Annotated in this window: 105 protein-coding genes, 1 other RNA gene, 2 pseudogenes and 1 riboswitch (2 of these 109 only partly in view); of the genes and pseudogenes, 62 read left to right on the plus strand and 46 right to left on the minus strand. The window is 58.2% G+C overall.

Going from position 1 to position 115343, the window contains the following annotated elements:
* Together AOC04_RS00545 and AOC04_RS00550 are read right to left on the minus strand one after the other, a co-directional pair.
* Positions 1–36 carry the 5' end (the start) of an MOSC domain-containing protein gene (locus AOC04_RS00545; RefSeq protein WP_060690682.1) on the minus strand. Its footprint begins 492 nt before the window's first position, so the window shows 36 of its 528 coding nt (coding positions 1–36); it begins with the start codon at positions 34–36; the stop codon falls past the left edge of the window.
* Positions 33–662, minus strand: coding sequence for a DUF1780 domain-containing protein (locus AOC04_RS00550; protein ID WP_060690683.1), 630 nt, complete (start codon positions 660–662; stop codon positions 33–35). The genes AOC04_RS00545 and AOC04_RS00550 overlap by 4 nt, the downstream gene beginning before the upstream one ends.
* A gap of 125 nt (positions 663–787) precedes the next feature.
* Between AOC04_RS00550 and AOC04_RS00555 the strand changes: the two genes are divergently transcribed.
* Entirely contained in the window at positions 788–1474 is a 687-nt protein-coding gene (locus AOC04_RS00555; RefSeq protein ID WP_060690684.1) for an energy-coupling factor ABC transporter permease, read from the plus strand.
* A gap of 58 nt (positions 1475–1532) precedes the next feature.
* On the opposite strand, the gene yacG is transcribed toward AOC04_RS00555, so the two are convergent.
* The 4 genes from yacG to AOC04_RS00575 are packed head-to-tail and all read right to left on the minus strand — an operon-like array spanning position 1533 to position 4438.
* Positions 1533–1736, minus strand: a complete 204-nt coding sequence (gene yacG, locus AOC04_RS00560) for a DNA gyrase inhibitor YacG (RefSeq protein ID WP_003443840.1) — start codon at positions 1734–1736, stop codon at positions 1533–1535.
* Entirely contained in the window at positions 1733–2356 is a 624-nt protein-coding gene (gene coaE, locus AOC04_RS00565; protein WP_060690685.1) for a dephospho-CoA kinase, read from the minus strand. The genes yacG and coaE overlap by 4 nt, the downstream gene beginning before the upstream one ends.
* Before the next feature lie 13 nt (positions 2357–2369).
* A complete protein-coding gene (locus AOC04_RS00570; RefSeq protein ID WP_060690686.1) occupies positions 2370–3218 on the minus strand; it encodes a prepilin peptidase in 849 nt (282 codons plus the stop codon).
* A gap of 2 nt (positions 3219–3220) precedes the next feature.
* Positions 3221–4438 carry a type II secretion system F family protein gene (locus AOC04_RS00575; protein ID WP_060690687.1) on the minus strand — a complete coding sequence of 406 codons (1218 nt, stop codon included), beginning with the start codon at positions 4436–4438 and terminating at the stop codon, positions 3221–3223.
* A 210-nt stretch (positions 4439–4648) separates the two neighbouring features.
* On the opposite strand from AOC04_RS00575, the gene AOC04_RS00580 reads away from it, so the two are divergent.
* The 3 genes from AOC04_RS00580 (at position 4649) to AOC04_RS00590 (ending at position 7201) form a co-directional block, all read left to right on the plus strand.
* Positions 4649–5050 (plus strand): pilin, encoded by a 402-nt coding sequence (locus tag AOC04_RS00580; protein ID WP_060690688.1) that lies wholly within the window; start codon positions 4649–4651, stop codon positions 5048–5050.
* Between the two features lie 160 nt (positions 5051–5210).
* Positions 5211–6707, plus strand: a complete 1497-nt coding sequence (locus AOC04_RS00585; RefSeq protein ID WP_060690689.1) for a DNA-3-methyladenine glycosylase 2 — start codon at positions 5211–5213, stop codon at positions 6705–6707.
* A complete protein-coding gene (locus tag AOC04_RS00590; protein ID WP_060690690.1) occupies positions 6704–7201 on the plus strand; it encodes a methylated-DNA--[protein]-cysteine S-methyltransferase in 498 nt (165 codons plus the stop codon). The genes AOC04_RS00585 and AOC04_RS00590 overlap by 4 nt, the downstream gene beginning before the upstream one ends.
* 128 nt (positions 7202–7329) lie before the next feature.
* Here the strand turns inward: AOC04_RS00590 and nadC are convergent, their stop codons facing one another.
* Positions 7330–8178 (minus strand): carboxylating nicotinate-nucleotide diphosphorylase, encoded by an 849-nt coding sequence (nadC, locus tag AOC04_RS00595; RefSeq protein WP_060696831.1) that lies wholly within the window; start codon positions 8176–8178, stop codon positions 7330–7332.
* Positions 8179–8412: 234 nt separating this feature from the next.
* Here nadC and AOC04_RS00600 point away from each other — a divergent pair, with 234 nt between their 5' ends.
* The 3 genes from AOC04_RS00600 (at position 8413) to ampE (ending at position 11389) form a co-directional block, all read left to right on the plus strand.
* Positions 8413–9894, plus strand: coding sequence for a DUF1631 family protein (locus tag AOC04_RS00600; RefSeq protein ID WP_060690691.1), 1482 nt, complete (start codon positions 8413–8415; stop codon positions 9892–9894).
* Between the two features lie 98 nt (positions 9895–9992).
* A complete protein-coding gene (gene ampD / locus AOC04_RS00605) occupies positions 9993–10556 on the plus strand; it encodes a 1,6-anhydro-N-acetylmuramyl-L-alanine amidase AmpD (RefSeq protein ID WP_060690692.1) in 564 nt (187 codons plus the stop codon).
* Positions 10553–11389 carry a regulatory signaling modulator protein AmpE gene (gene ampE / locus AOC04_RS00610; protein WP_060690693.1) on the plus strand — a complete coding sequence of 279 codons (837 nt, stop codon included), beginning with the start codon at positions 10553–10555 and terminating at the stop codon, positions 11387–11389. The genes ampD and ampE overlap by 4 nt, the downstream gene beginning before the upstream one ends.
* Before the next feature lie 39 nt (positions 11390–11428).
* On the opposite strand, the gene AOC04_RS00615 is transcribed toward ampE, so the two are convergent.
* Both AOC04_RS00615 and cra read right to left on the minus strand, forming a co-directional pair.
* The gene (locus AOC04_RS00615; protein WP_060690694.1) at positions 11429–12217 is read right to left on the minus strand and encodes a TatD family hydrolase; all 789 of its coding nucleotides are present in this window, start codon (positions 12215–12217) and stop codon (positions 11429–11431) included.
* 2 nt (positions 12218–12219) lie between these two features.
* Positions 12220–13215 carry a catabolite repressor/activator gene (gene cra, locus AOC04_RS00620; RefSeq protein ID WP_060690695.1) on the minus strand — a complete coding sequence of 332 codons (996 nt, stop codon included), beginning with the start codon at positions 13213–13215 and terminating at the stop codon, positions 12220–12222.
* 344 nt (positions 13216–13559) lie between these two features.
* Between cra and ptsP the strand changes: the two genes are divergently transcribed.
* From ptsP to AOC04_RS00635, 3 genes and pseudogenes are all read left to right on the plus strand, one after another.
* Positions 13560–16421: a phosphoenolpyruvate--protein phosphotransferase gene (gene ptsP, locus AOC04_RS00625; protein ID WP_060690696.1), complete on the plus strand. Its 2862-nt coding sequence runs from the start codon at positions 13560–13562 to the stop codon at positions 16419–16421.
* Positions 16421–17361 (plus strand): annotated as a pseudogene (gene pfkB / locus AOC04_RS00630) (1-phosphofructokinase). The gene ptsP and the pseudogene pfkB overlap by 1 nt, the downstream one beginning before the upstream one ends.
* An 11-nt stretch (positions 17362–17372) precedes the next feature.
* On the plus strand, positions 17373–19109 hold the full coding sequence (locus AOC04_RS00635) for a PTS fructose-like transporter subunit IIB (RefSeq protein WP_060690697.1): 1737 nt from the start codon (positions 17373–17375) through the stop codon (positions 19107–19109).
* 84 nt (positions 19110–19193) lie between these two features.
* Here AOC04_RS00635 and AOC04_RS00640 read toward each other — a convergent pair whose 3' ends face one another.
* Together AOC04_RS00640 and AOC04_RS00645 are read right to left on the minus strand one after the other, a co-directional pair.
* A complete protein-coding gene (locus AOC04_RS00640; RefSeq protein WP_060690698.1) occupies positions 19194–21728 on the minus strand; it encodes a PepSY domain-containing protein in 2535 nt (844 codons plus the stop codon).
* A 282-nt stretch (positions 21729–22010) separates the two neighbouring features.
* Complete coding sequence (locus AOC04_RS00645; RefSeq protein ID WP_060690699.1) at positions 22011–24314, minus strand: TonB-dependent receptor; 2304 nt, start codon at positions 24312–24314, stop codon at positions 22011–22013.
* 218 nt (positions 24315–24532) lie between these two features.
* Here AOC04_RS00645 and AOC04_RS00650 point away from each other — a divergent pair, with 218 nt between their 5' ends.
* Both AOC04_RS00650 and AOC04_RS00655 read left to right on the plus strand, forming a co-directional pair.
* Positions 24533–25213 carry a Fe2+-dependent dioxygenase gene (locus tag AOC04_RS00650; protein WP_060690700.1) on the plus strand — a complete coding sequence of 227 codons (681 nt, stop codon included), beginning with the start codon at positions 24533–24535 and terminating at the stop codon, positions 25211–25213.
* A 2-nt stretch (positions 25214–25215) separates the two neighbouring features.
* Positions 25216–25965 (plus strand): tetratricopeptide repeat protein, encoded by a 750-nt coding sequence (locus AOC04_RS00655; RefSeq protein WP_060690701.1) that lies wholly within the window; start codon positions 25216–25218, stop codon positions 25963–25965.
* Positions 25966–26073: 108 nt separating this feature from the next.
* Here the strand turns inward: AOC04_RS00655 and AOC04_RS00660 are convergent, their stop codons facing one another.
* The 5 genes from AOC04_RS00660 to AOC04_RS00680 form a co-directional block, all read right to left on the minus strand.
* Positions 26074–27237 (minus strand): type III PLP-dependent enzyme, encoded by a 1164-nt coding sequence (locus tag AOC04_RS00660; RefSeq protein WP_060690702.1) that lies wholly within the window; start codon positions 27235–27237, stop codon positions 26074–26076.
* A 445-nt stretch (positions 27238–27682) separates the two neighbouring features.
* Entirely contained in the window at positions 27683–28840 is a 1158-nt protein-coding gene (locus AOC04_RS00665; RefSeq protein ID WP_060690703.1) for an osmoprotectant ABC transporter ATP-binding protein OsmV, read from the minus strand.
* Positions 28837–29490, minus strand: a complete 654-nt coding sequence (locus AOC04_RS00670) for an ABC transporter permease (protein WP_003443798.1) — start codon at positions 29488–29490, stop codon at positions 28837–28839. Before AOC04_RS00670 ends, AOC04_RS00665 begins: the two co-directional genes overlap by 4 nt.
* A gap of 15 nt (positions 29491–29505) precedes the next feature.
* On the minus strand, positions 29506–30408 hold the full coding sequence (locus AOC04_RS00675) for a glycine betaine ABC transporter substrate-binding protein (RefSeq protein WP_060690704.1): 903 nt from the start codon (positions 30406–30408) through the stop codon (positions 29506–29508).
* A 25-nt stretch (positions 30409–30433) separates the two neighbouring features.
* A complete protein-coding gene (locus AOC04_RS00680; RefSeq protein WP_029612199.1) occupies positions 30434–31150 on the minus strand; it encodes an ABC transporter permease in 717 nt (238 codons plus the stop codon).
* A gap of 341 nt (positions 31151–31491) precedes the next feature.
* Here AOC04_RS00680 and AOC04_RS00685 point away from each other — a divergent pair, with 341 nt between their 5' ends.
* Positions 31492–33075, plus strand: coding sequence for a peptide chain release factor 3 (locus AOC04_RS00685; RefSeq protein WP_060690705.1), 1584 nt, complete (start codon positions 31492–31494; stop codon positions 33073–33075).
* Positions 33076–33149: 74 nt separating this feature from the next.
* Positions 33150–33350, plus strand: a pseudogene (locus AOC04_RS24060) (IS30 family transposase); the annotation flags it as partial.
* A 171-nt stretch (positions 33351–33521) separates the two neighbouring features.
* Here AOC04_RS24060 and AOC04_RS00690 read toward each other — a convergent pair.
* Entirely contained in the window at positions 33522–34772 is a 1251-nt protein-coding gene (locus AOC04_RS00690; protein WP_060690706.1) for a hypothetical protein, read from the minus strand.
* A 1048-nt stretch (positions 34773–35820) separates the two neighbouring features.
* On the opposite strand from AOC04_RS00690, the gene AOC04_RS00695 reads away from it, so the two are divergent.
* Complete coding sequence (locus AOC04_RS00695) at positions 35821–36120, plus strand: hypothetical protein (RefSeq protein WP_060690707.1); 300 nt, start codon at positions 35821–35823, stop codon at positions 36118–36120.
* Positions 36121–36327: 207 nt separating this feature from the next.
* Here the strand turns inward: AOC04_RS00695 and AOC04_RS00700 are convergent, their stop codons facing one another.
* From AOC04_RS00700 to AOC04_RS00740, 9 genes are all read right to left on the minus strand, one after another.
* On the minus strand, positions 36328–37302 hold the full coding sequence (locus tag AOC04_RS00700) for a peptide ABC transporter ATP-binding protein (RefSeq protein WP_060690708.1): 975 nt from the start codon (positions 37300–37302) through the stop codon (positions 36328–36330).
* Positions 37302–38270, minus strand: coding sequence for an ABC transporter ATP-binding protein (locus AOC04_RS00705; RefSeq protein WP_060690709.1), 969 nt, complete (start codon positions 38268–38270; stop codon positions 37302–37304). The genes AOC04_RS00700 and AOC04_RS00705 overlap by 1 nt, the downstream gene beginning before the upstream one ends.
* Positions 38271–38280: 10 nt before the next feature.
* Positions 38281–39192 carry an ABC transporter permease subunit gene (locus tag AOC04_RS00710; RefSeq protein WP_003443791.1) on the minus strand — a complete coding sequence of 304 codons (912 nt, stop codon included), beginning with the start codon at positions 39190–39192 and terminating at the stop codon, positions 38281–38283.
* A 10-nt stretch (positions 39193–39202) separates the two neighbouring features.
* Positions 39203–40213 carry an ABC transporter permease subunit gene (locus tag AOC04_RS00715; RefSeq protein ID WP_003443789.1) on the minus strand — a complete coding sequence of 337 codons (1011 nt, stop codon included), beginning with the start codon at positions 40211–40213 and terminating at the stop codon, positions 39203–39205.
* A gap of 75 nt (positions 40214–40288) precedes the next feature.
* Positions 40289–41884, minus strand: coding sequence for an ABC transporter substrate-binding protein (locus AOC04_RS00720; RefSeq protein WP_060690710.1), 1596 nt, complete (start codon positions 41882–41884; stop codon positions 40289–40291).
* Positions 41885–41971: 87 nt separating this feature from the next.
* Positions 41972–43339 (minus strand): OprD family porin, encoded by a 1368-nt coding sequence (locus AOC04_RS00725; protein ID WP_060690711.1) that lies wholly within the window; start codon positions 43337–43339, stop codon positions 41972–41974.
* Between the two features lie 161 nt (positions 43340–43500).
* Positions 43501–45099, minus strand: coding sequence for an ABC transporter substrate-binding protein (locus AOC04_RS00730; RefSeq protein ID WP_060690712.1), 1599 nt, complete (start codon positions 45097–45099; stop codon positions 43501–43503).
* Positions 45100–45394: 295 nt separating this feature from the next.
* On the minus strand, positions 45395–47020 hold the full coding sequence (locus AOC04_RS00735; protein ID WP_060690713.1) for an ABC transporter substrate-binding protein: 1626 nt from the start codon (positions 47018–47020) through the stop codon (positions 45395–45397).
* A gap of 419 nt (positions 47021–47439) precedes the next feature.
* Entirely contained in the window at positions 47440–48156 is a 717-nt protein-coding gene (locus AOC04_RS00740) for an SIMPL domain-containing protein (RefSeq protein ID WP_060690714.1), read from the minus strand.
* 298 nt (positions 48157–48454) lie between these two features.
* Between AOC04_RS00740 and AOC04_RS00745 the strand changes: the two genes are divergently transcribed.
* The 5 genes from AOC04_RS00745 to AOC04_RS00765 all read left to right on the plus strand — a co-directional run bounded on the left by AOC04_RS00745 (position 48455) and on the right by AOC04_RS00765 (position 53039).
* Positions 48455–49717, plus strand: coding sequence for an ATP-binding protein (locus AOC04_RS00745; RefSeq protein WP_060690715.1), 1263 nt, complete (start codon positions 48455–48457; stop codon positions 49715–49717).
* On the plus strand, positions 49710–50270 hold the full coding sequence (locus tag AOC04_RS00750) for a response regulator transcription factor (protein WP_060690716.1): 561 nt from the start codon (positions 49710–49712) through the stop codon (positions 50268–50270). The genes AOC04_RS00745 and AOC04_RS00750 overlap by 8 nt, the downstream gene beginning before the upstream one ends.
* Before the next feature lie 140 nt (positions 50271–50410).
* Positions 50411–52126, plus strand: a complete 1716-nt coding sequence (locus AOC04_RS00755) for an ABC transporter ATP-binding protein/permease (RefSeq protein ID WP_060690717.1) — start codon at positions 50411–50413, stop codon at positions 52124–52126.
* 79 nt (positions 52127–52205) lie between these two features.
* Positions 52206–52700, plus strand: coding sequence for a hypothetical protein (locus AOC04_RS00760; RefSeq protein ID WP_060690718.1), 495 nt, complete (start codon positions 52206–52208; stop codon positions 52698–52700).
* Positions 52701–52751: 51 nt separating this feature from the next.
* Positions 52752–53039, plus strand: coding sequence for a PA4642 family protein (locus tag AOC04_RS00765; protein ID WP_060690719.1), 288 nt, complete (start codon positions 52752–52754; stop codon positions 53037–53039).
* A gap of 111 nt (positions 53040–53150) precedes the next feature.
* Here the strand turns inward: AOC04_RS00765 and mqo are convergent, their stop codons facing one another.
* Both mqo and AOC04_RS23220 read right to left on the minus strand, forming a co-directional pair.
* Positions 53151–54659, minus strand: coding sequence for a malate dehydrogenase (quinone) (mqo, locus tag AOC04_RS00770; protein ID WP_060690720.1), 1509 nt, complete (start codon positions 54657–54659; stop codon positions 53151–53153).
* A gap of 734 nt (positions 54660–55393) precedes the next feature.
* Positions 55394–55627 (minus strand): hypothetical protein, encoded by a 234-nt coding sequence (locus AOC04_RS23220; RefSeq protein ID WP_073509490.1) that lies wholly within the window; start codon positions 55625–55627, stop codon positions 55394–55396.
* 159 nt (positions 55628–55786) lie between these two features.
* Between AOC04_RS23220 and AOC04_RS00775 the strand changes: the two genes are divergently transcribed.
* Positions 55787–56371 (plus strand): YajG family lipoprotein, encoded by a 585-nt coding sequence (locus tag AOC04_RS00775; RefSeq protein WP_060690721.1) that lies wholly within the window; start codon positions 55787–55789, stop codon positions 56369–56371.
* A 59-nt stretch (positions 56372–56430) separates the two neighbouring features.
* On the opposite strand, the gene AOC04_RS00780 is transcribed toward AOC04_RS00775, so the two are convergent.
* Together AOC04_RS00780 and AOC04_RS00785 are read right to left on the minus strand one after the other, a co-directional pair.
* On the minus strand, positions 56431–56637 hold the full coding sequence (locus AOC04_RS00780; RefSeq protein WP_048359204.1) for a hypothetical protein: 207 nt from the start codon (positions 56635–56637) through the stop codon (positions 56431–56433).
* A gap of 142 nt (positions 56638–56779) precedes the next feature.
* Positions 56780–57946, minus strand: coding sequence for a 1-acyl-sn-glycerol-3-phosphate acyltransferase (locus tag AOC04_RS00785; protein ID WP_060690722.1), 1167 nt, complete (start codon positions 57944–57946; stop codon positions 56780–56782).
* A 104-nt stretch (positions 57947–58050) separates the two neighbouring features.
* Here AOC04_RS00785 and AOC04_RS00790 point away from each other — a divergent pair, with 104 nt between their 5' ends.
* Genes AOC04_RS00790 through AOC04_RS00805 form a run of 4 tightly spaced genes read left to right on the plus strand, consistent with a single transcriptional unit; the run spans position 58051 to position 60035 of the window.
* On the plus strand, positions 58051–58233 hold the full coding sequence (locus tag AOC04_RS00790) for a CPXCG motif-containing cysteine-rich protein (protein WP_060690723.1): 183 nt from the start codon (positions 58051–58053) through the stop codon (positions 58231–58233).
* 12 nt (positions 58234–58245) lie between these two features.
* The gene (locus AOC04_RS00795) at positions 58246–58506 is read left to right on the plus strand and encodes a putative signal transducing protein (protein ID WP_060696832.1); all 261 of its coding nucleotides are present in this window, start codon (positions 58246–58248) and stop codon (positions 58504–58506) included.
* 49 nt (positions 58507–58555) lie between these two features.
* On the plus strand, positions 58556–59182 hold the full coding sequence (locus AOC04_RS00800; RefSeq protein WP_060690724.1) for an SOS response-associated peptidase: 627 nt from the start codon (positions 58556–58558) through the stop codon (positions 59180–59182).
* A 34-nt stretch (positions 59183–59216) separates the two neighbouring features.
* Positions 59217–60035 (plus strand): M48 family metallopeptidase, encoded by an 819-nt coding sequence (locus AOC04_RS00805; protein ID WP_060690725.1) that lies wholly within the window; start codon positions 59217–59219, stop codon positions 60033–60035.
* A gap of 230 nt (positions 60036–60265) precedes the next feature.
* Here the strand turns inward: AOC04_RS00805 and AOC04_RS00810 are convergent, their stop codons facing one another.
* The 3 genes from AOC04_RS00810 to AOC04_RS00820 all read right to left on the minus strand — a co-directional run bounded on the left by AOC04_RS00810 (position 60266) and on the right by AOC04_RS00820 (position 63107).
* Positions 60266–60850 carry a TMEM165/GDT1 family protein gene (locus AOC04_RS00810; RefSeq protein WP_060696833.1) on the minus strand — a complete coding sequence of 195 codons (585 nt, stop codon included), beginning with the start codon at positions 60848–60850 and terminating at the stop codon, positions 60266–60268.
* A gap of 91 nt (positions 60851–60941) precedes the next feature.
* Positions 60942–61063: riboswitch (yybP-ykoY riboswitch) on the minus strand.
* Between the two features lie 49 nt (positions 61064–61112).
* Positions 61113–62111, minus strand: a complete 999-nt coding sequence (locus AOC04_RS00815; protein ID WP_060690726.1) for a class I SAM-dependent methyltransferase — start codon at positions 62109–62111, stop codon at positions 61113–61115.
* Positions 62112–62141: 30 nt separating this feature from the next.
* Positions 62142–63107: a 2-hydroxyacid dehydrogenase gene (locus tag AOC04_RS00820; RefSeq protein WP_060690727.1), complete on the minus strand. Its 966-nt coding sequence runs from the start codon at positions 63105–63107 to the stop codon at positions 62142–62144.
* Positions 63108–63187: 80 nt separating this feature from the next.
* On the opposite strand from AOC04_RS00820, the gene AOC04_RS00825 reads away from it, so the two are divergent.
* From AOC04_RS00825 to AOC04_RS00865, 9 genes are all read left to right on the plus strand, one after another.
* On the plus strand, positions 63188–63817 hold the full coding sequence (locus AOC04_RS00825; protein WP_060690728.1) for a LysE family translocator: 630 nt from the start codon (positions 63188–63190) through the stop codon (positions 63815–63817).
* A 202-nt stretch (positions 63818–64019) separates the two neighbouring features.
* Positions 64020–65786: a DUF1302 domain-containing protein gene (locus AOC04_RS00830; RefSeq protein ID WP_060690729.1), complete on the plus strand. Its 1767-nt coding sequence runs from the start codon at positions 64020–64022 to the stop codon at positions 65784–65786.
* 179 nt (positions 65787–65965) lie between these two features.
* Positions 65966–66745 (plus strand): ABC transporter substrate-binding protein, encoded by a 780-nt coding sequence (locus AOC04_RS00835; RefSeq protein ID WP_060690730.1) that lies wholly within the window; start codon positions 65966–65968, stop codon positions 66743–66745.
* 87 nt (positions 66746–66832) lie between these two features.
* On the plus strand, positions 66833–67522 hold the full coding sequence (locus AOC04_RS00840) for an ABC transporter permease (protein WP_060690731.1): 690 nt from the start codon (positions 66833–66835) through the stop codon (positions 67520–67522).
* Between the two features lie 13 nt (positions 67523–67535).
* Entirely contained in the window at positions 67536–68234 is a 699-nt protein-coding gene (locus tag AOC04_RS00845) for an ABC transporter permease (protein ID WP_060690732.1), read from the plus strand.
* A 10-nt stretch (positions 68235–68244) separates the two neighbouring features.
* Positions 68245–69357: a succinylglutamate desuccinylase/aspartoacylase family protein gene (locus tag AOC04_RS00850; RefSeq protein ID WP_060690733.1), complete on the plus strand. Its 1113-nt coding sequence runs from the start codon at positions 68245–68247 to the stop codon at positions 69355–69357.
* Positions 69358–69376: 19 nt separating this feature from the next.
* On the plus strand, positions 69377–70141 hold the full coding sequence (locus tag AOC04_RS00855) for an ABC transporter ATP-binding protein (protein WP_060690734.1): 765 nt from the start codon (positions 69377–69379) through the stop codon (positions 70139–70141).
* A 140-nt stretch (positions 70142–70281) separates the two neighbouring features.
* On the plus strand, positions 70282–71190 hold the full coding sequence (locus AOC04_RS00860; RefSeq protein ID WP_060690735.1) for a MurR/RpiR family transcriptional regulator: 909 nt from the start codon (positions 70282–70284) through the stop codon (positions 71188–71190).
* A gap of 173 nt (positions 71191–71363) precedes the next feature.
* Entirely contained in the window at positions 71364–72080 is a 717-nt protein-coding gene (locus tag AOC04_RS00865; RefSeq protein WP_003443708.1) for a YiaD family glycine zipper/OmpA-like lipoprotein, read from the plus strand.
* Positions 72081–72180: 100 nt separating this feature from the next.
* Here AOC04_RS00865 and AOC04_RS00870 read toward each other — a convergent pair whose 3' ends face one another.
* Entirely contained in the window at positions 72181–72615 is a 435-nt protein-coding gene (locus tag AOC04_RS00870; RefSeq protein WP_060690736.1) for a Z-ring associated ZapG family protein, read from the minus strand.
* Positions 72616–72754: 139 nt separating this feature from the next.
* Between AOC04_RS00870 and AOC04_RS00875 the strand changes: the two genes are divergently transcribed.
* The 3 genes from AOC04_RS00875 (at position 72755) to zapE (ending at position 75955) form a co-directional block, all read left to right on the plus strand.
* On the plus strand, positions 72755–73390 hold the full coding sequence (locus AOC04_RS00875; protein ID WP_060690737.1) for an alpha/beta hydrolase: 636 nt from the start codon (positions 72755–72757) through the stop codon (positions 73388–73390).
* Between the two features lie 24 nt (positions 73391–73414).
* Positions 73415–74770: a tryptophan--tRNA ligase gene (locus AOC04_RS00880; protein WP_060690738.1), complete on the plus strand. Its 1356-nt coding sequence runs from the start codon at positions 73415–73417 to the stop codon at positions 74768–74770.
* A 90-nt stretch (positions 74771–74860) separates the two neighbouring features.
* Entirely contained in the window at positions 74861–75955 is a 1095-nt protein-coding gene (zapE, locus tag AOC04_RS00885; protein WP_060690739.1) for a cell division protein ZapE, read from the plus strand.
* Positions 75956–76055: 100 nt separating this feature from the next.
* Here the strand turns inward: zapE and AOC04_RS00890 are convergent, their stop codons facing one another.
* Positions 76056–76976, minus strand: coding sequence for a GlxA family transcriptional regulator (locus AOC04_RS00890; protein WP_171970565.1), 921 nt, complete (start codon positions 76974–76976; stop codon positions 76056–76058).
* A gap of 305 nt (positions 76977–77281) precedes the next feature.
* A complete protein-coding gene (locus tag AOC04_RS00895; protein WP_060690740.1) occupies positions 77282–78322 on the minus strand; it encodes an NADP(H)-dependent aldo-keto reductase in 1041 nt (346 codons plus the stop codon).
* A gap of 246 nt (positions 78323–78568) precedes the next feature.
* On the opposite strand from AOC04_RS00895, the gene rplM reads away from it, so the two are divergent.
* From rplM to AOC04_RS00930, 7 genes are all read left to right on the plus strand, one after another.
* The gene (gene rplM / locus AOC04_RS00900; RefSeq protein WP_048359182.1) at positions 78569–78997 is read left to right on the plus strand and encodes a 50S ribosomal protein L13; all 429 of its coding nucleotides are present in this window, start codon (positions 78569–78571) and stop codon (positions 78995–78997) included.
* 14 nt (positions 78998–79011) lie between these two features.
* Positions 79012–79404, plus strand: coding sequence for a 30S ribosomal protein S9 (rpsI, locus tag AOC04_RS00905; protein WP_003216038.1), 393 nt, complete (start codon positions 79012–79014; stop codon positions 79402–79404).
* A 253-nt stretch (positions 79405–79657) separates the two neighbouring features.
* Positions 79658–80257 carry a ubiquinol-cytochrome c reductase iron-sulfur subunit gene (petA, locus tag AOC04_RS00910; protein ID WP_060690741.1) on the plus strand — a complete coding sequence of 200 codons (600 nt, stop codon included), beginning with the start codon at positions 79658–79660 and terminating at the stop codon, positions 80255–80257.
* Positions 80257–81468 (plus strand): cytochrome b, encoded by a 1212-nt coding sequence (locus AOC04_RS00915; RefSeq protein WP_060690742.1) that lies wholly within the window; start codon positions 80257–80259, stop codon positions 81466–81468. Before petA ends, AOC04_RS00915 begins: the two co-directional genes overlap by 1 nt.
* Positions 81468–82247: a cytochrome c1 gene (locus tag AOC04_RS00920; protein WP_060690743.1), complete on the plus strand. Its 780-nt coding sequence runs from the start codon at positions 81468–81470 to the stop codon at positions 82245–82247. Before AOC04_RS00915 ends, AOC04_RS00920 begins: the two co-directional genes overlap by 1 nt.
* Before the next feature lie 186 nt (positions 82248–82433).
* A complete protein-coding gene (locus tag AOC04_RS00925) occupies positions 82434–83051 on the plus strand; it encodes a glutathione S-transferase N-terminal domain-containing protein (protein WP_060690744.1) in 618 nt (205 codons plus the stop codon).
* Positions 83052–83068: 17 nt separating this feature from the next.
* Positions 83069–83482, plus strand: coding sequence for a ClpXP protease specificity-enhancing factor (locus AOC04_RS00930; protein WP_060690745.1), 414 nt, complete (start codon positions 83069–83071; stop codon positions 83480–83482).
* A 71-nt stretch (positions 83483–83553) separates the two neighbouring features.
* Here the strand turns inward: AOC04_RS00930 and AOC04_RS00935 are convergent, their stop codons facing one another.
* From AOC04_RS00935 to AOC04_RS00950, 4 genes are all read right to left on the minus strand, one after another.
* Positions 83554–84135, minus strand: coding sequence for a BON domain-containing protein (locus tag AOC04_RS00935; protein WP_060690746.1), 582 nt, complete (start codon positions 84133–84135; stop codon positions 83554–83556).
* Positions 84132–84725, minus strand: coding sequence for a phosphoheptose isomerase (locus AOC04_RS00940; protein WP_060690747.1), 594 nt, complete (start codon positions 84723–84725; stop codon positions 84132–84134). The genes AOC04_RS00935 and AOC04_RS00940 overlap by 4 nt, the downstream gene beginning before the upstream one ends.
* Before the next feature lie 138 nt (positions 84726–84863).
* Positions 84864–85226 carry a YraN family protein gene (locus tag AOC04_RS00945; protein ID WP_060690748.1) on the minus strand — a complete coding sequence of 121 codons (363 nt, stop codon included), beginning with the start codon at positions 85224–85226 and terminating at the stop codon, positions 84864–84866.
* Positions 85226–86977, minus strand: a complete 1752-nt coding sequence (locus AOC04_RS00950; RefSeq protein WP_060690749.1) for a penicillin-binding protein activator — start codon at positions 86975–86977, stop codon at positions 85226–85228. Before AOC04_RS00950 ends, AOC04_RS00945 begins: the two co-directional genes overlap by 1 nt.
* 234 nt (positions 86978–87211) lie before the next feature.
* Here AOC04_RS00950 and rsmI point away from each other — a divergent pair, with 234 nt between their 5' ends.
* The 18 genes from rsmI to lpxC all read left to right on the plus strand — a co-directional run bounded on the left by rsmI (position 87212) and on the right by lpxC (position 106735).
* Positions 87212–88066: a 16S rRNA (cytidine(1402)-2'-O)-methyltransferase gene (rsmI, locus tag AOC04_RS00955; protein ID WP_060690750.1), complete on the plus strand. Its 855-nt coding sequence runs from the start codon at positions 87212–87214 to the stop codon at positions 88064–88066.
* A 141-nt stretch (positions 88067–88207) separates the two neighbouring features.
* Positions 88208–88561, plus strand: an RNA gene (rnpB, locus tag AOC04_RS00960) — RNase P RNA component class A.
* 355 nt (positions 88562–88916) lie between these two features.
* A complete protein-coding gene (gene mraZ, locus AOC04_RS00965; RefSeq protein ID WP_060690751.1) occupies positions 88917–89372 on the plus strand; it encodes a division/cell wall cluster transcriptional repressor MraZ in 456 nt (151 codons plus the stop codon).
* Complete coding sequence (gene rsmH / locus AOC04_RS00970) at positions 89369–90316, plus strand: 16S rRNA (cytosine(1402)-N(4))-methyltransferase RsmH (protein ID WP_060690752.1); 948 nt, start codon at positions 89369–89371, stop codon at positions 90314–90316. Before mraZ ends, rsmH begins: the two co-directional genes overlap by 4 nt.
* Positions 90313–90606, plus strand: coding sequence for a cell division protein FtsL (gene ftsL / locus AOC04_RS00975; RefSeq protein ID WP_003443637.1), 294 nt, complete (start codon positions 90313–90315; stop codon positions 90604–90606). The genes rsmH and ftsL overlap by 4 nt, the downstream gene beginning before the upstream one ends.
* Positions 90603–92345, plus strand: coding sequence for a peptidoglycan D,D-transpeptidase FtsI family protein (locus tag AOC04_RS00980; RefSeq protein ID WP_060690753.1), 1743 nt, complete (start codon positions 90603–90605; stop codon positions 92343–92345). Before ftsL ends, AOC04_RS00980 begins: the two co-directional genes overlap by 4 nt.
* On the plus strand, positions 92345–93808 hold the full coding sequence (locus AOC04_RS00985; RefSeq protein ID WP_060690754.1) for a UDP-N-acetylmuramoyl-L-alanyl-D-glutamate--2,6-diaminopimelate ligase: 1464 nt from the start codon (positions 92345–92347) through the stop codon (positions 93806–93808). The genes AOC04_RS00980 and AOC04_RS00985 overlap by 1 nt, the downstream gene beginning before the upstream one ends.
* Positions 93801–95168 carry a UDP-N-acetylmuramoyl-tripeptide--D-alanyl-D-alanine ligase gene (locus tag AOC04_RS00990; RefSeq protein ID WP_060690755.1) on the plus strand — a complete coding sequence of 456 codons (1368 nt, stop codon included), beginning with the start codon at positions 93801–93803 and terminating at the stop codon, positions 95166–95168. Before AOC04_RS00985 ends, AOC04_RS00990 begins: the two co-directional genes overlap by 8 nt.
* Positions 95168–96250, plus strand: a complete 1083-nt coding sequence (gene mraY / locus AOC04_RS00995; RefSeq protein ID WP_003443623.1) for a phospho-N-acetylmuramoyl-pentapeptide-transferase — start codon at positions 95168–95170, stop codon at positions 96248–96250. The genes AOC04_RS00990 and mraY overlap by 1 nt, the downstream gene beginning before the upstream one ends.
* Before the next feature lie 5 nt (positions 96251–96255).
* Positions 96256–97602 (plus strand): UDP-N-acetylmuramoyl-L-alanine--D-glutamate ligase, encoded by a 1347-nt coding sequence (gene murD / locus AOC04_RS01000; RefSeq protein WP_060690756.1) that lies wholly within the window; start codon positions 96256–96258, stop codon positions 97600–97602.
* Positions 97599–98813 (plus strand): putative lipid II flippase FtsW, encoded by a 1215-nt coding sequence (gene ftsW, locus AOC04_RS01005; protein ID WP_060690757.1) that lies wholly within the window; start codon positions 97599–97601, stop codon positions 98811–98813. The genes murD and ftsW overlap by 4 nt, the downstream gene beginning before the upstream one ends.
* Positions 98803–99873, plus strand: a complete 1071-nt coding sequence (murG, locus tag AOC04_RS01010; protein ID WP_060690758.1) for an undecaprenyldiphospho-muramoylpentapeptide beta-N-acetylglucosaminyltransferase — start codon at positions 98803–98805, stop codon at positions 99871–99873. Before ftsW ends, murG begins: the two co-directional genes overlap by 11 nt.
* Positions 99866–101326 carry a UDP-N-acetylmuramate--L-alanine ligase gene (gene murC, locus AOC04_RS01015; RefSeq protein ID WP_060690759.1) on the plus strand — a complete coding sequence of 487 codons (1461 nt, stop codon included), beginning with the start codon at positions 99866–99868 and terminating at the stop codon, positions 101324–101326. The genes murG and murC overlap by 8 nt, the downstream gene beginning before the upstream one ends.
* Positions 101323–102279, plus strand: coding sequence for a D-alanine--D-alanine ligase (locus tag AOC04_RS01020; RefSeq protein WP_060690760.1), 957 nt, complete (start codon positions 101323–101325; stop codon positions 102277–102279). Before murC ends, AOC04_RS01020 begins: the two co-directional genes overlap by 4 nt.
* A gap of 4 nt (positions 102280–102283) precedes the next feature.
* Complete coding sequence (locus tag AOC04_RS01025; protein ID WP_060690761.1) at positions 102284–103150, plus strand: cell division protein FtsQ/DivIB; 867 nt, start codon at positions 102284–102286, stop codon at positions 103148–103150.
* A 15-nt stretch (positions 103151–103165) separates the two neighbouring features.
* The gene (ftsA, locus tag AOC04_RS01030) at positions 103166–104425 is read left to right on the plus strand and encodes a cell division protein FtsA (RefSeq protein WP_003443600.1); all 1260 of its coding nucleotides are present in this window, start codon (positions 103166–103168) and stop codon (positions 104423–104425) included.
* Between the two features lie 71 nt (positions 104426–104496).
* Entirely contained in the window at positions 104497–105711 is a 1215-nt protein-coding gene (ftsZ, locus tag AOC04_RS01035; RefSeq protein WP_060690762.1) for a cell division protein FtsZ, read from the plus strand.
* Between the two features lie 112 nt (positions 105712–105823).
* On the plus strand, positions 105824–106735 hold the full coding sequence (gene lpxC, locus AOC04_RS01040) for a UDP-3-O-acyl-N-acetylglucosamine deacetylase (RefSeq protein ID WP_003443572.1): 912 nt from the start codon (positions 105824–105826) through the stop codon (positions 106733–106735).
* Positions 106736–106871: 136 nt separating this feature from the next.
* On the opposite strand, the gene AOC04_RS01045 is transcribed toward lpxC, so the two are convergent.
* The 6 genes from AOC04_RS01045 to AOC04_RS01070 form a co-directional block, all read right to left on the minus strand.
* Positions 106872–108323, minus strand: a complete 1452-nt coding sequence (locus AOC04_RS01045; protein WP_335337693.1) for a sensor domain-containing diguanylate cyclase — start codon at positions 108321–108323, stop codon at positions 106872–106874.
* 159 nt (positions 108324–108482) lie between these two features.
* Entirely contained in the window at positions 108483–109802 is a 1320-nt protein-coding gene (locus tag AOC04_RS01050; RefSeq protein ID WP_060690764.1) for an OprD family porin, read from the minus strand.
* A gap of 192 nt (positions 109803–109994) precedes the next feature.
* Positions 109995–110201 (minus strand): hypothetical protein, encoded by a 207-nt coding sequence (locus tag AOC04_RS01055; RefSeq protein WP_397455790.1) that lies wholly within the window; start codon positions 110199–110201, stop codon positions 109995–109997.
* A gap of 271 nt (positions 110202–110472) precedes the next feature.
* On the minus strand, positions 110473–111852 hold the full coding sequence (locus AOC04_RS01060; RefSeq protein WP_073514874.1) for a heavy metal sensor histidine kinase: 1380 nt from the start codon (positions 111850–111852) through the stop codon (positions 110473–110475).
* A complete protein-coding gene (locus tag AOC04_RS01065) occupies positions 111845–112519 on the minus strand; it encodes a heavy metal response regulator transcription factor (protein ID WP_060690766.1) in 675 nt (224 codons plus the stop codon). Before AOC04_RS01065 ends, AOC04_RS01060 begins: the two co-directional genes overlap by 8 nt.
* Positions 112520–112527: 8 nt before the next feature.
* Positions 112528–115343, minus strand: the 3' portion of a protein-coding gene (locus AOC04_RS01070; protein ID WP_060690767.1) for a multidrug efflux RND transporter permease subunit. It continues 280 nt past the right edge of the window; 2816 of the gene's 3096 nt are visible here — the last part of the coding sequence; the start codon falls outside the window, past its right edge; its stop codon occupies positions 112528–112530.

Below are 115343 nucleotides of genomic sequence, written 5' to 3' on the forward strand. Positions count from 1 at the left end.
CGGTACGTCGGCAAGCAGTTCCTGCAGCGGGCTCACAGGCTGATCCCGACATCGAAAATAATGCTGCGGCCCAGGTTATTGCGCAAAAAGTCCGGCGCATCCGGCTGTGCAAACAACACCCGGGCAAAGGTCGGGCCGACCAGTGACAGTGAGCGCCATCCCATGCGCAAGTATTCGGTCGGGGGCGGGAAGTGGCTGTTAAGGTCCAGTACTTCGCGCTTGAGGCTGGAAAAGGCAATGATGTCCAGTTGGCCTAAATCGATATCGCGCTCGCGGTAGTTGGTCGCTTTTTTGTGCAGGGTAGGGCCCAGGCGCTGCAGCAGTTTGCTCGCCGGGATTCGCTTGGGGCGTGCTTCACGGCGTACCAGCTGGCTCAGCGAGTAGGCGCTGCGGCGGCGCTGCAGCTCTTCGCGCCACTCATCATTCAAGCGGCGACCTTCATCGAGTACGAAGAACACTTCAAAGCGCGCCTCACCAAACAATACGTCCGGAGGCTCTTGGCTGGCCTGGGTGAAATCCTCGGTGTGGTAGGGGATATTCAAGCCCTGGAGCAGGCGCTGGCATACCCAACGCTCACGCTCCCACTTGCGGGCATTGGATAAAAAGGCATTGGCTTGTTCGGCCTGGATGGTGAGCAGGCGCAGATAGTCAGAGTCGTCCATTGACGCAGCTTAGCCTTGAAACAGGTGTTACCGAAAGCCTGCGGTGTAGACTGACGCGCATCACAATCACTGGCATCAGACATGGAGGGTTGGGCGGTGAGCTTTAACAAGGTCGGGACACAGACATGATCAGCGCCGCAGTGTTATCCACAGCAACGCTGTTGATCGGCTGGTTACTGTATGTACCTGTTGTGATGTGGGCGATCTGGCGTGCGCCCTGGGTGGAGCTGTTTGCCGACTCGCGACGCCAGCACCTGCTATTCGGCACGGTGTTCGCGCTGTTCTTGCTGTGGCTGGTGCGGCGTGATTTCGATACGGGGGTGTCGTATCACTTTATTGGGCTGACGGTCGTCACGTTATTGCTCGATTGGCCGCTGGCAATGGTCGGTGCGCTGATGGCGCAAGTGGGGCTGGTGCTTTTGGGGCGTCAGGATCTGGCCGCGATGGGCGTCAATGGCATGCTGTTGATTGTGTTGCCCGTGGCAGTGACCGAGGGTTGCGCGCATCTGGTCGAGCGCGCACAGCCGCGCAATCCATTCGTGTATATCTTTTGCTCGGGCTTCTTCGCTGCTGCGCTGGTGGCGTTGCTGTGTGTGCTGGCGGTGCTAGGCGTGTTGTGGCTGGACGGGTTGTTCGTCATGCCGCAGTGGCTTGAAGACTTTGTCGGCTACCTGTGGCTAATCATTTTCCCCGAAGCGTTTATCAACGGGATGCTGGTCACCGCGTTGGTCGTGTTCTGCCCCGAATGGCTTGAAACCTTCAACAGCACCCGGTATCTGGCAGCTCCCTGGAAGGATGAAGAGCCCAAGTAACGGTTTACCGCGTGCAGGAGCTGGCAATCCAGCTCCTGTAGAGGTGGGGGTAATGGTTTTAATGCAGGCGGTCTGGCAAGTCCTCGGAAAACAGGTCGTCCTCGGCATCAGGGCTCACCGGGATTTTGTGTTCTTCGCTGGCCCAGGCGCCCAAGTCGATCAGTTTGCAGCGGTCCGAGCAAAAAGGGCGGAACGCGTTGGTGGTTTTCCATTCCACGGCGGTGCCACAGGTCGGGCAGTCTACGGTCATAGGTTTGGTCATGGTTGGCCTCCACGCAAAGTTAAATAAAAGTGATGCAGGCGCTCGACTTCAGTCTTGAGTGCCTTCAGGTCGCGGTCGTTGACCAGCACGTCATCAGCGTGACTGAGGCGCTCCTCGCGGCTGGCTTGGGCCTTGAGAATCGCCTGCACCTGCTGCTCGTTCGTATTGTCGCGCAATAACGTGCGCTCAATCTGCAAGGCCTGCGGGGCATCGATCACCAGCACGCGCTGGGTCGTGGCGTACTGGCCAGACTCGATCAGCAGCGGCGAAACCAGAATGGCATAAGGCGATTGCGCCTGCGCCAGGTTGTGCGCGATTTCTTCACGAATCAATGGGTGCAACAGGGCTTCCAGCCAGCGCCGAAGTTCAGGATCACTGAAGATCAGGCTCCGCAACGCGCTGCGATTGAGCTGTCCATCGGCCTGCAGCACCGCATCGCCAAAGTGCTCTGCGATTTTGGCCAGCGCCGGACGTCCGGGCTCTACCACCCAGCGCGCGGCATGGTCGGCGTCCACTACATGTACGCCCAACGCGGCGAAGTGTTCGGCAGCGGCACTTTTACCACTGCCAATGCCACCGGTCAGGCCGAGAATCCAGGGTTTGGAAGATGAGGTATTCATTTCAAACCGAAAGCTACCAATAGAAGGCGCTTATTTGACCACCCCAGAGCAATCCGATCCAGCCGCCAATTGCCAGATAGGGTGCAAAGGGAATTGCAGTACAGGGTTTGGCACGGCGCACAGCCAGCAGGATCAGGCCGACGATCGCCCCCATCAGTGACGAGAGCACAATGGTCATGGGGAGAACGGCAATCCCGCCCCAGGCCCCGAACATGGCCAATAACTTGAAGTCGCCGTAGCCCATGCCGTCCTTGCCGGTGAGCAGTTTGAAGATCCAGAAGATTGACCACAGGCTGGCATAACCCAGCGCCGCGCCCCATACCGCTTGTGACAGACCGGTAAACGTATCGAAACTATTGAGCAGCAGTCCCGTCCAGAGCAGGGGCAGTACCAGCACATCGGGCACGATCAGATGTTCAGCATCGATCAGGCAAATAGCCAGCAGCCCCCATGTCAGTACGAGCATCCAGCCCGCCTGGAGGGTAAAACCGAAATGCCAGGCAATAAACCCTGACAGCAATCCGCAAGCCAGTTCGGTCAAAGGGTAGCGCGGGCTGATGAGGGTACGGCACTGCGAGCACTTGCCACGCAGCAACAGGTAGCTGAGCAGCGGTATGTTTTCCCACAGGCGTAAGGGATGCTGGCATTCCGGGCAATGGGAGCGGGGCAGCATCAAGTTATACACAGGCATTTTTTCGGCTGGGGGCATCTCCAGCAATTCCTTGGCCTGTGCTCGCCAGTCCTGTTCAAGCATTCTGGGCAAGCGCCATACCAGTACATTGATAAAGCTGCCCGTCAACAAGCCGAGGATCAGGGCACAGACGATAAAAGCGTCTGGATGGCGGGTAAAAAACTCAATCATGTTCAAATCACTTGGCCCAATTTGAAAATCGGTAAATACATGGCAATTACCAGCCCGCCCACCATGACACCGAGTACCACCATGATTGCGGGCTCCATCAATGCTGTCAGGTTATCGACCAGGGTGTCGACTTCGTTCTCATAATAGTTGGCTACGTGGTTGAGCATCTCGTCCAATGTGCCGGATTCTTCTCCAATTGCTGTCATCTGAATCGCCATGCCCGGAAACACGCCCACAGCGCCCATGGCGACATGGATCTGACTGCCTGTTGCGACCTGCTGCTGGAGTTGCAGCACCGCTTGCTCGAACAGGTAGTTGCCCGTGGCCCCGGCGACTGCATTCAGCGCTTCAAGCAATGGGACTCCGGCGGCAACGGTGGTGGACAGGGTGCGGGCAAAACGGGCAGTGGCCGAAAAATGCAGCAGGTGGCCCAGCACCGGCAGTTTTAATAACCACCGATCAAGCCGCTGGCGCAGTGCCGGGGAGTGTTTGTAGCGATAGCGCAACCCCGCAACCCCTAGGCATCCACCGGCAAGCAGCCACAGCCCGAACTGTTGCACCGCCTGCGAGACGGCGATCACCCATAAAGTGAAAACCGGCAGTTGGGCGTCAAATGAATCGAATACGTTCTGGAATTGCGGCACCACTTCAATCAACAAAATCCCGCAAACCGCTAATGCCACCACCAGCACGGTGATGGGGTACGTCATGGCCTTTTTGATTTTCTTTTTCAGGGTCTCGGTTTTTTCCTTGTAAGTCGCGACCCTGTCGAGCAACACCTCCAGGGCTCCAGCCTGTTCGCCTGCTTCTATGAGATTGCAAAACAGCGCATCGAAATGTGCCGGGTTTTTTCGCAGCGCACTGGCCAGGCTGATCCCTGCATTGATGTCCTGTTGCAGCGCCCTCACCAATTTGCGCATGGCGAGATGTTCGAAGCCGTTGGCAATGACCTCCAGGGCTTGCAGCAGCGGGATGCCGGCTCTGGTTAGCGTGGCCAGCTGGCGGGTGAAAAGGGTGATTTGCAGGGCTTTGATTGCTGCGCCAGTGCAGGGCGCGCGGTCTGAATGTCGGCGGATTTTACTAACGGTAATACCTTGTCGACGTAGCTGAACCCGGATCATGGCCATGTTGCCTGCGATGGTTTCACCACTGAGTCGAGTCCCGTGACGATCAGTGCCGTGCCATCGATAAACACTGGTTTTAAGCGCCCGTACCGGCATTTTTGTTCGCCCCTGAATGGTTGTTTGCCAAGCCTCAAAGACTAGATGCCCCGCGCCCGGGACAGCCACTGGAGCGTGTCCAAAGGTGTCTGCCATGCAGTTGTGGAGCAACGGCCCGCTAACCTTGATAGCCTGTGCGCACTTTTTGGGCGGCTCAGTACTGCATTGGCGTTTGGCCACTGGGCCACGTCCCACTTTTGGAGACTTCACGTGAAACAACAAAAAGGCTTCACCCTGATCGAGTTGATGATTGTGGTTGCGATCATTGGTCTGATCGCTTCGTTTGCATTGCCGGCTTACAACGAGCACACCATGAAGGCGCGTTTTGCCGAGGTGAACTCCATCAGCAACACTTACAAAACGGCCGTCGCCCTGTGTTACAGCGAAAGCAATGATTTGACTGTCTGCGATGCGGGCAGCCACGGCATTCCGGCCCCGGCAGCGGCCACTGACAACCTGGCTGCGGGCATGACCGTGGTAGATGGCGTAATTACCATGACCGGCACCCAGGCCGCGGGTGGCTGGACCAGCGTGATGACCCCCGCATTGAGCGGCAGCACGCTGGTGTGGACCCAAACCGGCACATGTCTTGAGAGCGGCGCGTGTAAATAGTCGCGGTTCTGCAGGGGCGAGCCAGCCTGGCTCCTGCAGGGTGATGCCTGGCCAGAGCCTCTGCGACACCTTCGCATGCCAAAAGCGCTCAGAACAGCGGCCAACATTGAGGTCCGAAAATGGCGAGAACCAGCCAGGACCCAGTGCTATTGTTCGATCCATGAACACACCTACAAGCCTTCTTGAACCCAGTGCCGCCGTCTGCGAAATCGCGCGATTAAGCCGCGATGCGCGTTTTGACGGGGTGTTTTTCACTGCCGTGCTCAGCACCCGGATCTACTGCCGCCCCGTCTGCCCGGCGCGCCCGCCAAAACCCGAAAACGTGGTGTATTACCCCAGCGCAGCCGCCGCTCAGGCACAGGGCTTCAGGCCATGTTTACGCTGTCGGCCAGAACTGGCACCGGGCAATCAACTATGGCAGCAGGGCGAGCATTTGGTGTCCCGAGGCTTGAAACTGATTAACGAAGGTTACCTGGCCGATCACTCACTGGAGATGCTTGCCGAACGTCTGGACATCGGTGCCCGGCAATTGCGTCGACTGTTCGTCAAGCACCTGGGGGCACCGCCGATGGCGGTACATGCCACCCAGCGTCTGCTGTTCGCCAAGCAACTGCTGAGCGAGACCAGTCTTTCGATCACCGACGTGGCGATGGCTTCGGGTTTCGGCAGTTTGCGGCGCTTTAATGCGGCGTTTGCCGAAGCCAATCACGCCCAACCCCGAGACTTCAGGCGCAGCCCTAAAGCCCGGTCAGACAAGGCATTGGTGCTGCGTCTGGGGTATCGCCCGCCCTATGATTTCAGTGCGTTGCTGGGCTTTCTGCAGACCCGCGCCTTGCCAGGCATCGAACAGGTCGAAGCCCACAGTTATCAACGGGTGTTTGCTACCGGCGATGCTCCGGGCTGGCTGCGGGTAAGTGCCTGGCCAGGTGAGCAGCACGCGCTGCAGCTGGAGTTGCTGAATGTGCCGCCGAGCCAGATGCTGGGTGTGGTCACGCGGATCCGGCGGATGTTTGATCTGGATGCCGATCCTCTTGCGATCGCTCACACCTTAAATGCCAGCCCGCTGCTGGCGCCGCTTGTCGAACGCTACCCGGGCCTGCGTTTACCCGGTGGCTGGGATGGATTTGAAGTGGCAGTGCGGGCGGTGTTGGGCCAGCAGGTCAGCGTGGCGGCTGCACGGACCCTGGCCAGCCGCATCGTGCACCGTTATGGCATAGCGATTGAGAGCCCGGCAGGCGTGGGGCTTGATTGTTTATTTCCCGGGCCCGAGCAATTGGCAGAGGCCGATCTGGGGCAGATGGGCATAACCCAGGCTCGGATAGACACCATCAAGGGCATCGCCCGGGCCCTGATCGAAGGGCGTGTGGATTTCGCCGTGGAGCAACCGCTGCAAACCTTTATCCAGCGTTGGGTACAACTGCCGGGGATAGGCGAGTGGACCGCGCATTACATCGCCATGCGGGTGCTCAAACACCCCGATGCCTTCCCGGCGGCAGACTTGATATTGCGCCGCGAAGCCAACCCCCGCGATGCGCCATTGAGTACCCGCGCGCTGCAGGCACTGGCTGAAAGCTGGCGTCCATGGCGGGCTTATTCAGTCATGTATTTATGGCGTGCCGCCACCGATTCGGCTGCCGCCCGCAAGGAGTCGACATGATGCAGATTTACTACGATCAAATGCCATCACCCATTGGCCCGCTGTTTCTGGTTGCAGATGACGAAGGGTTGCGCGAAGTGCGCTTTGAGCTGGATCGTCGGCCCCATGCGCCGCTGGAAGGCTGGGTGCATTCAGCGCAAAAGCTGGCGCAAGTGCGGCGTCAGCTTGAGGAGTACTTCTCGGGAACACGTCTGGTTTTCGATCTGTCGCTCAAGCCACTGGGCACAGAGTTTCAACAGTCGGTCTGGGGGGCGCTGACAACCATTCCCTATGCGGCCACCACCAGCTACGGGGAGATCTCGCAACAAATTGACCGGCCCAAGGCCTCGCGGGCGGTGGGCGCGGCGAATGGCCGTAACCCGATCCCGATCATTATCCCGTGTCATCGCGTGATTGGCAGCAATGGCACGCTGACCGGTTTTGCCGGCGGGCTGGCGGCCAAGCAATGGCTGCTGGAGCATGAGGTGAAGTGTCAGGGGTTTGTGTTGATTTGATGCAGGCTCAACACAATCCCTGTAGTCGCTGACGCAGGCTGCGATCGGGCCCGAAGGGGGCGCGCTTTTAAAAGCGAAGCTCCTGCGGACCTTATCGCAGCCTGCGGCAGCGGCTACAAGGGCAGAAGTTACAGGCTCAAGCGCATCGACAGATCCAGCGCTTTGACATCCTTGGTCATGGCGCCGATCGAGATGTAGTCCACGCCGGTTTCGGCGATCGGGCGCAAGGTGGCCTCGTTGATGCCGCCGCTGGCTTCCAGCCTGGCCTTGCCTGCGTTCAGGCGCACCGCTTCACGCATGTCATCCATGCTTAGTTCGTCGAGCATGATGATGTCGGCGCCGGCCGCCAGCGCTTCCTTGAGTTCGGACAGGCTCTCAACTTCGATTTCCACCGGTTTTCCCGGGGCAATCTTGTGCGCAGCACTGATCGCCTGGGCAATACCGCCGCAGGCTGCAATATGGTTTTCTTTGATCAGGAACGCGTCGTACAGGCCAATGCGGTGGTTGTGGCAACCGCCGCAGGTCACCGCGTATTTTTGCGCCAGACGCAGCCCCGGAAGGGTTTTGCGGGTATCCAGCAACTTGACCTGAGTGTCGGCTACTTGATCGGCCAGTGACTGCGCGTGGGTGGCTACGCCGGATAGCAGTTGCAGGAAATTCAGCGCACTGCGTTCACCGCTGAGCAGCGAGCGGGCAGGGCCTTCGAGATGAAACAGCACTTGATCGGGGCTAACGCGTTCGCCATCAGCCACTTGCCAGTGCACTGCAACACGCGGATCAAGCTGGCGAAACACAGTGTCGACCCAGGCCGTACCACTGATGACAGCAGCCTGACGGGTAATGATTGTTGCTTTGGCCAGACGTTCGGCCGGGATCAGCTGTGCAGTGATGTCGCCGCTGCCAATGTCTTCGGCTAACGCACGGCGTACGTTGGCTTCGATTTCGGCGGTGAGGTCGGCCAGGCGTAAATTCGGCATAACGAGCTCCACAAACAAAGTGCGCCGATTATAGAGGCATGCCGCGGGGGAACCCAAGGTGTGCACTGCGTCCCGGGTCTTTGCCTGCAATTGTGCGTCTTTTGGCACTTTGGCGATTAATTCGGCGGCCTGGCGGCGTAAATGCAGAGTCTGCTGGCACAAGCGACATCTTTTACAAGATAATCCGCCTTCTATTTGGCGTCATGACTTTGACGTCCATCACTGGAGGCCAGGATGCAAAATGACGGGAAAGCGGGGGGCGTACACAGACCCTCAGCCGAGCTCGCGATTCACTCGCCTCTCGCCCGCCTGCCTGTGATCCTGTTGCAGGTGCATGACAAGGCCGCGCAGCAGCTCAAATCCCAGTTGCAAGTGCTGTTCGACAACGCGGACGCGACCCTGTTCGACATGGCCGACAAGGCCCGCAGCGACGCAGAGCAAAGCCTGTTCTTTGAAGCCATGCGCGATGTGCGCCTGAAGCGCAAAAACATCGAGCGCAGTTTTCTTGAGCGGTTGCTGTACGCGTTTATCAGGTTGACCCGAGCCGATGTCAGTGACTCCACGCTGCTCATGGCAACGCCCGCGCAGGGCGTGTTTTCGTTGTTGGGCAACGACCTTGAACGCGCCCAGTCAATCAATGCCATGGTGGCCCAGGTATTGATCCGCGATCAGCTGGCTCTGTGTCACCTCAGTGCACGCCTCACTACTTTGAGCCGGGTAGCGCTCAATGAGCAGAACAACCCTCTTGGGCCCGCGATGCTGTGCGAATATTTTTTGCAGGCCGAGCGTGATCAGGGCATGGAGCTCAAGGTCAAGTTGATCATGCTGCAACTGTTTGAAAAGTATCTGCTCAGTCATACCGAACAACTGTATGCCGATGCCAACCAGTTGCTGATCGCCACCGGGGTGCTGCCCGACCTGTCATCCGCAACCTCCTGCTGCTCCCCAAAACACACGGACGATACCCGGGAACTGCCGGCACAAAGTGAGTACGCGAGCAACCTGGTGGGGCTGTTATTTGAATACATTGGCGGCGATCGCAACCTGTCGACGCCATTAAAAAAGCTCATCGGGCAGTTACAGCAACCGATGCTCAAGATTGCGCAGCTGGATCAGAACTTTTTCAGCTGTGATAGCCATCCGGCTCGCCGCTTGCTCAATGTCATCGCAGCTGCCGCCATCGGTTGGGACTCCAGTGTCGATTGCGCCAGTGATCCGCTGCACCTGCAGATCAGTCACGTAGTTCAGCAGCTGGCCGGTTACTCGGGCCACCACCCCGGTCTGCTTGAATCATTGCTGCACGAATTTTTGATGTTCACCCAGGCTGAACAAGAGCAAGTTGAGTTGTTTGAACAACACATCCGCAAAGACGAACGGGCGCTAAGCCGCCAGATGCAGGCAATCCGGCCATGGCTGGCGCCGTCACTGCCCATGGCGGTGTTCGACGAGCAGGACCATTTGGGGCTGCTGCTGGTCAGCCAGTTGCGTATCGGCACCTGGATCGATCAGCAAGATGGCTTGCACCTGCGCTGCAAGCTGATCGTGATAGTGGAGCCTGAGGGCAGGTATGTTTTTGCCAATCGAAGCGGCATAAAAACCCTGGAAATAAACCGTGCCGATTTAATTCGCCAACTGCGGTGCGGCACGATTTTGCTACTCGATGACAGCCTGTTGTTCGACCGGGCGCTGGCTTCGGTCATTGATAGCCTGGGTTAATCCGGCGCGCAGCAGACCGTCGCACTACAGATTGCTCCACACAGGTTTGCGCATCGCGGCATACTGGGCCTTTCGTTTTGGTCGTTGAAGGAGCCTGTATGCAGCTGGACCCCGCGAGCGGTTGGTGCCAAGGCGTGTCTCACTGTCCGTCACCCAACTTCAATGCGCGCCCTCACGGCGAAATCTCCTTGCTGGTTATTCACAACATCAGCTTGCCGCCGGGGCAGTTCGCAACCGGCAAGGTTCAGGAGTTTTTCCAGAATCGCCTGGACGCCACAGAACACCCCTACTTTGAAGGCATCATCGAACTACGGGTAAGTGCGCACTTTCTGATTGAACGTGACGGCAAAATCACTCAGTTTGTGTCCTGTCTTGATCGTGCATGGCATGCAGGTGTCTCGAGCTTCGAGGGACGTGAGGCCTGCAATGATTTTTCGTTGGGGATTGAGCTTGAAGGCACCGATGACCTCCCGTTCAGTGATGCGCAATATCAGGCGCTGATCGGGTTAACCCGGCAATTGCAGGCGGCTTTCTCTGCCATAACCCTGCAGCGCATATGTGGCCACAGTGACGTGGCTCCCGGGCGCAAGACTGACCCGGGCCCGGCTTTTGACTGGACGCGTTTTCGCGACGCGTTGCAGCACACAGGAGAGATGCAATGAGTTTTGTGGTGTTACTGCTGGCGATCCTGGTCGAGAAACTCTCGGGCTTGCGTCAGCGTCTTCAGAGAGATAGCGGCTGGTTGCGCGAACTGCACAAGCTGGAGTCCGGCCCGACGCTTGGTCACAAGCCGTGGTGGGTCCTGGCGATCCTGATTCTGTTCCCGGTAGCTGTACTGGGGCTGTTGCTGTGGGTACTGCAACCTGTGGCTTATGGTTTGCTGGCACTGCCGGTGCACCTGCTGGTGGTGATTTACAGCCTGGGGCGAGGGGACTTGCTGGCCGGGCTCGGCCCCTTTCGTGATGCCTGGCGCCGTGGCGACTTGCAGGCCTGCGCCCATGTTGCCGAGCGCGACCTGGGCGAAACGGCCGACAGTGGCGAGCAGTTGCTCGAAAAGGTGCAGAGCCATTTGTTGTGGCAAGCGTATCAAAGCTTCTTCGCCGTGATTTTCTGGTACTTCCTGCTGGGGCCGGTGGCGGCCTTGAGCTACCGCTTGCTGGCGCTGGCTGCCGAGCATGGCAGGAACCCGGAACTGGTCGAGCGGGCACAGCAACTGCGTCACGCGTTTGACTGGTTGCCGGTTCGGTTGCTGGGGGCGAGTTTTGCACTGGTGGGCAACTTTGCCGCTGTCACCCGGGTAATGCTGCATGAGCTGCTGAGCTGGGACATCAGCGCCCAACAGTTGATCAATAAGGCCGGTTGTGCCGCCGCCGAAATTCCTGCTCCCCAGGCCGGGCCCGAAGGCGTCGCCAGCCTCGACACCCTGTGGGCGTTGCTGCTGCGGGCTGCCGTGCTGTGGTATGCAGGTTTTGCGGTATGGACGTTGTTGCTCTGATGCCCGCTAAAAATTCTCCAGGAGCGGGCAAACTCGCTCCTACAGAGGCAGTGCCCAGCCAAACACCTCACAGGCATTGGCCGTAGAAGCCTCGGCCAGCTGCTCCGGGCGCAGGTTCATCACGTCGGCCAATGCCCGGCAAATATCCGGCAAATGCTCAGGGCTGTTGCGCTGGTTGGGGTACATGGCAGGGGCCATGTCGGGCGAGTCGGTTTCCAGCACGATTGAGTCCAGCGTCAGGTCGGCAATCACTTTGCGCAGGCGCAATGCCTGTGGCCATGTCGCCGCGCCCCCCAGTCCCAGCTTGAACCCCAGCTTGATGTATTCACGCGCTTCTTCGCGGCTACCTGCAAACGCATGAATGATTCCGCCGCGTTGCAGCCGAAAACGCTTTAGGGTGGCAATCACCTGCGCATGGCTGCGTCGAACATGGAGCAGGGCGGGCAGCTGAAAGTCGGACGCCAGTTTCAACTGCGCTTCAAACAGCTGTTGTTGAGCGTCACGGTCGAGTTCGGGGAGGAAGAAGTCGAGGCCGATTTCGCCCACCGCGCATAGCTGGGGGTGCCCCGCAAGGCGGTTCAACCATTCCCCCAGTTCACTCACGTGTTCAGGTCGATGCTGGTCGACGTACACCGGATGCAAACCAAAGGCTGCATATAGCTGGCGGTCGGTTTGCACCAGATCCCACAATCGCTGCCAATTACTCTGATAGACCCCAAGCACCACCATCCGCTCAACCCCCATTGCTCGGCTGCGTGCCAGTAACTGCACGCGGTCGGCATCAAAGTCCGGGAAGTCGAGGTGGGTATGGCTGTCTATCAACTGCATGCTCAGGCCTGATGAATGCGCTGTTTAAACACGCGGGCAATGGCATGAATGCCGGGTTCATACAGCTGCTGTTCAATGGCCGCGACGGCCAGGTCCAGGGCTTTTTCGGCAATCAGTTTATGTTGCTGGCCCATGGCATTGACCGGCAATGGCAGGAAGTCCAGCAGTTGAGTGTCGCCAAAAGTGGCCAGGCGCAGCGGCGGACGCTGGCTCGGGTGCTCCAGCAATGCATCGAACATCCCTTGCAGCAGAACGTAGGAGGTGGTGATCAGCGCCTCGGGAAAGTGCCCCTGACGGGCCAGCAGGTCATCGATGATCCCGCGGCCGCATTCGCGGCTGAAGGCGGAGCCGTGCTCAATCAGGATTTCGCCGTCGAAATCCTCAAGGGCCTGCTTGAAACCGGCTGCCCGGGCCTGGCTGATACTCAGCTCGGGGCGTGCGCCGATCAAGGCAATCTGCCGCGGTATGGGCTGCAACAAGCTGCGGGTCAATTGCAGGCTGGCTTCGCAGTCATCACTGATGACCGAGCAAAAGCGCGAGGGCTCCAGGGTCCGGTCAATCGCAATGATCGGAATCCCCAGGTCTTGCAACTTGCGATAACTGTCATCGGCGGCGGGCAAGCAACTGGCGACGAACAGGGCGTCGCAACGGCGCGCACGAAACAGCTTGAGCAACTGGCGCTCACTGTCCGGGGCATCGTCCGAGCTGGCAATCAGCAATTGATAGCCGCGGGCACGCGCCCCTTGTTCGAGTTGCTTGGCCAGGCGCGCATAACTCGGGTTTTCGAGGTCCGGAAGGACAAAGCCCAGGGTGCGCGTGTGTCGGCTACGCAACCCGGCGGCTTGCGGGTTGGGAGTAAAGCCATGCTCCTCGACCACCGCGCGGACGCGCTCGACCGTGCTGCTGCTGATGCGCTGCTGTTCGGCCTTACCATTGATGACGTAGCTGGCGGTGGTCACGGAAACACCTGCCAGATGAGCGATATCACTGAGCTTCACGCCGAAAATTCCTTATTTTTTGTAGTACATGTCGACATTTTGGCCAATCCTAACCGATAAAGGCAGTCGATCTTCGTCTGCCTTGTTTGCAGCTGGTTTATTTGCAATATCGCCCTCCGTGCATTGATCAATGCGACAGGTTGGGGCTTCAAGCGCGAGCGATTATGCAGTAACGTGCCGGGCATTCTTGATTAAACGTTTCAGCAGGCGTTTTTAATGGACCTCTACCCCTGAGTGCAATGTGCTTGCCATACATTGACTCACGCCTCACGGGGGGGAGCGATCTACGCTGACTTAATTCAAAACAATACCTGGTGCCACAGAGCGCCGGAAAAGGAGAACGCATGCTCGAGCTCACCATAGAGCAGATTTCCATGGGCCAAACGGCTGTGGACAAGTCTGCAGCGCTGCAACTGCTCGCCGATAAGCTGGTCGCTGATGGTTTGGTCGCCGAAGGTTATCTGAAGGGCTTGCAGGCGCGTGAGGCTCAGGGCTCGACCTTCTTGGGTCAGGGTATTGCCATCCCCCACGGCACACCTGAAACCCGCGACCTGGTGCATGCCACGGGCGTGCGTTTGTTGCAGTTCCCGGAGGGAGTCGACTGGGGCGATGGTCAAATCGTGTACCTGGCGATTGGCATTGCGGCCAAGTCCGACGAGCATTTGCGCTTGCTGCAATTGCTGACCCGGGCACTGGGCGAAACCGATCTGGGCCAGGCATTGCGCCGGGCCAGCTCCGCCGAAGCCTTGCTCAAGCTGCTCCAGGGGGCGCCACAAGAACTGGCACTGGATGCCCAGATGATCAGCCTCGGCGTGTCCGCTGATGACTTCGAAGAACTGGTATGGCGTGGTGCACGTCTGTTGCGTCAGGCCGACTGTGTGAGCAATGGCTTTGCTGCGGTGCTGCAACAAGTGGATGCATTGCCGCTGGGCGATGGCCTGTGGTGGTTGCACAGCGAGCAGACGGTCAAGCGTCCGGGCCTGGCGTTCGTTACCCCGGACAAACCGATGCGCTATCTGGGCCAGCCCCTCAGCGGGCTGTTCTGCCTGGCCAGCCTGGGGGAGGCCCATCAGGCATTGCTTGAGCGTTTGTGCGCGCTGCTGATTGAAGGTCGTGGCCATGAACTGGGGCGTGCTACCAGCAGTCGTGCAGTACTGGAAGTGCTGGGTGGCGAGTTGCCTGCCGACTGGCCGAGTGCCCGCATCACCCTGGCCAACGCCCACGGTTTGCATGCGCGCCCGGCCAAAATACTGGCGCAATTGGCGAAGAGCTTTGATGGCGAAATTCGCGTACGAATTGTTGATGGCCAGGAGTCGGCGGTTTCGGCCAAGAGCCTGAGTAAATTGCTCAGCCTGGGCGCACGTCGCGGCCAGGTACTGGAATTTGTCGCCGAGCCGGGCATTGCCGGCGATGCATTGCCGGCCATATTGGCGGCCATTGAAGAAGGCTTGGGCGAAGAGGTCGAGCCGTTGCCGATCCTGGCCGAGTCAGCGCCAGTGGTGGCCGAAATCGCCACGCTGATCACCGCACCCGCTGACGGTAGCGTGATCCAGGCCATCGCCGCTGCGCCCGGGATCGCCATCGGCCCTGCGCACATTCAAGTGCTGCAAAGCCTCGACTACCCACTGCGTGGCGAATCGGCGGCGATTGAACGAGAACGTCTGCAAAAAGCCTTGGGCGAAGTGCGCCAGGATATCGAAGGCCTGATTCAGCGCAGCCAGTCCAAGGCGATTCGGGAAATTTTCATCACCCATCAGGAAATGCTCGACGACCCGGAACTGACCGACGAAGTCGATACCCGGCTCAAGCAGGGCGAAAGCGCCGAAGCGGCCTGGATGGCGGTGATCGAGGCGGCGGCACGTCAGCAAGAGTCATTGCAGGATGCATTGCTGGCCGAGCGCGCGGCGGATCTGCGTGACATTGGCCGTCGTGTACTGGCGCAGTTGTGTGGCGTGGAAACGCCGGCCGAGCCGGATCAACCCTACGTGCTGGTAATGGACGAAGTGGGCCCGTCTGATGTGGCGCGCCTTGACCCGGCGCGGGTCGCAGGCATTTTGACTGCCCGCGGCGGAGCCACCGCACACAGCGCGATTGTGGCCCGGGCCTTGGGGATTCCGGCCTTGGTCGGGGCTGGCGAAGCGGTGTTGCTGCTGGCGCCTGGCACTCAACTATTGATTGATGGCCAGCGGGGTCGCCTGCATGTTGCGCCGGATGCCGACGCCTTGCAGCGCGCCACTTCTGAGCGTGACAACCGCGAACAGCGCCTGGAGGCTGCTTCCAAGCAACGTCACGAACTGGCCGTTACTCTGGACGGGCATGCGGTCGAAGTGTTTGCCAACATCGGCGAAAGCAAAGGTGTTGCCAGTGCGGTCGAGCAGGGCGCCGAGGGCATTGGCCTGCTGCGCACCGAGCTGATTTTCATGGCGCACACCCAGGCGCCGGACGAAGCAACCCAGGAAGCCGAATACCGGCGGGTCCTCGATGGCCTGGGCGGACGCCCTTTGGTGGTCCGTACCCTGGACGTTGGCGGCGACAAACCGCTGCCGTACTGGCCGATCGAGAAAGAAGAAAACCCGTTTCTCGGTGTGCGGGGCATTCGACTCACGTTGCAACGTCCGCACATCATGGAAAGCCAGTTGCGCGCCTTGTTGCGCTCGGCCGACAACCGCCCGCTGCGCATCATGTTTCCGATGGTTGGCAGCGTGGCCGAATGGCGCGCAGCCCGCGACATGACCGAACGTCTGCGCCTGGAAATCCCGGTGGCTGACTTGCAACTGGGGATCATGATTGAGGTGCCGTCGGCCGCGTTGCTGGCCCCGGTACTGGCCAAGGAAGTGGACTTTTTCAGCGTCGGTACCAACGACCTGACCCAGTACACCCTGGCCATCGACCGTGGCCACCCGACCCTGTCGGCACAGGCTGACGGCTTGCACCCGGCAGTGCTGCAACTGATCGACATCACCGTGCGTGCCGCCCATGCCCATGGCAAATGGGTCGGTGTGTGCGGCGAGCTGGCGGCCGATCCGCTGGCGGTGCCGGTACTGGTCGGCCTGGGTGTGGATGAGTTGAGCGTGTCTGCGCGCAGTATTCCAGAGGTCAAGGCGCGGGTTCGCGAATTGAGCATGGAGCGCCTCAAGACCCTGGCCACTCAGGCCTTGAGCGTTGGCAGCCCGGACGAAGTCCGGGCCTTGGTGGAGGCGCTCTGATGGCCCGAATCCTGACCGTCACCCTTAACCCGGCCCTGGACTTGACCGTACGCCTGGCGCATCTGCACCCGGGCGAAGTTAATCGCAGTCAGGCGCTGCTGACCCATGCCGCGGGCAAGGGCGTGAACGTTGCCCAGGTGCTGGCCGATCTGGGCCACACCGTCACCGTCAGCGGTTTTCTCGGTGAAGACAATCAATCGGCGTTCAACGCGTTGTTTGTCAGTCGTGGGTTTGCCGATGCATTTATCCGTGTACCCGGTGAAACCCGCAACAACATCAAACTGGCCGAAGACGATGGCCGCGTGACCGACCTCAATGGGCCGGGGCCGCTGGTCAGTGAGCTGGCGCAGCAAGCTTTGCTCGACAAGCTCGATCAGATTGCTGTTGGCCATGACGCGGTGGTGGTCGCTGGCAGCTTGCCCCGGGGCATCAGTGCGCAGTGGTTATGTGAACTGGTGCGACGTCTGAAATCCCGTGGCCTGAAAGTAGTCCTGGACACCAGTGGCGAAGCCTTGAAGCAAGGCTTGAGCGCGGGCCCCTGGCTGATCAAACCCAATACCGAAGAGCTCAGCGCCGCGCTGGGGCACGACATCGCCAGCCTTGAGGCGCAGGTCGCTGCGGCCGAGCAACTGCAGGCCCAGGGCGTTGAGCATGTGGTGATTTCCCACGGCGCTGAAGGGGTGAACTGGTTCAACCCGGCATTTGCCCTCAAGGCGCTGCCGCCCAAGGTTCGTGTCGCCAGCACCGTGGGTGCCGGCGATTCACTGCTGGCGGGGATGCTGCACGGCCTGCTCAGCGGCCACCCCCCGAACAGACTTTGCGCACTGCCACCGCCATTGGCGCGATGGCGGTCACTCAAATCGGTTTTGGCATCAGCGATGCGGTGCACCTGGCGACGCTTGAAAGCGGCGTCAGCGTTTGCCCCCTGACAAAAGAATAAGAGGACTGCACATGAAATTAGCCATTGTGACGGGCTGCCCCAACGGCATGGTTACCAGCGTACTGTGCGCCCGTTTGCTGGATGCAGCGGCGCAACGTCAGGGCTGGAGCACCAGCGTTGAAGTGCATGACCCCAAACATCCGGAACGCCAGCTGTCGAAGGCAACCATCGACGAAGCGCAGTGGGTTCTGGTAGTCAGCAGTACACCGCTGGACATGCAGCGCTTCATCGGCAAACGCGTGTTCCAGAGCACTCCGGCCCAGGCCCTGCAGGATGTAGAAGCGATACTGCTGCGCGGTGCACAAGAAGCCGAGGTGTATGTCGCGGCGCCTGTCTCGACGGTGGCTCAGAGCCCGCAGCATGCTCCGAAAATCGTTGCCATCACCGCGTGCCCGACCGGGGTGGCGCACACCTTTATGGCGGCCGAAGCCTTGCAGCAGGCGGCCAAGCGTTTGGGCTACGAGCTGCAGGTTGAAACCCAGGGTTCGGTGGGGGCGCGCAACCCCCTGAGCGCGCAGGCTATCAGCGAGGCCGACGTGGTATTGCTGGCGGCAGATATCGAAGTGCCGACCGAGCGTTTTGCCGGCAAGAAGATTTACCGCTGCGGCACCGGTATTGCCCTCAAGCAAGCCGAAGCCACACTGAACAAAGCCTTGAGCGAAGGCCGGGAAGAGACTGCAGCGGCGGGCGGTTCTGCCCCGGTCAAGCAAGAGAAAACCGGAGTCTACAAGCACTTGCTGACCGGCGTTTCGTTCATGCTGCCGATGGTGGTGGCGGGCGGTTTGCTGATTGCCCTGTCCTTTGTATTCGGGATCACGGCCTATAAAGAGCCCGGAACACTGGCGGCAGCACTGATGCAGATCGGTGGTGACGCAGCGTTCAAACTGATGGTGCCATTGCTTGCGGGCTACATCGCCTACTCGATTGCCGACCGTCCAGGCCTGGCGCCGGGGATGATTGGCGGACTGCTGGCCAGCACCCTGGGTGCCGGGTTTATTGGCGGGATCATTGCCGGATTTATCGCCGGTTATTGCGCCAAGGGGATCAACCGCTATGCGCGACTGCCGCAAAGCCTGGAGGCGCTCAAGCCGATCCTGATCATCCCGTTGTTTGCCAGCCTGTTTACCGGGTTGGTAATGATCTATGTGGTTGGCAAACCTGTGGCCGGCATGCTCGAAGGCCTGACCCACTTCCTCGACAGCATGGGCACCACCAACGCCATTTTGCTGGGCGTATTGCTGGGCGCGATGATGTGCGTCGACCTGGGCGGCCCGATCAACAAGGCGGCCTACGCTTTTTCGGTGGGGCTGCTGGCCTCGCAGAGTTATGCCCCGATGGCGGCAACAATGGCGGCGGGTATGGTGCCGCCTATCGGCCTTGGGATTGCGACCTTTATTGCCCGTCGCAAGTTTGCCCAGACCGAGCGCGAGGCGGGTAAAGCCGCGCTGGTGCTGGGGCTGTGCTTTATCTCCGAAGGTGCGATTCCGTTCGCCGCCAAAGACCCGTTGCGGGTGATTCCGGCGAGCATTCTGGGCGGGGCCTTGACCGGTGCACTGTCGATGTACTTCGGCTGCAAGCTGATGGCGCCGCACGGTGGCTTGTTCGTGCTGCTGATCCCGAATGCGATCAACCATGCGCTGCTGTACTTGCTGGCGATTGTGGCCGGTAGCCTGGTCACGGCAGTGGTGTATGCAGTGATCAAACGACCGGAACCGGCGGAAATGGCGCTGGAGACAGCCAAGGCCTGAGGCCTTGACTCCCTGTAGGAGAGCTCGCGAGCCCTCGAACATCTCGCGAGCAAGCTCGCGCCTACAGGGTGTTTGGCATCTGGTTTAATACACATCCCGCCGATAACGCCCTTGCTCGATCAATGCTTGCAGCGCTTGCTCGCCCAGCATGTCGATCAAGACCTGGTCCACGCCCGCCGCCATCCCTTGCAGGCTGCCGCAGATATAAATAGCGGCACCGTCTGCCAGCCATCGACGTACTTCGTCTGCGGATTCGCGCAAGCGGTCCTGCACATACACTTTGTGCGCCTGGTCCCGTGAAAACGCCAGATCCAGCCGCGCCAGATCACCACTGGCCATCCAGCCCTGCAGTTCATCGCGGCAGTAGAAGTCGTGGGCGGCATTGCGCTCACCAAACAACAACCAGTTAGGCTGCTGGCCATTGGCAATGCGCGCCTTGAGCAAGCTGCGCAGCCCCGCCAGCCCCGTGCCATTGCCCAGCAAAATCAGCGGGCAAGGTTCGGCGGGCAGATGGAATCCACTGTTGCGGCGCACCCGCAGGCTGATGGCAGAACCCGGATTTGCATGTGCCGTCAGCCAGCCCGAACCCAGGCCCAGGCTGCCATCGGCATGGCGTTCCTGACGCACGATCAATTGCAGCAGGCCGTCATCGGGGATCGAGGCAATGGAGTATTCACGCATCTGCAAAGGGATCAGGGCGTCGACCAAGGCCTGAGCATGCATGCCCACCAGATGCCCGCGACTGTCCGGTAGCTGGCGCCCGCCTAAAGCCTGGGCCAGGGATTCCTGCAGACCGTCAAGCTGTACCTGTGTCTCGGCGGACAACCCCAGACCTTGCAGAAAATGTTCAATCGCTGCAGGCGATTGCCTAGGCATGACTTCGACCAGATCACCTGCCTGCCATGAGTCGCTGGCACGGGGGGCTTTGAGTCCCAGCAGGTAAACCCCGGCGCCGCTGCTGCCCGGGTTGAGCAGTTGGCGTTGCTCAAGGGTCCAGTTGTTGTAACCCGGGGCCTGCCAGTTGGCGCTCGGCGCCCCTCCGGTCAGTTGGCCGAGCTGCTGCTGCCAGTGATGCAGCGCTTGCGGGTCGCCACTGTCGACCTGGACCGGGCTGAACAGCGATTGCGCGCCACGCTCGCTCAGCCATTGCTGTACCCGGGTCGCAAATCCGCAGAAGTGCGGGTATTGACTGTCTCCCAGCGCCAGCACCGAATAATTGAGCTGGCTCAGGCCTAAAGGCTGGCCCAGAATTTTGCGTTCAAAGCCACGGGCGCTGTCGGGGGCTTCGCCATCACCAAAAGTGCTGACTACAAACAGTGCATTGCTGGCCTGCTGCAAGTCCTGTTCGCTGACAGTCGCCAACGGTTGCACCCGCACCGGTAAACCGGCGGCCTGTAATTGCCCGGCGGTCTGCCACGCCAACTGTTCGGCAAAACCGCTCTGGCTGGCAAAGCCGATCAGCCAGGACGACGCATCGCTGTCTGGCGCGGCAAACCCCTGACGGGCCTGTTTGATCTGACGTTTTTTACGGCGTCGGTCCAGGTACAGCAACCAGCCGGTAATAAAGAACAACGGCATGCAGAGGCTGGCGATGGTCACCAGAATGCGCCCGGCAATGCCCCAGTAACTGCCCACGTGGAGCGCGTAAATGCTGGTCAGCAATTGCGCTTTGTAGCTTTTGTCAGCGTAGCGCTCGTGTTTTTTGATCGCGCCAGAGACCGGGTCGAGCACGATCTGGTTGAAGGCGCGCTCATGGGGTGAGTCGCTGCGCAGATAAAAAACCGTGGCCGGCTGCCCGGCCACCGGCGGCATCCGCACGTTGTACATACTCAGTTGTGGCCCGGCCGCCTGCTGGATAGTGGCCCAGATAGCATCGTAATCGGCAACCGGGGCCGGTCCTGCGGGGCCGGGCTGACCGCGACCGCCTTTGCGTTGTTGGCTGTTGGGTGAGTCCGAGAACAGTTTTTGCAGGCCTTTGTTGTACCACTCGTAGGACCACGACAAGCCGGTCAGGGCGGCCAGCAGGTAAAAAATCATGCACCAGGTGCCTGCTACGGAATGCAGGTCCCAGTTAAAGCTGCGGCCTTTTTTTGCCCAGTCCAGGGTCAGCCAGGTGCGCCAGTTCAGTGCCTGGCGCGGCCAGCGCAGGTACAAGCCCGAGAGGCAGAAAAATATCAGCATCAGGGTGCAGGCGCCGGTGATCTGGCGACCGGTTTGGCCGATGGCCAGGAAGCGGTGCAGTTGCAGCATCAGGTCGAAGAAGCCCTGGCCGCTGGCGTCGCCCTGATAGGTGCCGGTGTAAGGGTCGACATAGCGCAGTTGGCCACGGCGTTCGCCTGCAGGCGGGGTGAAGAAGATCCGCGCGGCGTCGTCACTGCCCACTGCGACCCACAGCATCGACACCTGTTTGCCCTCGGTGGCCTCGACCCTGCGCACCAGCTCGGCCGGTGGCAGGGTGCCGCTGTCGAGTTTTTCGACCTTGAGCACCGTAGGGTTGAGCAAACTCAGCAGTTCGTCCTGAAACGATACCGTCGCACCGGTAAAGCCCATCAGGGCCAGGATCAATCCGGCGGTTATGCCGAAAAACCAGTGCAGCTGAAACAGTGTTTTTTTAAACACGACGACCGCCTTGCTCGCTCAATGGAATGCTTCACGGCGCAGTTTGCCGTGTTCGTCTATTTCGGGTTTTGGCCCGTGGTCTTGCGCACAAAAGCCCCGGCCATAAATGGACGGGGCTTTTAGCTCATGCCGGCAAATCAAGGAATGCGGTCGCCAGCGTGTTGCATCTTTTCTGTGGGAGCTGGCTTGCCAGCGATGCGAGCGACAAGGTGCTGCTCCTGGATCGCAGTGATTCCATCGCTGGCAAGCCAGCTCCCACCCGTGATCATGGCTACGTTGGCATCAGAAATGAACGCTGGTGGTCAACAGGGCTGTCCGGCCCGCCGCCTGGTTGGCGAAGTGGGTCGAAAAGGCTTTGTCGTAGTAAGTCTTGTCGGTCAGGTTTTGCACGTTCAGTTGCAGATCAACGTTTTTGGTCAGCTTGTAGCTGGCCATTGCGTCGTAGCGGGTGTAAGCCGGAACGTAAGTCGAGTTGGCGACGTTACCGAAGACTTCATCCACGTAGAACGCACCGCCACCGATGGTCAGCTTGGGTGTGATGGCATAAGTGGTCCACAGGCTGGCGCTGTTTTTCGGGGTGTTAGGCAATTGGTTGCCATCGGTGGCTTTGTTCAAAGGGCCGCCATCGCGCTGCTTGCCGTCCAGATAGGTGTAGCCGGCAAATACCTGCCATTGCTCGGTGATTTTACCGGAGGCAGACAACTCGATGCCGTCGACGCGGGTTTTACCGGCGTTTTCGTAAGTGTCAGCGTCTGTCTGCACCCGGGTGTTTTCTTTTTCGGTGCGGAAGATGGCGGCGGTCAGGGAGAGGCGGTCATTGAACACATCCCACTTGGTACCGAGCTCATAGTTGGTGGTTTCTTCCGGTTCCATGTCGCTAGCCAGAATCTTGCCGGTGCGATCCGGGGTGCCACCCAACGGGTTGGTTTCATTGCTGTCCAGCATCGCGCCCGGCGGGGTCGCCGAGGTGGCGTAAGACACGTAGATGCTGCCGTTAGGCTGGACTTTCCACACCAGGCCGAGTTGACCGGAGAAGAAATCGCTGGTGTCGGAGCCTTTGTAGGTGGTTGCTCCAGCGGCCGTATAGGACTTGTACTTGGTCTCGAAGTGGTCGTAACGCAGGCCCATGTTCAGCAGCCACTCGGGGGTCAGTTCCAGCGTGTCCATCGCATAAATGGCGCGCGTGGTGTTGGCGCTGTCAGTGCCGGCATAGTTGCGGGCGATCGAGCCGTTCCACGGGTCATTCGGGTTCGGGTTGCCCAGCGATGTGCAGTTCCAGTCGCTTGGAGCACCGATCATGCCCGGGGTGCAGCTCGTACCGCCAGCGGTGCCCGGAGTGGTGCTGGTGTTGACGGTGTAGGACGACTTGCTGTTGGTCTCGCGGCTGAGTTCGATACCGGTGGAGTAGCTGTTTTTGAATCCGGCGATATACACGTCACCAAACAGATCGGTCTGGTTGGTGGTGGTGGCGGTGTTGCTCACGCGGGTGTTGGCCCGGCGCCAGACGCTGCCGTTGTTGACGTTGCCTTTGCTGTCGTCCGGCTGGGTGAGGATGTAGTCCTGCAAGGTGTTGCCGTGGCGCAGGGTGTTCTTGATGTGCAGGTCTTCGCTGAAGTCATGCTCGAACGAAAGGGTCGTGATGTCGGCGCGGGTTTTGCGGAAGTCACGATCTTTCAGGCCGTAAAAATTGCTGCTGTCGCCACCGTTGTTGGGTTTGTCCGGGCTGGCTGCGGTATGGGTTTTACCCACCGAGAAACCGTAAGGAATGCCCGAGTCCGGCAGGTCGTTGCTTTCCATGTGGTAGTAATCGACGTTGACGCGGGTATCGGTGCCCAGGCCAAACGCCAACGAAGGGGCGATGCCCCAGCGGTCGTAATTGACCTGGTCACGACCGGCCACATTGCTTTCGTGGCTCATCAGGTTCAGACGACCGGCAACGGTATCGCTGAACTGGTAGTTACCGTCCAGGGTATAGCGTTGGGTCTGGTCCGAGCCCCAGGTGTAGCCGCCGTCAAACGAATTACCCAAGTGGGCTTTTTTGCTGACCATGTTGATGGTGCCGCCGGCTGCGCCGCGACCGCCGAAGGCCGAGTTAGGACCTTTGGCGACTTCAATGGACTCGACTGCGAAAATCTCGCGGGTCTGGGCGCCGGTATCGCGCACGCCGTCCAGGTAGGTGTCGCCCTGGGCGTCAAAGCCGCGAATGAACGGACGGTCGCCTTGGGGGTTGCCGCCTTCACCTGCGCCGAAGGTAATGCCTGGAACGGTGCGCAGCGCATCTTGCAGGGAAGTCGCGGCGGTGTCCTTGATCAGCTGTTGCGGAATGATTGTGATCGAGCGGGGCGTATCAATCAGGGGGGCGGTGTACTTCGGGGAGTCGGCTTTTTCGATCTGATAGGACTGCTCGGTTTGCTCGCCTGAAACCGTGGTCGCGCCCAGGGAAATACTGTTGCCCTGTGCTTTGCTGTCAGTGCTTTCGGCGGCCTGGGCCATATGGGCTGCAGAGGTCGCGGTAATCGCGACACCAATAGCCGAAGCCAGTAAACGCGGTGAGCTGACCGGTATTTTTATAAGTTGGCGCGACATGTGAAGATCCCTTCCCCCAGAATTTGAGCCGCGAAATATAGTGCAAACAATTCCTTGTATCAATTGAGATCGATTACTATTAGCGCTAAATTTACAATCTTTACAATTACCCTTTACGGTTTTTTCACACTCATTCGTCTACGCGTGCCTTAACAGGGTTTTACACAATCAATAAGAATCAATACCATTGCCACCCCTTTGCTATCAGGTAGCGCGCCATGCTGTTGCATATTCCCGGCTTGTTTTCCCGTGAAGAAGTGCGGCGCATCCGCGAGGCACTGGAGCAGACCGAGTGGGCCGACGGCAAAATCACCGCCGGCTTCCAGTCCGCCAAGGCCAAGCACAACCTGCAGTTGCCCGAAGGGCATCCGTTGGCGCAGGAGATTGGCGCGGCAATGATTGAGCGACTGTGGAAAACCCCGTTGTTCATGTCGGCAGCCTTGCCGCACAAGGTCTTCCCGCCGCTGGTCAATTGCTATACCGGCGGCGGCAGTTTCGACTTCCATATCGACAACGCCGTGCGCCAGCCCAAGGGCAGCCCTGAGCGAGTGCGAACTGACTTGTCGGCCACCCTGTTTTTCAGCGACCCCGAGGACTATGAAGGTGGCGAGCTGGTGATCCAGGACACCTACGGTGTGCAGCAGGTCAAATTGCCTGCAGGCGATATGGTGCTGTACCCGGGAACCAGCCTGCACAAGGTCAATGCTGTCACCCGTGGCGCACGCTATGCGTCGTTCTTCTGGACCCAGAGCCTGGTGCGCGAAGACAGCCAGCGCACGCTGCTGTTTGAAATGGATAACGCCATTCAGCAACTGACCCGCGACGTACCAGACCACCCCTCGCTGATCCAGCTCACGGGCACTTATCACAACCTGTTGCGCCGCTGGGCCGAGGTCTAGGGATGCCTTTTCAATTGCGTCGTGAAGAAGTGCTCGACGGTGAGCAACTCAAAGCCATGCTCGCTGAGAACCCGGCGCGTGCGGCGCAGGCGATTTTGCTCGCGGCCCGCCAAGGCATCGTCGACGGTCAGGCATTGCTGGGGCAGATTCTGCTCGATGGTCAGGGGATTGAGCGCGACCCGGCCCTGGCCCGGCGCTGGTTCCAGATTGCCGCCAATGCAGATCACCTGATGGCGCGCAACATGCTGGGTCGGTGCTGGGAGCATGGCTGGGGCGGGCCGGTTGATTTGACCCTGGCCAGCCTGGAATATCGCCAGGCCGCTGAAGCCGGGCTGGACTGGGCGATGTACAACTACGCCAACTTGCTGGCCACCGGGCGTGGCGTGGCGCAAGACCAGATCACAGCTCAGCGTTATTACGCCCGGGCGGCGCAGTTGGGGCATGCCAAATCGATGAACTTGCTGGGGCGTTACCTGGAGGAGGGCGTGCATTGCCCCGCTGATATAGAGGCGGCATGCCTGTGGTACCGGCGTTCGGCTGAAGGCGGTGACTTTCGCGGTCAATTCAGCCATGCCTCGGTGCTGGCCGAGTCGGGGAATATTGACCAGGCACTGTTCTGGTTTGAGCGCGCGCTGGCAGGAGGCAACCTCAAATTTCTCAAGGTTGCGAGCGTGACCTTGTTGAATGCCCGGCACCCGCAAATCCGGGCACTGGCCACGGCTTACCAGCAGCGGGCGGCCGAGATTTTGTAGGCGCGAGCTTGCTCGCGAGCCCTTGAACAGCTCGCGAGCAAGCTCGCTCCTACAGGTGGCAGGCACAAAAAAGCCCATGACAGGTCATGGGCTTTTTATGGGCTGCGTTTACAGGTAGAACGATTTCAGCGGCGGGAAGCCATTGAATTCAACTGCGCTGTAGCTGGTGGTGTAAGCACCGGTAGAAAGCCAGTACAGGCGATCACCGATAGCCAGGTTCAGTGGCAGGCCGTATTTGTAGTTTTCATACATGATGTCGGCGCTGTCGCAGGTCGGGCCGGCAATGACGACTTCTTCCATCTCGCCTTTCTTTTCAGTCCAGATCGGAAACTTGATGGCTTCGTCCATGGTTTCGATCAGGCCCGAGAATTTGCCCACGTCGGTGTATACCCAACGCTCGACGGCGGTACGCGATTTACGCGCAACCAGTACCACTTCACTGACCAGAATACCGGCGTTGGCGATCAGCGAACGGCCTGGCTCGAGGATGATTTCCGGCAGGTCGTCACCGAAGTCTTCCTTCAGGAAACGGATGATTTCTTCAGCGTAGGTTTCCAGGCTGTTGGTGCGGGTGATGTAGTTGGCCGGGAAGCCACCGCCCATGTTGATCAGCTTGAGAACAATGCCGTCTTCTTCCTTGAGGCGTTCGAAGATCACTTTGACCTTGGCGATAGCCGCGTCCCACACGCTGATGTCGCGTTGCTGCGAGCCCACGTGGAACGAAATACCGTAAGGCACCAGGCCCAGGTCGCGGGCCAGGATCAGCAGGTCCATGGCCATATCGGTCTGGCAGCCGAATTTGCGCGACAGCGGCCAGTCAGCCGTCGTCGAGCCTTCGGTGAGGATGCGCACGTAGATTTTCGAACCCGGGGCGGCCTTGGCAATGTTGCGCAGGTCGGCTTCGGAGTCAGTGGAGAACAGGCGTACGCCTTTGTCGTAGAAGTAGCGAATGTCCTTGGACTTCTTGATGGTGTTGCCGTAGCTGATGCGATCCGGGGACACGCCCCGATCCATCACTTTGTCCAGTTCATAGATCGACGCGATGTCGAAGCTTGAGCCCTTGTCGCGCAGCAGGTCGATGATTTCGACTGCCGGGTTGGCCTTGACCGCGTAGTACACCTTGGCAAATTCAAAGCCCGCGCGAAGGTCATCGTAAGCCTTGCTGATCATGGCGGTGTCGATCACCACGAACGGGGTTTCCTGGGTGTCGGCAAAGGCCTTCATTTTATTGAAGGTATCGCGCGCGTAATAGTCTTCGACCTGAATCGACATGCTGAGGGACTCCTAGTGGCAAACGTCATAAATAAATGGGCGCAACTGAACATCCTCCGTATCCCCACTTTGGTTCGCCTACTTCCCAAGGCATGTCCGCCGAAAGCAAATAAGGTAAATGGACCTTGCTGTCTCGTCGTCAGTACTTGAGCCGGATGGATCGTTTCCAGCATGGATGTTCGGCGCGAACTTTAGGGCGTGATTGCGCATTGATCAACAAAAAATGTCGCGTTTTGCACGAGTTCGTCGGGGACTCAATATCGGCTATTTAAGTAACCGACCTTGATGACGGAGTGATGTTCCCGCAGGAGGGGATTTGGAGGGGAGCGATGAGCGGTGCCCTGCTGTGGGAGCCTGGCTTGCCAGCGATGGCATCTGCACGGTCTGTCAGTAAAACCGCGTTGTTTGCATCGCCGGCAAGCCAGGCTCCCACAGGATCGGATGTTTAGGCCACAGCAATATCAGCCGGCGAAACAATGCTGGTCTTGGCCCCGCGCGAGCGGCCGGAACTCAAGTAGGCCGCGATGGATTCCTGGGTCACTTCGCCGAGGAATACCCGTTCTGCATCCATTACCGGCAACCACGAGCGGTTGAACTCGTACATGCGCGACAGCAGGATGCGCAAGTGTTCGTCCGATGCTGCGGTGGCGGTGAATTCGCGCAGAAACTGGCCGCACGTGCCGGTCTGGCGATGCAGGTCGCGACGGCGTACATAGCCCATGGCCTTGTTGTCGGCGCAGGTGACTACCACGTAGCGACGGTCCAGTTCGTCCATCAACTCCAGTGCTTCGGCCACCGGTGTTTCCGGGCTGACCGACGGAGCGTTGTCTGCCGCGTCTTCGGCCTTGACCAGCAACAGGCGTTTGAGCGTGCTGTCCTGACCGACAAAGTTGCTGACAAAGTCGTCGGCCGGGTGGGCGAGCAGGGTGTCCGGGTGATCCATCTGCAGCAGCTTGCCGCCGCGGAAGATGGCGATCTTATCGCCCAGCTTGATCGCTTCATCGATGTCGTGGCTGACCATGATCACGGTCTTGTTCAGCGCGCGCTGCATCTCGAAGAACTCGTTCTGGATCATTTCGCGGTTGATCGGGTCGACCGCACCAAACGGCTCATCCATTAATAGCAGCGGTGCGTCGGCGGCCAGGGCGCGAATCACGCCGATACGCTGTTGCTGACCACCCGACAATTCACGCGGGTAGCGGGTCAGGTACTGCTTGGGCTCAAGTTTGATCATGCTCATCAGTTCGCGGGCACGGTCATGGCACTTTTGCTTGTCCCAACCCAGCAGGCGCGGAACGATGGTGATGTTCTCCTCGATGGTCATGTTCGGGAACAGACCGATCTGCTGGATCACATAACCGATGTTGCGGCGCAGGGTGACCGGGTCAAGGTCGGTGGTGTCTTCGCCATTGATCAGGATCTTGCCGGAGGTTGGCTTGATCAGGCGGTTGATCATTTTCAGCGTGGTGCTTTTACCGCAACCCGAAGGCCCGAGGAACACGCAGATTTCGCCTTCGTTGACGGTCAGGCTTACCGAGTCCACGGCTTTTACATCTTTGCCGTTGCTTTGGAAGGTCTTGCTGAGGTTTTGAAGTTCGATCATTTGAGTAATCCTTTTGGAGTCAGCGTGCGTTGCAGCCATTGCAAAAGCAGGTCGGCGAAGATGGCCAGAAGGCTGACCAGTACCGCGCCGACGATCAGCATCGACATGTCGCTACGGCTGATTGCAGCAAGAATAAGTACACCCAGACCGCCGGCACCGATGGTGGCGGCAATCGTCATTACACCAATGTTCATCACCACGGCGGTGCGCACGCCGGCCAGGATCACCGGTACCGCGATTGGCAGTTCAACCATGCGCAGGCGCTGGGCGAAGGTCATGCCGATACCGCGGGCGGCTTCACGTATGCCCGGTTCCACGCCGGTCAGGGCAAGGAAGGTGTTACGCATGATCGGCAGCAGTGAGTACAGGAACACCGCGGTGATGGCGGGCATCGGGCCCAGGCCCTGGCCGAACTTGGAATAGAACGGCAGCAGCAGACCGAACAGGGCAATCGAGGGGATGGTCAGCAACACGGTGGCGCTGGCTTGCATGGGACCGGCCAGTGACGGGAAACGCGTCATCAGTACGCCCAGCGGTACGCCAACCACAATGGCCAGGGTTACGGCGATCCCGACCAGCGCAATGTGTTGCAGGGTCAGGTGCATGACCTGATTCCAGTCCATGTTGGAAAAGGCGTTTAGAAATTCCATGTCTTTTCCTCCGGGTCAGTTAGCTAAAAGCTGTGGGTGCTGGCGCAGGAAGTCTGCGGCTACCCGAGACGGGCTTTCGTGGTCAACGTCGACCCGGGCGTTGAGCTGGCGCATGGTCTCGTCGTCAAACAGTTGCGCCAGTGGCTTGAGCAGCTCAGCCAGGTCCGGGTGCTGGTCCAGGTAGGCTTTGCGTACCACGGGAGCGGCGGTGTAATCCGGGAAGTAATGCTTGTCGTCGTCGAGCAGCTTGAGGTTGAAAGCGCTCAGGCGACCGTCAGTGGTGTAAACCAGCCCGGCAAACACCTGGCCGTTTTTCAGCGAGGTATAGACCAGACCTGCGTCCATTTGCCGTATGTTTTTGCGGGTCAGGTCCATGTCATACAGCTCGGCCATGCCAATCAAACCGTCGGAGCGATTGGCGAACTCGGTATCCAGTGACACCAAGGCGTTTTTATTCGCCGGGTCGCGCAGGGCCTTGTTCAGATCGCTGATGCTGTTGATCTCCGGGTGTTCCTTGGCCACATTTTCTGGCAGCGCCAGGGCATAGGTGTTGCTGAACTTGGACGGGTGCAGCCAGACCAGGCCTTTTTTACCGTCGAGCTCTTTGACCCGTTCGAAGGATTGCTCGCTGTCGAGTTTTTCGGTCACGTGGTTATAAGCCACCAGTGACACGCCGGTGTATTCCCAGATCAGGTCCAGCTGCCCGGACTCCTGGGCGCTGCGTGCCAGGCTGCTGCCCAGCCCGCCGGTTACCTGAGCGTTGTAGCCCTTGTTGTTGAGGTATTGCGAGGTGATTTCAGCGAGCAGGGTTTGCTCGGTAAAAACCCGCGCCCCAATCCTGACCAGGGGTTTTTCTGCGGCCTGGGCAATTCCTGCGAACAGCAGGATGCAGCCTAAAAACAAGCTTAATTTTTTCATGCGTATTCCTTTGCTCAGCCAGACCTTATGCAGGTCGTAGACCGCGTTCCAGCCAGCGGCGGCTGATGAAGATCACCAGGCCGTCGAGCAGCAATGCCAGCAGCGCGGTACAGGCTGCGCCGAGGATGAGTTGCGGCTGATTGTTGAGGGCGATGCCAGGGAAAATCAGGCTGCCCAGGCTGTTGGCGCCGATCAGGAACGCCAGGGGGGCGGTGCCGACGTTGATCGCCAGTGCGACCCGTACGCCACCCATGATGATGGGCACGGCGTTGGGCATTTCGACCCGCCAGAGTACTTGGCGCGGGGTCATGCCGATGCCGACGGCGGCTTCTTTGAGTGAACCCTGAACGTTTTTCAGGCCTTCATAGGTGTTGCGCACAATAGGCAGCAACGAGGCGAGAAACAGGGCGAAGATGGCAGGACCGCTGCCGATCCCCAGAAAACCAAGCGCAATGGCCAGTACGGCCAGCGGTGGCACGGTGTTGCCGATGTTGAAGACTTGCATGAAGCGTTCCGCACGTCCGGCCATGCTTGGTCGGCTGAGGAAAATGCCCGCGGGGATCCCTACAAGGAGGGCGGCAAACATTGAAACGAGTACGAGGTACAGATGGGCTTGCAGGTAGAACAACAGATCATCTTGATAGTGTTCGATAGTGCTGATGCCGATCCAGTGGACCAACAGGGCCAGAAGTGCGAGAACAATCACACCTCCTATAAGCCCTTTTCCATAGCGATTAGCCACAGGCGGACTCCTTTTTTTTCTTGGTCGGCGAACACATGGTCGTGTGGCAATGCCATTCCTGGCTGCCGACGATGAGTTCGCGAAGAGCAACGGGTGGGGGCGAAAATGCGCCGCCATCACCTGTCATTAGCGCAGCCTCGTCAGGCTAACTTGCTGATATTTCAGCACCTGACGGTTTGTCGTATCAGGAGAGTGGACGCCTCCACTGCCTAAAAGGTTCACATTTTTTACGGCAGATTGCCACCCTTGTCCGACGAGCCATGGCACCAACGGTGGCTGCATGGGCCTAATTTGAGCTATAATCCGCGCCCTTTTTTGAATCAATCGTCAGGCGATTTCCCATGACCAACCAGGCCGCCGAAGTCGCGAAACGCCGCACTTTCGCTATTATTTCCCACCCCGATGCGGGTAAGACCACCATCACTGAAAAGCTGTTGCTGATGGGTAAGGCGATTGCGATCGCCGGTACGGTGAAATCGCGAAAGTCCGACCGCCATGCCACCTCCGACTGGATGGAAATGGAGAAGCAACGGGGTATTTCGATTACCACGTCGGTCATGCAGTTCCCGTATCGCGACCACATGATCAACCTGCTCGACACCCCGGGCCACGAAGACTTCTCGGAAGATACTTACCGCACTCTGACCGCGGTCGACTCGGCCTTGATGGTGCTCGATGGCGGTAAGGGTGTTGAGCCACGGACCATCGCGCTGATGGACGTTTGTCGCCTGCGTGACACCCCCATCGTCAGCTTTATCAACAAACTCGACCGCGATATCCGTGACCCGATCGAATTGCTGGACGAGATTGAAGCCGTCCTCAAGATCAAGGCCGCGCCGATCACCTGGCCGATTGGTTGCTACCGCGATTTCAAGGGTGTTTACCACCTGGCCGATGACTACATCATTGTGTACACCGCCGGTCATGGCCATGAGCGCACTGAAGTCAAAATCATCGAGAAGCTCGATTCCGATGAAGCGCGCGCGCACCTGGGTGACGAGTACCAGCGCTTTGTCGATCAGCTGGAACTGGTCCAGGGCGCCTGCCATGAATTCAACCAGCAGGAATTTCTCGACGGCCAGCTGACTCCTGTGTTCTTCGGTACGGCATTGGGCAACTTTGGTGTCGATCACGTGCTCGACGCCGTGGTCAACTGGGCGCCAGAGCCGCTGCCCCGGGTTGCCAACGAGCGCACGGTTGAACCGACTGAAGAGAAATTCAGCGGCTTCGTGTTCAAGATCCAGGCGAACATGGACCCTAAACACCGTGACCGTATCGCTTTTATGCGTATTTGCTCGGGCAAATACGAGAAGGGCATGAAAATGCGCCACGTGCGCACTGGCAAAGACATCCGCATCGGTGACGCCCTGACGTTCTTCTCCTCTGAGCGCGAGCAGCTGGAAGAGGCCTATGCAGGCGACATCATCGGTCTGCACAACCACGGTACGATCCAGATCGGCGATACCTTCACCGAAGGTGAAGGCCTGAGCTTTACCGGTATTCCGCACTTCGCCCCGGAACTGTTCCGTCGCGTACGTCTGCGCGATCCGCTCAAGTCCAAGCAATTGCGTCAGGGTTTGCAGCAACTGGCCGAAGAAGGCGCCACCCAGGTGTTCTTCCCGGAGCGCAGCAACGACATCATTCTGGGCGCCGTGGGTGTGCTGCAGTTCGACGTGGTCGCCAGCCGCCTCAAAGGCGAATACAAGGTGGAATGCTCCTACGAGCCGATCACCGTGTACTCGGCGCGCTGGATTGATTGCGACGATAAGAAGAAGCTTGAAGAGTTCAAGATCAAGGCTGTGGAAAACCTGGCGATTGACGGCGGTGGTCACTTGACTTACCTGGCTCCGACCCGGGTTAACCTGGCATTGATGGAAGAGCGTTGGCCAGATGTGAAATTCCGTGCCACGCGTGAACATCACTAAGGCCTCAGGGCTCTGGTAAAAAAAGCGAAGCCTTGGGGTTTCGTTTTTTTTTGCTTTGCCGAAAGTTTTAGTAAGAGTTTGCCGGTTATAAACGCATCGCGCATAACAGTTATTGTCAGGTGTAAATTGCTGACCCGTATGCGTGCTGCGGCCTGCCAAGCCAGTACTTCCCCAAGGGCAGCAACTTCAGCAAGCTGACCGTTGCCGATATAAATCGGGTGGTCGTGTTGATTAAGTTACGCCCACGTAAACGCCTTAGCTGGAAGACACGGTAAGAGTTCTATGCAGGGGTGTCCGGTTGTTAGGCTGAAGTGGGTTTTGTTTCTTGATCGAAAAGCCCCGGTTACCCAGGGCTTGATGGTGTGCATACCCATTGCTTACGTACGTTGGGTGCTGAGCATATTAGAGCGGCTCATATTAATCGAAATGCTCAACGCACTGAAAAATTAGCGCTTATCCAATATCAGGTTGCCCAATTCTACAGTCAACGAAACGCGAAGATTGTGCTGAGTACCATAAATATCCATTACGCTAAAATCGAAGCTAGGTCTGTTAGGTACCTCTTTCACCAAGTTGACATTAGTGTAATTGAGAAAAGTATGTGCGTAAACCAACTGGCCAATGACTAATTCCCCCGAACGAGGGTGCTTGATTTTATTTGCAAGACCGAATGTACCGGCCAAATACTGTAACCATTCTTCGTGTGACCTTGCCCCAATACCGCTATTCATGACTCCAACATAAAAGGGTGTCCCATATCTAGCCGTTTGGCTACCGGGCAGCCCAAAATAGGTATACGTGCATTTAGATGCGCCAGGACCCCGCGTCGCCCAAACCACCCCGTTATGTGAGTTGTAATTGAGCATGGTTTTAATAGCAACGGTGCGCCCACTAGGCATTCGAATATTCACATGATGTTCAGCCGCACGAAAATAGTTGACAAACCGCCCTTCGCCGATAAACGTATCTTTCAGATAGCCATTGGAAAGTCGATCACCGTAATTTTCTGAAGGCAGGCGTGGAAAAATCAGGGGCTCGATCTCAAAGGATGAGTTGAATTTACCGAGTTTATCACCTTCACCATTGTCATTCTCTACCTCACTGTAGTTGCTGCGGAATTCCGTACCGTCGCTGTTAATGATACGTGCGGCAATACGACGCTCGAGAGTAGCCGTCGTTCGCAGGTAAAACTGGACAGTCTGATAGTCTCCAGGGGCATGAGTGGCTTGTTCCTCTGGCGTGAGTGGCGATAATTCTTGCATCTGTTCATTGGTCGGCGGCGAGGTATTCAGGTCCTCCTGCTCGACGATACACGGCTCATTTCCAGCGGTCTCAAACAACTGGGGCTGTTCCACTCGCAAGCTACGGATCGAGTCAAGAAATTGTCGATCCCACGTATAGCCCAGGTTGGTACGCGAAGTACTCCAGGACTTGAGCTCAGAGCCAAAGTAAATTTCATCAGAAGTGCCGTAGTCAATCAACCTGATCTTATCAAGGTCCGCTTGCGGGATAGTTGTGAAATTACCGGACGCGTCCTTTGCCACCAAACGGACAGTTACAAGTACTTGTTGGTTACCATTATTGAGAAGCGGATACTTCCGGTGTTGCACGGAGGAATCATTGTGAACAAACACCTTAAAGTAAGATAGCTGATTCCAATTGGAGGCTTTTACTTCTGTTGTATTGACTTCATTCATAGTGTGTCATCCTGGGGGTAAGTGATATTGGCGCTCAATTGTTGAGTTTTTGAGAGCGCACAGACTTGTTCAACCAAGCTTGCAGACTTATAAAGTCTTCCTTGCAAGACGTTCCAGCAGTATCTCAAATACTGCCCCTTGACGCAGCAACCGCACCTTGTATGTAGTGTGTCTACAAAGACAGGAGGATAGAGATTACACACGAACGGTCAAATAACAGTCTCCATCCACGGATGGCTAACATGTCCGCCTTTTCAAACACTGTGGCTATACAAATTTTATTAATGAAATTTATTTCCTGAACAAAGTTCCCCTGTAAAACGAATCTTCGCCGGGCTGTGTAATTAGTCCTTGGCCAGCACTCGGGTTAGTGTCATCGCTTGCACTTGTCGGCGATTCAACGTCGGAAAAACTCATCTGGCTCATGCGTGGCTCGGGTCAGGTGTAAAGGTGTATTTCTTCACATCTGAGGATTTGTTCGGAGTTTTCCCGGGCAGTGCTCTGCATGGGCGGAACGGTAATGCCCGTTACTGCAGCGAGCGTTTCTATTTGATTGGCTCCAGGAAAATTTCATAAGCAATCATGATCTAGGGCCTCTGACACGGACTCGCAAAAAATGAAAGCTTGTCTTACTTCAGGGCGCCTGCATGGCTATTGGCGTCTCAGTAGAGAAAGTCTCTTTTACATCGTGTTTATTTGTATCAATGGTCATGACGAATTATTAGGCGCGCTTGCACGTTTAAAAACTTTGATAGTTAATGGTATTTGCAGGCACTGTTCCGGTGTGTTTCTCCGAAAATGGAAATTTATGCTTATGTGGGGATTTGCGTGCTGGCGCAGATCCTGCCGAAGGTTCAGGTGTGCGCCGGATCTGGAAACTTGAATAGCCTGATGGTGCCTGTAATTAGTGCAAATAGATCTATCACTGCGGCGGTTTGCCGGGCGATTTTCTGGATAAATGAGCTTATGCGGACTAGGTTTTAAAGCAGTCGGGCGCAGAAAAATGGCCGGGCAATGAGTCTTAACCTACTACAGGGTGGAATGCGCAATGAGACTTTTTCAACGCATAGTATTGTTGCTCAAAGTATTGGTCTTGCTGACGGTGAGTGCTTCAGCCGCTTGGGCAAGCAATCCACTGAACCTTTCTGGAGCTGGGGTTTCAGCCACGGGCGTTGCTGGCCCGGTGGTGCATGCCATTTACAAGTCAGATTCGGAGCCTGGTGATCAGGGGCAGGGCGGTACCTCGGGGGATGATGATCAAACGGACGGCGACGGCGACGGCGGCGCAGATGGCGGTGGCAACGGCGACAACGGTGATGAAGGCGACGATGGGGATAGCCAGACCTGACAGTCAGAATCTGGCTTTGTCCCTGCACCCCGTCCCGGGGACGCGGTGACATGATGTAGGAGCGAGCTTTTTATCGAGCGCTGCATTCTTGAGAAGCTCGCGAGCAAGCTCGCTCTTACAGGGTTATGTGTTGGATGTTACATAGCCCGTGGGAGCTGGCTTGCCAGCGATAAGGTTGCCCCGGCTCCCACAGGTTGTTTGCTGGTGTTAAACGCTCAAGAACTGCTCCGCGTGATGGCAGGCAACCTGGCGGTTGTCCAGCAGGCGCAGGGCAGGTTCTTCAGTGCTGCACAGATCGGTCGCATAGGGGCAGCGCTTGTGGAAGGCGCAGCCTGAAGGCGGGTTCAGCGGGTTGGGCAGTTCACCGACGATTTTGATTTTCGGCTTGTTCGGGTCCGGGTGGATGGTCGGGGTGGCCGACAGCAGCGCCTGGGTGTAGGGGTGCAACGGGCGAGTGTAGATCTCTTCCTTGGGCCCCATTTCTACCGGTCGACCGAGATACATCACCAATACCTGATCGGCGACATGCCGTACCACGGCCAGGTTGTGCGAGATGAACACGTAGGCGGTGTTGAACTCTTGCTGCAAATCCATGAACAGGTTGAGTACCTGCGCCTGAATCGAGACGTCGAGCGCAGAGGTCGGCTCGTCGGCCACCAGCACTTTGGGTTGCAGCATCATGGCGCGCGCAAGCGCGATCCGCTGGCGCTGGCCGCCCGAGAACATGTGCGGGTAGCGATGGTAGTGCTCAGGGCGCAAACCCACTTGCTTCATCATCGCCTGCACCTTATCGCGGCGTTCGCTGGCGCTCAGGGTGGTATTGATCAGTAACGGCTCGGCCAGCTGATCACCGACTTTTTGCCGTGGGTTGAGCGAGGCGTAAGGGCTCTGGAACACCATCTGTACGTCTTTACGCAATTGCTTGCGTTCAGCCTTGTTGGCCCCGGTGACTTCCTGACCGGCGATTTTCAATGAGCCTGAAGACGGCTCTTCGATCAGGGTCAGTGCGCGCGCCAGGGTTGACTTGCCGCAGCCCGACTCGCCAACCACCGCGAGGGTTTTGCCCGCTTCCAGTTCAAACGATACGCCGTTGAGTGCGCGCACCAGGGCGTGGCCTTTGAACATGCCACGGGACACTTCGTAGTGACGGGTAAGGTCACGGGCGGTAAGAACGACAGTCATTACGCCACCTCCTGGTTCAAGGGGAAGAAGCAGCGCACCTGGCTGTGAGCCCTGGGCTCCAGCGCGGGACGTTGCTGGCGGCAAGTGTCTTGCACATACGGGCAGCGCGGCGACAGCAGGCAGCCTTGCGGGCGGTCGTAACGCCCAGGGACGATACCGGGCAAGGTCGCCAGGCGGGCAGCACCCATGCTGTGCTCCGGGATCGCAGCCAGCAGGGCTTCGCTGTAAGGGTGCGCCGGCACGTCAAACAGCCCCGGCACGTTGCCAACTTCGACTGCCTGGCCTGCATACATCACGCACACGCGTTGCGCAGTTTCGGCCACTACGGCCAGGTCGTGGGTGATCAGTACCAAGCCCATGTTCTGTTCGCGTTGCAGATTAAGCAGCAAATCCATGATCTGGGCTTGAATAGTCACGTCCAGCGCGGTGGTCGGCTCATCGGCGATCAGCAGTTTCGGTTCGCCGGCAATCGCCATGGCGATGGCTACGCGCTGGCTCATACCGCCCGACAGTTGGTGCGGGTAGGCTTCCATGCGGCTGGCAGCGCCAGGGATTTCGACCTTCTCCAGCAGCTCGATAGCGCGTTTACGCGCCTCTTTTTTCGACATCTTCAGGTGCAGGCGCAGGACTTCTTCGATCTGGAAGCCCACGGTGTAGCTGGGGTTGAGTGCGGTCATCGGGTCCTGGAAGACCATGGCCATGTCCTTGCCGACGATTTGGCGACGCTGACGGGGGCTCAGGGTCAGCATATTTTTACCGTCGAAGTTCAGCGCGTCGGCGGTGACGATGCCGGGGTGCTCGATCAGGCCCATCAGCGCCATCATGGTCACGGATTTACCGGAACCTGATTCGCCGACTATGGCCAGGACTTCGCCTTTATCCACAGACAGGCTCAAACCGTCGACCACGGGAACAGCCTTGGCGTCGCCAAAACGGACATTGAGATTCTTGATTTCTAAAAGTGACATGCGAATCTCCTCAGGCGGCGTTCTTGAGTTTCGGGTCCAGCGCATCGCGCAGACCGTCGCCCATCAAGTTGATTGCCAGCACGCTGAGCAAAATGGTCAAACCGGGCAGGCTGACGACCCACCAGGCGCGTTCGATATAGTCCCGGGCCGAGGCCAGCATGGTGCCCCATTCGGGTGTTGGCGGTTGTACGCCCAACCCCAGGAAGCCCAGTGCCGCAGCGTCGAGAATCGCCGAGGAAAAGCTCAGGGTGGCCTGAACGATCAGGGGGGCCATGCAGTTGGGCAAAACAGTGACGAACATCAGGCGCGGCAAGCTGGCACCGGCCAGGCGGGCAGCGGTCACGTAGTCGCGGTTCAGTTCGCCCATCACTGCAGCACGGGTCAGACGCACATAGGAGGGCAACGAAACCACGGCAATGGCGATGACGGTATTGATCAGGCCAGGGCCAAGGATGGCGACGATCGCCACTGCCAGCAGCAAGGACGGCAGGGCCAGCATGATGTCCATCAGGCGCATGATGCCCGGGCCGAGGATGCGCGGGAAGAATCCGGCAAACAGGCCCAGAATCACACCCGGGATCAGGGAAATGACCACCGAGGACAGGCCGATCAGCAGCGACAGCCGCGAACCTTCGATCAGGCGTGACAGCAGGTCACGGCCCAGTTCGTCGGTGCCCAGCAGAAACTGCCATTGACCGCCTTCTAGCCACACCGGCGGGGTCAGCAGGAAGTCGCGGTATTGTTCGCTCGGGTTATGGGGTGCGACCCACGGGGCAAACAGGGCGCAAAACACAATCAGGCACATGAACATCAGGCCGGCAACGGCCCCCTTGTTCCTGGAGAAGGCGTGCCAGAACTCTTTGTAAGGCGAGGGATAAAGCAGGCTTTGATCCACTTCGGTAGCGTTGGTAGATGTGCTCATGGTCAGGATCTCAGCGCTGGTGGCGAATGCGTGGGTTGGCAAAGCCGTAGAGGATGTCCACTACGAAGTTGACCAGAATCACCAGGCAGGCGATTAACAGGATGCCGTTTTGCACCACGGGATAGTCCCGGGCGCCAATGGCTTCGATCAGCCACTTGCCGATGCCGGGCCAGGAGAAGATGGTTTCGGTCAGTACAGCGCCGGCCAGCAGGGTGCCGACTTGCAGGCCCACGACGGTCAGTACCGGGATCAGCGCATTGCGCAGGCCGTGCACGAACACCACGCGAGCAGGCGACAGGCCTTTGGCGCGGGCGGTACGGATGTAATCTTCGCGCAGCACTTCGAGCATGGATGAGCGGGTCATCCGGGCGATCACGGCCAATGGAATGGTGCCGAGCACAATGGCCGGCAGAATCATGTGGTGCAGCGCGTCCCAGAAGGCTTCTGGCTCGTCGCTGAGCAAGGTGTCGATCAGCATGAAGCCGGTTCTGGGCTCAATGTCGTACAGCAAGTCGATGCGCCCGGAAACCGGGGTCCAGCCCAGGGTTACCGAGAAGAACATGATCAGGATCAGGCCCCACCAGAAGATCGGCATCGAATATCCCGCCAGGGAGATGCCCATCACTCCGTGGTCAAACAGCGAGCCTCGCTTGAGTGCTGCAATGACCCCCGCCAGAAGCCCGAGGATGCCGGCGAACAACAGCGCGGCCATCGACAGTTCAAGGGTGGCAGGGAACAGCGCCGAGAACTCGGTCCATACGCTTTCACGGGTTCTCAGTGACTCACCCAGGTCACCGTGGGCGAGCTTGCCGATGTAGTCAAAGTACTGCTCATAGAGCGGTTTGTTCAGGCCAAGGCGTTCCATGGCCTGGGCGTGCATCTCAGGGTCAACCCGACGTTCACCCATCATGACTTCGACCGGATCGCCCGGGATCATGCGAATCAGGGCAAAGGTCAGCAAGGTGATGCCGAAGAAAGTGGGTATCAACAACCCCACTCGGCGGGCAATAAAACTAAACATCGTGTGGTGTACCTCATCAGCCGGTTAGGCAGGTCCGCCAGAGCCCGGGTGAGCACTGGCGGGTGTTTTATTGTTCTACTTCACCTGGGTGGTGGCGAAGTTGTTGTTGGTCAGGGGGCTAAGGGTGTAGCCCTCGACGTTTTTGCGCATGGCGGCAAAGAGCATAGGGTGTACCACGTTAATCCAGGGTTGATCCTGATGGAAAATCACCTGTGCCTGCTCATAGAGTGCAGCCCGCTCGGCGGGTTCAGTGATATTGCGTGCCCGGGTGATCAGATCTTCGAAGTCCTTGCTGCACCAGCGGGCGTAGTTCTCGCCGTTTTTGGCCGCTTCGCAACTGAGCAGCGGGGTCAGGAAATTGTCCGGATCACCGTTGTCGCCGCCCCATCCGGTGGAGACCAGATCATGTTCGCCACTTTTTGCGCGCTTAAGCATTTCGCCCCATTCCATGACCCGGATGTCGAGTTTGATCCCGATCTTCTGCAGGTCGGACTGTAGCAGCTGGGCTCCGAGCATCGGGTTGGGGTTGGTCGGACCGCCGCCATTGCGAGTGAAGAGGGTGAGTACCGTACCTTCCGGAACACCGGCTTCCTTGAGCAGTGCACGGGCCTTGTCCAGGTCCCGGGGCGGGTTTTGCACGTCCTTGTTGAAGCCAAGCATGGTCGGCGGGTAGGGGTTAACCGCAATCAAAGCGTTGCCTTCACCGTGCACGGTGTTGAGGTAGGTCTGTTTGTCGAAGGCCAAGTCTATGGCTTTGCGTACCCGTACATCGCTCAGGTATTTGTGACTGGAGTTCATGGCAATGTAACTGGTCATGAGTGCCGCCAGCTCATCCACCTTGAGGTTCGGGTCCTTGCGGATGTTCTTGACCTCGTCGGGCTTGGGGTAAAGCGCGATCTGGCACTCGTTGGCCTTGAGTTTCTGCAGGCGCACGTTGCTGTCGGTGGTGACGGCGAAGATCAGTACATCGCTGGGCGGCTTGCCGCGAAAGTAATCCGGGTTGGCCTTGAAGCGCACCTGTGCGTCCTTGTTGTAGCGCACGAAAATGAACGGCCCGGTACCAATCGGTTTGCTGTTCAGCTCGGCGGTCTTGCCGGCCTTGAGCAACTGATCGGCGTATTCGGCGGAGTAGATCGAGTTGAACGGCATGGCAATGTCGCGCAAAAACGGCGATTCAGCGTGGTTGAGGGTGATCTTGACGGTCATGTCGTCAACTTTTTCGACGCTTTTGAGCAGGTCTTTAAAGCCCATGCTTTCAAAGTAGGGGTAGCCGACCAGCGAAAGTTTATGCCACGGGTGATTCGGGTCCAGCTGGCGCTGAATGCTCCAGAGCACATCATCGGCATTGAGGGTGCGGGTCGGTTTGAAATAGTCGGTGCTGTGAAACTTCACGCCAGGGCGCAGGTAGAAGGTGTACTCGAGCCCGTCGGGGCTGATGTCCCAGCGTTCGGCCAGGGCCGGTTCAACATCGGTGGTTCCGGGGGCGAAGTCTACCAGGCGGTTGAGCACGGTTTCGGCAGAGGCGTCGGCTGTCACGGCTGTGGTGTATTGAACGATATCAAACCCTTCAGGGCTGGCTTCGGTGCAGACCACCAGGTTTTTGGCCGAAACGCTGACCGCTGTACTGAGCAGTGCCACGGCAAGAGCGGTGCGTAGTGGACGTTTTTTCATAGCAACCCTTCTCCAATCGGTTGAGCCAGCTTGAGGGCTACGGCTGATGTCAGGATCAGCCGCAGCCTTTATTTTTTAATCGGGTGATTAAAGGATGTTGAATGGAATGGTTGTGACCAGGCGGAACTCGTTGATGTTGCCGTCAGACTGGTTTTTGCTGGCGCGGTGAGTGGTATACGACGCGCGGATCGCAGTGGCCTTGAGTGGCCCGCTCTGGACTGCATAGGACGTGCCAACGCTGTACTCGTAGTGGGTTTCGCCATTCATGTTCTTGACGTCATAGGCGGTGCCCTTGTAGTTCGTGCCGTCAATGTCCCAGCCACGAGCGTGGTAGGCATTGAACTTCAGACCCGGGATGCCGTACTGCGCCATATTGATGCTGTAAGCCAGTTGCAGCGACTTCTCGTTCGGGCCGTTGAAGTCCGAAAGCAAGGAGTTGGCCAGGTAGATACCGTTGGTTTCATGCAGGTAGTCGAAGTACTCGTCACCGACGATTTGCTGGAATGACAACGACAGGGTATGTGCCTGGTGGGTCAGGGCGAAGGCCAGGCTGTAAGCGTCGTTGTTGATGTTGCCCAGGGCTTTGCTGCCGGTGTCGAGGGTCTTGTAGTAGTTGAGGTTGGTGTTCAGTCCCAATACTGCGTTGTCACCGATGTCGTGTACGGCCCCGAAGTAGTACTGGTTCCAGAAGTCTTCGACATGGGTGGCATACAACGTGGTTTTCAGATTTTTGAACGGCTGGTAGTTAAGGCCGGCCACGCTGGCGCGGTCGGTTTCTACCCCGGTTGCGCCGTATTCACTGCGAAATTTGCTCAGGCTTTGTTCGGTACGTGGAGATACGCGATCGAAGGAGCCGGCGTCGAAGGACAGGTTATTGAACTCTTCACTGTGCAATGCCACCCCCTGGAAGCTGGAAGGCAATGCACGGTTACCGATCACATCGATGGTCGGGCTGCTGAAGTTCTGTCGACCCGCGGTCAGCGTGGTGTTGGAGATGCGTGCGCTGATGTTGGCCAGGCCCAGCTTGCTCCACTGGCCGACCGCATCGCCATTGCTGCGGGTCAGAGTGCGGTTGTTTGGCCCGGCAATATCCTTGACGTCCCGATCCAGCGCGATGGCGTTGTAAGCGGCGACCTGAGTGCTGAAGCCGATGGTGCCCTCGGTGAAACCCGACTTGTAGTCGAGGATGCTGCCCTGCACCCAGTTGATCCGGCGCGGAGTGGTTTCCCGGGTGCCGTGGTCGTTGTAGGTGAAGCGATCACTACGGCGTTTGAGCTCGTTGGCGTACCAGTTGCGGGTAGTACCGCCCAGTGTCTGTTCTTCGACGAAACCTTTGGTTTCGCTTTGAGCGCTGGCACCTGATTTCAATTGGGTCGCAATGAACTCTTCGGCATTTGCCATCGCCGTAAGGCTGCTGATGGACAAGGCCAGCAATGCGCTGCTTGTTAGTTTCATGGTTGAGGCTCCTTGGTTTCTTTTTTTATTGCCGTTCTTTTTTCTTTGAATCGGCTGTTTTGGCTCATTTTGAAGCTTGCAAACGTTTGCATGACGCACGATTGGCAACACTTCGGCGGGCCACAGGAGGTGGCCTGCCGAGAGTGTGCGAATTGGAGTTGCTAGTCGTTGAGACTCACGCCCGAGAAGGCGTTGCGACCAAACGGGCTGACCTTGAAACCTTCGACCTTGGCGCTGAGCGGCTGGTTGACCGTCGAGTGCGCAATCGGAGTCATGGGTACCTGTTGCTTGATCAACTGCTGGGCTTGTTTATAGAGCACTGTTCGCTGGTCGCGATCGGTGACGATCTTGGCGTTCTTGACCAGGGTGTCGTACTCCTTGTTGCACCACATGGAGTAGTTGTTGCCGCCAATGGCATCGCAGCTGTAAAGGGTGCCAAGCCAGTTGTCCGGGTCACCGTTGTCGCCGGTCCAGCCAATCAGGCTGATGTCATGCTCGCCATTTTTGGTGCGCTTGATGTACTCGCCCCATTCATAGCTGACGATCTTGACCTTGAACCCGATCTTGCCCCAGTCGGCCTGCAGCATTTCAGCCATGAGTTTGGCGTTCGGGTTGTACGGACGCTGGACCGGCATGGCCCACAGGGTGATTTCGGTGCCTTCCTTGACCCCGGCGGCCTTGAGAAGCTCTTTGGCTTTTTCGGGGTTGTAGGGCGCGTCGACGATGGTCTCGTCATAGGACCACTGGGTCGGCGGCATGGCGTTGACCGCTTTTTGCCCTGCGCCCTGATAGACCGCCTTGAGGATGGCGTCCTTGTTGACCGCCATGTCCAGCGCTTGACGCACTTGCAGCTGGTCGAAAGGTTTGTGTTGCACGTTGTAGGCGATGTAGCCGAGGTTGAAACCGGGCTTTTCAATAACCTGCAATTTTGGGTCGGCCTTGAGGCCGGCGATGTCGGCAGGACGGGGGCTCAGCGAAACCTGACACTCGTTTTTACGCAGCTTTTGCATGCGCGCAGAAGCATCGACGTTGATCGAGAAAATCAGGTTGTCGAGTTTGACCTGGTCCGGTTTCCAGTAATCCTTGTTGGCGGCGTAACGGATGTTCGAGTCTTTTTGATAACGCTGGAACACGTACGGCCCGGTGCCGACAGGTTTCTGGTTGATATCGCTGGGCTTGCCGCTCTTGAGCAACTGCTCGGCGTATTCGGCCGACAGGATCGAGGCAAAGCTCATGGCCAGGTTTTGAATGAATGCCGCATCCACCGAGTTGAGCTTCATGACCACGGTCATTGGATCGGTTTTCTCGACACTGGCGATGTTCTTGTCCAGGCTCATCCCGGTGAAATACGGGAACTCGGTCGGGTAAGCCTTACGAAATGGATGGTCGGCGCTGAGCATGCGGTTGAAGGTGAACAGCACGTCATCGGCATTGAAGTCACGGGTCGGGGTGAACCATTTGGTGGTGTGGAACTTGACCCCGTCGCGCAGATGGAAAGTGTAGGTCAGACCGTCTTCGGAAATGTCCCAGCGGGTGGCCAGTGCCGGACCGGCAGCGGTGCCACCTTTTTCAAACTCGGCAAGACGGTTGTAAATGGGTTCGGCCGCGTCGTTATCGGTGGCGGTGGTGTACTGCGCGGTGTCAAAACCGGCCGGGCTGCCTTCGGAGCAGAACACCAGGCTGTTGGCGGCGTTCGCAAGCGGGCTGCCGGCAAGTACGCCGGCACTCAATAGCACAGATAAAACTAATGGGTTGCGCATGGCGTTCCCAATCCTTTTTCTTGTTTTCGGTCCCTGAACGCGCGCCTTGGGCGGGACGGTTCAGTGGTTCGGTAGCTTGAGCCAGAGAGCTGCAACCTGGGCAATACACACGCTGTACGTCGACGTTAGGGTGTCGGCGTTCAGGCGTAAATGCGTCAGGCCTGACAATCTTGTAGGAAACGTCTCGACGTCCTATAGCCTCTGCTTCAGTACGCAGTGGCTTTTAGATAAGGGGGGTTTCCATTGTCCTGGCAGACACGCGAGTGCGCCGTGCAGGCCGCACTCGCCAGTGCTTTTACTCGCTGATGCCTACGCCGTAGAAGGACGTCAGGCCAAGGGGGCTGATTTTGAAGTCCTGGACAGTACTGCGCATCGGTTGGTACACCGTCGAGTGTGCGATAGGTGTCATCGGCACCTGCTCTTTGAGCAGGTGTTGCGCCTGTTTGTACAGCTTGGTGCGTTCAGCCACGTCGGTGGTGGCCTTGGCAGTCTTGATCAGCTTGTCGAACTCTGGATTGCACCACTTGGAGAAGTTGTTGCCTTCAATGGCATCACAGCCAAACAGCGTGCCGAGCCAGTTGTCCGGGTCACCGTTATCACCGCTCCAGCCAATCAGCATTGCTCCGTTTTCCCCGCCTTTGGAGCGCTTGATGTACTCGCCCCATTCGTAGGTCATGATCTTGGCCTTGATACCGATCTTGCCCCAGTCCGACTGCAGCATTTCAGCCATCAGCTTGGCATTGGGGTTGTAGGGGCGTTGAACCGGCATGGCCCAAAGGGTGATCTCGGTGCCTTCCTTGATGCCTGCTTCCTTGAGCAGCTCTTTGGCTTTATCTGGGTTGTAGGGCGCGTCCTTGATCGTGTCGTCATAAGACCACTGGGTGGGTGGCATTGCGTTTACCGCCAATTGCCCCGCCCCCTGATACACCGAATCAATGATTTGCTGTTTGTTTACCGCCATGTCCAGTGCTTGTCGCACCTTGAGCTGGGCCATCGGGTTGGGTTCGTTGCTGCCCTTGATCTTGTCCATGACGTTGTAAGCGATATAGCCGACGTTGAACCCCGGCTTTTCGGGCATCTGCAGGTCTTTGTCGGCTTTGAGTGCCGCGAGGTCAGCCGGTCGCGGGTAAATAGTGACCTGGCATTCGTTCTTTTTCAGTTTTTGAATGCGCACTGACGGGTCAGTGGTGATGGCGAAGATCAGGTTGTCGATTTTGACGTCTTCAGGCTTCCAGTATTCCTTGTTCCCGGTGTAGCGGATGTTGGAGTCTTTCTGGTAGCTCTTGAATACAAAAGGCCCGGTACCGATCGGCTTTTGATTGATATCGGAAGGCTTGCCTTCCTTGAGCAGCTTGTCGGCGTACTCGGCAGACTCTATGGATGCAAAGTGCATCGCCATGTTCTGGATAAACGCAGCATCGACCGTGTTCAGGGTGAACTTGACGGTCTTGTCATCGATTTTTTCCACCTTGGCGATGTTTTTATCCATGCCCATGTCGGTGAAATAAGGGAATTCGGTCGGGTAGGCCTTACGGAACGGCATGTCCTTGTCGAGCATGCGGTTGAAGGTGAAGAGCACGTCGTCGGCATTGAAGTCGCGAGTCGGCTTGAAGTAAGGGGTGGTGTGAAACTTGACCCCGTCGCGCAGATGGAAGGTGTAGGTCAGGTTGTCCGGCGAAATGTCCCAGCTGGTTGCCAGGCCGGGCTCAACGTTGGTACCTCCACGTTCGAACTGGCTCAGCCGGTTGTAGATTGTTTCGGCCGATGCATCGAAGTCAGTACCAGTGGTGTACTGGCCAGGGTCAAAACCGGCCGGGCTGCCTTCGGAGCAAAACACCAGATTGGTCGCCGCCTGGGCAAAAGGTGCACTGGCCAGCAGGCTGGCGCCCACTAAAAACGGAATGACCGCGTGTTTGAACATGGTGACCTCATGATTTTTGTCATTTTTGGTTTGAGGGCGGCCTTATGGGCCGACCCGGCGATACTTATGCACAGCCCATACCCAATGCAATATGCGTTGGCAGCCTAACGGGCAAAACGTGGAACGATCGTACAAGAATGTCGCTAATCTATAAGTTATGACGCATTTGATCGTTTGCGTCCCGGTGTTCGACTCAATTAGTTACATGTATGCGACATTCGTCACACCGCTCTGCACTGATATGGGGCGGGGTGTTACTTATCTAGACTCTTGGGGGCAATAGATGTCAGCTGGTGGCGATTGAGTGTGTAGGCGATGTCCTTATCTTCATTCGAATGTTTCAACGGGCCATTGCCCCAGACACAAAAAAGCCCTTGAGGCATGAGCGCTGCAAGGGCTTTGGGTGGGGCGTGGGCGGCTTACTGCATCTGAACTTCGATCACACCGTCGGCGCTCATGCTGACTTCGCTGGTGCCGGCTTCGACGTCGGGTGTCGGCGCCGCATCCATCGCCGGGGCGCCCGCTTTCATCATCATTGCACTGCGCATGAAGGGTTGCGGGTAGCCGTTGGTGTTGAGGTTCAGGTTGACGATCTTGTAACCCTTGCCGCCCAGTGCCTCGGTCGCCAGTTGGGCGCGTGCCTTGAATGCGTTTACGGCATCTTTGAGCAGTGCATCTTCACTGGATTTACGAGTGGCGTTAGCGACGGTGAACTGCATGTTGCCCATTTTCAGGGTTTGCATCAGGTCGCCGGTCAGCTTGGAAAGTGCAGCAAAGTCAGTGCTTTCCAGGCGCAGTTCAGCGCGTTCGCGCCAGCCGGTGATCTTCTGGGTCTTATTGTCGTAGATGGGGTAGCTGTTACGGTTGCCCTGGCGCAATGTCACATCCTTGACTTGCTTGGCCTGGCCAATGGCGGTGTTCATCGCAGTGGTGATTTCTGCGGCCAGCTTGGCCGAGTCGGTGTTCTGTGCCTCGGTGTACAGCGTCACGATCATCAGGTCGCGGGGTACTTCCTGGCTGGCCTCGGCGCGTAAGGAGATCTGATTGTAATGAACTTCTTCAGCCAGAGCCGGCAGGCTGGCTAGTGCGCCGATGCTGAGGGTCAAAAGGGCAGCAGTGGGCTGGAAAGTTGACATAAAGGCTCCTTGGATGGGGAACGCAGGCCTGGCGGGTCAGCTGCGTAAGACCCATAAGACTGTAAAGAGTGGCCATCAGTTCGCCCAGTTACATTTTCAATACATCTTCCTGCCCCTGTGGGAGCGAGCTTGATCGCGAGCCTTTGCGTAAAAGAGAAGAGCTGGCTCCTAGGGTGAGTGGTCCGCTAGCCGTATTTCTGAAAAATACACTGTGGCCCATTGCCGCACTTCTGTCTGTCAGGCCGCCTGCTTGGTTATACTCCCGGCGATCCGCCTGCAGCGCTCACCAGGAGAGCTCATGCTCGCCCCCGTACAGTTATTGTCAGCAACACGCCAGAACCTCTGGCGTCTTACCCTTATCCGCACTCTGGTCCTGGCCGCTCAGGCAGGTTCAGTCGGTATTGCCTACGCGTTCGATCTGTTGCCGCTGCCATGGTTTCAGCTGTGTGTCACGCTCGGTTTTTCCATGCTGCTGTGTGCGTTCACGGCTATCCGGCTGCGTACCACTTGGCCGGTGACAGAGCTGGAATACGCATTGCAGCTGGCGTGCGACCTGTTTATCCACAGCGCATTGCTGTATTTCTCGGGGGGGTCGACCAACCCGTTTGTCTCGTACTATCTGGTGCCTCTGACGATTGCGGCGGTGACGCTGCCCTGGCGCTTTTCCGTGGTGCTTTCGGGCATTGCGCTGACGCTGTATACCCTGTTGATGATGCAGTCCTATCCGCTGGATGCGGGGGCCTTCTTCCGTGAAAAGCTGCAGATTTACGGCATGTGGCTGAGCTTTGCGTTGTCGGCGGCAGTGATTACTTTTTTTGCCACGAAAATGGCCCATGAGCTGCGTCGTCAGGAAGAACTGCGGGCCCTGCGCCGCGAAGAAGGCCTGCGCGACCAGCAATTGCTTGCAGTTGCCACCCAGGCGGCCGGTGCGGCCCATGAGCTGGGTACGCCTTTGTCGACCATGAGTGTGTTGCTTAAAGAGATGCGCCGCGACCACCTGGACCCCGAGTTGCAGGACGACCTGAGTGTGCTGCAGGACCAGGTCAAACTGTGTAAAGAGACTTTGCAGCAGTTGGTCCGGGCCGCCGAGGCCAATCGTCGTCTGGCCATTGAAGAGCAGGAGGTAACCGACTGGCTGAACGAGGCGTTGAACCGCTGGCACTTGATGCGCCCTGAGGCGACCTATCGTTTTCAATGCCTCGGGCACGCTCCGGTCCCGCGTCTGGCACCGCCTCCCGATCTGACCCAGGCCCTGCTCAATCTGTTGAACAATGCAGCGGATGCCTGCCCCGAAGGGCTTGAGGTTTGCCTGGACTGGGACGCCGTGGATTTGACTATCAGTATTCGCGATCACGGGCCGGGTGTACCGTTGGCCATCGCCGAGCAAATCGGCAAACCTTTTTTTACCACCAAGGGCAAAGGCTTCGGCCTGGGCCTATTCTTGAGCAAAGCCAGCGTTACACGCGCCGGCGGCTCGGTAAAACTCTACAGTCATGAGGATGGCGGCACGCTCACCGAGCTGCGCCTGCCGCGTGTCGCCCGAGGAAACGAAAATGAGTGAAGAAATTCAGGTCGAAGGCGAAGAACTGCCGCATTTGTTGCTGGTGGATGACGACGCTACGTTTACCCGCGTCATGGCACGGGCCATGGCCCGCCGCGGCTTTCGCGTCAGCACTGCAGGCTCCGCGGAAGAAGGACTGATCCTGGCGCAGCAGGACCTGCCTGATTATGCGGCGCTGGATCTGAAAATGGAGGGTGACTCCGGGCTGGTATTGCTGCCCAAGCTGCTTGAACTCGATCCGGAAATGCGGGTGGTGATCCTCACCGGTTACTCCAGCATCGCTACCGCGGTCGAAGCGATCAAGCGCGGTGCCTGCAATTATCTGTGCAAGCCGGCCGATGCTGACGACGTGCTGGCGGCCTTGCTCTCCCAGCATGCCGACCTCGAAACCCTGGTTCCGGACAATCCGATGTCGGTTGACCGTTTGCAGTGGGAACACATCCAGCGCGTACTGGGCGAGCATGAAGGCAACATCTCCGCTACGGCCCGTGCCCTGGGCATGCACCGACGCACGTTGCAGCGCAAATTGCAGAAGCGTCCGGTGCGACGCTGAACAGGAGCTGTAGCCATTGCGTTGCGGCTTGCAACGAAACGGCTACAGCCCCTAACCTGTATCAAGACGTGTCAAAACGTTACAGGCCGGTTGTCCTGACCGGTCTGCAGAGTGCTCTTTACTCCAACCGAGGCTGAACGATGAATCAGAACGCTGAGGCTTCTGTAGTGAATGATGCTGTGCGTGGAGATTTCATACCTCGGGTCTGGGGCCTTATAACACCCTACTGGCGCAGTGAAGAGCGGGCCAAAGCCTGGCTGTTGCTGATCGCGGTGATTGCCTTGTCGCTGGTCAGCGTGGGCATTTCAGTGTGGATCAACCACTGGTACAAGGACTTCTATAACGCGCTGGAAAAAAAGGACGGCGCAGCGTTCTGGAGCCTGATCGGCTACTTCGGAATCATTGCCGCGGTGGGGATTGTCGGCGCGGTATACCGGCTGTATCTGACCCAGATGCTGACCATTCGCTGGCGCCGCTGGCTGACCGAGCAGCATTTTGCGCGCTGGCTGGCGCACAAAAATTATTACCAGCTGGAGCAGGGCGGTTACACCGACAACCCTGACCAACGAATCAGTGAAGACCTCAACTCGTTCACCGACAGCACTCTGACCTTGGGGTTGGGTCTGATCCGTACAGTGGTCAGCCTGGTTTCGTTCTCGATTATTTTGTGGGGCGTTTCCGGCAGCATCGAAGTGTTCGGCATCACTATTCCCGGCTACATGTTCTGGTGTGCACTGCTGTATGCCGCCGTCGGCAGCTGGTTGGCGCACTTGATCGGTCGACGCCTGATTGGCCTGAACAACCAACAACAACGCTTCGAGGCTGACCTGCGTTTCTCGATGGTTCGGGTACGTGAAAACGCCGAGAGTATTGCCCTGTATAACGGCGAATCCAGCGAGCATGAGCGCCTGAGCACCCGTTTCAATAAAGTCTGGCAGAATTTCTGGACCCAGATGAAGGTGCAAAAACGCCTGACGTTCTTCACCGCGGGCTACTCGCAAATCGCCATTATCTTTCCATTTATCGTTGCGGCACCGCGCTACTTCGCCGGGAAAATCGAGCTGGGTGAGCTGATGCAAATCAACTCGGCCTTCGGCAACGTGCAAGAGAATTTCAGCTGGTTTATCGACGCCTATGTGACCCTGGCGGCATGGCGCGCCACCTGTGACCGTCTGCTGAGTTTCCGGCAGGCCATGACCGACAATGAGCAGCGTCCGCCTGCAATTGATCTACAGGCCCAGGGGCAAGCCTTGAAGATTGACGACCTGAGCCTGGACCTGGCCGATGGCCGCCATTTGCTGCATGACGCCAGCCTGCAAGTGGCCCCGGGTGAGCGATTGATGCTCAGCGGTCGTTCCGGCAGCGGTAAAAGTACCTTGCTGCGTGCAATGGGCGGGCTTTGGCCGCAAGGCAGCGGGGTGATCCGCCTGCCGCAGGAGCGTGCGCTGTTTTTGCCGCAGAAACCTTACTTGCCGATAGGTACTTTGCGTGACGCGCTGAGTTATCCACAGACCGGCGATACCTATCCGGCCGAGCGTTATGAACAAGTGCTGCGTACCTGCCGCCTGGAGCATCTGATCCCCAAACTGGACGAGGTCAATCACTGGCAGCGTCTGCTGTCCGGGGGCGAGCAACAGCGGCTGGCCTTTGCCCGGGTGCTGCTGTATCGCCCGCAATGGCTCTATATGGATGAGTCGACCTCGGCGATGGATGAGGAGGATGAAGCCATGCTGTATCAAGCCCTGATCGATCAATTGCCGGGCCTGAGCATTGTCAGCGTGGGGCATCGCAGCAGCCTGGCGCGGTTCCATCCACGGCATGTGCGGATTCAGGAAGGGCAGCTGATAGCCCGCTAGAGGGTCGGCCGGGAGGCGCTGAGCGTCTCCCGCTGCGCCAGCATGCTAAAGTGCGGCTCCCCGCGTTCTGGAGCCCGACATGAGTCTTTTTCTTCGCTGTGCCGCGCTGAGCCTGATGCTGGCCAGCTTGCCCGTGGTTGCGGCACCCGCCGTTACTCCCCCTTTGCATGCCCAGTTTCTGCCAGCCGATGACCTTCAGCTTCGTGCCGAACAGCCCGAGCAACAGCAGTTGATGATGGTGACCTCGTATTCCGTGGTGGTGGGCAGTCAGCGCCAGTCCAATCAGCAGCCGATCCCGGTGACTTCGCCTTTATTGGTGCGCTTGAAAGGCAAGCCGATGAGCCAGGGGGCCACCGTGCGCCAGGTCCTGATTTCGTTTGATGGTGAAAGCAAAAGCCTGAAAAAGCCCACGTTTGACAGTAAATCCCGGACTCTGACCCTTACTTATCCGCTGTCCCAATACCGGGTGGTAATGGATTTGCTGCGTAACGACACGGTCTACTGCCAGTTTTTGACGTACGCCAATGGCCATGTTTGGGCCGACTTGCACACCGGCAGCGTGCGCGCGCGTTGAGCCTTGGGTAAACTGCGGGCCCCGTGAAGTATCAGCAGGCTGGAGTCGGACATGCGTAAAGATAAGAAACAGTTGATTGGTGATGAGATCGGCGATGAGCAGATCAAATTGTTCCTGGACTTCGAGCCCGTGGATGCCACTTCGCCCTCGCTGCACAAACTGATCAAAGCCTATCGCGGTCTGCGCATCGACGATTTCGAGCGTTTCCTGACCTTCTTCAAGGAAGCCGGATACGACCTGGATGGCAAGGATGAGCACGGTCAGACGTTTGTAGACATCATCAAGGATCAGCGCCACGCCGCCGATTACATTGAGCTTATCGACAACGCACGCGGTTAATGTAGTCGCTGGCGAGGTACGAGGCTGCGACTACAAGTGCCAAGCATTGTTGAAGCCACAAAAAAGCCCGTCCCCCCAAAAGGGGGACGGGCTTTTTTTCAGGCGCAGACGTTACGCGATGCTGGTGCCAGCCGTGTTCGGCTCAATCAGTTCCAGCAACTCGGAGTTGCGGGTACTGATTTCGCGGTACAGCTGAGCGTCGGTTTCGAGGACGCTTTCCCGTGCCGGGAATATTTCCTTGAGCTTGGTCGCCCATTCGCCAGTGGCCTTTTGTGCGAAGCAGCGTTCGATCAGGTCGAGCATGATCGATACGGTTACCGAAGCACCCGGAGACGCGCCCAGCAGAGCGGCCAGCGAGCCATCCCGGGCTGCAACCAGCTCGGTGCCGAACTGCAGCACGCCGCCCTTTTTCGGGTCTTTCTTGATGATCTGAACCCGTTGCCCGGCAACCTCAAGACGCCAGTCTTCGGCCTTGGCCTGCGGGTAGAAACGGCGCAGTGACTCCAGGCGTTGTTCCATCGACTGGCGCACTTCGCTGACCAGGTATTTGGTCAGGTCCATGTTGTCGCGTGCGACAGCGAGCATTGGCCCGATGTTGCCCAGACGAATCGACATCGGCAGGTCAAGGAATGAGCCGTGCTTGAGGAACTTGGTGGTGAAGCCGGCATAAGGTCCGAACAGCAACGACTTTTTGCCATCGACAACGCGGGTGTCCAGGTGCGGCACTGACATCGGTGGCGAGCCCACTGCAGCCTGGCTGTAAACCTTGGCCTGGTGCAGCTTGACCACTTGCGGGTTATCGCAACGCAACCACTGCCCGCTTACCGGGAAACCGCCGTAGCCTTTGCTCTCTTCGATGCCGGAAGCCTGCAGCAACGGCAATGCCGCGCCACCGGCGCCCAGGAACACGAATTTTGCATCGATGTGGCGGGTGTTACCGCTGTTGATGTCCTTGATGCTCACCGTCCAGCCAGTGCCATTGCGCTTGAGGCCGGTTACTTTTTTGCTGTACTTGATCTGCGTGCCCGGTGCGCTGCCCAAATGTTTGAGCAGTTGCTGGGTCAGGGCACCAAAGTTGACATCGGTACCGTGCATCACGCGGGTCGCCGAAATGGCCTGGTCCGCAGGGCGGCCCGGCATCATCAATGGCATCCACTCGGCCATTTTGGCTTTGTCTTCGGTGTATTCCATGTCTGAAAACGCATGGTGCTTGCTCAGCACTTCAAAACGTTTTTTCAGGAAGGATACGCCTTTTTCGCCTTCGACATAGCTCAGGTGAGGCACCGGGCTAATAAAGGATTTGCATGAGCCGAAGGTCCCTTTTTGCGCCAGATAGGCCCAAAACTGCTTCGATACCTCGAACTGGGCATTGATGTGCACAGCCTTTTTGATATCGATCGAACCATCTGCCGCCTGGGGCGTGTAGTTCAATTCACAAAGGCCAGCGTGACCGGTGCCTGCGTTGTTCCACGGGTTGGAACTTTCCGCGGCACCCGAGTCCATCTGCTCAACAACTTCCAGCTTCAGGCCGGGGTCGAGCTCTTTGAGCAGTACGGCGAGGGTGGCACTCATGATGCCCGCTCCAACCAGTACTACGTCGACTGCTTCGTTATGCGCCATTAACGCGTCTCCAAAATCTACGGCACCAAATTGACGGCATAGCTGCCAGGTGTTCCGAGGCATGTTTGAGTCAGGGCCTCGGGTCACTCATGGCCAGGATCGCCATGTCCGATTCTTCGCAATTTCTTGCAGCTTCAGCGCACGCTCCGACCAGGGCCTTCAGGGTTCATATGAACGCATTTCAGTACCCGGGAGGCAATTCGACTTAAGGTCTAGAGCGTCCGTTTGTGCAACCAAATCCGTAAGCGGACAGGCTTTCAGTCGTGTGCGCAGTAGCTCGCGACTGTCCTGCTTGGTGGGACTGTTTCAGACGCTAATGGTGCATGTTCAGACGCAAAACTTTTCATTTGCTCGCCACACTCTTGTGAAGTTGTGAAACCCGTTTTTTTTTCACGCTCTTTTGAAGACGTGAACCTCAAAAAAGGGCTGCCGCAAGCCGGCATCTGACCCGTGAATGGCATGCCGCAAACGGCATAACGGGAAAAAAGCAGTGGCCGGCCAATGGCAGCTCTGGCAGATCGGGTGAAGGCGGTGGTTTACGCAGAGAACAGCAAGCTCGCCAGCTTCACATGATCTGTGTGGGCGACTCTCTGTGGGCGGTGCCGGGGAGCTAATACAAGCGCATTAGCGGTGCTGCGAGGCCCGATCAGGAGACGTCCTTATAATCGGGGGGAGATTGTAACGAAGAAACGCGGGCAATTGATCCTGTTAAATGACTTTTATTGGTTCGCCAGTCAAAGTCCTAACAACGGTTGCACCGCCGAATGCGTTGCACGCGTGGGGATACGGGCGCTGGCGGGTAGTACCTGGTGTAACCAGTTAAGGCGGATTTCTTTGATTTCGACCCAGCTATCGCCGACGGGTGGTTGTTGGCATTGCTTGAATGCCTGGCAGCGACCCGCGCTGTCCAGTCGGGCGAAGCTGCGATGCGGGGCAGTAAAACCGAGCAATGACCATAGCCTGTTCATGGGCGGGCACCTCTGGAGTGAGTAAGGCAAACCCTATCTGGTCGAGGTGACAGCGCCATGTCCAGGCCATGACAAGGGGGTGACAGCAAGCGGCTAGTTAGCGAGCGCAGAGCACCGCTATACTGGCGACCTGTTTTACCCAGTCCTGGAGAGATGAGCATGTTGCAACGCCTGTTGTTCGGTTTGATTACTGTGACCAGTTTGACTCTGGTCGGCTGTGCCCACAGTCCGCAACAACTCAGCCCGCAACCCAAGCTGACCGCACAACTGGCGCCAGTGGGTCGTGGTCAGCCGGTGGTGGTGCGTGTGGTGGACGGTCGTCCGGGGCCAACGCTGGGCACCCGGGGCGGCATGTACCCTGAGACCAGCGCAATCAGTGTCAGCAGTGCTGATGTGATCCCCAAGCTGCAAGCACAGGCTGAAGCCGCTGTGCGTTTGCTGGGCTACACGCCTACGTCCAATGCGATGAATGCGCCAACCCTGACCGTCACCCTGGCCGAACTGAAATATCAATCGCCCAAGGACACCATGTACGTCACCGAGGCTACCATCGGCGCGACATTCCGTTCTGATGTGAAGAATGGCGGCCGTACTTACAGTGGCCGTTACGGCGCGTCGCTGGATCAGCGCTTTGGCATGGCTCCCAATCAGGAAACCAACACCAAGCTGGTGAGTGATGTACTCAGTGATGCCCTGACCCGAGTGTTTAAAGACCCGACTATTGGTCGTCTGCTCGGCGAGTAATGGCGGTAAAACAAAAAGCCCGAACTCTGTGAGTTCGGGCTTTTTTATGCGCGAAGGCTTTAAGCGGCTTCGGCATACAGCTCAAGGCGACTGACGCCGGTGAGCAAATCCAGTTCGGGCAAGTCGGCATGAGTGTGGCCGCTTAACGCGCAGTAGACCAGCCAGTGGTGGTCCTGAACGTTAAATGCCAGACCTTCGATCAATGCCTGCTGCTCGTCGCTGGGGGCGATGAGGTAGAGGCGGTCCTGGTTTTCTGCGTGCAACATGACAGGCTCCGTGTCGGTGTCGAGGGGCCACAGAGTGGCCTCTCAACATGACGATACGGTGACAGCGCAAATTACCCCTGCCTGCAGGCGCAAGCTTTTAAAATCTCGCGAGCAAGCTCGTCCCTACACAAAGGTGGGGGGGTTACAGAGGCAGCCCGGCCTTGACCCGATACTGATTGCGCACCGGCATCGCATACTGCAGCACCAGATACGGGCGGTGCTCTGCCGGGCAGGCGTCCAGGCGGCGTTGCCATTCCTGTTGGGCCTTTGCCAGCTCCTCTGCCGGGAACACTTGCGCGGCCGGCGGGACCTGCAATTGCGGGTCGGCTTCGGCCCATTGCGCATACGCCAGGTAATGGGCGGGGAACAGCCGGTAGCCGCTCAGAATATGCCGGTCCATTTCGGTAGCCAGCAATTTGCTGTCCTCGAACGGCTCGGTAATCGGCGCCGCAAAGTTCACGTGCACCCGGCCCTTGTAGCCGGTAATGCCGTTGGCAATGCTGGTGTCGTCTTCGCCCGGTGCTTTGCTGTAAGTGCCCGTGGTGGCGCGGATATACAGCTCGCGAGCCTTGGCCTGGTCACAGGGGTCGTATTCGTAACTGATGGATACCGGGGTCAGGTTCAGCGACTGAATGACCTCGGCGAACGGTTCGTTTTTGCGACTCATGTGGAACATTTTGAGGATGGCCGAATCAGTACGGTCATCACCGTCCTTGGCGCGGCCTTCAGCCTGTGCAATCCAGATCGACTGGCAGTCGTTGCGGATTGAATGGTTGATGTAGGCCGACAGCAATTGATACGCCGCCAGCTTTTCACGGCGCCCGGTGATGGAGCGATGCACGATGAAGCTCTTGTTGAGGCGCATCAGATCGCTGACAAAGGGTTTTTGCAGCAGGTTGTCGCCAATGGCGATCCGCGGCGTAGGCAGGCCCGCGTGGTAAACCGCATAGTTGACGAAGGCCGGGTCCATCACGATATCGCGGTGGTTGGCCAGAAACAGGTAGGCGTTGCCGGCCTTCAACTGTTCGACACCGGTGTAGGTCACGCCATCGGTCGCATGCTCGATGGTTCGGTCGACATAGACTTCGACCTTGTCCTGCAAGGTGGCGACAGAAGTAACGCTCGCGAACTCTTTACGCAGGCGATGCGCTATAAGGGGTTTTAGCAGCCAGCCGAAAGCGCCGGCCAGGCGCGGAAAGCGAAAGTGGGTCAGGATATCTAGAAACGCCTTGTCGCCGAGCAGCCGGGCCAGCACTGCTGGGACTTCGGCGTCGTCGTAAGGTCGGATGGTATCGAATTCGCCCATCATGCTCTCTTGTTGGAAACGGCTAGGGTTAGTACACAGGGCAGGACAAAAATAATAGCCCTGCAAATAGACGGCGATTATACGCACAAGTCACTCTGGAGACCGCGATGCTTGAGACTGAACACTACGATTGCCCTTATTGCGGTGAGCAGGCAGAAGCCGTGCTCGACCTCTCGGGTGGTGATCAGACCTATGTTGAAGATTGCCCTGTGTGTTGCCGGCCGATTGTGTTCCATCTTCAAACCGACGGTCATGAATGGATGCTTGATGTACGCAGCGAGAACGAGTGACGGGTGACCACCATGCGACGCATCTACGAGCCGCAGAATCTGATGGAAGCCGAGCTATTGCTGGGCATGCTTGCCAGCGAAGGTGTTGAGGCCCGGCTCGACGGGCGTGATCTGGTTGGGGGGACCGGCGAGTTGCCGGCCCTCGGGTTGCTGGGTTTGACGGTGGCCGATGATCAGGCGCAATACGCGCGGGAGTTGATCGATGCGTACAATGCGGCGTCACCCGTGGCGGGCGATGAGCCCGAAAGCTTCCCGGATGTACTGGTCTGCTGATCAGTGAGTGTTTTTTTACCGCATCTATATAGAAGAGTTGTGCTGCCCCATGTGTGGACGTTTTGCCCTGTTTCGTTGGAACCCTGCGTTTGCAGCCTTGCCCGGCTTTCCGGCCGATCAGCAGGCCCAGTGGAACATTTCACCCAATGACTCGGTGTTGATCCTGCGTGCAGGTGCCGAGCCTGGTCAGCGTGAACTGGCGCGGGCGCGATGGGGGTTGACCCCGGCGTGGCTGACCGACCTGTCGCGCACCCCGGCCCATGCCCGGGCCGAAACCGTGGCCGAGCAACCGATGTTTCGCGATGCCTTGCGCCAGCGACGCTGCCTGATCCCGGCCAACGGTTTTTACGAATGGCGAGGTACTACGCGTAAACGCCCCTATTGGCTGACGCCGGGGGAGGGCGCTTCGCTGTTTTTTGCCGGCATCTGGGAGGCCTACCCGGTTCAGGGGCATGTGTGGCTCAGTACTGCGGTGATTACTCAGGCTGCCGCCAGCCAGCGCCGTCCGCTGATTCTGGATGAGGCCGGGCAACAGGCCTGGCTCGATCCTGAAACCCCGCTGCAAGTACTCCAGGCATTGCTTGCCAGCCCGCAGATGCCATTGCGTGAACGGCCGCTGGCCAATCTGGTCAATGATCCAAAACTCAATGCACCCGAGTGCCTGACACCGGGTTGAGATACGATGCGGGCCATCTTTATGGAGAGTTTCGATGGGTAAGTTAGCGGTAGTGTGCGCGGTGGGCGCCGGGGTATTGCTCGCAGGTTGCCAGGCAGTAAATACCACCAGTGGTGGCGCGGTAGGGATTGAACGCAAGCAGTACATGTTCAGCATGCTGTCGAGCCAGCAAGTGGATCAGATGTATGCGCAGTCCTACCAGCAGACCGTCTCAGAGGCGAACAGCAAAGGTGCACTGGACAAGACCAGCGCCAACGCCAAGCGTTTGCAGGCCATTGCCAACCGCCTGATTGCCCAGGCCCCGGTTTTTCGCCCGGATGCCGCGCAATGGAACTGGGAAGTCAATCTGGTCAAGAGCGACGAACTCAACGCCAACTGCGGCCCTGGCGGCAAGATCATCTTCTATAGCGGGATCATTGATCAGCTCAAGCTCAGTGACGACGAAATCGCTGCGATCATGGGGCACGAAATTGCCCACGCCTTGCGTGAGCACGGGCGCGAATCCATGTCCAAAGCCTATGGTGTCGAGATTGCCAAGCAGGGCGCAGGCGCATTGTTGGGGTTGGGGCAGGACAGCCTGCAACTGGCCGATACAGTGGTCAACTACAGCCTGACGTTGCCCAATAGCCGCAGTAATGAAAACGAAGCCGATCTGATTGGCCTGGAACTGGCTGCCAGGGCGGGCTACAACCCGAATGCGGCGATTACCCTGTGGCAGAAAATGGCCAAGGAATCCCAAGACGCGCCGCCTGAATTCATGAGCACTCACCCGGCCTCCAGCAGTCGTATTGCCGCCTTGCAAGCCGCTATCCCCAAAGTGCTGCCCTTGTACGAGCAAGCGCCGAAGACCTGATAAGGTTCAGGCCGGGCTTTCTCTGCAGGAGTCTGGCTAGCCAACGATTGTATCCATGCGGTTAGACAGTCAGACCGCAGTGTTCGCATCGCTGGCAAGCCAGCTCCCACAATTGAGAGATTGCAGCAAGGTTTCGACCGGGCTTTGCTTGTGGGAGCCTGGCTCGCCAGCGATTGCATGGATGGGGTCTGCATCGCTGGCAAGTCAGTTCCTGCTGCAATCAGTGGCCGTTACACCCAGCCACTGATAGCCATGGCCTTGTACACCGCCACTATCGCCAGCACGAAGAACGCAGTCGCGGCCAGTCGGCGGATCAGGGTCAGCGGCAGTTTGTCGGCCGCAAAGTTACCCGCCAATACCACCGGCACGTTGGCAATCAGCATGCCCAGGGTGGTGCCGATAATCACCAGCCACAGATCCGGGTATTGCGCAGCCAGCATCACGGTAGCCACCTGGGTCTTGTCACCCATTTCAGCGATGAAGAAGGTAATCAGGGTGGTGATGAAAGGGCCGTACTTGCGAGCTGTACTGGCCTCATCGTCGTCCATCTTGTCCGGGACCAGGGTCCACAGCGCCGTGGCGGTGAAGCTCGCGGCGAGCACCCAGTGCAACATCACATCGGTGAAGAACGTGCTGAACCAGGCGCCCACGGCACCGGCTGCCGCATGGTTGGCGAGGGTCGCCACCACGATGCCGGCGATGATCGGCCAGGGTTTGCGAAACCGTGCGGCGAGAATGAGCGCGAGCAGTTGCGTCTTGTCACCGATTTCGGCCAAGGCAACGATTGCGGTAGGAACGAGTAAGGAATCAAGCATCATCAGGTAGTTTTCCAGGGGCGGGTCGACACGGCTATGACACGTACAGCCTCCCCGCCCCGGGTAAGGTGTTCGTGTCATAGGTCTTGTCAAACCCCGGTCCGTCTGTGCGGACACCTGGGTCGCATGCACCATGGTCTGTTGACCAAGTATGTTGACGCATGCCGGACGAGCGCGGTGCTCGTGGGAGACTACTCCCCTAGGACGGAGCGGATTCTGCCTAGGCAAATCCGATCCGGCAAGCCCTTATTTTGCTTTTCTGTCAGCGGCGTTTGGCGCTGTAAATCCGGAAACCCTGGCCTTGCGCCTTGACCGTACAGTGCCCGAACTGCTCTTCGATCAGTGGCTGGTAGCGCAGGAAGCTATTGGCCACAAGACGAAGTTCGCCACCCGTTTTCAGATGTTTGACTGCTTTTTGCAGCAGGTTTTCTGTGGCGTGGTAATCGGTATGGACTCCGACGTGAAACGGCGGATTACTCAGGATCGAGTTCAGCCCCATCGGCGCCGCATCAATCCCGTCTCCGGTAATGACCTCGGCTTCCAGACCGTTCGCGGCGAGGGTCAGACGACTGCTGGCGGTGGCAAAGGCATCCACATCGAGCAAGGTGACGGTGTTGTGCGGGTAGCGCCGCTTGACTGCCGCACCCAGCACCCCGGCGCCGCAGCCGAAGTCCAGCACGTGGCCGCTGGGCAGTTTGTCCAGGTGTTCCAGCAGCAGGGCACTGCCTCGGTCCAGACGGCCATGGCTGAACACGCCCGGCAGGCTGACAACTTTCAACGGGCCTTCGGCCAGCGGCAACTCGTAATGCTGGGCGAGGTCGGCGAGCACAGGAGCTGTTGGCGCATTGAGCACCGTGACTTGCCACAACTGGCAGTGGCGCGCGCTGTCGAGCTTGCGCGGCTTGCCAAACGGGATCAGCTGTTTGGATGCGCCTTCGATGCCGCCCTTCTTTTCACCCACCAGAAAGACGTCCGCGCCGGGCAGGCGGGCCGCCACAGCGTTGAGCAGATAATCGGCCAGTTCCTTGGACTTGGGCAGAAACACCACGGCGGTATCGAACGCGCGCTCTGGCAGTTCAATGCCGAAATGCACGCGTCCTTCAAAGCGGGCATCGAGGGTGGCCTGGTCGCCAGCGTGCCAGCACCAGCCATGGGCATTTGGCAGTTCGCCGAGCAATTCGTCAGCCGGCAAACCTACCAACAGCAACGAGCCTTGAAAGTATTCAGGCTGACGAAGCAGTACTTCACTGCGCGGATCCATAATCTGCTCCTCAAAAAGGGCCGCAGTCTATCAATTGACGACCCGCAGCGCTGTACCGTTGAAGAAGGCTTTGGCGTTTTGCGCCAGTTGGCCGACGATTCGCTGGCGTGCTTCGCGGCTGCCCCAGGCGCTGTGCGGGGTAATGATCAGGCGCGGGATGTCATCGGCCAGCAGCGGATTGCCGTCGCGTGGCGGTTCAACGCTCAGCACGTCCGTGGCCGCACCGCCTAAATGTCCACTGCGCAGGGCATCGGCCAGGGCTTGTTCATCAATCATGCCGCCGCGGGCGGTGTTGACCACGAACGCTCCCGGCTTGAGCAGGGCCAGTTCACGGGCGCCGATAAAGTTGCGCGTGTGTTCGTTGAGCGGGCAGTGAAAAGTCAGGGCGTCGACCTGTGGCAGCAGTTCATCCAGTGGCAGACGGTCTGCACGGGCCGGGCGACCGGGGATCTGGCCCAGCAAGACGCGCATGCCGAATGCTTCGGCCAGCCGGGCCACAGCGCTGCCCAGCTCACCGTGACCGAACAGGCCCAGGGTCTTGCCCTCGAGTTCGACAATCGGGAAGTCCAGCAAGCAGAACTGACTGGCCTGCTGCCACTGCCCCGCAGTCACGGCTTTGTTGTAGTCGACAAGGCGGGTGGCCAGCGCCAGCAACATCCCCAGAGTGTGCTGGGCCACCGAGGGCGTGCCATAACCCTGGCAGTTGGCGACGGTAATGCCCAGGGCGCGGGCCGCTTGCAGGTCAACGTTATTGGTGCCGGTGGCCGCAACCAGAATCAGCTTCAGTTCGGGGCAGGCCGCGAGAGTCCGCGCGTTGAGCAGGATTTTGTTGCTGATGGCCACGCTGGCGCCTTGCAGACGCTCGATCACGTTATCGGCGTCGGTGTCCGACCACAGCTGCAATTCACTGAAACACTGGCGCAGATGGGCAAGGTCGAGGTCGCCCAGGTCCAGTGAAGTGTGATCCAGGAATACTGCGCGCTGAGTGTTCGTCATCAACTGTACCTTTTGTGCTGTCGAGTGAAGGCGTAATGTGGCGAGCCTAACAGAAGAAACAATTTGTAATGGAGCCGTGCATGTACTGGACAGAATTTTTGACCGTTGCCCTGATTCATCTGCTGGCGGTGGCCAGTCCCGGGCCGGATTTTGCCGTGGTGGTGCGTGAAAGCGTGACCCACGGCCGCCGCGCCGGGATGTTTACCGCGTTCGGTGTGGGCACGGCAATTTTTGTCCATGTCGGCTATTCGCTGCTGGGGATCGGGATCATTGTCTCGCAGTCGATTGTGTTGTTTAACGCCCTTAAATGGCTGGCAGCTGCCTACCTGCTGTACATCGGGATCAAGGCCTTGCGCGCCAAGCCTGCGGATCCGGCAGCCGTGGCTGCTTCTTTGCCGGTTGGCGAGCGCACAGCGCGCGGGGCCTTCACGTCGGGCTTTGTGACCAATGGCCTGAACCCTAAAGCCACGCTGTTTTTCCTGTCGCTGTTTACGGTGGTCATCAACCCGCATACACCGCTGTCAATTCAGGCCGGTTATGGCGTGTACCTGGCGGTCGCGACCGGGCTGTGGTTTTGCATGGTGGCCATGCTGTTCAGTCATCAGCGCGTGCGCACCGGCTTTGCCCGCATGGGCCACTGGTTTGACCGCACCATGGGCGCGGTGCTGGTGGCTCTGGGTGTGAAGCTTGCGTTTACCGAAATGAATTGATGTTTTTAAGCATAAAAAGCCTGTTCGCCCCCATCGGGTAGCGGGCCCCTGCCGCCCGGGCTTGCCCGCTGTCGCACAAGCCCGGGCTGTCAGACAGCCCGGGTTGCCGGCCTCGCGAGCAAGTTCGCTGCCGACGATCTTGTCAATTTCTGGTTTTCCTTCATCCTTGCGGCTCATTGTGCGTGCCCACGGAGAAGTATCGATGTCCTCAGTCAACCGGTTCTGGCGCCAAGTCAAACTGCCGCTGGCAGTCTGCCTTGTCTCGACGCTCGCCGGGCCCGCCTGGGGCGTGAGCTTTAACATTGGCGAGGTCGAAGGCCAGATCGATTCCGAGCTGTCCATCGGCGCCAGCTGGTCTACCGCCAAGGCCGATCACAACCTGATCGGTGCCAATAACGGCGGCAAGGGGCAATCGCAAATCTCTGACGATGGTCGCCTTAACTTCAAGCGCGGCGAAACCTTCTCCAAGATTTTTACCGGCACCCACGGGCTGGAGCTGAAGTACGGCGACAGCGGCCTGTATGTCCGGGGGAAGTACTGGTACGACTTTGAACTGCAGGATGACAGTCGCCCGTTCAAGCCGGTCAGCGACAGCGGGCGCAAAGCCTCGGCCCAGTCTGCCGGTACGCAACTGCTGGATGCGTTTGTCTATCACAACTACGCGATTGCCGATCAGCCCGGCGCGGTGCGCCTGGGCAAGCAGGTAGTCAATTGGGGTGAAAGCGCGTTTATCGGCGGCGGGATCAATGCCATCAACCCGACCGATGTCGCGGCCTATCGTCGTCCGGGTAGCGAATACAAAGACGGCCTGGTGCCGGTCAACCTGTTTTATATCTCGCAAAATCTCACCGACAACCTGTCGGCCGAGGCCTTTTATCAATTGGACTGGGAGCAGTCAGAAACCGACAACTGCGGGACGTTTTTCTCGCAGTCCGACGTGACTGCCGACGGCTGCGACGGCAATTATCGGGTGATGAGCAAGCGCTCGGCGTTGAATGTGGCTGATCTGGCAGCCCTGACTTCAGCGGGTGTCGAGGTCAATGGCGAGGGCGTACTGGTGCGCCGCGCAGCTGACCGCGATGCGCGCAACAGCGGGCAATTCGGCGTGGCCATGCACTATGCGTTCGAGCCGCTGGATACCGTTTTTGGCGCCTACTTTATGAACTACCACAGCCGCGATCCGATTCTGAGCGGGCGTGCGGCGGGGCAGTCGGTCTATAACGCGGCTTCGGTTGCAGGCGGGCTGGCTCCGATGATTGTTGCCGGTAACTCCAGCTATTACGTCGAATATCCCGAAGATATCCGCCTCTACGGGGTGAGTTTCGCCACCACCTTATCCACAGGCTCGGTGTGGAAAGGCGAGCTGAGTTATCGGCCAAATGCGCCGGTGCAGCTCAACAGCAATGACCTGCTGTACGCCAACGTGACCCTGTTGCCGGGTCTGGCCGATGCATCGCCGCTGAGTGTTACTCCGGGGGCTGATTCCCAGGGATATCGGCGCAAGGAGATCACTCAGTTTCAGACGTCTGTGACCCACATCTTCGACAATGCCATGGGCGCCGACCGGCTGACCCTGATTGGCGAGGTCGGCGTGACCCACGTGGCAGGCCTGGAGGGCGATTCGGGGCTGCGCTACGGCCGTGATCCGGTATTTGGAAGCGCCGGCAAGGACGGCTTTACCACGTCTGATTCATGGGGCTATCGCGCACGGGCTGAATGGGCCTACAACAACGTGTTTACCAGTCTCAACCTCAAACCCAATCTGGCGTGGTCCCACGACGTCAGCGGTTATTCGCCGGGCCCCGACAATACCTTTGTACAAGGCCGCAAGGCGGTGAGCGTGGGGGTTGATGCCGAGTACCAGAACACCTACACCAGCAGTCTGTCGTACACCAACTTCTTTGGCGGGCGTTACAGCACGCTCAGCGACCGCGATTTCATGACGCTGAGTGTGGGGGTGAAGTTTTAGGTGTCTGGCCGGGCCGTATCGAGGCGTGTTTGGCTGTCGGCTTTGATATAAATATTTTCACTAAGTTGATTTCTGAAATAATACGTGTCATCTATAGCCGCACACAGTCGACGGACTGATCTTGCGCGCCAGCTTGGATGGCGAGTGTTTCCCCCGAATGCCCTTCAGGAGTCAACAATTTGAACAAGACAGTACTTCTAGGTGCACTGGCCCTGTGCGCTTTCAGTTTTGTGGCCCGCGCCGACGACGCGCCTCTGCGTATCGGTATCGAAGCGTCCTACCCTCCGTTTTCGATGAAAACCCCGGAAGGCGAAATCAGCGGTTTCGACTACGACATTGGCAACGCGCTGTGTGAAGAGATGAAAATCAAATGCACCTGGGTGGTCCAGGAGTTTGACGGCATGATTCCCTCACTCAAAGTGCGCAAGGTTGATGCGGTGCTGTCTTCCATGTCGATTACCGAAGACCGCCTTAAGTCGGTTGATTTCAGCAAAAAGTACTACCACACGCCCGGCAAGTTCGCGATGAAAGCGGGCAACGTGATCAACGATCCGCTGGTTGATCTCAAGGGCAAGCGCGTCGGGGTGCAGCGATCTTCGACCTACGACCGTTTTGCCACGCAGAAGCTTGAGACCGCAGGGGTCGTGGTCGTGCGCTACTCGACCCAGAGTGAAGCGTTCCTGGACCTGGTTTCGGGCCGTCTGGACGCCACGCTCGCAGACATCATCTACACCGATGAAAGTTTCATCAAAACCCCGCTGGGCCAGGGTTACGCCCTTGTCGGGCCGGACATCAACGACCCTGCTTTCTTCGGTCGCGGCGCAGGCATCGCCGTGCGCAAGGGCGACAAGGCCAACGCCGACCGTTTGAGTGCCGCCATTGATGCCATCCGCGCCAACGGCAAGTACGAGCAAGTGATGACTAAGTACTTCACGTACGACATCTACGGTCAAAGGTAAGTAAACCGCCTCCCTGATGCCGCTTCCTCATGGGGCGGCCGGGGCTTTTTTCGCGCATTTTTTGGCGCACGCTCAAGGAACTTCATCATGCTCCATGGCTACGGATCGAGCATTCTCGAGGGTGCCTGGCTGACCGTGAACCTGGCCTTGACCTCCATGGCTCTGGCAATAGTCCTGGGCCTGATCGGCGCGATGTTGCGCTTGTCACCGGTCAAGTGGCTCGCAAGGTCGGGCGAGGCCTACACCACTGTGATCCGGGGTATTCCGGATCTGGTGTTGATTCTGTTGATCTTCTATGGCGGCCAGGACCTGGTGAATCGCATCGCTCTGGCCCTGGGTTCCACTGACTATATCGATATCAATCCCTTTGTTGCCGGGGTCTGCACCATGGGCTTCATTTTTGGGGCCTATCTCTCGGAAACCTTTCGCGGCGCTTTTATGGCCATCCCTAAAGGGCAGATCGAGGCGGGGCTGGCGTATGGCATGAGCAATGGGCAGGTGTTCTGGCGAATTCTGGTACCGCAAATGGTCCGGTTTGCATTGCCGGGGTTCACCAATAACTGGCTGGTGCTGACCAAGTCCACGGCGTTGATTTCGGTCATCGGTCTGCAGGACATGATGTTCAAAGCCAAGAGTGCAGCCGATGCGACCCATGAGCCGTTTACGTTTTTTCTCGCGGTAGCGGGGCTGTATCTGATGCTGACCAGCGTGTCATTGCTGGTGCTGCGCTTTCTGGGAAACCACTACTCGGCCAGCATAAAAGCCGCCGAGCTGTGATTGGGAGCACCTTATGATTCTTGACTACAACGTGATCTGGGAAAACCTGCCGCTGTATTTCGGTGGCGCCCTGGTGACTCTCAAAGTACTGCTGATTTCCCTGTTCTTTGGCTTGATGCTGGCGATTCCGCTGGCGCTGATGCGAGTCTCTCGATCGCCTTTGATCAACTTTCCGGCCTGGCTTTACACCTATGTCATTCGCGGCACACCGATGCTGGTGCAGCTGTTTCTGATCTATTTCGGCTTGGCTCAGTTTGAAACTGTGCGCCAAAGCGTGCTTTGGCCATACCTTTCAAGTGCCACCTTTTGCGCGTGCCTGGCATTTGCGATCAATACCGGCGCCTACAGTGCGGAGTTGCTAGCGGGCAGTCTGAAGTCCATCCCCCACGGTGAAATCGAAGCGGCTAAAGCCATGGGCATGTCGCGAGTGACCTTGTATCGCCGGATTCTCCTGCCCTCGGCCTTGCGTCGGGTATTGCCTCAATACAGCAACGAGGTGCTGATGATGATGCAGACCACGAGCCTGGCTTCGATTGTCACCCTCGTCGATATCACCGGGGCCGCACGTACGGTCAGTGCACGTTATTACCTGCCGTTTGAAGCGTTCATTACGGCGGCGGTTTTCTACCTGATCCTGACCTTTATCCTGACGCGTCTGTTCAAGCTGGCCGAGCGCCGCTGGCTGGCGTACCAGGCACCGCGCAAACATTAAGGGGCGTGTTATGGAGCATATTAAATACCTGTTGCCGTGGAGTGCCTCGGGCACAGAGCGCCATCTTTCGCTGTTTCGTTTTGGCCAGGGTGCACGCAAGGCTTATATCCAGGCCTCTTTGCATGCCGATGAGTTGCCGGGGATGCGGGTTGCGGTGGAGCTCAAGCGACGTCTGCTGGAGCTTGAAGAACAAGGCCGTTTGAACGGGGTGATCGAATTGGTGCCGATGGCCAACCCCATCGGGATTGCCCAGATGTTCCAGGCGACTCATCAGGGGCGTTTTGAGTTTTCCAGCGGCAAAAATTTCAATCGCGATTTTCCGCTGCTGGCCGACGGCGTGGCGGCGCGGGTAGCCGGTCAGTTGGGCAGCGATGCTGGTGCCAATACGGTGCTCATCCGCCGGGCCATGCTGGATGTATTGAGCGAGCAGCCGGAGCCGGCCTGCGAGCTTGATGGCCTGCGTTGCCTGCTGCTGCGCCATGCCTGTGACGCCGATGTGGTACTGGACCTGCATTGTGATTTTGAGTCGATCATGTTGCTGTACGCCTTGCCGCAAAACTGGCCGCGCTTGCGTTCGCTGGCTTCCCGGCTGCACGCAGGCGCTGCCTTGCTGGCTGAAGAGGCGGGCGGCAGTGCGTTTGATGAAGCCTGCGCGATCCCCTGGTTGCACTTGGCCGAGCGCTTCCCCGAGGCCGATATTGCGATGGCCTGTATCGCCGCCACCATTGAGTTGCGCGGCATGGCCGACACCGAGTCCGGGCCGTGCGTGGAGAGTGCCGAGGCGATCCTCGGCTATCTGGCCGAGCAGGGGCTGATCAGCGGTGAGTGGCCCGATGCACCGGTCGAATGTTGTGAGGCCACGCCGTTTGCGGGCGCCCAGTATGCTTACGCCCCGCACCCGGGGGTGGTGAGCTTTGTGCAGCCGCTCGGGGCACGGGTCAAAGTGGGTGATCCGCTGTTTGAAGTGATGGATCCGCTTACCGATCGCCACAGTGTGGTGCGCGCCAGTACCGACGGCATCCTCTATGCCCGCGAGCGCCTGCGCTTTGCCCAGCCCGGTTTGTGGCTGGCCAAAGTTGCCGGCAATACCCTTATTCGCCAAGGTCGCTTGCTCAGCGACTGACCCTCAGAGAGTGGATGTCATGTACAAACTTGAAGTTCAGGATTTGCATAAAAGCTATGGCTCCCATGAGGTGCTCAAGGGCGTTTCGTTGCAGGCGAGGGCGGGTGATGTGACCAGTATCATCGGCTCCAGCGGTTCAGGAAAAAGCACGTTTTTGCGCTGTATCAACCTGCTGGAGCAGCCGAGTAGCGGCAGTATCGAGCTCGATGGCGAACCGTTGAGGCTGGTCAATAGCAGGCAGGGCGGGCTTAAGGCCGCCGATCCGCACCAGTTGCAGCGCATGCGTTCGCGGCTGTCGATGGTGTTTCAGCATTTCAATCTGTGGTCGCACATGAATGCGCTGGAAAACGTCATGGAGGCGCCGGTGCATGTGCTTGGCATGAGTAAGAGCGAGGCTCGGGAGAAGGCCGGATATTATTTGAACAAGGTCGGCGTGGCGCACCGCATGAATGCCTGGCCGGCCCATATGTCGGGCGGTGAACAGCAGCGGGTGGCAATTGCCCGTGCCCTGGCCATGGAGCCGCAAGTGATGCTGTTCGACGAGCCGACTTCGGCCCTCGATCCCGAGCTGGTGGGGGACGTGCTTAAAGTGATGCAGGACCTGGCGCAGGAGGGGCGGACCATGGTGGTGGTCACTCACGAAATGGGCTTCGCTCGTGAGGTTTCCAACCAGTTGGTGTTCCTGCATCAAGGGGTGGTTGAGGAGTGTGGTGAGCCGCGCAAGGTACTGGCCAATCCTCAGTCCGAGCGCCTGCAGCAGTTTCTTTGCGGCAGTTTGAAATAGCCGGCGACAGCTTCGGATACACTGCGGTCGTTAGAAGCCAGGGCAGTCTGTACAGGGCTGAACCGCCAGCAGGCTTGCTCCTGCATGGACCGGTTTCGGGCGCCGCCCCTTTTTTATCCACAGGGAATGTTGAGCCGGATATGCCGAATCCATCCAAAGACACCACGATCTATGCCGCCCAGGTGATGCGCAAGCTGGCGGAGATCGTGCCCGAGTTGCAGCCTTCATTGCGTAAGGTCGCCGATTTTATCCTGCGTCATCCGCTGCGCGCCGCAACCCTGACGATTGAGGAGATGGCACACGAGACCCGTACCTCGCCAGCGGCAGTCAACCGCCTGGCAAAGGCCTTGAATCTGGGCGGCTACAGCGGGATGAAGGCCGAACTGGTGGCGACACTGCAACAAGTGGTATCGCCCGTCGACAAGCTGCGCAATGAACTGGCCCATCGGCCGGACGGTGCGTTTGGCCTGCATGAGCAGATTCAGAGTGCCAGCAGCAATCTGGCCACGGCGGCGGCCAACAACCATCCGGACACCTTTGAAGCGTTTGTCAGCCATCTGATCAAGGCGCGCAAAATCTACATTCTGGGTTTTGGAAACAGTGTTTACTTCGCTGGCCTCGCAGCCTCGACCCTGACTCCGTTTTGTGCCGATGCCACCGCTATCAGTATGGAAGGCGGTAATGAAAACGCGGCCTATCGTCTGGCTGCGATCACCGATCAGGACGTTTTACTGGCGATCTCTCTGCCGCGTTACTCCATCGATACTCTGCAGCTTTCGCGTTTCGCCAATGAGCGCGGTGCCACGGTGCTGGCCATTACCGATTCGCCAGCCTCGCCTCTGAGCAGCATTGCAAGGCATGTACTGTTCGCTCCGGCTGACCACCCGGTGCTGACCAGCTCCAGTATCGCCGTGCTGGCCTTGATCGAAGGTCTGGTGGCGGGCGTCATGGCGCGCAACAAGGAGGCAGTCAAACTGGCGACAGAGCTGACAGAAAGTGTGATGTCTTATCTGCATATTCCTGTCGGTAGCAAATTGCCTAAAAAGTAAAATTTGTGCGGGCAGGGTGCATCGGTTTGTGGGCAGGCGATCAGGCGACTATCGTTTGTGGAGTACGAATATGAGCGGCCTGAGGAATTTTTACCGTTGGTCGCGTTCCAACGCCCTACAGAGGTCCAATGCCAACGACCTTTGCCTCCAGAAAGACTGACAGGAGCTTCACCATGTTCACCTCGCGTCGTTTGATTATTGCCGCAAGTGCCATTGCCTTGCTGGCAGGCTGCGCCTCGCCCAACCCGTATGACAATCAGGGCCAGGCCTCTTCGGGCATGAGCAAAACCGCTACCTACGGTGGTCTGGGGGCTTTGGCCGGTGCTGTTGCCGGGGCTGCCATCGACCATAACAACCGTGGCAAGGGCGCTTTGATCGGTGCCGCCGTGGCTGGTCTGGGGGCCGCAGGTTATGGCTACTATGCCGACAAGCAGGAAGCTGCATTGCGCGCGAGCACGGCCAACACCGGGATTGAAGTTCAGCGCCAGGGCGACAACATCACCCTGGTGATGCCGGGTAATATTACGTTTGCCACCAGCTCGGCGAACATCGCTCCCAGCTTCTACCAGCCGCTGAACAACCTGGCCAATTCGCTGAAGCAATTCAATAACCAGAACCTGATTCAGATCGTGGGCTACACGGACAGCACCGGGAACTACAACTACAACATGCAGTTGTCCCAACAGCGTGCGCAAAGTGTGGCGACCTATCTGACCTCTCAAGGGGTCAGCGGTCAGTACCTGTCGGTCAGCGGTAAAGGTCCGGCCGACCCGATCGCCAGCAACGCCACACCTGACGGCCGTGCTCAAAACCGCCGCGTTCAGATCACCCTGGCACCGATTCCGGGCGTGAACTACCAGCAGCAAGGGCAGGTTCAGCAGTACCCTTAAGACCTTGTTGTGCAGGAGCCCGCCAGTTCCTGCAGGACAAAAAAAGCCCCGTGATCCTTACCGGTCACGGGGCTTTTTGTTGAGCGCTTTACCCGATGAATTACTTCTTCAGGCCGTAATGCTCATCGAGCATGCCGGGGGCGTTCGGGGTTTTTGGCGCGTAATCCAGTGGCGGCTCAGTGCTGTGCGGCGGGGTGATGCGCTCGCGATGCGGTTGAGGCGCGTCAGAGTGCAGGGCAGCCAGCAGACGTTGGCGAGTTTGCTCGTCCAGGGCCAAACGGTTGGCGCCCTCGGCGAGGTGGTCTTGTACGTCCTGGTAGCTCTGCGTGAGTTTTTTCACCAGATTGGCGGTGCTGTTGAAGTGGGTGACCACTTCACTTTGATAACTGTCAAAACGTTTCTGAATGTCGTCAAGCTGACGCTGCGTGCTGTTAGGCGCGGCATTTGGCAGTAGACGCGCGATCAGAAAACCAATGGCGACACCTGCAACCAGGGCTAGAGTCGGCAATAACCAAATCAAGAGCGAGTGTTCCACGAGTCCTTCCTCTATAAACGGCTTTGCTTTACGTTAACGGCTCGGACCTGCGCTGTATACCGCGATGCACTCGCAAATATGCCAGACAGAATCTATCAGCTAGACGAGTCGACCCAGTTTGAGGTCACGGAGTTCCTTCTTGCTTACCCGCGAAACCCCTGTAGTAATTGATGGCCCTGTCGGCCAACTGGAAGCCTTGTACCTAAATTTGCCTGAGCCCAAAGGCCTTGCGCTGCTGTGTCATCCCAACCCGGTTCAAGGGGGGACGATGATGAATAAAGTGGTTTCGACCCTGCAACGCACTGCCCGTGATGCTGGCCTGATTACATTGCGATTTAATTATCGCGGTACGGGTGCCAGCGAAGGTGTTCATGACATGGGCACAGGCGAAGTCGACGATGCGCTGGCGGCGGCCCTGTGGCTGCGTGCCCGGCACCCGGAATTGCCGATCACCTTGCTCGGATTTTCGTTTGGCGGTTTTGTTGCCGCCAGCCTTGGCGGCCGGCTTGAAGCCCGGGGCGAGAAACTTTTGCGCTTGTTCATGGTGGCGCCTGCGGTGATGCGCTTGCGTGCCGAAGACGATTTGCCGCAAGCGTGTGCGGTGACCGTGATCCAGCCAGAAACCGATGAAGTCATCGACCCGCAACTGGTCTATGACTGGTCAAACGCGCTGTCACGCCCCCATGAGCTGCTTAAAGTGGCAGAATGCGGGCACTTTTTTCACGGCAAGCTGCCCGAGCTCAAAGAGTTGGTAGCGCCTCGCCTTTCGTATTGATTGCAGCCTGATAAGCGATTACCCATGACCACTCGTACCCGTATCCTCACCGGTATCACCACCACCGGCACCCCGCATCTGGGCAACTATGCCGGAGCGATTCGCCCTGCGATCGTGGCCAGCCTGGACACCAATGCCGACTCGTTTTACTTCCTGGCGGACTATCACGCCCTGATCAAATGCGATGACCCGCTGCGCATTCAGCGTTCGCGTCAGGAAATCGCAGCGACCTGGCTGGCAGCCGGGCTGGACGTTGAGCGTGTGACGTTCTATCGCCAGTCAGACATCCCGGAAATCCCGGAACTGACCTGGTTGCTGACCTGCGTGGCGTCCAAGGGTTTGCTCAATCGCGCCCATGCCTACAAGGCCTCGGTGGACAAGAACCTGGAAAACGGCGAAGACCCGGATGCGGGGATCACCATGGGGTTGTTCAGCTACCCGGTGCTGATGGCTGCAGACATCCTGATGTTCAACGCGAACAAGGTGCCGGTCGGTCGCGACCAGATCCAGCACGTTGAAATGGCCCGCGATATCGGTCAGCGCTTCAATCACCTGTTCGGCAAAGGCAAGGATTTTTTCGCCATGCCTGAAGCCGTGATTGAAGAAAGCGTCGCCACCTTGCCGGGCCTTGATGGCCGCAAGATGTCTAAAAGCTACGACAACACCATTCCGTTGTTCAGTAGTGCCAAAGACATGAAAAGCGCGATTTCACGGATCGTCACCGACTCCCGGGCGCCGGGCGAAGCCAAAGATCCGGACAACTCGCACCTGTTCACCTTATATCAGGCGTTCTCTACGCCTGAGCAGTGCGCAGAGTTCCGTGGCGAGTTGTTGCAAGGTCTGGGCTGGGGTGAAGCCAAAGAGCGTCTGTTCAAGCTGCTGGACGCCGACCTGGGCGAGTCTCGCGAGCGTTATCACGAACTGATGTCACGCCCGTCCGATATGGAAGACATCCTGCTGGCCGGCGCCCAGAAAGCCCGCAAAACCGCGACCCCGTTTCTGGCCGAGCTGCGTGAAGCGGTCGGTCTGCGTTCGTTTGTCAGTGCTGCCCAGACTGCCACGTCCAGCAAGAAGAAAGCGGCCAAGGGCCCACGCTTCGTCAGCTTCCGTGACGAAGACGGCAGCTTCCGTTTCCGTCTGCTGGCTGCCGATGGCGAGCAACTGTTGTTGTCGCGCAACTTCGCTGATGGCAAAGCCGCCGGTCAGGTGACCAAACAGCTGCAAGCGGGCGAGGCACTTGATATTCGTCCTCAGGACCTGAGCTTCAGCGTCTGGCTGCATGACGCATGCGTCGCCGACAGCCCGGCATTCGCCGATAGCGCGGCCCGTGACGCGGCAATCGAAGCGTTGCGTGTGGCGCTGGCGCCCGCGCAGGATTAAAAAGTGCGGCGTTTCGACTCAGGGTTGATTGCCATTCCCAAGGGCCGTCGCTACAGTGGCGGCCCGTTTTTGTTGCCTTGCTAACGAATTATGACGCCTCTAGAACGATATCAAGCTGATCTGAAACGCCCGGACTTCTTCCACGATGCCGCGCAGGAAAATGCCGTGCGCCATCTGCAGCGTCTGTATGACGACCTGGTTGCCTCCTCGCAGAGCAAGCCGGGGTTGCTCGGCAAGCTGTTCGGCAAAAAAGAACAGACGCCGGTCAAGGGTCTGTATTTCTGGGGCGGTGTGGGCCGGGGTAAAACCTATCTGGTCGATACGTTCTTTGATGCGCTGCCGTTCAAGCAGAAGGTGCGTACTCACTTCCACCGTTTCATGAAGCGTGTGCATGAAGAAATGCGCACCCTCAATGGTGAAAAGAATCCACTGACCATCATTGCCAAGCGTTTCGCCGATGAGGCGCGGGTGATTTGTTTTGACGAGTTTTTTGTGTCGGACATTACCGATGCCATGATCCTCGGCACCCTGATGGAAGAATTGTTCAAAAATGGCGTGACCCTGGTCGCGACCTCGAACATCGTGCCGGATGGCCTGTACAAGGACGGCCTGCAACGTGCGCGCTTCCTGCCGGCGATTGCACTGATCAAGCAGAACACCGACATCGTCAACGTCGACAGTGGCGTCGATTACCGTCTGCGCCACCTGGAGCAGGCCGAGCTTTACCATTTTCCGCTTAACGAGGCTTCCGAGAAGTGCCTGCGCGAGAGCTTTAAAGCGTTGACGCATAACTCTTCCAAGGTGATCGAGAATGACGATCTGATCATTGAGAACCGCACCATTCGCGCAGTGCGTACCTGTGATGACGTGGCCTGGTTCGATTTCCGCGAACTGTGTGATGGTCCGCGCAGCCAGAACGACTACATCGAGCTGGGCAAGATTTTCAACGCGGTGATCATCAGCGGCGTGGAGCAAATGGACGTTAAAAGCGACGACATTGCGCGACGTTTTATCAACATGGTCGACGAGTTCTATGACCGGGGCGTAAAGCTGATTATCTCGGCTGAAGTTGAGCTGAAGGATCTGTATAAAGGCGGGCGTCTGAACTTCGAGTTTCAGCGCACTCTTAGCCGCCTGCTTGAGATGCAGTCCCATGAATACCTGACGCGGGCGCACAAGCCGTAGTCGAGCGCTGTATCAAAAAAGGCCTGCATTGCAGGCCTTTTTTTATGTGTCGCGATCCATGCAGAAGTCGGGCTGCGGCCATAGAGAGGCTGGCTACAGGTCAGGCGGCCTGCTGGAACTGTTGCCGGTATTGATTGGGTGACAGTTCGGTGTGCTGACGAAACAGCCGTGCAAAGAAGCTCGCATCGTCGTAGCCCACGTCGTAGCTGATGGTCTTGATGCTTTTGCGGGTGGCCGAGAGCAGGCCCTTGGCGGTTTCTATGCGCAGACGTTGCAGGTAGTGCAAGGGTTTGTCACCAGTTGCCATCTGAAAACGGCGCATGAAATTGCGGATGCTCATGCCATGTTCCCGGGCTACGTCTTCGAAGCGGAACTTGTCTGCAAAATGCTCTTCGAGCCAGTGCTGGATTTGCAGGATTATCACGTCCTGATGCAGCTTTTGCCCGCCAAAACCAATACGTCCGGGCGCGTAGTTGCGCTGCACTTCGTAGAGGATGTCGCGGGCCACGGCCTGGGCGATGTTGGCCCCGCAAAAACGTTCGATCAGATAAATATAGAGATCGCAGGCTGAGGTCGGGCCGCCGGCGCAGTAGAGGTTGTCGGCGTCGGTCAGGTGCTTGTCCTGATTGAGGTGAACCCGCGGGAAGCGCTCGGCGAAGCTATTGAAAAACCGCCAGTAGGTGGTGGCTTCCTTGCCGTCCAGCAGCCCGGCTTCGGCCAGCCAGAAGGCTCCAGTGGCCTCGGCGCACAAGACTGCACCACGGGCATGCTGCGCACGTAGCCAGGGCAGGATTTGCGGATAGCGCTGGCACAGGGTGTCAAAGTCGTCCCAGAAGGCCGGGAGGATAATGATGTCAGTGTCTTCCAGGGCGCCATCGACGGGGATCACTACGTTGCTGAAGCTGCTGACGGGGTTGCCGTCGGGGCTGACCAGTCGGGTTTCGAATCCGGCGATGAGACCCAGGCCCAGTTTTTTGCCATGGCGCAGGCTGGCGAGATGAAAGAAATCCTTGGCCTGCATCAGGGTTGAGGCAAATACCTGATCGATGGCCAAGATGCTGACGCGCCGCAGGGGCGTGGAGAGTTGGTTAGACATGATTTGATTATTCTTATAGGTGAAATTGGTCAACTTACGGCTGGATCGTCTTATTTTTTATCCTGTGTGTCTAGGGGTAAGGGGCTAGCGCGAACTCCGTAGCAGTTGTCCCAGGCCGCGTCCGTTGGTTAAGCCTTCGTAAAGTCAGGTTGCGCGGTCCTCCAGGAAAACCGCGCTTTCAGGTTTTACGATCGCTTCGCAATCGAACGCAGCCTGCGCAAGCGGTGCGGCTAGGGTGCCGGGTTTGGCTGGTCCTTGTGGATGGCTTCAATGCCTGCGAGCACTTCATCCGACAGTTTCAGGTCGAAACTGCCAATGTTGCTGGCAAGCTGCTCCATCGTCGTGGCGCCGATGATGTTGCTGGTCACGAAGGGCTGTTGCGTTACATATGCCAGCGCCATTTGCGCCGGGTCCAGGCCGTGTTCGCGAGCCAGCGCCACGTAGCGCTCGCTGGCAGTCACTGCTTGCGGGTTTGAATAGCGCGAGAAGCGGCTGTAGAGACTCAGGCGGCCTTTTGGCGGTTGCGCACCGCCACTGTACTTGCCTGAGAGCATGCCGAACGCCAGGGGTGAGTAGGCGAGCAGGCCGCATTGTTCGCGAATGGCAATTTCAGCCAGGCCGACTTCAAAGCTGCGGTTCAGCAGGTTGTAAGGGTTCTGGATCGAAACGGCGCGTGGCCACCCCCGGCTTTCAGCCAGTTGCAGGAATTTCATGGTGGCCCATGGTGTTTCGTTGGACAGGCCGATATGGCGAATTTTGCCGGCCTTGACCTGCTCGTCCAGCGCTTCAAGGGTATCTTCGAGCGGGGTGAAGTCTTCGTCGGCATTATGTTTGTAGCCCAGTTGCCCGAAGAAGTTGGTGCTGCGCTCTGGCCAATGCAGTTGGTAGAGGTCGATCCAGTCGGTTTGCAGGCGTTTGAGGCTGGCGTCCAGTGCCTGGACGATATGTGTGCGGTTGTGTTTGAGTTGGCCGTCACGAATGTAGTCGATGCCATTGCCGGGGCCGGCGATCTTGCTGGCCAGGATCCAGTCGGCGCGATCGCCCCGGGTTTTGAACCAGTTGCCAATGTAGCGCTCGGTGCTGGCGTAAGTTTCTGCCTTGGGCGGTACCGGATACATTTCGGCGGTGTCGATGAAATTGATACCGGCGTTTTTCGCGTACTCGATCTGGGCGAAGGCTTCATCCTGCGTGTTTTGCTCGCCCCACGTCATGGTTCCGAGAGCAATTGCACTGACTTTCAAATTGGTGCGGCCTAGCTGGCGGTAGTCCATCGGTGACTCCTTCGGGTAAAGAATCATAAAAGCAGGTTGTATTTTGTTTCGCAATCTGGATAATTGCCGACCTCTTTCTGCGGTGGAAGTGATGCGCCGCCTGCCGAAGAATCTTGCCGTTGAACGGACGCGCTGACCCGAGCCCCCGATAGCGTCTGTATCCGGCTGCCTTTGACTTGTCAAAGTACGCACTATTCAGTAAGATCCGCCGTCTAATTTACAGGGCGGCCCCTGAGGCTATAAAGAATGAAAACTTTTACTGCTAAACCGGAAACAGTTACGCGCGACTGGTTTGTCGTCGACGCTGCTGGCCAGACACTGGGTCGTCTGGCCACCGAAATCGCGAGCCGTCTGCGTGGCAAGCACAAGCCTGAATACACTCCGCACGTTGACACCGGTGACTACATCGTTGTTATCAATGCCGAGCAGATTCGTGTCACTGGTGCTAAGACCACTGACAAAATGTACTACTCTCACTCCGGTTTCCCGGGCGGGATTAAGTCGATCAACTTTGAAAAGCTGATCGCCAAAGCTCCTGAACGCGTGATCGAGACCGCGGTTAAAGGCATGCTGCCTAAAAACCCGCTGGGTCGCGACATGTACCGTAAGCTGAAAGTCTATGCGGGCGCTGTTCACCCTCATACTGCTCAGCAGCCCCAAGAACTGAAGTTTTAACGGAATAGTTCATTATGTCGGCGACTCAAAACTACGGCACTGGCCGTCGTAAAACCGCAACCGCACGCGTTTTCCTGCGTCCAGGTACCGGTAACATCTCGATCAACAACCGCACTCTGGAGAATTTCTTCGGTCGCGAAACTGCCCGCATGGTAGTTCGTCAGCCGTTGGAACTGACTGAGACTGTCGAGAAATTCGACATCTACGTCACCGTGATCGGTGGTGGTGTAAGTGGTCAGGCTGGCGCAATCCGCCACGGTATCACTCGCGCACTGATGCAGTACGACGAAACTCTGCGTGGCGCTCTGCGCAAAGCAGGCTTCGTAACTCGCGATGCTCGTGAAGTTGAACGTAAGAAAGTCGGTCTGCGTAAAGCGCGTAAGCGTCCGCAGTACTCGAAGCGTTAATTCGCAGCTTCGTTCAAAAAAGCCCAGTCTCCTTAGGAGCTGGGCTTTTTTTATGGGTGATGAATTATTGGTGTGACAACTTGCCACATTCAGCAAATGCCTATACTACAAGGCTTGTAGCCGACCCAGAGCGGTAATTACCTTGTCAGAGTAGGGGCTTTTCATTACCATTCTGCAAAATTTTTATAAGTTCAGATTTTTACTTAGTAGATGCCTGATTTAACAGGCCACAAAGCTGATGGGAGAGGACTGAATGAGCAATGACGGCGTAAATGTCGGCCGGCGTCGCTTCCTCGTAGCAGCCACATCCGTGGTGGGTGCTGCAGGAGCGGTGGGGGCGGCGGTCCCGTTCGTGGGGTCGTGGTTTCCCAGTGCCAAGGCGAAAGCCGCAGGCGCACCGGTGAAAGTGAATATTGCAAAGATCGAGCCAGGGCAGCAGATGATTGCTGAATGGCGTGGTCAGCCGGTATTCATTGTCCGCCGCACTGAGGAGATCCTGACAAATCTCAAGAAGATTGAAGGACAGCTCGCTGATCCTGACTCCAATCAATCCGATCAACCTGAAAACTCAAAAAACGAATGGCGATCTATCAAGCCAGAAGTTTTGGTGTTGATTGGGATTTGCACTCATTTGGGATGTTCGCCTACTTTCCGTCCCGAGGTTGCTCCTGCTGACCTGGGCAAGGATTGGGTTGGGGGTTATTTCTGCCCTTGCCATGGTTCGCACTATGACCTGGCCGGCCGCGTCTACAAGTCGCAACCTGCTCCACTGAACCTGCCGGTACCGCCTTACTACTATGTTGAGGGCAGTGACAATGTGATTGTCGTTGGCCTTGAAGGGGAGAGCGCGTAATGAGCAAGTTCATGGACTGGATTGATGCCCGCTTCCCCGCAACCAAAATGTGGGAAGACCATCTCAGCAAGTACTACGCCCCGAAGAACTTCAACTTCTTTTATTTCTTCGGTTCTCTCGCATTGCTCGTTCTGGTCAACCAGATTGTCACCGGTGTGTGGCTGACAATGAGCTACACGCCGTCGGCAGAAGAGGCGTTTGCCTCCGTCGAATACATTATGCGTGACGTCGAATACGGTTCCATCCTGCGCTATTTGCACTCAACCGGTGCGTCAGCATTCTTTGTTGTGGTGTATCTGCACATGTTCCGTGGCTTGCTCTACGGTTCGTATCAGAAGCCGCGTGAGCTGGTCTGGCTGTTCGGCATGATGATTTATCTGGCCCTGATGGCAGAGGCCTTTATGGGTTACCTGCTGCCTTGGGGGCAAATGTCCTACTGGGGTGCTCAGGTGATCATCTCGCTGTTCGGTGCGATTCCGGTTATCGGTAACGACCTGACTCAGTGGATCCGTGGTGACTACCTGATCTCCGGCATTACCCTGAACCGTTTCTTCGCCCTGCACGTAGTAGCCTTGCCTATCGTGATCCTGGGTCTGGTTGTGCTGCACGTTCTGGCCTTGCACGAAGTGGGGTCCAACAACCCTGACGGCGTGGACATCAAGAAGCATAAAGACGAAAACGGCGTACCGCTGGATGGCATTCCTTTCCATCCGTATTACACCGTGAAGGATATCGTCGGTGTGGTGGTGTTCCTGTTTATCTTCTGTTCAATTGTGTTCTTTTTCCCGGAAATGGGTGGTTATTTCCTGGAAAAACCTAACTTTGAGCAGGCAAACGCATTTAAAACGCCTGAGCATATTGCACCCGTCTGGTACTTCACTCCGTTCTACGCCATCTTGCGTGCGATCCCGGACAAGCTGCTTGGCGTAATCGCCATGGGGGCTGCAATTGCCATGCTGTTCGTGTTGCCATGGCTTGACCGTAGCCCGGTGAAGTCCATGCGCTACAAGGGCTGGCTGAGCAAAATATGGCTGTGGGTGTTCTGCATCTCGTTCGTGATTCTGGGCGTGTTGGGTGTATTGGCACCGACCCCGGAACGTACATTGCTGTCGCAGGTTTGTACGTTCCTGTACTTCGCCTACTTCATTCTGATGCCGTTCTACACCAGGCTTGAGAAGACCAAACCGGTTCCGGAAAGGGTGACTGGCTGATGAGAAAGCTATTTGCTGTATTGATGCTGGCGGTGATGCCTGTGTTGTCCTTTGCGGCGGAACAGGGTGTTCAGCTCGACAAGGTCGACATCGATGTTTCTGACAAGGCGGCCCTGCAGGACGGCGCCCGTACGTTCGCCAACTACTGCATGGGTTGTCACAGCGCCAAGTTCCAGCGGTACGAGCGTGTTGCCGATGATCTGGGGATCCCCCATGACCTCATGCTTGAGAACCTGGTGTTCACCGGCGCCAAAATTGGCGACCACATGAACATCGGCATGCAGCCTGAAGATGCCAAGGCCTGGTTCGGTGCTGCACCGCCAGACTTGACCCTGGTGGCGCGTGTTCGTGGTACTGACTGGCTGTATAGCTACCTGCGCTCTTTCTACGAAGACCCGTCACGCCCTTGGGGTGTGAACAACAAAGTCTTCCCGAATGTGGGGATGCCGAACGTTTTGGCACCGTTGCAAGGGCGTCAGGTTGTAGGTTGCAAGCAAGTACAGATCGTCGAAGACGGCAAGAAGCAGTATGATCCGCTCACTGGCACGCCTTTGACACATGAAGCATGCGACCAGCTGACAGTTTTGCCTAAAACCGGCACGCTGAATGAAGAGCAGTTCGATGAGAAGATCAAGAACCTTGTGACCTTCCTGGCCTATTCGGCCAACCCGGTGAAGCTGGAGCATCAGCGCATCGGTACCTACGTACTGCTCTATCTGGCCTTCTTCTTCGTATTCGCTTATCTGCTCAAGCGCGAATACTGGAAAGATGTGCACTGATATCGTTACACGCATTGCTGTTAATCGTGCGCGCCCGAGGGTGTCTCTGAAAAGGTAACAGTGCAGGATGAGTGGCGGGCAAGGTTGCAAGACCTTGTCCGCCCGGGTTCTGCGGTTACCGGAGACATTCCTTGGGCGCGTTCGTTTTTCCGCTCCTGATAATTTCAACAAGCGAGGAGGACCGCCATGGGCGTGACCAATCGGTTGGCCTGTTACTCCGACCCCGCCGACCACTATTCCCATCGAGTACGCATTGTGCTCGCCGAGAAAGGTGTCAGCGCCGAGATCATCAGTGTGGAGGCGGGCCGTCAGCCGCCGAAGCTGATCGAAGTGAACCCGTATGGCAGCCTGCCAACCTTGGTCGATCGTGACCTGGCGTTGTGGGAGTCGACGGTGGTGATGGAATATCTGGATGAGCGTTACCCGCATCCGCCGCTGTTGCCGGTATATCCGGTAGCGCGGGCCAATAGCCGTCTGCTGATTCATCGCATCCAGCGTGACTGGTGCGTGCTGGTGGATCTGATTCTTGATTCGCGTACCAAGGAGCCTGCGCGGGTTCAGGCGCGTAAAGAGCTGCGTGAGAGTCTGACAGGTGTGTCTGCATTGTTTGCAGACAAACCTTTTTTCCTCAGCACGGAGCTAAGTCTGGTCGACTGCTGTCTATTGCCGATACTCTGGCGCTTGCCTATTTTGGGTATCGAATTGCCGCGGCCGGCCAAGCCGCTGCTTGACTATATGGAGCGCCAGTTTGCGCGTGAGACTTTCCAGGCAAGCTTGTCTGGCGTTGAACGCGATATGCGCTAAGGCTTTAGGAGCCCTTGATGAATTCAAGTCGACCTTATCTGGTGCGTGCGCTCTATGAGTGGATTGTTGATAACGATTGCACTCCGCACATGCTGGTTAATTCTGACTACCCGAAGGTGCAAGTACCTCAGGGTTTTGCCAGTGACGGGCAGATTGTCCTGAATGTTTCGCCCACCGCCGTGCGTCAATTGCACATGGACAACGAAGCAGTAAGCTTTGAAGGGCGTTTTGGTGGTGTGCCACACACGTTGTACGTGCCTATTGCGGCAATTCTGGGGGTTTACGCCCGTGAGAATGGCCAGGGCATGGTGTTTGATCTGGAAGAGCCTGTAGATGGCGATGACGAGGTCGAGCCGGATGACGATGGGCCGCCGCCAGGTACTGAGCCGCCAAGACCTACGGGTCGGCCAAGCCTGAAAGTGGTCAAGTAACAAAAAAGGCGACCTGCAAGGGTCGCCTTTTTTGTGTCTGATTTTTATAAGATCGCGAGGCAATCGTTTGGTCAGTCGATGTACTCAAACAGCTTCACGATTTTCTGTACCCCGGAAACGCCCTGCACCAGATTGGTTGCGCGGGTTGCTTCCTGCTTGGTCACCAGGCCAAGCATGTAGACGATGCCGTTTTCAGTGACGATTTTGATCCGCGAGCCCGGAATCGCGCTGTCGGTCAGCATCTGGGTTTTGATCTTGGTCGTCAGCCACGCGTCATTGTTGCGTGCAAGGATCGAAGACGGTGCCATGACTTGAAGTTCGTTGTTGACCTTCTTCACTCGCTGCACAGCGGCTGCGGCTTGCTCGGCCTGGGCCTTGAGGTCGGCGCGAGGGGTCTGGCCAGCCAGCAATACGATGCCGTTGTAGCTGGTCACGACGATGTGTGAGCCTGTGTCCAGATCCGGGTTGGCCTTGGCTACGTTCACGGCGACCTTGGTTTCGATCAACGAGTCGTCGATCTTGCTGCCGAACGTGCGCGTGCCACGATCATCTTCGATCGGCGTGTCGCGGGTGGCTGTCAGTACTGAGCTGCAGCCGGCGGTCAGGCCAAGGCATAGGGTCAGGGCAACCAGGCTGAGGCGTTTTAAAGTCATTCTTCACTCCCGAACAGTTGGCTGTCGATCAGATCGCACAAGCAGTGGATCGTCAGCAGGTGGACTTCTTGAATACGTGCGGTGACATTGGAAGGGACGCGAATCTCCACGTCTTCTGGCAGCAGCAGTGAAGCCATGCCGCCGCCATCTCGACCCGTCATGGCAACCACAATCATTTCGCGATCATGCGCAGCCTGAATTGCCTGGATGATGTTGGCTGAGTTGCCGCTGGTTGAAATGGCCAACAAGACATCGCCTGGCTGGCCCAGGGCGCGGATCTGTTTGGAGAAAATCTCATTGAAGCTGTAATCGTTGGCGATCGAGGTGATCGTCGAAGTGTCAGTGGTGAGTGCAATGGCGGGCAGGCTGGGACGCTCGCGTTCAAAGCGATTGAGCAGCTCTGATGAAAAGTGCTGTGCGTCGCCTGCAGAGCCGCCGTTGCCGCATGAAAGCATTTTGCCTTCGTTGAGCAATGCGTTGACCATCACCTGGCTCGCTTGCTCGATGTGAGGTGCAAGAACGTCCATCGCCTGCTGCTTGGTGTCGATGCTGGCCTGAAAAAGCTGGCGAATCCGGGATTGCATGTCCATCTATGTGACCTTAAGTAGGGCGGCTGGTCGGGCGTAACCCAAGTGTTCCTGGGTGACTTCCCGGCACAAAAATGTGCAGCCCGCAAAGCAAAGCAAAATCGTTTAATAAAAGGGTGCTGGAATAGGCCCTGCAGCTTGCTAGCTGTCAAAGGCATTCCGTAGCCAGTTCAAGTGAGGTGTTGCGCTGTCCATTGCCACGACGTCAAATCGGCACGGGTGATTGGCCCAGCGCGACTCGCGTTGTAAAAAATACTGAGCTGCAAGTATCAGCTTCTGCCGCTTGCGTGCGTCAATGCTGGCTAATGCTCCACCCCATTGCGCATGTTGTCTGTAACGAACTTCGACGAATACTACTGTATCGCCGTCAAGCATGACCAGATCCAGCTCGCCACGCTTGCATAGCCAGTTCTGTGCCAGCAAGCGTAAACCCTGTTGCTCAAGATGCCGCAGCGCCATGCGCTCGGCATCCTTGCCTGTTTTCAGGCTTGAGCGGTCGGGCATCAGTTCGGAGTGTCGGGCAGGCGCTGAACCTGGCCGTTAACAAACTCGGCCCATGGCAGCTGGCGTTCGACATGTTGCGACGGGCTCATGCTGAGGCTGCCTGACAGGCCGTCGATCCTGCTGTCTGGCAGGGCTTTGAGCTGGCCCAGGCGCGATGTCAGGGTATAGGCGTCAACGCCCATGGCGTACAGGCGGCCCAGGCTGCTACCGGCCTGGGGCCATTGCGCGGCCACTTGCTGGCGCAACGGGTTACCCGGTTCCAGCAGCCATGGAGTTTCGCAAAAGCGTACGCCATTCATGTCTTTGTACTGATCCTGATTGCCGCTCGCACTGAAAACGTGGGAAGTGGCGTAAACCGGCAGGTCGCCTGCGTATTGATAGTTCAGGGTCGGTTTGATCTGCTGGGCTTGCTGGGGTGTGGCAGCCAAAAACAGGAACTGCATAGGCTCGCCTGCACTTTTACGCAGTTGCACCAGATCGCCAACCTGCTGTGCCAGGGCTACGGGTTTATCAATGTATTCAATGCCGACGATGGAGCCGCCATGGGCGACCCATTCCTGGCGGAACGCATTGAGCACGCGCTCGCCCCATTCACCTTTAGGCACCATGGCGCCAGCGCGGGTCAACCCGTCGGCGCGGGCGCGGCGGGCTACTTCGCGGGCTTCGTCTTCAGCTGCCAGGCCAAACTGGAACAGTTGCGCTGGGCCTTGGGCGCCATCGCTGTAATTTAGTGCCAGTGTGGTGATAGGCAGTTGTGGGCGTGCATTGAGCTGCTTGACCAGAGACTTCTCCAGCGGACCAACCACCAGTTGCACGCCATCGGCCTGTGCAGTGCGATAGAAATCATCCAGTGATGTCAGGCGCGAGCTGTCATAAAACTGAATGCTCGGCGGGTTTGCCCCGGCTTGCTGTGCCTGGTAGTGAGCAGCCATAAAGCCGTCGCGCAGGGCTTTGCCGACAGCGGCCAACTGGCCATCCTGTGGTAGCAGTACGGCGATTTTGGTCAATGGCTGGCTGGCCAGCTCTTTGAGTTTGATCAGTGGAGCAGGCAGTTGGATCGAAGCCGGGTGATTGGGGTTCTGTGCACGCCACTGGTCGATGGCGTTTTGTTGATCCTGCAAAGTACCGGCGCTCTTCACTGCCAGTGCAAGAGACATCCATCCGCCCATCACATCGTTGCTCTGCCCGCGCAATTGATCGACCGGTAATGCGGCGACCAATGTCCAGATGGCTTCGTTGTTACTGTTGGCTGCATCGCCGGTCAGGATCGGGCTCATCGCCGCACGTTCGCGTGCTGCAGCCAGTGTCTGGCCGTCAGCTTCAAGAGCGCGGGCATGGACTGTATGTGTGCGCACTTGCAAATCGTTGGGCAACTCGCCAATGCGTGACACGCTCGGGTGATTCAGGGCGGCCAATGCTGCTTTGGGATCATTGCGGTTCATTGCCAGTTCGGCTGCCAGTGTGCTGGCAAATACTTGCTGCGCTGGTTTGAGCTGATCCAGTGGGACCTGGGCCAAAATCTGCGCTGCGCGCTGATCATTCTTTTGGCGCATGGCGAGGTCGGCCGCCGACAAGCGCAACAAAGCGGCTTTTTCCGGATTTTGGGTTTGCGACGCCTGTTGCAGCAGCTGTTCAAGGCTGGCATCCGGGGTCCGGGGGAGTTCGCCAAGGCTGGACGAGGGCGAGCTGGCACAAGCCGCCAACAGGGCAGCAAGGCAGAGGGCAGTGAACAGCCGCAGGCAAGCGATCATGTAGTGTTCCTGATACTCGATCAAAAGAGTGGGAAGTGTACCCAAGCACTGGCCGGGGCGCGATGTTACAGACAATAAAGCCTAAATTTAGATGAGTTATGCGGGTTGTAGCGGTGATTTTTTTGCTTGCAAGCCCTCTGCAGTCAGACTGGAGGGTGCGTTCAAGAGGGGTCTACGCGCTACAATGGCGCCTTTGACTCTCATGAGGTGTGCGTTTTGACTGCTCCAGGTGCTATGAATTCCGTTGTCGGGTCGCTTTATGTGGTGGCGACGCCCATCGGTAACCTGGACGACATCAGCGCGCGCGCGCTCAAAGTGTTGCGTGACGTTTCGCTTATTGCGGCCGAAGACACTCGTCACTCCCTGCGTTTGATGCAGCATTTTGGTATCACCACCCCTTTGGGGGCCTGTCACGAACATAACGAGCGTGATGAAGGCAGTCGCTTTATTCAGCGCTTGCTGGCAGGTGAAGATGTCGCCCTGATATCCGATGCAGGGACACCGCTAATCTCCGATCCGGGTTATCACCTGGTGCGTCAGGCGCGTGCGGCCGGCGTCAGGGTTATTCCTGTTCCGGGTGCCTGTGCCCTGATTGCAGCACTGTCGGCTGCAGGTCTGCCATCTGATCGATTTATCTTTGAAGGGTTCCTGCCGGCTAAAGCGGTTGGGCGTCGTTCGCGCCTTGAGTTGCTCAAGGAAGAACCTCGCACCCTGATTTTTTACGAAGCGCCGCATCGTATCCTCGAGTGTCTGCAAGATCTGGAACTGGTCTTCGGTCCGGACCGCCCGGCCTTGCTGGCGCGTGAACTGACCAAAACATTTGAGACCCTCAAAGGTTTGCCGTTGTCCGAGTTGCGTGCCTTTGTAGAGGGCGACAGTAACCAGCAGCGTGGTGAGTGTGTGGTGCTGGTTGCGGGTTGGACTGCGCCTGAAACAGAAGAGGCTGTAAGCAGCGAGGCGATGCGTATTCTTGATTTATTGCTAAAGGAAATGCCGCTCAAGCGTGCCGCCGCACTTGCGGCTGAAATAACCGGTGAGCGCAAGAATGTGTTGTATCAAGTGGCCCTCGAAAAGCAAAAAGTTGATTAATTGGATAGGGTGGGTAGTGGCCTTTTGATACTTGCTTGTTAGTAGAGCTTGTAGCCAAAGGCTTTGGGCGGGTTGAATCAGATAGCCATCTGGCTTTTAACGCTTGTTCTATACGCTCTGTACAGTTAATCTTCGCGCCGGAGAGTCGATTGGACAGTCGCTGCCTCCTATGAAAATTAGGGGGGGGAGGAAAGTCCGGGCTCCATAGGGCGAAGTGCCAGGTAATGCCTGGGAGGCGTGAGCCTACGGAAAGTGCCACAGAAAATAACCGCCTAAGCGCTTCGGCGCCGGTAAGGGTGAAAAGGTGCGGTAAGAGCGCACCGCACGACTGGCAACAGTTCGTGGCTAGGTAAACCCCACTTGGAGCAAGACCAAATAGGGTTCCAAGGCGTGGCCCGCGCTGGAACCGGGTAGGTTGCTAAAGATGTCCAGTGATGGCCATCGTAGACGAATGACTGTTCACGACAGAACCCGGCTTACAGATCGACTCTCCACCTTTTTTCTTCTGCTTGCGCTGCAAGCAGATCGCTTCAGGAAATAGCCGCTTCATCTCCCCGTTGTATTCGCAAGAAAATTCCGATGTGTAATGCCAAAAAGTTCTTACTCTTAACAAACTACTTTAAGTTTGAAGTCCAGGGCTTTGAGTTTGTTGCACATCGGTAGTCAAAAAATCCCTCCGCTTATTGCTGTACGTCTATTTACCCTCCTAAATCTCAGTTATGTAAGGATTTTCCTGTTGGCCGCTCCTTGACGGTGTGGTGGGCGCATTCCTATAGTGTGCGCAAGTGGCGAAAAGTGGCATAAAGTGGGTTTTTTTGACGTAAAACGCTAATTTTGGGAGTGACGCCTCGTGTTTCGCGGAGCTAACGCAATCAGTCTCGATGCCAAGGGCCGTCTCGCAATGCCGAGCCGGTACCGCGACGAGTTGATTTCGAGGAGTTCCGGGCAACTGATCGTGACCATTGATGCGGTAGACCCCTGCTTATGTGTGTACCCGCTTGATGAGTGGGAATTGATAGAATCCAAGCTTCGGGCGTTGCCTTCGTTGCGTGAAGAAAACCGCCGTTTGCAACGTCTGCTGATTGGTAATGCCGTCGACCTTGAGCTCGATGGCAGTGGTCGTTTTCTGGTACCGCCGCGTTTGCGTGAATATGCCAAGTTGGATAAGCGCGCGATGTTAGTTGGCCAGCTAAACAAGTTTCAACTGTGGGACGAGGATGCCTGGGAAGCTGTTTCTGCCGCTGACCTTGCAGCCATTCAACAACCGGGCGCGATGCCTGAAGAACTGCGTGATTTAATCCTGTGACTATAGATAGCGACTTCAACCACATCACCGTGCTGCTTGACGAAGCCGTAGAGGCTCTCGCCGTACGTCCTGATGGATGCTATCTGGATGGCACCTTCGGTCGCGGCGGACATAGCCGCCTGATACTCCAGAAGCTCGGCCCTAAGGGGCGTTTACTCGGGTTTGATAAAGATCCTCAAGCGATTGCCACAGGGCAAGCGCTAGCGGCCGAAGACGGCCGCTTTGTCATTGTGCAACGCAGCTTTGCCGAATTGGGCTCCGAGATTGCCGCCCGCGGTCTGGCCGGCAAGGTCAATGGCGTTCTCCTCGATCTGGGCGTGTCTTCACCGCAGCTTGACGACCCGGAGCGTGGCTTCAGCTTCATGAACGACGGTCCGCTGGACATGCGCATGAACCCGGACGAAGGGATCAGCGCCGCTGAATTTGTAAACACTGCAACCCAGGACGAAATCGCTCGCGTATTCAAGGAATATGGCGAGGAGCGCTTTTCCGGGCGCATGGCCCGTGCTGTGGTTGAGCGTCGTGCCATTACCCCGTTCGAACGCACTGGCGATCTGGCTGAAGTACTTAAAGTGGCCAACCCGGCCTGGGAAAAGGGCAAGCATCCTGCAACCCGCACCTTCCAGGGCCTGCGCATACACGTAAATAACGAGCTGGGTGATCTCAAAGCCGGCCTCGAAGCGGCACTGCAATCGCTGGAAGTCGGCGGCCGGCTGGTGGTAATCAGCTTCCACTCCCTGGAAGACCGCATCGTTAAATTGTTCATGCGTGATCTGGTCAAAGGTGAACCCGACTATCTGCCTCGTGGCTTGCCGGTTCAGCACACCAGCTTTGATCCCATTATAAAAATCCATGGCAAGGCACAGTTCGCATCCGAAGCGGAGCTCAAAGCCAATCCGCGCTCGCGCAGCGCTGTCATGCGCGTCGCGGAGAAGCTTCGTTGAACAAGCTCTTCGCCAAACCACTTCCCGGCGGAAGTTTTTTCATGCTGCTGCTGTTTATTGCCGTACTGGTTTCAGCCGTTGGCGTTTCCTATAGCGCCCACTGGAACCGTCAATTGCTCAATACCCTGTACGGTGAGCTGAGTGTGCGTGACAAGGCGCAGGCCGAGTGGGGTCGCCTGATCCTCGAGCAAAGCACCTGGACTGCCCATAGCCGTATCGAAACCCTGGCCAGCGAACAACTGAAAATGCGCATTCCTGGCGCAGCAGAAGTTCGGATGGTGGCGCCATGATCAAACTCGAAGGCGCACTCTATCCGTGGCGTTTTCGTGTAGTGCTGGCACTGCTGGCGCTGCTGGTAGGTGCGATTGCCTGCCAAATTGTCTACTTGCAGGTGATCGACCATGACTTCCTCAAGGGTCAAGGTGATGCGCGCAGTCTGCGACACATCCAGATCCCGGCACACCGTGGCCTGATTACCGACCGTAATGGCGAGCCGTTAGCCGTGAGTACGCCGGTGACCACGTTATGGGCCAATGCCAAGGAAATGCAGGTTGCCAAGGATCGTTGGCCAGCCCTGGCGCACGCGCTTGGGCAAGACCCCAAAGTGTTGACGGCGCGCCTTGAGCAGCAAGCCAATAAAGAATTCATCTATCTGGTCCGCGGGCTCACCCCCGAGCAGGGCCAGTCGGTGCTCGACCTTAAAGTGCCGGGTGTTTATGGCATTGAAGAGTTCCGCCGCTTTTACCCGGCCGGTGAAGTCACCGCGCACATGGTCGGCTTTACCGATATCGACGATAAAGGCCGTGAGGGTGTCGAGCTGGCCTATGACGAGTGGCTGGCCGGCGTGCCGGGCAAGCGACAAGTTATCAAGGACAGGCGCGGGCGCCTGATCAAAGACGTCCAGGTCACAAAAAACGCCAAGGCAGGGAAGACCTTGGCGTTGTCAATTGACCTGCGCCTGCAATATCTGGCCAACCGTGAACTGCGCAATGCACTGGTCGAGAACGGTGCCAAGGCCGGCAGCCTGGTGATCATGGATGTAAAGACCGGCGAGATTCTGGCCATGGTCAACCAGCCGACCTACAACCCCAACAACCGTCGCAATCTGCAGCCGGCAATGATGCGTAACCGCGCCATGATCGATGTGTTCGAGCCTGGCTCAACGGTTAAACCGATTTCGATGAGTGCGGCGCTGGAAACCGGGCGCTGGAAGCCAACCGATAAGGTTGAGGTCTACCCGGGCACGCTGCAACTGGGCAAATACACCATTCGTGACGTGTCGCGCACTGAAGGCCCGGTCCTCGATCTGACGGGCATTCTGATCAACTCCAGTAACGTGGGCATGAGTAAAGTTGCTTTCGATATCGGTGGTGAAGCGATTTTCCGCCAGATGGCCAAAATGGGTCTGGGCCAGGACACAGGCCTGGGTTTCCCGGGTGAGCGCGTTGGCAACCTGCCGAACTACCGGGAGTGGCGCAAGGCTGAAACAGCGACCCTGTCTTATGGCTACGGTGTGTCGGTGACGGCGATCCAGCTGGTTCATGCATTTTCGGCGCTGGCCAACAACGGCAAGCTTGCCCCGCTGACCCTGCTCAAGTCAGACAAGCCGGCGCAAGCCACACAAGTCATGCCTGAGCAGGTCGCCAAGACCGTTCAGGGCATGCTTCAAGAAGTTATCGAGAACCCGCGCGGTGTATGGCGTGCCAAAGTGCCGGCCTATCATGTGGGCGGCAAGTCGGGTACTGCACGTAAAACCTCGTCCGGCGGCGTCAAGGGTTACGCCGTGAACTCTTACCGTTCCCTGTTTGCCGGGTTCGGTCCGATGAGCGATCCGCGTTACGCAATCGTTGTGGTTATCGATGAGCCAAGCAAGGCGGGCTACTTCGGTGGTCTGGTGTCGGCTCCGGTCTTCAGCAAAGTGATGTCCGGCACCCTGCGCCTGATGAACGTGACCCCGGATAACTTGCCGACGGCTGCAGAGCAACAAGCAGCCGCGACCGCTGCAGCAGCCAAAGGAGGGCGCGGCTAATGTCCCTGAGCCTGAACAAGATTTTCCCCCACGCCGGCCATGATTTGATGATTCGTGAGCTGACCCTCGACAGCCGCAATGTGCGGGCGGGCGACCTGTTCCTCGCCGTGCCGGGCGGCAAACTGGATGGGCGCGAGCATATCGCTGACGCCCTTAAGCGTGGCGCAGCTGCCGTCGCTTATGAAGTGGAGGGCGCGGACGTATTGCCGATCACTGCCGTACCGCTGATTCCGGCCAAGGGGCTGGCTGCGCAACTGTCACAAATCGCCGGTCGTTTTTATGGCGACCCGAGCCATCACTTGAACCTGGTCGGCGTCACTGGCACCAACGGCAAAACCAGCGTTACCCAACTGGTCGCGCAAGCGCTGGACCTGCTGGGGCAGCATTGCGGCATCGTTGGCACCCTGGGGACAGGATTTTATGGCGCGCTGCAAAGCGGTCGCCATACCACCCCGGACCCGATTGCCGTGCAAGCCATGTTGGCCGACCTTAAGAAAGCCGGGGCCAAAGCCGTGGCGATGGAAGTGTCATCCCACGGGCTGGATCAAGGCCGCGTCAGCGCTTTGGCATTTGATGTCGCAGTGCTGACCAACCTGTCCCGCGATCATCTGGATTATCACGGCACGATGCAGGCTTATGCCGAGGCCAAGGCCAAGCTGTTTGCCTGGTCTGATCTGGGTTGCCGTGTGCTTAACCTTGACGATGACTTCGGTCGCCAGCTGGCGGCGCAAAAACATGATTCGCGCCTGATCAGTTACAGCCTCGAAGACAGCAGCGCCTACCTTTACTGCCGCGAAGCAACCTTCGACGACGACGGTGTGCGCGCCACATTGGTCACGCCACAAGGCGAGCACCATTTACGCAGTAGCCTGCTGGGCCGTTTCAACCTGAGCAACGTACTGGCTGCGGTCGGCGCCTTGCTTGGCCTGGACTACGCGCTGGATGAAATCCTCGCTGTATTGCCGAAACTTGAAGGGCCTGTAGGGCGTATGCAGCGACTGGGTGGCGGTACCAGGCCGCTGGTGGTGGTTGATTACGCCCACACCCCGGATGCGCTGGAAAAAGTATTGCTCGCTCTGCGCCCGCATGCCAAAGGCCGGCTGCTGTGCCTGTTCGGCTGCGGCGGCGATCGCGATCGCGGCAAGCGTCCATTAATGGCAGAAGTGGTAGAGCGTTTGGCCGATGGCGTATTGGTCACCGATGACAATCCGCGCAGTGAAGCGCCCGCGCAAATCTTCGACGACATCCGTGCAGGTTTTGATTCACCTGAACGCATCAATTTTGTCCCAGGGCGTGGCCCTGCCATTGCGCAATTCATTGCTGGTGCCAGTGCAGACGATGTGATCGTGCTGGCCGGCAAAGGTCACGAGGACTATCAGGAAATCAATGGCGAGCGCCATGACTTCTCTGACCTTGTAGAAGCCGAAAAAGCCCTGAATGCCTGGGAGGCTGCCCATGCTTAAGCCTCTATTGCTGAGCGAAGTAGCCGATGCGCTGGATGGCCGGCTGGTTTCTGCAGATAGCCGTTTCAACGGTGTCAGCATCGACAGTCGTGCGATCAGCAAGGGTCAGCTGTTTATCGCCTTGACCGGCCCGCGTTTTGATGGTCACGACTATCTGAATGAAGTGGCTGCCAAAGGCGCGGTCGCGGCCCTGGTCGAGCGCGAAGTACCTGAGTCTGCTTTGCCGCAACTGGTGGTCAAGGATGCCCGCGTTGCATTGGGCCAATTGGGTGCGCTCAATCGTGCCGGTTACAACAAGCCGGTTGCCGCCATCACCGGTTCCAGTGGCAAGACCACCGTTAAAGAAATGCTCGCCTGCATCCTGCGTACCCGTGGTCCGGTGCTGGCGACCAAAGGCAACCTGAACAATGACCTGGGCGTGCCGCTGACCCTGCTTGAGCTGACGCAGGAACACACCGCGGCAGTGATTGAACTGGGTGCTTCGCGTCTGGGTGAAATCGCTTACACCGTCGGCATGACAAAACCCCAGGTTGCCGTGCTCAATAATGCCGGGACCGCCCACGTTGGCGAGTTCGGCGGGCCGGAAAAAATCGTCGAGGCCAAGGGCGAGATTCTCGAAGGACTCGACGCAGATGGCATTGCCGTCCTCAATCTGGACGACAAGGCTTTTGGCATCTGGCAGGCCCGGGCTGCTGGCCGCAAGGTACTCAGTTTCGCCCTGACCAATCCTGACGCAGACTTTTACGCGAGCAATCTGACCCGCGATGCGCGCGGTTGCCCTGCGTTCGATTTGCACTGCCCGTTGGGTGTTGCCCACGTTCAACTCAACCTGTTGGGCACGCACAACGTTGCCAACGCTCTGGCCGGCGCGGCTGCCGCGCATGCCCTGGGCGTCTCGCTGTTTGGCATAACCAGCGGCTTGCAAGCGGTACTGCCGGTCAAAGGTCGTGCGGTGGCTCAACTGACCGCCGACGGTTTGCGAATTATTGATGACACTTACAACGCAAACCCCACCTCAATGTGCGCTGCCGTTGATATACTCGCCGCCTTTTCCGGCCGCACCGTCCTGGTGCTCGGAGATATTGGCGAGTTAGGTGAGTGGGCGGAGCAAGGACATCGTGAAGTAGGCGCATATGCCGCCGACAAAGTTTCAGCGCTCTATGCGGTGGGACCCATGATGGCTCATGCCGTCACTGCATTTGGACACCAGGCTCGTCACTTCGCCAATCAGGCTGACCTGATCAAGGCGCTTCGCGCTGAGCACGAAACAAACACCACCATTTTGATCAAGGGCTCGCGCAGCGCAGCGATGGAAAACGTCGTTGCGGCTTTGTGCGGTTCCAGCGGGGAGAAACATTAATGCTGCTGCTTCTAGCGGAGTATCTACAACAGTTCTACAAGGGCTTCGCAGTCTTCCAGTACTTGTCCCTGCGCGGGATTCTCGGGGTACTGACGGCGTTGACCTTGTCTCTGTGTCTGGGGCCGTGGATGATCCGCACCCTGCAAAACCGTCAGATCGGCCAGTCGGTCCGTAACGATGGTCCGCAATCGCATTTGTCCAAGTCCGGTACGCCAACCATGGGCGGTGCACTGATTCTGTCGGCGATCACCATCAGCACTTTGCTGTGGGCCGACCTGAGCAACCGCTATGTGTGGGTCGTGATGATCGTGACCCTGCTGTTCGGGGCTATTGGCTGGGTCGACGACTATCGCAAAGTGATCGAGAAAAACTCGCGTGGCCTTCCGAGCCGCTGGAAGTATTTCTGGCAGTCGGTGTTTGGTCTGGGCGCAGCAATCTTTCTTTATATGACGGCACCCAGCGCCGTCGAAACCACGCTGATTCTGCCTATCCTCAAGGACGCCAGCATCCCGCTGGGAATCGGCTTTGTGGTGCTGACCTACTTTGTAATCGTGGGTTCGAGCAACGCAGTCAACCTGACTGACGGCCTGGACGGCCTGGCGATCATGCCGACCGTTATGGTCGGTGGAGCCCTTGGCATCTTCTGCTACCTGTCGGGGAACGTGAAGTTTGCCGACTACCTGTTGATCCCGTATGTCCCGGGCGCGGGTGAACTGATTGTGTTCTGCGGCGCGCTGATCGGTGCCGGTCTCGGATTCCTGTGGTTCAACACATACCCCGCACAAGTCTTCATGGGCGATGTCGGCGCACTGGCTCTGGGCGCAGCCCTGGGCACCATCGCGGTCATCGTGCGTCAGGAAATCGTGCTGTTCATCATGGGCGGTGTGTTCGTGATGGAAACCCTGTCCGTGGTGATCCAGGTAGCGTCCTTCAAGTTGACCGGCAAGCGGGTATTCCGCATGGCGCCGATCCATCACCACTTTGAACTCAAGGGCTGGCCCGAGCCGCGTGTGATTGTCCGTTTCTGGATCATCACCGTGATTCTGGTTCTGGTCGGCCTTGCCACGCTGAAGCTGAGGTAGAACCTGTGTCTCTGATCGCTTCTGACCACTTCCGCATCGTTGTCGGCCTCGGCAAGAGCGGCATGTCCCTGGTGCGCTTTCTGGCGCAACGGGGCGTGTCTTTTGCCGTGGCGGATACGCGGGAAAATCCACCGGAGATGGCCACGCTGCGCCGTGACTATCCGCACGTGGAAGTGCGTTGTGGCGAACTGGATGTCGAATTCCTGTGCCGTGCCGATGAGCTCTACGTGAGCCCCGGCCTGGCATTGGCGACTCCGGCCCTGCAGGCCGCGGCTGCCCGTGGCGTGAAGCTGTCGGGTGACATCGAGCTGTTCGCGCGTAACGCGAAGGCACCTATCGTGGCAATCAGTGGTTCCAACGCCAAAAGCACCGTGACCACGCTGGTCGGTGAAATGGCTGCAGCTGCCGGCAAGCGGGTCGCCGTCGGCGGTAACCTTGGCACGCCGGCGCTGGATCTGCTGAGCGATGACATTGAGCTGTACGTAATGGAACTGTCGAGCTTCCAGCTGGAAACCACCGACCAGTTGGGTGCCGAAGTGGCCACTGTGCTGAATGTCAGCGAAGACCACATGGACCGCTACAGCGGCCTGCCTGCCTACCACCTGGCCAAACACCGGATCTTTCGCGGTGCCCGGCAGGTTGTGGTCAACCGCCAGGACGCGCTGACCCGTCCATTGATGAGCGAAGGGCTGCCGTGCTGGACGTTCGGTCTGGGCGTGCCCGACTTCAAGGCCTTCGGCCTGCGTGAAGAAAACGGCGAAAAATACCTCGCCTTCGAATTTCAAAACCTGATGGCGGTCCGCGAGCTGAAAGTACGTGGTGCCCACAATCAGGCCAATGCCCTGGCAGCACTGGCGCTGGGGCATGCTGTGGGCCTGCCGTTCGACGCCATGTTGAGCAGCCTGCGCAGCTTCACCGGCCTTGAGCATCGCTGCCAGTGGGTGCGCGAACTCGATGGTGTGAGCTACTACAACGACTCCAAGGCCACCAACGTGGGCGCCGCATTGGCTGCCATCGAAGGCCTGGGAGCGGACATGGACGGCAAGCTGGTCTTGATCGCTGGCGGTGATGGCAAGGGCGCTGACTTCAGCGGCCTGCGTGACTCTGTGGCCAGATATTGCCGCGCAGTGGTCCTGATAGGCCGTGATGCAGGCCTGATCGCGGATGCCCTGGGCGATGCCGTGCCGCAGGTGCGTGTCGGCTCGCTGGACGAGGCCATTGCGCGCAGCCGTTCGTTGGCACACTCCGGTGACGCAGTATTGCTGTCCCCGGCCTGCGCCAGTTTCGACATGTTCAAAAATTACGAAGAGCGTGGCCATCTGTTTGCGCGTGCAGTGGAGGCCCTGACATGATCTTCGGCATTCTCAAACCCTATCCTTCGCCGCTGATCACGGGCCGCGGCGTTGACCTGGACTTCGCGTTTCTCGCCGGTTGCCTGGCGTTGCTCGGTCTTGGTCTGGTGATGATTACCTCGGCATCGTCAGAAGTTGCCGCCTTGCAGTCGGGTAACTCCCTGTACCACATGATCCGCCATCTGTTTTACATCGCGCTCGGTCTGGGCGCGTGCGTGCTGACCATGATGGTGCCGATTGCGACCTGGCAGCGAATGGGCTGGATGTTGCTCATTGGTGCGTTCGGCTTGCTGGTGATGGTGTTGCTGCCGGGCATTGGCCGTGAGGTAAACGGTTCGATGCGCTGGATCGGTTTCAGCTTCTTTAACGTACAGCCCTCTGAAGTTGCCAAGGTGTTCGTGGTGATCTACCTGGCCGGTTATCTGGTCCGTCAGCAGAAAGAAGTCCGTGAAAGCTGGATGGGCTTCTTCAAGCCTTTCATCGTGTTGCTGCCGATGGCCGGTCTGTTGCTGATGGAGCCTGACTTCGGGGCCACCGTCGTAATGATGGGCGCAGCGGCGGCGATGTTGTTCCTGGGCGGTGTCGGCCTGTTCCGCTTTGCGCTGATGGTGGCATTGGCGGTCGGTGCGGTATTCGTGCTGGTCCAGGCGCAGCCTTATCGTATGGCGCGATTGATCACCTTTACCGACCCGTGGTCCGACCAGTTCGGCTCCGGTTACCAGCTGACTCAGGCCCTGATCGCGTTCGGTCGCGGCGAGTGGTTCGGGGTCGGTCTGGGCAACAGCGTACAGAAGCAGTTTTACCTGCCGGAAGCCCACACCGACTTTGTGTTCTCGGTACTGGCTGAAGAGCTGGGTGTGGTCGGCTCCTTGCTGACCGTGGCCCTGTTTGTATTCGTCTGCGTACGCGGCATGTACATCGGCCTGTGGGCCGAGCGGGCCAAGCAATATTTTGCGGCCTACATGGCATACGGCTTGTCGTTCCTGTGGATCGGTCAGTTCCTGATCAACATCGGGGTAAACGTCGGTTTGCTGCCAACCAAAGGTCTGACCTTGCCATTCCTCAGCTATGGCGGCAGTTCGCTGGTTATTTGCTGCGTGTGCATGGGCTTGTTGCTGCGGATCGAGTGGGAGAGTCGAACCCATCTGGGCAGCGAAGAGACCGATTTCAAAGAAAGTGACTTCGCAGAGGAGCCGAACCATGGGCGCTAATGTGCTGATCATGGCAGGCGGCACCGGCGGGCATGTGTTCCCTGCTTTGGCCTGTGCGCGAGAATTCGAAGCCCGCGGCTACACCGTGCACTGGCTTGGAACCCCGCGTGGCATCGAGAACGAGCTGGTAGAGCCGGCAGGTTTTACCCTGCACCGGATCAACGTGGCGGGCCTGCGTGGCAAGAGCAAACTGTCGCTGTTCAAGGCCCCGTTTGTGTTGCTCAAGGCGATGTTCCAGGCGCGAAAAATCATTCGTCAGCTCAAGCCGGTCTGCGTGCTCGGGTTTGGTGGTTATGTGACCGGCCCGGGTGGCCTAGCCGCCCGGACCTGCGGTGTGCCGGTGATCATTCACGAGCAGAACGCCGTGGCCGGTACCGCCAACCGTTTGCTGGTGCCGATGTCGAGCCGTGTGTGCGAAGCCTTCCCAGAAACGTTTGCGGCATCGGACAAGCTGCGCAGTACCGGCAACCCGGTCCGCCCTGAATTGTTCACCCTGGCGCCACGTGCTGCACTCGAAGGCCGCAAGGCGCGCCTGTTGGTGCTGGGCGGTAGCCTGGGGGCCGAGCCATTGAACAAGTTGTTGCCTGAAGCACTGGCCAAAGTACCGGCCCAGGTGCGTCCTGAAGTGTTTCATCAGGCCGGCAAACAGCACGATCAGATTACCGCCGAGCGCTATGAAGCGGCCGGTGTAGAGGCTCAAGTGCAGCCTTTTATCAAAGACATGGCCCAAGCCTATGGCTGGGCCGACATGGTGGTTTGTCGCGCAGGCGCGCTGACCGTCAGTGAACTGGCTGCGGCCGGTCTGCCATCGCTGCTGGTGCCTTTGCCCCACGCGATTGATGACCATCAGAGCCGTAATGCCGACTTTTTGGCTCGCGAGGGTGCTGCCTTCCTGATGCCGCAAGCGACAACTGGCGCAGCCGAACTGGCTGCACGCCTGACAGAGGTTTTGATGCAACCGGAACGACTGAACAGCATGGCGACCAACGCTCGCCGCCTGGCCAAACCTGATGCAACCCGCAACGTCGTAGATATCTGCCTGGAGGTGGCCAATGGTTGAGAATCAGAAAGCCATGCCGCAACCGGAAATGCGCCGTATCCGTCGTATCCACTTCGTCGGAATCGGCGGCGTGGGCATGTGTGGCATTGCCGAGGTGTTGCTGAACCTGGGTTATGAAGTGTCGGGCTCCGACCTGAATGCATCGCCTGTTACCGAGCGACTTGAATCGTTCGGAGCGCACATCTTTATCGGTCACCGCGCCGAGAACGCTGCCAATGCCGATGTTTTGGTCGTGTCCAGTGCGGTGAACACCTCCAACCCTGAAGTCGCAACTGCGCTGGAACGCCGTATTCCGGTGGTGCCTCGGGCCGAAATGCTGGCCGAGCTGATGCGTTATCGCCACGGCATCGCCGTGGCCGGTACCCACGGCAAAACCACCACCACCAGCCTGCTGGCCTCGGTGTTCGCGGCCGGTGGCCTTGATCCGACCTTCGTGATCGGTGGTCGCCTGAATGCAGCGGGCACCAATGCACAGCTTGGAACGAGCAGATACCTGATTGCCGAAGCTGACGAAAGCGATGCCAGCTTCCTGCACCTGCAGCCGATGGTTGCGGTGGTGACCAACATCGACGCCGATCACATGGCGACCTACGAAGGCGACTTCAACAAACTGAAGAAAACCTTCGTCGAGTTTCTGCACAACCTGCCGTTCTACGGTCTGGCCGTGCTGTGCCTGGATGATCCGGTGGTGCGTGAAATCCTGCCGCTGGTCAAGCGTCCGACCGTCACATACGGCTTCAGCGAAGCCGCCGACGTGCGTGCGATCAATGTTCGCCAGCAAGGCATGCAAACCTTCTTCACGGTGCTGCGTCCGGAACGCGAGCCGCTGGATGTGTCGGTGAACATGCCGGGCAACCACAACGTGCTGAATGCGTTGGCGACCATTTGCATCGCTTCTGATGAAGGCGTCAGCGATGAGGCCATCGTCCAGGGGCTGTCCGGCTTCCAGGGTGTAGGCCGGCGCTTCCAGGTTTACGGCGAGCTGCCGGTAGACGGTGGCCACGTGATGCTGGTGGACGACTACGGTCACCACCCGACTGAAGTCGCGGCCGTGATTAAAGCGGTGCGCGGTGGCTGGCCGGATCGTCGCCTGGTCATGGTCTACCAGCCGCATCGCTTCAGCCGTACCCGCGATCTGTATGACGATTTCGTGCAGGTGCTGGCCGACGCCAACGTGCTGCTGTTGATGGAAGTCTACCCGGCCGGCGAAGAGCCGATTCCGGGCGCTGACAGCCGTCAGCTGTGCCACAGCATCCGTCAGCGTGGCCAGCTGGACCCGATCTACATCGAGCGTGGCGTTGAGCTGGCGCCGATCGTCAAGCCGCTGCTGCGTGCCGGCGACATCCTGTTGTGCCAAGGGGCGGGCGATATCGGCCGTCTGGCACCACAACTCATTAACAGTCCGTTGTTCGCCGGTGCCGTTGTCGCAGCCAGCGAGGGGAAGTTGAAATGACCGCTGCCTACGCCAATCTGTTCTCGACCATTGCCCCTGCCGACTTCGGTCGCGTTGCCGTGTTGTTTGGTGGAAAAAGCGCTGAGCGCGCAGTGTCCCTGAAGTCCGGCAATGCCGTGCTCGAGGCACTGCAAAGTGCGGGTGTGAACGCTTTCGGTATCGATGTCGGCGACGATTTCATCGCCCGGATCACGCACGAAAAAATCGACCGTGCCTTTATCATTCTCCATGGTCGCGGCGGTGAAGACGGCAGCATCCAGGGCTTGCTCGAATACATGGGCATTCCCTATACCGGTAGCGGCATCCTCGCCTCGGCGCTGGCAATGGACAAGTTGCGCACCAAGCAGGTGTGGCACAGCCTGGGTATCCCGACCCCGCGTCATGCCGTGCTGAGCAGCGAAGCCGATTGTATTTCTGCGGCGAAGGAACTGAGCTTCCCTTTGATCGTCAAACCGGCACATGAAGGTTCAAGTATCGGTATGGCCAAAGTGAACAGCGCTGACGAGTTGATCGTTGCGTGGACAGAGGCCAGTAAGTACGACTCGCAAGTGTTGGTTGAGCAATGGATCACCGGTCCCGAGTTCACCATCGCCACCCTGCGTGACCAAGTGCTGCCACCTATTGCACTGGGCACCCCGCATTCGTTCTACGACTACGACGCCAAGTACGTGTCCTCTGATACTCAGTATCGGATCCCGTGCGGGCTTGATAGCACCAAGGAGCAAGAACTCATGGACCTCACGGCGAAAGCCTGTGAGGCGATAGGTATCGCCGGTTGGGGCCGTCTGGACGTGATGCAGGACACCGATGGCCAATTCTGGTTGCTCGAAGTCAACACCGCTCCGGGCATGACCGATCACAGTCTGGTGCCGATGGCGGCCCGTGCTGCCGGTCTGGATTTTCAACAGCTGGTGCTGTCGATTCTGGCAGCCAGCGTCGAGGCTCGAGGTTAAAAACATGCAAGGCGCATCGCTTCGTCATCAGCAACCCGCTCCCGGCCGCAAGCCGGTACCTCGGGGTGCCAGCCGGATGGTGGCTAAAGAGCCGATGTCAGTGCGCCTGCCAAAAGCCAATTTTGGCTTCTTGAAAGCATTATTCTGGCCCGTGTTGCTGGTGGTGCTGGGGTATGGCACCTACGAAGGCGCGCAGCGCTTAATGCCGTACGCCGACCGGCCGATTACCAACATCAACGTGCAGGGTGATCTGACCTATATCAGCCAGCAGGCCGTACAGCAGCGCATCGCCCCTTATGTTGCGGCGAGCTTCTTCACGGTCGATCTGGAAGGCATGCGGACCGAGCTTGAACAGATGCCCTGGATTGCCCATGCCGAGGTCCGTCGCGTCTGGCCGGACCAGGTGGTGATCCGGCTCGAAGAGCAGTTGCCGGTAGCCCGCTGGGGTGATGAAGCGCTGTTGAACAACCAGGGCCAGGCATTCACCCCGCGTGAGCTGGCCAATTACGAACACTTGCCGCAGCTGTTCGGCCCACAACGGGCTCAGCAGCAAGTGATGCAGCAGTATCAGGTGTTGAGCCAGATGTTGCGTCCGATGGGCTTCTCCATTGCCCGGCTGGAATTGCGTGAACGCGGTAGCTGGTTCCTGACCACCGGAGCCGGCAGTGCAGGGCCCGGGATCGAGTTGCTGTTGGGGCGCGATCACCTGGTAGAAAAAATGCGTCGCTTCATAGCCATCTATGAAAAAACGCTGAAAGAACAGATTACAAACATAGCGCGCATTGATTTGCGTTATGCCAACGGATTGGCCGTCGGCTGGCGGGAACCTGTGGCACCGACGATAGCCCAACCCGCTGTCGCGAAGAATTAAGAAGAGGCAGGACCCATGGCAAACGTGCAAAGCGGAAAAATGATCGTCGGTCTCGATATCGGCACCTCCAAGGTGGTGGCGCTGGTGGGCGAGGTCGGTGAAGACGGCACGATCGAAATCGTCGGTATTGGCACGCATCCGTCCCGTGGCCTGAAGAAAGGTGTGGTGGTGAACATCGAGTCCACCGTGCAATCGATCCAGCGCGCCATTGAAGAAGCGCAGCTGATGGCCGGTTGCCGGATTCACTCGGCGTTCGTCGGTGTGGCCGGCAATCACATCCGCAGTCTGAACTCCCACGGCATCGTGGCGATTCGGGATCGTGAAGTCAGCTCCGCCGACCTTGAGCGCGTCCTTGACGCTGCCCAGGCTGTTGCGATTCCGGCAGACCAGCGCGTGCTGCACACCTTGCCCCAGGACTACGTGATCGATAACCAGGAAGGCGTTCGTGAGCCACTGGGGATGTCGGGCGTACGTCTGGAAGCCAAGGTGCACGTAGTCACCTGCGCGGTGAATGCAGCACAGAACATCGAGAAATGCGTGCGCCGCTGTGGCCTTGAGGTGGACGACATCATCCTCGAGCAGCTGGCGTCGGCTTACTCGGTGCTGACCGACGACGAAAAAGAACTGGGCGTGTGCCTGGTCGACATCGGTGGCGGTACTACCGATATCGCGATCTTCACCGAAGGCGCCATTCGTCATACGGCCGTGATCCCGATTGCGGGCGACCAGGTGACCAACGACATCGCGATGGCGTTGCGCACACCTACCCAGTACGCCGAAGAAATCAAGATCCGTTACGCCTGCGCCCTGGCCAAACTGGCCGGTGCCGGCGAAACCATCAAAGTCCCGAGCGTTGGCGATCGTCCACCGCGCGAACTGTCCCGTCAGGCCCTGGCCGAAGTGGTCGAGCCGCGTTACGACGAGCTGTTCACCCTGATTCAGGCCGAGTTGCGTCGCAGCGGCTACGAAGACCTGATCCCGGCTGGCATCGTGTTGACCGGCGGTACTTCGAAAATGGAAGGCGCGGTCGAGCTGGCCGAAGAGATCTTCCATATGCCGGTTCGTCTGGGCGTACCGCACAGCTTCAAGGGCTTGTCCGATGTTGTGCGCAATCCGATTTACTCCACCGCTGTGGGCTTGTTGCTGTACGGGCTGCAAAAGCAGTCAGACGGCATCTCCATGTCGGGTATCAGCAACCGCGACAACTACAGCAGTGATGAACAAAAAGCCCCTGTGCTTGAGCGCCTGAAGCGCTGGGTCCAGGGCAACTTTTAAAGCTTGAGCAGTAAAAGATTCAAAGCAGTAGAAGTAGGCGAAAAAACTAGAGAAATGAAAGGAGAGGGAAAATGTTCGAACTCGTAGACAACATCCCGCAAAGCCCGGTAATCAAGGTTATCGGTGTTGGTGGTGGCGGTGGCAATGCTGTTAATCATATGGTTAAGAGCAACATCGAAGGCGTGGAATTCATCTGCGCCAACACTGACGCGCAAGCGCTGAAAAGCATCGGCGCCCGTACCATCCTGCAATTGGGCACCGGTGTGACCAAAGGCCTGGGTGCGGGTGCAAATCCTGAGGTCGGCCGTCAGGCCGCTCTGGAAGACCGAGAGCGCATCGCTGAAGTGCTGCAGGGCACCAATATGGTGTTCATCACCACGGGCATGGGCGGTGGTACCGGTACCGGTGCTGCGCCGATCATTGCCGAAGTGGCCAAGGAAATGGGGATCCTCACCGTTGCGGTGGTGACTCGTCCATTCCCGTTTGAAGGTCGCAAGCGCATGCAGATTGCTGACGAAGGTATTCGTCTGCTGTCCGAAAGCGTCGATTCGTTGATTACGATTCCGAACGAAAAACTGCTGACCATCCTGGGCAAGGACGCCAGCCTGCTGTCGGCTTTCGCCAAGGCCGATGACGTATTGGCCGGTGCCGTCCGCGGTATCTCCGACATCATCAAGCGTCCGGGCATGATCAACGTCGACTTTGCCGACGTACGTACCGTGATGAGCGAAATGGGCATGGCGATGATGGGCACTGGCTGCGCCAGCGGTCCGAACCGTGCACGTGAAGCAACGGAAGCGGCGATCCGCAACCCGTTGCTCGAAGACGTGAACCTGGAAGGCGCACGCGGCATCCTGGTGAACATCACCGCCGGTCCTGACCTGTCTCTGGGTGAGTACTCCGACGTGGGTAGCATCATCGAAGCCTTTGCTTCCGAGCACGCCATGGTCAAGGTTGGTACGGTTATCGATCCGGACATGCGCGACGAGCTGCATGTGACCGTGGTTGCGACCGGTCTGGGCGCTAAAATCGAGAAGCCGGTCAAGGTTATCGACAACAGTGTTCAAGCCTCTTACGCAGCCTCTTCGGCACACACGGCGTCTGCTCGTCAGGAAGCCCGTACCGAGCGTCAGGAGCAGCCAGCGGTGAACTACCGTGACCTGGATCGTCCTACTGTAATGCGTAATCAGGCCCAGCAAGGCGCGACTACTGCTGCCAAGCTCAACCCACAAGACGATTTGGATTACCTGGACATCCCGGCTTTCCTGCGTCGACAGGCTGATTAATGAAATCAATCAGGGGGATTAAGGTGATTGGTATTCAGCAAAGGTTCGGTCTGCTATTATCGCCAGCCTTTGTTGATACCAGTTCGCAATTTGCGCTGAAGCGGCCAATGCCATGATTAAACAACGCACCCTGAAAAATATTATCCGTGCCACAGGTGTCGGCCTGCACTCCGGTGAGAAGGTCTATCTGACCCTCAAGCCTGCGCCTGTGGATACCGGCATCGTGTTTTGTCGTGCAGACCTTGACCCTGTTGTGCAGATTCCTGCCCGCGCGGAAAACGTCGGCGAGACAACGATGTCGACCACGTTGGTCAACGGCGATACCAAAGTAGACACGGTAGAGCATTTGCTCTCGGCCATGGCTGGCCTGGGCATCGATAACGCCTACGTCGAACTCTCCGCGTCTGAAGTCCCGATTATGGACGGTAGCGCCGGACCTTTCGTGTTTCTGATTCAATCTGCCGGCCTGGAAGAACAGGACGCGCCGAAGAAGTTCATCCGTATCCTGCGTGAAGTGACAGTGGAAGATGGCGACAAGCGCGCCACTTTCGTCCCTTTCGAAGGCTTCAAGGTGAGCTTCGAGATCGATTTCGATCACCCGGTTTTCCGTAACCGTACCCAAAGCGCAACCGTGGATTTTTCCAGCACTTCGTTTGTAAAAGAAGTCAGCCGCGCGCGTACTTTCGGTTTCATGAGTGACATCGAGTACCTGCGCAAGCACAACCTCGCACTCGGCGGTAGCGTTGAAAACGCGATCGTGGTCGATGCCAATGGAGTACTGAACGAAGACGGTCTTCGCTATGAAGACGAATTCGTGAAGCACAAAATTCTCGACGCTATTGGCGACCTCTACCTGTTGGGCAATAGCCTGATTGGTGAGTTCAAGGGCTTCAAGTCTGGCCATGCTCTGAACAACCAGCTGCTTCGCAAGCTGATTGAACAGAAAGATGCATGGGAAGTCGTGACCTTTGAAGACGCCAGCACAGCACCGATCTCGTACATGCGTCCGGTTGCGGCAGTTTAAGTAAAACTTCTTTCTCTAGTTTTTGAAGGCCACCCTCGGGTGGCTTTTTTTTGCGCTGAAATTTGTGGGTGCTGTACACACGCTGCAGCAGCGAGCTTGCTCGCGAGCATTAAGGTCTGCTGCTTCGGGGGAATCTTCAGGCCTGCGGCTTGGGCCGCAATGCGTTCAGCCCGGTCTCGTTGATGTTCACTACCCGGTTTCGACCGCCTTTTTTGGCCTGGTAAAGTGCCTTGTCGGCAGTGCTGATCAGCGCTTGCGGGTCATCGCCAGGTTTTGCATAGCGGCTACAAGTGCCCAGGCTGACAGTCAGTTTCTTGTGGTTCGCGATGACAGGCTCCATCTCCTCGACGGCGGCACGAATCTTTTCAGCCAGCAGGCGGGTGCCGGTGGCCCCGGTTTCGGTCAGGATCACGGCAAACTCTTCGCCGCCATAACGGGCTGCCAGGTCGGCGGGGCGTCGGGTATGGGATTTGATGACCTGGGCAACGCGACGTATTGCTTCATCGCCGGCTTGATGCCCGTGGGAGTCATTGAAGTCCTTGAAGTTGTCGATATCAATCATCATCAGCGAAACAGGACTGCCCGAGCGTTGTGCTCTGCGCCATTCCAGATCAAGGGTTGTGTCCAGTGTCCGGCGATTGGCCAGTCCGGTCAGCGGGTCGGTTGCTGCCAGTTCGGCAAGTACCCGTTCGGCCTGATGACGCAAGCGCAACTCGCGGGTCAGGAGCCAGGTGAGCCACAACAGGCCCAGACACAACAGAAGGGTGGCACTGCCGATCAGCAGGGCCGTGTGCCGCCAGTTGTCGAAAATACTTGAGGTCGAGACTGCAACCACCACCACTAGCGGAAGGTCGCGAACCTGGGCGAAGTTGTACAGACGTTCCTGATGATAGATCCCGGACATGGCAGTAAAGCTGCCATGTCGCTCCTTCAGAAAACGAATGAAATTGGGTGCCTGGCTTAGATTCTGGCCGATATAGGTTTGCGCTGACCCGGGATATTGGGTCAACAGAAAGCCGTCGGCGCTGACCAGACTGATGTTGCCGGTCGGCCCGATGTCCAGGCCACGGAACATGTTCTGGAAATAGCTCAATTTGATCTGACCTACTGCCACCCCCCGAAATGCACCTTCCGGACCTGAGACTCTACGGCTAAGGATAATGTTCCACTCATTGGGGTCTTGGCTGGAGTGGAAGGGGCGGCTGATGAAGATTTCGTCGTCTACAGCATTGAGGTGGGCCTGGAACCATGGCTGCTCGCGGGCCTTATCAGGCACGGGCATGGCCGCACCGGAGCTGGCGATCAGCTTGCCTTCGGCATCCACTACGAAAAATCCGGCATTGGACGGTGCTTCACTGGCTCTGGCAAAGAGCAGGGCGTGCCGGGTTCGGGGGGCAAGAGAGGAGAGTTCCTGGCTTTGCAGTAAATCGATCAGGCTGGTGAGCGCCGAGTCATACAGCGAAAAGGTGTTGCGAATGTCGCGGTTGATCAATTGCACCAGGTTCAACGCCGAACGCGTGGCTTCTTGCTCGGTATTGCGGTATTCCCTGACCAGCAAATAGCCAACGATACTGAGTATGGCAACCACTGAGAGTGTTGTTGCCCCGAACAGCATGCGTCGGGTGATGATATGTGTGCGCCGGGAGTGTGGAATGGCCTTAACCTCACTGATGCGTTTCGTGCCCAGACATAAGGTTGCGACCTATTGCCATAAGGCCAGCCTGAAGGCTGGCCTTATGCTCATAATTTAAAACACATCGACAGGATAGTCGATGATCACGCGGTATTCGTCTACATCGTTATCAACTGTCTGGTAGGCATCGTTGCCGCGGTTGGTTGCCCAGCGCAGACTCACCGCCAAGTCTTTGGCCTTGCCATCCTGAATCACATATTTCAGACCCAGGTCGCGCTCCCAGTGATGGGCATCCTTGCCTTGGGGGTTATACCAGTTGCCATAACCGATGCTATTGGCGTCAGCCTTGGTCAGGTCCAGTTCGCCGCGCGAGTACGAGATGCTGGACGTCAGGCCGGCAATCCCCAGGCCGGCAAAATCATATTCGTATTGCAGCTTCCAGGAGCGTTCGTTCGGGCCGTTGAAGTCCGAATATTGCTGCGAGTTGTCGAGGTAAACGCTGTCGCCCTGGTTGATGTAGTCAAATGGCGTGTTGCCATTGACCTTCTGCAGCACCGTGGTGAGCTTGTGTCCGGCCATGGAGAGCGCAAGATGCAGGCTGAATGTGTTGTTGTTGATATCCCCCAGCAGCGCTTTACCGCTGTCCCGGGTGTGATAGTAATGCAGCCCCGGATTCAGGCTGATGCTGTCTGACACGGCGTAGGTGTAATCCAGATCGTAGTAGTACTGGTCCCACACATCCTTGAGCTGGGCGGCGTACAGATTGCTGGTGATCTCGGGGATACCGCTCCACGACGCGCCGGCCCAGGTCAGGTGTTTGCTGGTCTGGTCGTCAAGGTTGCCGTAGGTGGTCGTCAGGCGGCGCATGCCGCTCTGGTTGTAGGGTTTGTTGAAGCTGGCCTGGCCACCCTCGAACATCCAGCCGTCAAAACTGTGGTTGGTCAGGCTGACGCCGCGAAAGGTCTGGGGCAGCATGCGGGTTTCGCCGCCGGCGATAACCGGGTTGGTCAAAAACAGATCACCGGCTTTGAGCTCGGTATCAAACGCGCGGATCTTCAGCGCGGCACCGGCTGATGAAAAGGATGTCGGCGCTTTGCCGTTGCCGTCACTGACCGGCAGGATGCTGCTGCCATCGGTGCCGCCACCGCCGTCCAGCTTCAGTCCGAGCATGCCATAGGCATCCAGGCCGAAACCGACTACGCCCTGGGTGAAGCCCGACTCGAATTTTCCCACAAAGCCCTGGCCCCATTCCTTGCTGTCGTCAGCATGGGGGCTGCGGATATCGTGGTTCATGTAATAGTTTCGGGTATGAATCTTGAGGCTGGAGCCTTCAATAAAACCGTCTTTGGACGCTTCGTCGTCTGCGTGGGCGAAAGCGGGGATCGTTGCAGCCAGGGCAATGAATAAAGGACTTAGTTTGAGTGAATGCTTCACCAGGTTGGAGCTCCTTTTTAGGGCCGAAAGTTGTTGTAGTTCTCGATGATTACGCTGCCCGTCACAGGACGCCAAAGGAGCAGGCGCCTTAATTAAAGAGCAAAAAAAAGCCGCTATAATAGCGGCTTTTGAAACAGTTAGTCACATGTGTCGCGCGTGACTCACTGGGTAGGGAAGTCTTCAGGTGTTTACTCAGCTGTCTTTCGATTCATCCGAAACGCTGGATTTGGCCTGTATTTGCTCGGGCTTGGCGTCGTTTTGATGACGTGCTGCCAGTTCTGTTTGAGCCTGATCAAAAGACGCGGCGCGGGCCGCATTTTGTGCGACGAACGCGGGTGATTCTTCCGCCATGGCCAAGGGCGACAACAACAAAGACGACATGACGAAAACGCTGGCCATACCCATACTGCTGGACATTTCAAGGACCTTCTTGCTGAGCAAGTTCTGTGTGGTGTCAGCAATTTATAGCCATCGTGGCCAGTGAAAAAGCCCTGTTTCATACAAGGACTTTTGCGTTTTGGGTAACAAACCCGGGGAGGTGCCGGGTAGACACATTGAGTATTCAGGCACTGCTGAGTCTTGTGGGAGCTGACCTAGCGATGGCATCACGTCAGCGACACCGGTGTGCCTGTATCGCCAGCAAGCTGGCTCCCACAATAGGCTTGGGGCCTCAAACCGGTAAAAACAGGCCAAAGGTATTGCGCCCTTCGCCGCTGTACACAAACACATCCCCGCCATGCATCTGCGCGATGGCTTTGACGATCGCCAGCCCCAGCCCGTGATTGGCCCCGCTGTTGTGACGCGAGGCATCAACCCGATAGAAACGCTCGAACAACCGTGGCAAATGTTCATCGGCAATCGGTTCGCCCGGGTTGCTGATGCTGATGGTCACGCCCTCGGCACTCTGGTCGATCTGCACCTCAATCCGTTGCCCTGCTTCTGTGTGCTGTACGGCATTGCTCAGCAGGTTGATCAGTGCCCGACGCAGGTGGGCCTTCTCGATATTGACCTGCGCATCGCCGTTGACCCGCACCTCGACCCGCGCGTCTTCAAGAATGAACTCCAGGTACTCCAGAGTCGTTGCCACTTCGTCCGCCAGTGAGGCGCGGGTTAGCTTGCTGGCCTTGCTGCCCTGGTCGGCACTGGCCAGAAACAGCATGTCGTTGATAATGCTGCGCAGCCGCTCCAGTTCCTCAAGATTGGACTGCAGCACCTCAAAGTAATGCTCGGCAGAACGCCCCCGGGTCAGCGCCACCTGAGTCTGGCCAATCAGGTTGGTGAGCGGTGAACGCAGTTCATGGGCCACGTCGGCATTGAACGACTCCAGCCGTGTATAAGCCTGTTCGACCCGCTCCAGGGTGGAGTTGAAGGCGCTCACCAGTTGATCCAGCTCCGGTGGCAGTGGCGACAGGTGCAGGCGCCCGGACAGGCGCGGCGGTGCCAGTTTCAGCGCTTCCTCGGAGAGTTTGATCAAGGGTTTGAGGCCGATGCGGGCCACCCAGTAACCCAGCAGTGAGGCCAGTACCACACCGATAAACGCCAGGCTGATCAACGCCACCAGCAAATGGTGCTGGGTCTGGCGGAAGGTTTCGGTGTCTATGGCGGTCAGGAAGCGCAGGGCCGGTCGTTGTTCCCTGGCCGGAATCTGGCTGATCAGCACCTTCAACGGGTAGGTCTGGCCGGGCAGGTACAGGTCGCGGATCCCGGTCGGGCCCCTGGCGAACTCACGTACCGGCGCCTCGGGATTGCCGTACTCATACGCCGGGTCGCCACTGATGGCCCAAAACCGCAGGCGCTTGTCTTCTTCACTGAGCAGCTTGAGCTTGGCGCTGATCTTGGCCCAGTGATCAGGGTTTCCATAACGATTGATCGAGGACTCAAGCACGCTGTAGCGCGCATCCAGCTCGGCCTCGGGCAGACGGCCAATACCCTTGTCGACTTGCTGGTACAGCGCCCCGCCGATCAGCACGAACACCAGCAGGGCGACCAGGGTAAACATCGCGCTCAGACGCAGGGCGATGGAGTTCAGGCGATTGGGCCGCTTAAACACCGCGCCGCTCCAGCACGTAGCCCATGCCGCGGATGGTGTGCAGCAGCTTATGCTCGAACGGTCCGTCCAGCTTGGCGCGCAAGCGCTTGATCGCGACTTCGACCACGTTGGCGTCGCTGTCGAAGTTGATGTCCCAGACCATCTCGGCGATGGAGGTTTTGGACAGGATTTCCCCTTGGCGCCGCGCCAGCACGCTGAGCAGCGAAAACTCCTTGGCCGTCAGGTCCAGACGGGCTCCGGCGCGGGTGGCCTTGCGACTGATCAAATCTATCCACAGGTCATCGACCGTGACCTGTACCGGTTCGTGGCCGCCGCTGCGCCGGGTAAGGGCTTGCAGGCGGGCAACCAGCTCCAGAAATGAAAACGGCTTGCCCAGATAATCGTCGGCACCTTCGCGCAAACCGCGAATCCGGTCTTCAACCCGCTCGCGGGCAGTCAGCATGATCACCGGGGTCTGCTTGCGCGCGCGCAATGCCCGCAGCACGCCGAAGCCATCCAGGCCCGGCAGCATCACGTCGAGCACGATCACCGCATAATCGCTTTCCAGCGCCAGGTGCAAACCCTCGATGCCCTCACGGGCAACATCCACCGTGTAGCCTTGCTCGGTCAGGCCGCGATGCAGGTAATCAGCGGTTTTCTCTTCATCTTCAATTATCAGGACTCGCATAACCCGCCTCAGTGATTCGTCGCCAGCAAGCTGACGGGTTTGGAACGCTGGAACAATCGTTCAAGCCACAAGTATATGACCGGCGTGGTAAACAGCGTCAGGGCCTGGCTCACCAGCAACCCGCCAACCACGGCGATCCCCAGTGGCTGGCGCAGTTCGGCCCCGGTGCCATAGCCGAGCATCAGCGGCAGGGCGCCAAGCAAGGCGGCAAGGGTAGTCATGATGATCGGCCGGAAACGCGTCAGGCAGGCTTCATAGATCGCCTCTTCGGGCCTCAACCCGCGAGCGCGTTGGGCGTCGAGCGCGAAGTCGATCATCAGAATCCCGTTTTTCTTGACGATGCCGATCAGCAGTACCAGCCCGATCAGCGCCATGATCGAAAAGTCCTGGCCGCAGATCCACAGCATCACCAGCGCTCCGAGGCCGGCCGAAGGCAGGGTCGAAATGATCGTCAGCGGGTGCACGAAGCTTTCATACAGCACCCCCAGAATGATGTAGACCGCCACCAGAGCCGCCAGAATCAGCCACGGCTGGCTGGCCAGCGAACTCTGGAAGGCTTGCGCCGCGCCCTGGAAATTACCGCTGATAGTGCTTGGCATGCCGATGTCATTTTTCGCCTGATTGAGCATCAGCACCGCATCACCCAGCGCCACGCCGGGGGCGAGATTGAAAGACAGGTTGGCCGCCGGGAACATGCCGTCATGACTGATCGACAGCGGGCCACTGACTGGCGCATCGACTTTTGCCACGGCCGACAGCGGCACCATCTCGCCCGTCAGCGGTGAGCGCAGGTAGAAATAGTTCAGGCTTTCGGCCTTGCCACGCTGCTGTGCGTCGACTTCCAGAATCACGTTGTACTGGTTGGTCTCGGTCTGGAACTCATTGACCTGACGCTGGCCAAACGCGTCATACAGCGCTTCGTCGACATCGGTGGCCGTCAGGCCGAAGCGGGCGGCGGCGTTCCGGTCGATGCTGATATGGGTAATGCTGCCGCCCAGTTGCAGGTCGTTGGACAGGTCGCGGAAGGCCGGGTTGGTGCGCAGTTTTTCAGTCAGGTGCTGGGTCCAGGTATTAAGCGTTGGCCCGTCATTGCTCTTGAGCACGTACTGATACTGGCTGCGGCTGGGGCCCGAGCTGAGGTTGATGTCCTGCCCGGCGCGCAGGTACAGCACGATCCCCGGCACCTTGGCCAGTTGCGGGCGAATACGGTCGATAAACTCGCTGGCCGACACGTCGCGATCACTGCGGTCCTTGAGGGCAATCCAGAAGCGGCCGTTGGCGATGGTCTGGTTGCTGCCGGTCACCCCCACCGAATGTGAGAAGGCCTGCACCGCCGGGTCGGCACTGATGATATTGGCCAGCTCAAGATGTTTTTTGCTCATGTCGGCAAATGAGATGTCCGACGCCGCTTCACTGGTGCCCAGCACGAAGCCGGTGTCTTGCACCGGGAAGAACCCCTTGGGGATCAGCACGTAGCCGGCAATGGCCAGCGCCAGCGTCACCGCGAAAACCCCCAGCATCAGCTTCTGATGGGCCAGCGCCCGTTTCAGGCCCTTGTCATACAGCGCCAGCAGGCGTTCGCCAAAGCCGGGCCGGGCGTCGGCGTGGTACACCGGCGAGCGCATGAACAGCGCTGCCAGCGTGGGCGCCAGAGTCAGTGATACCAGCACCGAGATCAAAATGGTCGAGGTCGCGGTCAGGGCGAACTCCTTGAACAGCCGGCCCACCACCCCGCCCATGAACAGCAGCGGAATAAAGGCGGCGACCAGCGACAGGCTGATCGAGACCACGGTGAAACCAATCTCGCTGGAGCCCTTGATCGCCGCATCGCGCATGCTTTCGCCCGCTTCGAGATGGCGGTGGATGTTCTCCACCACCACGATCGCATCGTCGACCACAAACCCCACGGCCACCACAATCGCCACCAGCGTCAGGTTGTTGAGGCTGAAGCCCAGTACATACATCAGGGCAAAACTGGCAATCAGCGACACCCCCAGCACTGCCGAGACGATCAGGGTTGCCGACCACTGGCGCAGAAACAGCGCCATGACCGCGATCACCAGCAGCACTGCAATCAGCAGGGTGATTTCCACTTCATGCAGCGAGGCGCGGATGGTTTTGGTCCGGTCACTCAGTACCGTGACTTGCACCGACGCCGGGAGCATGGCCTGCAGGGCGGGGAGGGCAGCCTGAATACGGTCCACGGTCTCGACAATGTTGGCTCCCGGCTGGCGCGAGATCACCAGGTTCAGCCCCGGCTGATGCCCGGACCAAGCCTGCACGTAGTCGTTCTCGGAGCCGTTGATCACCCGTGCCACATCGCGCAGCTGCACCGGGGCGCCGTCCTTGTACGAGACGATCAACTGGCTGTACTCGTCGGCATCGAACAGTTGGTCGTTGGTGGACAGGGTAGAAATGCTCGAGGGGCCGTACAGCGCACCTTTGGCCAGGTTGAGGCTGGTTTGCTGAATCGCCAGGCGGATATCGGCCAGGGTCAGGCCGATGGCGGCCAGCTTGTCAGCCGAGGCCTGGACCCGGATCGCCGGACGTTGCTGACCGGTGATGTTGATCAGGCCGACACCGTCGATCTGGCTGATCTGACGCGCCAGCAGGGTTTCGACGTAATCGCTGAGTTCGGTGCCGGGCATCTGCATCGAGCTGATACTCAGAATCAACACCGGGCTGTCCGCCGGGTTGACCTTCTTCCAGGTCGGCAGGGTGGGCATGTCCTTGGGCAATTTGCCGGACGCGGTATTGATCGCCGCCTGTACCTCCTGGGCAGCAGTATCGATACTTTTATCGAGGGTGAACTGCAGGGTCAGGG

It is taken from the genome of Pseudomonas versuta (genome assembly GCF_001294575.1).
Taxonomy (GTDB): domain Bacteria; phylum Pseudomonadota; class Gammaproteobacteria; order Pseudomonadales; family Pseudomonadaceae; genus Aquipseudomonas; species Aquipseudomonas versuta.

Bases quoted from the DNA above. Each gene is read 5' to 3' on its own strand.
- AOC04_RS00550 (WP_060690683.1), bottom strand. From the start codon at position 662: ATGGACGACTCTGACTATCTGCGCCTGCTCACCATCCAGGCCGAACAA.
- AOC04_RS00555 (WP_060690684.1), top strand. From the start codon at position 788: ATGATCAGCGCCGCAGTGTTATCCACAGCAACGCTGTTGATCGGCTGG.
- yacG (WP_003443840.1), bottom strand. From the start codon at position 1,736: ATGACCAAACCTATGACCGTAGACTGCCCGACCTGTGGCACCGCCGTG.
- coaE (WP_060690685.1), bottom strand. From the start codon at position 2,356: ATGAATACCTCATCTTCCAAACCCTGGATTCTCGGCCTGACCGGTGGC.
- AOC04_RS00570 (WP_060690686.1), bottom strand. From the start codon at position 3,218: ATGATTGAGTTTTTTACCCGCCATCCAGACGCTTTTATCGTCTGTGCC.
- AOC04_RS00575 (WP_060690687.1), bottom strand. From the start codon at position 4,438: ATGCCGGTACGGGCGCTTAAAACCAGTGTTTATCGATGGCACGGCACT.
- AOC04_RS00585 (WP_060690689.1), top strand. From the start codon at position 5,211: ATGAACACACCTACAAGCCTTCTTGAACCCAGTGCCGCCGTCTGCGAA.
- AOC04_RS00590 (WP_060690690.1), top strand. From the start codon at position 6,704: ATGATGCAGATTTACTACGATCAAATGCCATCACCCATTGGCCCGCTG.
- nadC (WP_060696831.1), bottom strand. From the start codon at position 8,178: ATGCCGAATTTACGCCTGGCCGACCTCACCGCCGAAATCGAAGCCAAC.
- AOC04_RS00600 (WP_060690691.1), top strand. From the start codon at position 8,413: ATGCAAAATGACGGGAAAGCGGGGGGCGTACACAGACCCTCAGCCGAG.
- ampD (WP_060690692.1), top strand. From the start codon at position 9,993: ATGCAGCTGGACCCCGCGAGCGGTTGGTGCCAAGGCGTGTCTCACTGT.
- ampE (WP_060690693.1), top strand. From the start codon at position 10,553: ATGAGTTTTGTGGTGTTACTGCTGGCGATCCTGGTCGAGAAACTCTCG.
- AOC04_RS00615 (WP_060690694.1), bottom strand. From the start codon at position 12,217: ATGCAGTTGATAGACAGCCATACCCACCTCGACTTCCCGGACTTTGAT.
- ptsP (WP_060690696.1), top strand. From the start codon at position 13,560: ATGCTCGAGCTCACCATAGAGCAGATTTCCATGGGCCAAACGGCTGTG.
- AOC04_RS00635 (WP_060690697.1), top strand. From the start codon at position 17,373: ATGAAATTAGCCATTGTGACGGGCTGCCCCAACGGCATGGTTACCAGC.
- AOC04_RS00645 (WP_060690699.1), bottom strand. From the start codon at position 24,314: ATGTCGCGCCAACTTATAAAAATACCGGTCAGCTCACCGCGTTTACTG.
- AOC04_RS00650 (WP_060690700.1), top strand. From the start codon at position 24,533: ATGCTGTTGCATATTCCCGGCTTGTTTTCCCGTGAAGAAGTGCGGCGC.
- AOC04_RS00655 (WP_060690701.1), top strand. From the start codon at position 25,216: ATGCCTTTTCAATTGCGTCGTGAAGAAGTGCTCGACGGTGAGCAACTC.
- AOC04_RS00660 (WP_060690702.1), bottom strand. From the start codon at position 27,237: ATGTCGATTCAGGTCGAAGACTATTACGCGCGCGATACCTTCAATAAA.
- AOC04_RS00665 (WP_060690703.1), bottom strand. From the start codon at position 28,840: ATGATCGAACTTCAAAACCTCAGCAAGACCTTCCAAAGCAACGGCAAA.
- AOC04_RS00670 (WP_003443798.1), bottom strand. From the start codon at position 29,490: ATGGAATTTCTAAACGCCTTTTCCAACATGGACTGGAATCAGGTCATG.
- AOC04_RS00675 (WP_060690704.1), bottom strand. From the start codon at position 30,408: ATGAAAAAATTAAGCTTGTTTTTAGGCTGCATCCTGCTGTTCGCAGGA.
- AOC04_RS00685 (WP_060690705.1), top strand. From the start codon at position 31,492: ATGACCAACCAGGCCGCCGAAGTCGCGAAACGCCGCACTTTCGCTATT.
- AOC04_RS00690 (WP_060690706.1), bottom strand. From the start codon at position 34,772: ATGAATGAAGTCAATACAACAGAAGTAAAAGCCTCCAATTGGAATCAG.
- AOC04_RS00695 (WP_060690707.1), top strand. From the start codon at position 35,821: ATGAGACTTTTTCAACGCATAGTATTGTTGCTCAAAGTATTGGTCTTG.
- AOC04_RS00700 (WP_060690708.1), bottom strand. From the start codon at position 37,302: ATGACTGTCGTTCTTACCGCCCGTGACCTTACCCGTCACTACGAAGTG.
- AOC04_RS00705 (WP_060690709.1), bottom strand. From the start codon at position 38,270: ATGTCACTTTTAGAAATCAAGAATCTCAATGTCCGTTTTGGCGACGCC.
- AOC04_RS00710 (WP_003443791.1), bottom strand. From the start codon at position 39,192: ATGAGCACATCTACCAACGCTACCGAAGTGGATCAAAGCCTGCTTTAT.
- AOC04_RS00715 (WP_003443789.1), bottom strand. From the start codon at position 40,213: ATGTTTAGTTTTATTGCCCGCCGAGTGGGGTTGTTGATACCCACTTTC.
- AOC04_RS00720 (WP_060690710.1), bottom strand. From the start codon at position 41,884: ATGAAAAAACGTCCACTACGCACCGCTCTTGCCGTGGCACTGCTCAGT.
- AOC04_RS00725 (WP_060690711.1), bottom strand. From the start codon at position 43,339: ATGAAACTAACAAGCAGCGCATTGCTGGCCTTGTCCATCAGCAGCCTT.
- AOC04_RS00730 (WP_060690712.1), bottom strand. From the start codon at position 45,099: ATGCGCAACCCATTAGTTTTATCTGTGCTATTGAGTGCCGGCGTACTT.
- AOC04_RS00735 (WP_060690713.1), bottom strand. From the start codon at position 47,020: ATGTTCAAACACGCGGTCATTCCGTTTTTAGTGGGCGCCAGCCTGCTG.
- AOC04_RS00740 (WP_060690714.1), bottom strand. From the start codon at position 48,156: ATGTCAACTTTCCAGCCCACTGCTGCCCTTTTGACCCTCAGCATCGGC.
- AOC04_RS00745 (WP_060690715.1), top strand. From the start codon at position 48,455: ATGCTCGCCCCCGTACAGTTATTGTCAGCAACACGCCAGAACCTCTGG.
- AOC04_RS00750 (WP_060690716.1), top strand. From the start codon at position 49,710: ATGAGTGAAGAAATTCAGGTCGAAGGCGAAGAACTGCCGCATTTGTTG.
- AOC04_RS00755 (WP_060690717.1), top strand. From the start codon at position 50,411: ATGAATCAGAACGCTGAGGCTTCTGTAGTGAATGATGCTGTGCGTGGA.
- AOC04_RS00760 (WP_060690718.1), top strand. From the start codon at position 52,206: ATGAGTCTTTTTCTTCGCTGTGCCGCGCTGAGCCTGATGCTGGCCAGC.
- AOC04_RS00765 (WP_060690719.1), top strand. From the start codon at position 52,752: ATGCGTAAAGATAAGAAACAGTTGATTGGTGATGAGATCGGCGATGAG.
- mqo (WP_060690720.1), bottom strand. From the start codon at position 54,659: ATGGCGCATAACGAAGCAGTCGACGTAGTACTGGTTGGAGCGGGCATC.
- AOC04_RS23220 (WP_073509490.1), bottom strand. From the start codon at position 55,627: ATGAACAGGCTATGGTCATTGCTCGGTTTTACTGCCCCGCATCGCAGC.
- AOC04_RS00775 (WP_060690721.1), top strand. From the start codon at position 55,787: ATGTTGCAACGCCTGTTGTTCGGTTTGATTACTGTGACCAGTTTGACT.
- AOC04_RS00780 (WP_048359204.1), bottom strand. From the start codon at position 56,637: ATGTTGCACGCAGAAAACCAGGACCGCCTCTACCTCATCGCCCCCAGC.
- AOC04_RS00785 (WP_060690722.1), bottom strand. From the start codon at position 57,946: ATGATGGGCGAATTCGATACCATCCGACCTTACGACGACGCCGAAGTC.
- AOC04_RS00790 (WP_060690723.1), top strand. From the start codon at position 58,051: ATGCTTGAGACTGAACACTACGATTGCCCTTATTGCGGTGAGCAGGCA.
- AOC04_RS00795 (WP_060696832.1), top strand. From the start codon at position 58,246: ATGCGACGCATCTACGAGCCGCAGAATCTGATGGAAGCCGAGCTATTG.
- AOC04_RS00800 (WP_060690724.1), top strand. From the start codon at position 58,556: ATGTGTGGACGTTTTGCCCTGTTTCGTTGGAACCCTGCGTTTGCAGCC.
- AOC04_RS00805 (WP_060690725.1), top strand. From the start codon at position 59,217: ATGGGTAAGTTAGCGGTAGTGTGCGCGGTGGGCGCCGGGGTATTGCTC.
- AOC04_RS00810 (WP_060696833.1), bottom strand. From the start codon at position 60,850: ATGCTTGATTCCTTACTCGTTCCTACCGCAATCGTTGCCTTGGCCGAA.
- AOC04_RS00815 (WP_060690726.1), bottom strand. From the start codon at position 62,111: ATGGATCCGCGCAGTGAAGTACTGCTTCGTCAGCCTGAATACTTTCAA.
- AOC04_RS00820 (WP_060690727.1), bottom strand. From the start codon at position 63,107: ATGACGAACACTCAGCGCGCAGTATTCCTGGATCACACTTCACTGGAC.
- AOC04_RS00825 (WP_060690728.1), top strand. From the start codon at position 63,188: ATGTACTGGACAGAATTTTTGACCGTTGCCCTGATTCATCTGCTGGCG.
- AOC04_RS00830 (WP_060690729.1), top strand. From the start codon at position 64,020: ATGTCCTCAGTCAACCGGTTCTGGCGCCAAGTCAAACTGCCGCTGGCA.
- AOC04_RS00840 (WP_060690731.1), top strand. From the start codon at position 66,833: ATGCTCCATGGCTACGGATCGAGCATTCTCGAGGGTGCCTGGCTGACC.
- AOC04_RS00845 (WP_060690732.1), top strand. From the start codon at position 67,536: ATGATTCTTGACTACAACGTGATCTGGGAAAACCTGCCGCTGTATTTC.
- AOC04_RS00850 (WP_060690733.1), top strand. From the start codon at position 68,245: ATGGAGCATATTAAATACCTGTTGCCGTGGAGTGCCTCGGGCACAGAG.
- AOC04_RS00855 (WP_060690734.1), top strand. From the start codon at position 69,377: ATGTACAAACTTGAAGTTCAGGATTTGCATAAAAGCTATGGCTCCCAT.
- AOC04_RS00860 (WP_060690735.1), top strand. From the start codon at position 70,282: ATGCCGAATCCATCCAAAGACACCACGATCTATGCCGCCCAGGTGATG.
- AOC04_RS00865 (WP_003443708.1), top strand. From the start codon at position 71,364: ATGTTCACCTCGCGTCGTTTGATTATTGCCGCAAGTGCCATTGCCTTG.
- AOC04_RS00880 (WP_060690738.1), top strand. From the start codon at position 73,415: ATGACCACTCGTACCCGTATCCTCACCGGTATCACCACCACCGGCACC.
- zapE (WP_060690739.1), top strand. From the start codon at position 74,861: ATGACGCCTCTAGAACGATATCAAGCTGATCTGAAACGCCCGGACTTC.
- AOC04_RS00890 (WP_171970565.1), bottom strand. From the start codon at position 76,976: ATGCAGGCCAAGGATTTCTTTCATCTCGCCAGCCTGCGCCATGGCAAA.
- AOC04_RS00895 (WP_060690740.1), bottom strand. From the start codon at position 78,322: ATGGACTACCGCCAGCTAGGCCGCACCAATTTGAAAGTCAGTGCAATT.
- rplM (WP_048359182.1), top strand. From the start codon at position 78,569: ATGAAAACTTTTACTGCTAAACCGGAAACAGTTACGCGCGACTGGTTT.
- rpsI (WP_003216038.1), top strand. From the start codon at position 79,012: ATGTCGGCGACTCAAAACTACGGCACTGGCCGTCGTAAAACCGCAACC.
- petA (WP_060690741.1), top strand. From the start codon at position 79,658: ATGAGCAATGACGGCGTAAATGTCGGCCGGCGTCGCTTCCTCGTAGCA.
- AOC04_RS00915 (WP_060690742.1), top strand. From the start codon at position 80,257: ATGAGCAAGTTCATGGACTGGATTGATGCCCGCTTCCCCGCAACCAAA.
- AOC04_RS00920 (WP_060690743.1), top strand. From the start codon at position 81,468: ATGAGAAAGCTATTTGCTGTATTGATGCTGGCGGTGATGCCTGTGTTG.
- AOC04_RS00925 (WP_060690744.1), top strand. From the start codon at position 82,434: ATGGGCGTGACCAATCGGTTGGCCTGTTACTCCGACCCCGCCGACCAC.
- AOC04_RS00930 (WP_060690745.1), top strand. From the start codon at position 83,069: ATGAATTCAAGTCGACCTTATCTGGTGCGTGCGCTCTATGAGTGGATT.
- AOC04_RS00935 (WP_060690746.1), bottom strand. From the start codon at position 84,135: ATGACTTTAAAACGCCTCAGCCTGGTTGCCCTGACCCTATGCCTTGGC.
- AOC04_RS00940 (WP_060690747.1), bottom strand. From the start codon at position 84,725: ATGGACATGCAATCCCGGATTCGCCAGCTTTTTCAGGCCAGCATCGAC.
- AOC04_RS00945 (WP_060690748.1), bottom strand. From the start codon at position 85,226: ATGCCCGACCGCTCAAGCCTGAAAACAGGCAAGGATGCCGAGCGCATG.
- AOC04_RS00950 (WP_060690749.1), bottom strand. From the start codon at position 86,977: ATGATCGCTTGCCTGCGGCTGTTCACTGCCCTCTGCCTTGCTGCCCTG.
- rsmI (WP_060690750.1), top strand. From the start codon at position 87,212: ATGAATTCCGTTGTCGGGTCGCTTTATGTGGTGGCGACGCCCATCGGT.
- AOC04_RS00980 (WP_060690753.1), top strand. From the start codon at position 90,603: ATGATCAAACTCGAAGGCGCACTCTATCCGTGGCGTTTTCGTGTAGTG.
- AOC04_RS00985 (WP_060690754.1), top strand. From the start codon at position 92,345: ATGTCCCTGAGCCTGAACAAGATTTTCCCCCACGCCGGCCATGATTTG.
- AOC04_RS00990 (WP_060690755.1), top strand. From the start codon at position 93,801: ATGCTTAAGCCTCTATTGCTGAGCGAAGTAGCCGATGCGCTGGATGGC.
- mraY (WP_003443623.1), top strand. From the start codon at position 95,168: ATGCTGCTGCTTCTAGCGGAGTATCTACAACAGTTCTACAAGGGCTTC.
- ftsW (WP_060690757.1), top strand. From the start codon at position 97,599: ATGATCTTCGGCATTCTCAAACCCTATCCTTCGCCGCTGATCACGGGC.
- murG (WP_060690758.1), top strand. From the start codon at position 98,803: ATGGGCGCTAATGTGCTGATCATGGCAGGCGGCACCGGCGGGCATGTG.
- murC (WP_060690759.1), top strand. From the start codon at position 99,866: ATGGTTGAGAATCAGAAAGCCATGCCGCAACCGGAAATGCGCCGTATC.
- AOC04_RS01020 (WP_060690760.1), top strand. From the start codon at position 101,323: ATGACCGCTGCCTACGCCAATCTGTTCTCGACCATTGCCCCTGCCGAC.
- AOC04_RS01025 (WP_060690761.1), top strand. From the start codon at position 102,284: ATGCAAGGCGCATCGCTTCGTCATCAGCAACCCGCTCCCGGCCGCAAG.
- ftsA (WP_003443600.1), top strand. From the start codon at position 103,166: ATGGCAAACGTGCAAAGCGGAAAAATGATCGTCGGTCTCGATATCGGC.
- ftsZ (WP_060690762.1), top strand. From the start codon at position 104,497: ATGTTCGAACTCGTAGACAACATCCCGCAAAGCCCGGTAATCAAGGTT.
- lpxC (WP_003443572.1), top strand. From the start codon at position 105,824: ATGATTAAACAACGCACCCTGAAAAATATTATCCGTGCCACAGGTGTC.
- AOC04_RS01055 (WP_397455790.1), bottom strand. From the start codon at position 110,201: ATGGCCAGCGTTTTCGTCATGTCGTCTTTGTTGTTGTCGCCCTTGGCC.
- AOC04_RS01065 (WP_060690766.1), bottom strand. From the start codon at position 112,519: ATGCGAGTCCTGATAATTGAAGATGAAGAGAAAACCGCTGATTACCTG.